Below are 115,068 nucleotides of genomic sequence, written 5' to 3'. Positions count from 1 at the left end.
CCAGCCTGGGGCCAGCACCGTGAACCCGTCAATCCTGGCGAAGAGGTCCGTTCGGGTATCAACGTTTCTCACCGCCTGGATCAACGCCCGCTCATCGAGCAGGTACAACGAGTCGGCGGCATACTTGCCCGAGGCCATTTCACGCGCCGTCTCCTGCTCGGATTTGATCCAGTTGGCCGTGTCCATCCGCCCCAGGTAAACGGCATTCGTGGCAAGGCCATGGGCACCGGCAAAATCAGCCACCGACATCCACTTCGGGGACAGATTCTGCGGAACGATCCAGCGAATGTTCCGGTAATGGGTCGCAGCACTGTTCCAGAACGGGTCGACCATGGGCGACACCCACTTCGACGCCGGTTCAACCATCAATTGTTTGCGCACGCCTATCCAGCCGGCGTGGGTATCGAGCACCTGGATCAGCAACGCCAGGGACAACAGACTCACGGCAGTGCGCGGGGTATTGGCGCGAATCACCAGGAAAATGATGGCGAAGATTATCGCGTAGTAGACCGGCCAGAACATCCGCCCTGACGCACGGAAGATGTTGGCGATTGAAATCACCAAGGGTGGCAGTGGATAGGTCAATTCGAGCGAACCCATTGCCACATGGTTAGAAATCGAAAACAGGCTCAGCCCCACCAGCGCCGCCAGCAACAGTGGCCACCGCCGCAGTCGCAGGAAAAAACCGGTATTGCCTTGAAGCAACCCCACCAGTGCGCAAACGCCCAGCGTCATCAGCCCAAGGCCCAGAAAAAGAAACCCTTCAACATCGCCGAGCCCTTGAACGCCGGGTAAATCCTTCAGTACATAGGACCACTGCCCCGACCAGTTCCCGGGATCTATCAGTGACAGCAGATTCATGGCGTACAGACCAAAACCGGCCGATATCGCGCCGTCCCCGCCCACCGAAAAATAGCCCGCCTGCCAGCAGCAAAAACTGACCAGCGAAAAAAGCCCGATCAATTCGATGGCAGCAGACTGCAGCGTCAGTTTTTTCCTGAAATAGCCTGCCGTGAGATCGGCGATCCAGATCACGGCCACCATCGCCAGAAAATACGCATGGATCAACGCAGCCGCCGCCAGCAACGACCCCCAGGCCAAGCGTCGACGACGCAATTGCGGATGCAGCGCCAGATACAACGAGGCCAGAACCAGAAAATGCCCGCCCAGGGACAAATGGAAAGGCATGCGCATGATCATGGGTGGAACAAACAGAAACAACGCCGTACTCACGGCACGAACACCCACATGGGTCGACACCAGCCCCACCAGTTTCCAGGCAAACCAGGCCTGCAAAACGAAGCAGGTCAGGAACCAGAGTCCGAAGTACTGGAAAGGCATTGGCAACAGTGAGGCGAACGGTTTGAACAGCAAAGCAAGCAGCGGATTGGAATCAGAAAAAATGATGCCATTGGCCAATTCCAGTCCATAGGAAGGATTGAGCCCGATTGGAAAGGCCCAGGGTGACTGCCGGAAAAACACCCAGCCCAGGTAATGCGTCGCCGGATCACCGTTGCCCAGCCATGCAATGTTTTGAGGGTTCAGCGCCCTTGGCCCAACGACGATGAAAAAGGCTAGAACACCGATCAACAAAGGCAACAGGTTGATCGGCAGCCGCTTAGCCAAGTCCTTCATCGATACGTCCAGAAGTTATGCAGTACAAAGGTGAAGGCCGGAATGGTCAGCGCCACCGCGCCAATCCCCAGCAAATAATGCAGGCCGGCCATTTGCGCGGCCCAGGCCACCAGCATCGCCAGCAGAAATCCGGCAACGGACACCATCATGAAACGCAGCAGTGTCCGTCCGTGCAACCGCGCGGAAAAACTCCAGGTGGTATTGATCACGTAGGACACCACGGTCGCCACGGCAAACGCCACGCCATTGGCCAACGGCGGCAATGGCAACACGTAATTGATGAACAGCACGGCCACCAGCGCATGCAAGGCCGTGACGAACAACCCGGTCACGGCAAAGCGCAGGCCACGCTGGATCAGGGCGGATTTTTCGGCTGACGTCACGGTTTCTGCGCCAGTACAAACACCGTCAACCCGGCCAGACGATTGGCGTTCATGAACGGCAACTCGATGCGGCACAAGGACTTCAACAGCGTATTCACCAGCGGGTGATGGCGCTTGAGTTGCGAACGCGGCGGCGAGGGTTGCGCGCCTTGGGGCAGCAATCGCAACGTGGCGGCAATCGGGAATACCAGGCCGAAGTAGTAAGCGCCCTGCTGCACCGTCAATCCGGCGTCCCGGGCCACGGTTTCCAGTTGCGCCAAGGTGTAGCGGCGTTTGTGTTCGAGAAACTCGTCGTGCCCGCTCCACAGAAACCGGAACGCCGGCACCGTCATCAGGAACCGGCTGCCGGACGGGACTTTGTCGACATAGGCCTTGAGCAACCCGACGTCGTCGTCGACATGCTCCAGCACGTCCATCAGCAACACCAGGTCGGCGTCCACCGCATCGATGGCGCGACGGTAATGCACCGGTTTGCCGGCGGTGCCGGCGTCCGAGTCGGCGTCGTAACTGATGTCCACGCACCACGCTTCATCAGCCGATGAATGACTCAGAAGATGGTGAGTAAAGAACCCGGAGCCTGCGCCCACATCGAGAATTTTCTTGAACGGGGTGCTGCCGAGCAACCGCGTGGTCGCCGCCGCTTTGGAGGCGTAATACCAATGCTGATCGATGCTTGAACCGAGAATGTCGGTTTCCTTGAGATCCACGGTTCAGTCCTTGGGGTCATAGACACGCCGCACCAGATACACCGGTCGGCGTTTGGATTCGATGTAGGTTCGGCCCAGGTATTCACCCAGCACACCGATGCCGATCAATTGCAGGCCACCCAGAAAGGTGACCGCCACCATCAGCGAGGCATAACCCGGAAGGTCGATACCGGAAATCAGGGTGCGCAATATGATGAAGATGGCGAACGAGAAGGAAATCAGCGAAACGAGCAGCCCGAGGTAGGTCCAGATCCGCAGCGGTTCGGTGCTGAAACTGGTGATGCCCTCCAGGGCGAAGTTCCATAACCGCCAGCCATTGAACTTGGTCGCTCCGGCCGCCCGCTCAGGACGTTCGTAGTTGACGTGGGTGGTGCGAAAACCGACCCAGGCGAACAGGCCTTTCATGAAGCGCCGGGATTCGGGCAAGGTCTGCAAGGCATCGATCACGCAGCGGTCCATGAGCCGGAAGTCACCGACATTTTCCGGCAGGTGTTGCTCGGCGATTTTGTTGTGCAGGCGGTAGAACCAGTTGGCTGAGGTCTGCTTGGCCCAGGAATCGGTTTTACGACTCACGCGATGGCCCAGCACCACTTCAAAGCCTTCACGCCAGCGGGCAATCATCTCGAGAATGACCTCCGGCGGGTCCTGCAAATCAACGTCGATCGGCACCACGACCTGGCCGGTGGCGGTCTGCAAACCCGCGGTTAACGCCGCTTCCTTGCCGAAATTGCGGCTCAGATCGACGATGCGCAAGCGCGGGTCCGTCAGTTGGCGTTCCAGCAACAGGTCCAGTGTGGTGTCGGTGCTGCCGTCATTGACGAACACCATCTCCAGATCAATCAGCACTTCATCCTTGAAGACGTTATTAATCCGCGCGATGAACAAATCGACGGTGGCTGCTTCATTGAACACCGGGATGACGAGCGATAACGCCAGAGGCCCGGTCAGTTGCGTTCCGTGCTGATGAGTCAATTGATTGCTCTTTTTTATAGTGGTTTTTCTACAATCCGGGGCTGTCGCCGGTTTCTCGACGCCATGAGCCGAGTCGTATTAAGCAGGACCGAGGGTGGTGATGCAAGGGCGAATCCGAGGGGGTTTTGGCCATTCCCACCGGCCCGCCGGCGTCGGCAGAAATATTTTCAAATGCCTGGAAACAAATGCCCGGTGGCCAAAAAAGCCAGCTCCGCTAGGCTTGCCCCCGACGCGTCACACAGGTTGTCGCAATAACCCATCGCATGGAGCGAGCAGTATGTATTTCGAGATTTACAGGCAATCCAAGGGCACCCCGAGCACCGGCAAAGGACAATGGCGCTGGCGCCTGAGGGCGGGGAATCACGAGACCATCGCCAGCGGCGAGTCGTATGTGAACAAGGCCGATTGCCTGCACGCCATCGGGTTGATCAAAGGTGTTGAGGGGGAAACGCCGGTGAAGGAGATCTAAGCCTGATAGCCAATGCCCGAGGTGTTTGGCTTGGGCATGCGGTTATCCATTGATTTTTTGGGCTGGATTCAGTGGCCCCTTCGCGAGCAGGCTCGCTCCCACAGTGGATTTGCGTCATCCGCAAAACCTGTGGGAGTGAGCCTGCTCGCGATGGGGCCGCAAAGAACACCATCAAATGCCTGGGTAAAAACCCGCTTCAGACAGGCAACGGATACAACGCCTCATCAAATTGAGCCAAACGCGGAAACTGCATCGGCTGGTCATCGCTCACGTGCTCCAGTCGTTGCTGATAGTTCTTCAGGAATTCCTGGCGAGCCTCGTCGCTGATGTACGGCACGTGCCAGGCCACGAATGGTTGCAGCACGTCGAGGCCGACATACGCCAGCGTGCCACGCAGGATCGGCCGTAGCATGTCTTCCAGCGGACCATGAATCGCGCCATCACCGAACATGTGCTCGCGCCCGCCCAGGGTGACAGTGACCAGCGCCTTCTTGCCGCTCAACCCGCCCTGATCGTAAAAGCGCTTACCGCCATAGCAAACCCCGGACACCAGCACCCGATCAATCCAGCCCTTGAGCATGGCCGGGGCCGAGAACCAGAAAATCGGAAAATTGAGGATCAGCAAGTCAGCCCACAGCAATTTGTCGAGCTCTTGCTGGATATCCGGCGCCAGCGACTGACTTTTCACACCTAGACGTTGTTCCAGCGCATACACCAGGTATTCCGGGTTCTCCCGTGAAGAAAAATCATCGGCGCTGGCCACCGGGTTCCAGTTCATCGCGTACAAGTCGCTGACCTGGACCTCATGCCCTTGAGATTCTAGGGTCGAGACAGCCTGGTCGCGCAACGCGGCGGTAAAGGATTTCGGCTCTGGATGAGCGTGGACGATCAATACTTTCATGACAATTCCTTAAACATTTACCAGCGTTGAGTTTGAAGTCGGTAACGCGCGCGCGGCCAGCAACCGGTCGAGCCAGTCGGGGTCCATTTGCGGTTCGGATGAAAACAGCAGCCCGGTGTAATCCTGATGCGGCGGCGTGAAGATGGCGCTGCGTGAACCATGGTCGACCACCCTGCCCCGCTGCATCACCAGCACCTCATCGGCAATGGCCCGGACGGTAGCGACATCGTGAGTGATGAACAGATAAGCGACGCCCAGTTGCTGTTGTATCCGGTTGAGCAGTTTCAGCACGCCTTCGGCCACCAATTGGTCCAGCGCCGAGGTCACTTCATCGCAAATGATCAATTGTGGATCGGCCGCCAAGGCCCGGGCAATGCACACGCGTTGCTTCTGACCACCGGACAGTTCGCGGGGTTGGCGCTCCATGAACGTCGCCGGGTCGAGTTCGATCATTTCCAGCAACTCGGCCACCCGCGCACGCATCGCCTTGCCTTTGAGGCCGAGGTAAAAGGTCAGCGGCCGACCGATGATGTCGACGATGCGCTGACGCGGGTTCAGTGCCGTATCGGGAATTTGGTAGATCATCTGGATACGCCGCAGTTGCTCCTTGCTGCGCTGGCGAAAGTCAGCCGGCAGCGCCTCGCCGTCATACAGCACCTGACCCGACGTTGGCGGCAACAAGCCGGTGATCAAACGCGCCGTGGAGCTTTTGCCGCTGCCAGACTCGCCGATCACCGCCAGGGTCTGGCCGCGATACAAGCTCAGCGAGATATCATGCAGAACCGGTTGATGACCGTAACTGGCGCAGCTTTGCTGCAACTCCAGCAGCGGTTTTTCCTGCTGCGGGCACGGTTTCGGTTCGGTGTGGAAGCTGCGAACCGCCCACAATGACTTGGTGTAATCCTCCTGTGGGTCGCCGAGCATCTTGCGGGTCTCGGCCTCTTCCACCAGTTTGCCGTGGCGCAGCACCATGATGCGATCGGCCATTTGCGCGACCACCGCCAGGTCATGGCTGATGTAAATCGCCGCACTGCCGTACGTGGCTACCGCATCGCGAATGGCCGCCAACACTTCAATCTGCGTGGTGACGTCGAGGGCGGTGGTCGGCTCGTCAAATATGATCAAGTCCGGGTGGCAAGCCATGGCCATCGCGGTCATGACCCGTTGCAACTGCCCGCCGGACACCTGATGCGGGTATCGCTGGCCAATCTGCTCCGGATTGGGCAGGCGCAGCACCCGATACAACTCCACCGCTTCGGCCATCGCCTGGGCCCGGCTCATGCCACCGTTTTTGACGGCGGTTTCCACGTGCTGATCAATCAGTCGGTGGGCCGGGTTGAACGACGCTGCAGCGCTTTGTGCGACATAGGCAATGCGCAAGCCACGCAGTTTGCGCAGCGCTTCGGGTTTGGCGCGCAGCAGGTCGATTCCGTCAAATTGCACCGAGCCGCCGGTGATCCGGCAACCGTCGCGGGTATAGCCCATAGCGGCCAGACCCAGTGTGGATTTTCCGGCTCCCGATTCGCCAATCAGCCCCAGCACTTCGCCGCGTTGCAGGGTCAGGTCGATGCCCTTGATCAGCGGATGCCAGGCGTCTTCGTAATGGCCTTCGATGTGCAGGTCGCGGATTTCCAGCAGCGGTTTTTCATTAGTAATCGCGTTCATGTTCAGCACTCCTTGAGGCCGCTGGATTTGTGCAGCATCCAGTCAACGACGAAGTTGACGCTGACCGTGATCAACGCCACGGCCAGGGCGGGCAGCAACGGGCTGATGTCGCCGAAGGTAATCAGCACCGCGTTGTCGCGAACCATGCTGCCCCAATCGGCGGTGGGCGGTTGAATGCCCAGGCCGAGAAACGACAGCGCGCTGATGAACAAAAACACAAAGCAAAAACGCAGGCCGAACTCGGCAATCAGCGGCGCGGCAGCGTTGGGCAACACCTCGCGGGTCACCAGCCACCACAGGCCTTCACCGCGTAAACGCGCAGCTTCGACGAAGTCCTGCACCACCACGTTCATCGCCACCGCCCGCGACAGGCGAAACACCCGCGTCGCGTCCAGCAGCGCGATCACCAGCACCAGCGACGTCGCCGTGGTGCCGACCACGCTGAGGATCAGCAAAGCGAAGATCAGCTGCGGAATCGCCATCAGAATATCGACGATCCGCGACAATCCCTGATCGACCCAACCACCCTTGATCGCCGCGACCAACCCGCTCAAGCCGCCGAGCAGGAACGCCAGCACCGTGGTCAGGAAGGCAATGCCCAAGGTGTTGCGCGCGCCATAGACCAGACGGCTGAACATGTCGCGACCGAGGTTATCGGTGCCCAGCAGAAACTCGCCGCTCCACGGTGCGAAGCCTTCGCCCACCACTTGGGTTTCGCCGTACGGCGCCAGCAACGGGGCGAACAGCGCCACGAGGATGTAGAGGATGATCACCAGTATTCCGAACTGGGCGCTCAACGGCGCCCGCACTAATTGTTTGAGCAGGTTCATGTTCTACCCCTTCGGATGCATCAGGCGTGGATTGCTGGCGATGGACAGCACATCCGCCGTGGTATTGAGCAGGATGTACGTCGCCGCGAAGATCAGGCTGCATGCCTGAACCACCGGGATGTCGCGCTTGGCCACCGAGTCCACCAGCAATTGGCCGAGCCCCGGGTAGACGAACACCACCTCGACCACCACCACGCCGACCACCAGGTACGCTAGGTTCAGCGCCACCACGTTAACGATCGGCGCCAACGCGTTGGGCAACGCATGACGAAAGATGATCCGCGACTGGCTGATGCCCTTGAGCCGGGCCATTTCGATGTAGGGGCTGGCCAGCAGGTTGATCAGGGATGCGCGGGTCATACGCATCATCTGCGCGATCACCACCAGGCTCAGGGTCGCGACCGGCAGCACCGAGCGTTCCAGCACGCTGCCGAACGAGGCGTCCGGGGTCAGGTTGGAAATGCTCGGGAACCAGTTGAGCTTCACCGCGAACACCAGGATCAGGATGTAGGCGACGAAGAACTCCGGAAACGACACCGCGCTCAGGGCGCTGGTGTTGAGCAAACGGTCGAACCAGCTGTTGCGGTACAACGCTGCGAGCATCCCCAGCAACAACGCGAGCGGCACCGAAACCAATGCCGCCAGCGCCGCCAGACTGAAGGTGTTGCCCAGGCGCGAGGCAACCAGATCGGCGATGGGCCGCTGATTGGCCAGCGAGACGCCGAGATCACCTTGCAGCAGGTGCCAGATCCAGTGACCGAAGCGGGTCAGCGGTGGCAGGTCCAGTCCCAGTTGCGTGCGAAATGCGGCAACGGTTTCCGGGGTGGCGGATTGGCCGAGCATGGCCTGGGCGATATCACCCGGGAGCATGCCGACGGCGAGGAAGATGATGACGGATACCGCGAAGAGCGATAGCAGGCCTAGGGCCAGGCGCTGCAGGAGCAACTTGAAAATACTATTCACCGCAAAGTTCCTCGTTGTAGCCGACAGGCATTTACGCCGTTACTCGACCCGGTAGCAGCTGGCGAAGCCTGCGTCCGGCTGCGTAGCAGTCGTAAACCCTGTTTGCTCGATTTACCTGAAACACCGCATGCACTGAATTCACGACTGCTTCGCAGCCGGACGCAGGCTTCGCCAGCTGCTACAAAAACCCTTTACGCCTGCCACCAGCGCTCGATCACGCGCAGGCCGTCCAGTTCGCCGTAAGGCGCAGTCTGGCCGCCGTGCGCGACGCGATTCGAACGTGCCGCCACCGAGCTCGCAAACAACGGCACAATCGCCCCGCCATCGTCGCGGCACAGCGCCTGCATTTCGTTGTACATCTCACGGCGCAGCGGGTCGTTCATCTCGCCACGGGCGGTATTCAGCAGCTGGTTGAAGCGCGGGTTGTCCCAATGAGTTTCGTTCCACGCCGCGCCCTTGGCGTAACCGATGCTGAACATCCGGTCGGCGGTCAGGCTGCTGTACCAGAACGAGGTGGTGAACGGTTGCTTCATCCAGACGTTGGAGAAAAACCCGTCCGCCGGCTCACGAACCACATCGATATCGATCCCGGCCTGACGCGCCTGCTCCTTGAACAGCACGGACGCATCCACCGCCCCGGCGTACGCTGCGTCGGAGGCTTGCAGCTTGACCTTGAGCGAATCGACACCGGCCTGGCGCAGGTAAAACCGCGACTTGTCCGGGTCGTAAGCACGCTGCTCCAGCGCGCTGTTGATGAAACGGCTGCCCGGCTGGATCGGATGATCGTTGCCCACCAGACCGTAGCCATGCAGCACCGAGGCCAGCAGCGTTTCACGATTGATCGCGTGCTTCATGGCCAGGCGAATGTTGCTGTTCTGGAACTGCTGGCTGTCGCACAACATCGGGAAGGTGTAGTGCTGGGCGCCTTTGGTTTCTTCGATCACCAGGTTCGGATTCCGCTTGAGCAAGGCCACGGTTTTCAGGTCGACCTTGTTGATCACATCGACTTGCCCGGTGACCAGCGCATTGATCCGCGCCGCGCCGTCGGAGATCGCGATCAATTCGGCGCTGGCGAAATGCGCGCGCCCCGCTTTCCAGTAATCGGGGCTGCGTTCCAGGCCCATGCGAACGCCCGGTTCGAAGTCCTTGAGGCGATAACCGCCGGTGCCGACACCTGCCTGCCAATCCGGCACGCCGTCCTTCGCCGGCATGATCACCAAGTGGTAATCGGCGACGACATAGGCGAAATCGGCGTTGCCCGAATGCAATTCGAACACCACGCTGTCGCTGCCTTGGGCGCTGACCTTGGCCACATCGCCCAACACAGTCTTGGCTGCCGAAGTCGATTTTTCGCCGAGGTGATGCTGGATCGAGGCGACCACGTCTTCGGCGGTCAGGGTTTTGCCGTTGTGGAAGGTCACGCCCGGGCGCAATTTGAAGGTCCAGATGCGCGCATCCGGGGTCGACGTCCAGCTCTCGGCCAGCTCCGGAATCGCGCTGCCGTCCACCGAGATTTCGGTCAGGGTGTTATAGACCGCCGAAAAGCCGACGAAGGTGAAGGTGTCGCTCCAGGAGCCGGGATCTTTCGAATCGGTGGTGCTGCCGCCCGCCAGGCCGAGGCGCAACACGCCGCCGGGTTTTGGCGTCGCTTCTTGCGCAAAAGCCCCCATCGGCAACCCCATGGAAAACGCCCCCGCTACGGCCGCAGCAGCGGCGCTGTATTTGAGGAAGTCCCGACGAGGAAAACTGAATTCATGGTTCGCTTGAGTAATCTTGTTTTTGTTATCGCTCATTGCATTGCCCCCGATCAAAAGCAGCGTAAGTAATGAATTGCCGGTTTAAAGCCACGCAAGGCACCGGGCCATGGCCCGGTGCGCAGATCAATTGAATCGTCAACGGTCACACCTGAATCGCCTTCACTTCAACGAACTCGTTGAGTCCTTCTTCGCCCCACTCCCGACCATTGCCCGATTGTTTGTAGCCACCGAACGGCGCCTGATAATTGAACGCCGCTCCGTTGAGGAAACACTGCCCGGCACGCAACTGCCGCCCCAGATGCAAGGCGCGCTCAGGGCTGCCGGCCCAGACACCGCTGGACAAGCCGAACGGCGAAGCGTTGGCGATTTGAATTGCCTGCGCTTCATCGGCGTAAGGAATCAGGCACAGCACCGGGCCGAAGATTTCTTCCTGGGCGATGCGCATACGGTTGTCGACGTCGGCGAACAGCGTCGGGCTGACGTAGAAACCACGCTCGAATTCGCCAGCCGTGTCGCCGCCGCAGACCAGCCGTGCGCCTTCCTGCTGGCCGACCTGGATGTAATCACGCACGGTGCGCCGTTGCGCCGCCGAACACATCGGCCCGAGGAAACTCTGCGGGTCCAGCGGATCGCCCATGCGCAAGCTCTGGGTTTCGGCGATGGCCAGTTCCACCGCTTCGGAGTAACGACTGGCCGGCAGCAGCATGCGGGTCAGCGCCGTGCAGGTCTGCCCGGAGTTGATCATCACGTCCTGCACGCCGTAGCGCACAGCGGCAGCAAGATCCGCGTCTTCGGCAATCAGCAGCGGCGACTTGCCGCCCAGTTCCAGACACACCCGTTTCACCGATGGCGCGGCCGCTTGCGCCACACGAACCCCGGCGCCGGTGGAACCGGTGAACGACACCATGTCCACGTCCGGGTGTTTGGCCAGCGCTTCACCTACCTTCGAACCCGGCCCGCTGACGAGGTTGAACACACCGGCCGGCAAGCCGATGGACTCGATCATCTGCGCCAGAAAAAAGGCGTGCAGCGGGGTTTCCTGACTGGGTTTGACCACCACGGTGCAACCAGCGGCCAGCGCCGGGGCGAGCTTGCCGATCAGTTGATGCAACGGGTAGTTCCACGGGTTGATGAAGGCGCATACGCCCACCGCTTCACGTATCACCAGCGAGTTGCCGACCTCGCGGACTTCGTCCATCAGGCCTGCGAGTTCGACGTATTGCTCCAGCCCGATGATCGGGCCGTCGACCTGCACCGAGCGGCACCATTGCACCGGCATGCCCAACTCAGCGGTGATGACGGATGCCATCTCGTCGGCCCGTGCGCGCAACTGCTCGGCGAGGGCGCGGATGTAACCGGCACGCACACTCGACGGCGTGCGCGACCATGAACTGAACGCCTTGCGTGCGGCGGCCACCGCGTTGTCGACATCGCGCTCATTGCCCAGCGGCACCGTGCCTGCGATCTCTTCAGTGGCCGGGTTGATCACCTCGGCGATGCCCTGCCCCGATGGGGTTTGCCAGCGGCCATCGATAAACAGCGTTGTGTGGTTATGCATAGACGTGAGCTTCCATCAGTTCAGTGGCGCAACGGGTGATGCGCTGGCAAGCGTCACGCAATGGTTGCGCGTCCAACACCAGCCCCAGGCGAATGTGCCCGGCGGCGCTCGGGCCGAACGCTTCACCGGCCAGCACCGAGACGCCATGGCGGTCGAGCAAGCGGTCGGCAAATGCCTGGGCGCTGAGCCCGGTGTCGCGGATATCGACCATCACGAACATCCCGCCATCGGGTTTCAAGGCACGCACGCCGGGACAATCGGCCAGGCATTCGCAAACCAGATCGCGGCGTTGGCGATAGGCTTCGCGCATCGCTTCCAGTTCTGGCAAGTTGCTTTCGAGGGCGACGACGGCGGCGTCCTGCACGAAATCCGGCAAGCCGTAGAGCATGCACAGCGCGAGGTTTTCCAGGTGCGCAGCAAGGGCTGGTGGTGCTATCGCCCAGCCGATTCGCCAGCCGGTCATGGCGTGGGATTTCGACAAGCTGTTGAGCGTCGCGGTGCGCTCGGCCATGCCCGGCAAACTCGCCGGACTGACGTGCTCACCGTCGAATAGCAACTCGCTGTAGACCTCATCGGAAATCAGCCACAGGTCGTGGGTGATGCACAGGTCGGCCAACGCTTGCCAGGTGGCGCGCGACAAACTGGCGCCGGATGGGTTGTGCGGGCTGTTCAACGCCAGTGCCCGAGTGCGCGGTGTGATGCGGGCGGCGACGTCTTCAGGCAGCACGCGGAAACCGTTTTCGGGGCGCACCGGCACCGGCACCACCACCGCGCCACAGGCACCAAACACTGCTTCATAGGTCACGTACATCGGCTCGGCGACGATCACTTCATCGCCGGGGTTGAGTACGCATTGGGCAACGCTGAACAACGCGCATTGCGCGCCGGCGAGCACGATGACCTGATCGGCCGAGACCTGCTGGCCGCTGCGGCGTCCGTAGTGTTTGGCGACGCTTTCACGCAGGGCGCGTTTGCCACGCACGTCAGCGTAGTGCGTGTTGCCGGACAACAGGCTGTCGATGGCGGCCTGCACAATCGGCATAGGCGTGTCGAAATCCGGGTCGCCTACCGACAGCAGCAGAATGTCTTCACCCTGCTCTTGCAGCGCGAGTGCGCGGTAATGAATGTCCCACGCGGCGGCGCCGTCACCGGCGATACGTTGAGTCAGATCGGAAAAGCGCATGGCGATACCTCTGCCAGAAAATGAAAATCAGTGCGCGCACGCGTGCTTGAGTTCGATCAAGGTCACGCCGTTACGCTTGAAACCGTGACGCAGATCGGTTTGCAGCTCGGCCAGACTTTGCGGCTGGTTCACGGTGCAACCGAACGCGCGGCCAAGGGCGGCGAAATCCGGGTTGCGCGGCAGTACGCCAATCGGTTCGATGTCGAGCCCAAGCATGTCGTCGCGGATCTGTCCCAGCGCGTCGTTGTTCCACAGCAGCACCACCAGCGGGCTGTCGAGTTCTTCGACGGCGGTCGCCAGCTCTTGCGCGGTGTAGAGAAAACCGCCGTCGCCGACCAACACCAGACCTGGCCGCTGCGGCGCGCCGAACTTGGCACCGATGCCCGCCGGCAAGCCGTAGCCCAAGGTGCCGTAACCGGTGGGGTGCAACCAACTGCGTGGCGCCAGGCTGTTGAAGGCGTAGTTGCCGGTGTAGGCCAGTTGGGTCATGTCAGTGCTGATGAACGCATCCTCCGGCAACTCGGCGGCGATACGGTCGAGAATTGCCTGGTGGATCGACTGTAACGGGCCATGGCTTGCCTTCACTGCGTCACGCAAAGCCGCGACGGCAGCAATCGCCACGCTGGCATCGCGCGCGGTGGACGGCAGACGCTCCAACAACACGGCGAGGGTTTGCTGCGCATCGCCGTGCAACGCCACCGCACACGGGTAGAAGTCGTTGAACTTGCGCGGGTCAATGTCTACGCGCAGCAGTTCGGCATTCAGCGGCAAACGTTCGCGCCAGAAATCGGTGTCGGCCATTTCGGTACCAACCGCCAGCACCACGTCGGCTTCGGCGATCAGGTTCCAGCCGGGTTCCACGCACAAAGTCGAGCCGGCGTTCAGCGGTGCATCCGGCGGCAGCAAGCCTTTACCGGCAACACTGGTGAACAGTGGTGCAGCGAGTCGGGTACTGAGGTCTTGCAGTGATTGCTGCGCATTCAACGCACCGCCACCGGCAATGATCATCGGCCGCTTGGCGTTTTGCAGTTTGGCTACGGCCTCCTCCAATGCCGTGGTTGACGCGGCGCCGCGCCCGGGACGGCGCACGACGTCGTTGCTCCAGTCACGGGTGATTTTTGCGGACAGCACGTCCAGTGGCACCGAGATGTGCACCGGACGCGGACGTTCGCTGTCGAACACCGCGTAAGCACGGGCGATCAACTCGGGCAGGTCTTCGGCGCTTAATGCGACCGCCGAGAAGGCGGTGATCGGCGCGGTGATCGAGCGCTGGTCCTGGGTTTCGTGCAGGCAGCCCCACCCTTTGCCGAGGCTGGCGGTGTGGTTGACGCTGGAAATCACCAGCATCGGAATCGAGTCGGCATATGCCTGGCCGATACCGGTCGCGGCATTGGTCACGCCGGGGCCGGTGATGATGAAGCACACGCCCGGTTTGCCACTGACCCGCGCATAGCCGTCGGCCATGAAACTGGCGCCTTGCTCGTGACGAGTCAGGACGTGGCGAATGCCGCTGCCGGGCAGACCGCGATACAACTCCAGCGTGTGTACGCCGGGAATCCCGAATACGGTGTCGACGCCGTAGTTGGCCAGCAGACGTACCAGAGCCTGGCCGCCGGTCAATGTTGTGGTTTGCATATTCAATTCCTCATTCGTGGCCGAGGCGAATCAACGCGTCGACCGCAGTCGTGCCGGCGGCACCGACCAACAATGGGTTCACATCGAGTTCCAGCAACTGCGCGGCGTTTTCGCAGGCGTAATCGGCCACCGCACGGATCGCCGCGACCAGCGAATCCAGATCCGCCGCTTCGCGTCCGCGAAAACCTTGCAGCAACGCCGCACTGCGCAGGCTCAATACCGCCTTGCGAATGGCGCCGTCGGTGGTCGGCAGCAGCAGGCTGCGACTGTCCTTGAGCAACTCCACCAGAATCCCGCCCGCGCCGATGACCAGGGCCAGGCCGAAGTCGTTTTCACGCTTGATGCCGACGATCAATTCAGCCAAGGGCGGTTTAGCCATCGGCTCCAGCAGCACTTGATCGAACGGAACTTGCGGCGCGTACTCGGCAATACTTGCGCGCATTTTTTCCAGCGCGGCGCTCAGGGCAGTGGCGTCCTTGAGGTTCAGCGCCACGGCGCCAGCTTCAGTTTTGTGTGGCAGATGCGCGCTGACTGCTTTGAGCACCAGCGGATAACCCAGCGCGTTGGCGTCACTCAGTGCTTTATCCGGCGTACTCAATACGCCGTTGGGCGTCGGCAGGCCAAAGGCTCGCAATGCGCTTTTGGAATCCCACTCGTTGAGCAAGTGACCATCACCTTCTAGCGCCTGCGGGCACAACGGCACCAGCGCCGATTCACCGAGCGCCAGCAGCGCCTGACGATTGCGCTGATAACCGGCGATCCGGCCCCACGCCGCCAAGCCATCCTCCACCCCTTGCAACGCCGCCACGCCCTGCGCATGCAGACGTTCACGAGCATGGGCCGGCAGCAGTTCCGGAAACGCCGAGGTGACGAAACCGGTCTTGCCGTGGCGGACCAGCGCGGCACAAAACAACTCCAGCAGCAGGTCGCATTCCTTGCGTTCGCCGGTGAACTGCGCCGGGTAATCGAGCACCAGCATCGCTGCGTCGGCTTCAGTGCGCAGGGCGCTGTCGAGCATGCGGTTCAAGGCTTCGCCGTCGCCCCAGATCGCCGTGGTGAAATCCAGCGGATTGACCAGGTTGGCGTAGCTTGGCAGCACCTGCGCCAGTTCTCCGACTTGGCCTTCATCGAGCTTGGGCAGACTCAAGTCATTGCGCTCGGCGTAGTCGGCAATCAGCCCGGCATCGCCGCCCGAACAGGCCAGCGCGATCAAGCTGTTGCCCGCCGGTAACTTGCCGCACGCTGCCGCTTTCAGGGTTTCAACAAAACTCACCGGGCCACTGACGCGGATCACGCCAAGGCGCGCGAACAGGCTGTCGTACAGCGCATCGGAGCCGGACAGCGAACTGGTGTGACTGAGTGCCAGTTCGGCACCAATCTGCGACACGCCGGTTTTCAGGGCGATGATCGGGATGCCTTTCTCCAGCGCCTTGTGCGCGGCGCGGGCGAAACCCGGCACGTTTTTCAGGCCTTCGAGGTGCAAGCCGATGGCGGTGACGCGCGGCTCATCGAGCAACACGTCCATCAGTTCGGCGATGCCCAATTGTGCCTGATTGCCGACCGACGCCATGTAGGCCACCGGCAGCGAACGGTCGCTCATCGACAAGTTGTAGGCGAAGTTGCCGCTCTGGGTCAGCACGGCGACGCCCTTCTCCACCGGTTTGCCACCATGGGCCACCGGCCACAGCGCGGAGCTGTGCAGGTAGTCGAGCAAGCCGTAGCAGTTGGGACCGAGCAAAGCCATGGTGCCGGCCGCTTTCAATAACTGTTGCTGCAAGGCCAGGCCTTCGGCGCCGGTCTCGGCGAACCCGGAGGCGTAGCAGATCACTCCGCCTGCGCCCTTGGCCGCCAGTTCGGCGACGCAGGTCAGGGTCAGCTCGCGGTTGGTCGCGATAAACACCGCGTCCGGGCCGCACGGCAGATCGGCGATGCTGTGCACACATGGCACGCCTTCAAGCGTGTCGTGCTGCGGATTGACCAGCCACATCTCACCCAGGTAGCCACCTTCGGCGCAGCGCTTGAGTGCGCGAGCCATGCTGCGGCCACCGACAAACGCCAGATGGCGCGGCGCGAGCAGGCGTTTGAGATTGTCACGAATCGTCTGCGACATAAATATTCTCCGGGCCGATCAGCGCAACAGCGGCCGCAGCAATTCGCGGGAAATGATGTGGCGCTGGATCTCCGAGGTGCCTTCCCAGACGCGCTCGATCCGCGCGTTACGCCAGATGCGCTCCACCGGACATTCATCCATCAGGCCCATGCCACCGAAAATCTGTACCGCCTCATCGGCCACTTTGCCGAGCACTTCACTGGCGAACAGTTTGGCCATGCCGGCTTCGCCATCGGTCATGGTGCCCTGGTCCATTTTCCAGGCGGTGTGCAAGGTCAGCAGTTCAGCCGCGCGGATCTGCGTGACCATGTCGGCGAGCTTGAACGAGATGCCCTGATAGGTGCCGATCGGCTGGCCGAACTGCTTGCGATCCGCCGCCCATTGCAGCGATACATCCAGCGCGCGTTGCGCCTGACCGACGCAGTTGGCGGCGACCATGACACGCCCGGCGGTCAGCCAGGCGTTGGCCACGTCCCAACCCTTGCCGACTTCACCCAACACTTTGGAAGCAGGTACGCGGCAGTCGTCGAAAAACATTTCGTAGGTGTGGTAACCGCGGTTGCTCACGCACTTCGGACCACGGCGGATGGTCATGCCCGGCGTGTTGCGATCGACCAGGAACGAGGTCACGGCGTTGCGCTTGCGGCCGTTGTGTTCGTAGGTGTCGGTGACCGCGAAGACGATGGCGAAATCGGCGTGACCTGCATGGCTGATGAAGTGTTTGCTACCGTTCAGAATGAAGTCATCACCCTCACGTACGGCGCGGGTCTTGATCGCGTTGGCGTCAGACCCAGCACCCGGTTCGGTCAGCGCAAAGCAGTCGACTTTCTCGCCCTGGATGCACGGCAACAGGTAGTCATTGATTTGATCACCGGTGCAAGCCATGAGGATTTTCGACGGCCGTGCGACGAACACATGCAGCGCCCATGACACCTTCGACAGTTCACGCTCGATCAGCGCCTGGGACAGGTAGTCCAGACCGCCACCGCCGACTTCTTCCGGCATGTTGAAGGCATAGAAACCGGCCGCGATGGCCTTGCCGCGAATCTGTGCCGCCAGCTCCGGGGAGACTTCGTCGGCACGGTCGACCGCTTCCTCATGCGGCAGCAGCTCCTTGGCGACAAAACTGCGTACCGCGTCCACCAACATTTCTTGTTCTTGGGTCAGTTGGAAATTCATGGGGCTACCTGTTGTTCGTGTACTAAATGTGGTGTCGGGGCTTATCGACCGATAAAACTGGCCGGACGTTTTTCGATGGAGGCGCGCAGGGCTTCGTTGCCGTCTTCGCTGCGACCGCACAACAGGCCGGCGGCCAACTCGGCTTGCAGTTGCTCCGGCAGGCTGCGTTGGGCGCCTTCACGCATGAGTTTTTTGGTCTGGGCAAACGCGAATGTCGGGCCGTTGGCCAGGCGCGAAGCGAGTTCAGTGGTGACGTCGAACAGTTGCTCATCGGCGCAGACTTCGCCGACCAGGCCGGCAGCCAGGGCGCGATCGGCGCCCCACAACTCGTCGAGGAACAGCAGGCGCTTGGCTTGTTCGGTGCCGATCAGCCGTGGCAGATGCCAACTGGCACCGGCGTCCGGCGAGTAGGCCATGCTGGTGTAGCCTGCCTTGAAGCGCGCCGATTGCGCAGCGATGCGCAGGTCGCAGCACAACGTCAGGTCCATCCCCGCGCCGACGGCGGTGCCGTTGATGGCCGCGATGGTGGGTTTGTCCAGGCTGTACAAACGGCTCATCAAGGCGTGAGCGGTTTCGGTCCAGCCGTAGGTTTCGAGGGCGCCACGGGCTTCGGCTTCGGCCCACTCGGCGAGGTCGGCACCGGCACAGAAGCTGCGACCGCTGCCGGTCAGCACAACGACTCGCACGGCGGGGTCGGCGTTAAAAATGTCCAACAAGGCGTGGAGGTTTTTCAGGGTCGGGATGTCCAACGCATTGCGCTGAGCAGTGCGATTGAGGGTGATCCAGGCAATGCCGGCTTCGACCTGACTGAGCAGAGAAGATTGAGTAGTCATGCGAATCCTCGAATTATTTTGATTGGTCTGAGGTGATGCGACTTGAGGCCATACTAAACGAGTGTTCAGTAAGGCGGCAATTGGGGATGGAATTGGCTGTAACAGCCAAATAAATCTAATAAGTCATTGTTTTAATTAGTTTATTTTCTTATGTGAGCTTTCATCGCAGGAGATCTGTTACAACTTTGAACAACTGACCACAACGCACTTGCCCACCGCAAAACAACTGTGGGAGCGAGCCTGCTCGCGAAGAGGGCATCACATTCAACATCTCTGTTGACTGATCCACCGCTATCGCGAGCAGGCTCGCTCCCACAGGGAATGCGCTTTGAATCAAAGATTTAAACGGTCGGCAAACTCGGCGCCAGCACCGCTTCGCGCTTGCGATGAATCAGGAAGTACGCGCCATAGCACAGCGCGATAAACCCAAAGCCCCAGTACAACGAAGGCCTTTGCGTTTCATCCAGCGCCAGAAACACAAACAGCGAGCAGCACAACGCAATGCACGTCAGTGGCAGCAGCGGAAACCACGGCGCGCGGTATTTCAAATCACTGAGTTTTCCGCCATCACGCAGATACGCCCTGCGGAATTTGTACTGCGCCAGCGCAATCACAATCCAGGTCACGGTGCCCGACATGCCGCTCACCGCCATCAGCACCATGAACAGCGTGTCTGCCGCGACAAAACTGGTCATCAGCGACACCAGCGCAAAACACAACGTGATGCTTAGCGCTCGTAACGGCACGCCGCGCTTGCTCAAGGGCGACAGGCTTTTCGGCGCCATACCGGTCTTCGACATCGCCCACAGAATGCGCGTCGAGGCGTACAGCCCGGAGTTACCCACCGACAGAATCGCCGTGAGGATCACGAAGTTCATCAGGTCAGCGGCGTACGGAATGCCGACCATGTCGAACACCTGTACGAACGGACTTTCCATCAAACCGGCTTGCTGCCACGGCACGATTGCCGACAGCACCACAATCGCCAGCACATAGAAAATCAACACGCGAAACACCACGTTGCGCACCGCACGCGGGATGCTTTTTTCCGGTTGATCAGTTTCGCCGGCGGCCACGCCCATGATCTCGCAGCCCTGGAAGGCGTAGACCACGGTCATCATCACCGCGAACACCGCCGACAGGCCGTTGGGGAACAGTGAGTCGCCTATAAGGTTACTCATCATCGGTGCCGGTGCACCGCTGGTCAGCGGGATTGCTCCAAAGATCACCAGCACGCCGACCACGATGAAGCCAAGAATCGCCGCGACCTTGATCCCGGAGAACCAGTATTCCGCTTCACCGAAGGCGCGGGTCGCCAGTGCGTTCAAACCGAACAGCACCACCACGAACAACGCCGACCAGTACCAGATCGGCACCGTAGGAAACCAGCGCGTCATCAACATGCCCGCCGCCGTGAACTCCAGCCCCACGGTGGTCGCCCAGCTCATCCAGTACACCCAGCCGATCATGAAACCGGTGGCCGGCCCGATGAATTTGGTCGCGTGGGTTTGAAACGAGCCGGACACCGGCATTTGTACGGACAACTCGCCCAGGCACACCATGACCAGGTACATCAGGAAACCGGCAACCAGATACGCCAGAATCGCTCCCACCGGGCCGCCCTGATTGATGGTCACGCCAGAGCCCATGAACAGCCCGGTGCCAATCACGCCGCCTAGCGACAGCATGAAAATGTGCCGGCTTTTCAGGGCGCGGGTCAGTTGGATGCCTTTGGTTTCGGTAGATTTGCTCATGTCCACACCTCAATTATCAGCAAGGTGCGCGGCATGGCGCGGGGAAAGATCAGCTTTACGGCAGTTCATTATTATTATCTCCAATAAGCTTCGAAGACCGCGCTGTGGCGGTTGCGTCGATTATTGGAAGCCCATGTAAGGTCCCGTTGACCGTAAAGATCGAAGTTGTAAAAAGTCGTAACAAACTTGTACGTCAGCGGTGCAGCAACTCAGCCAGCGTCTGTTGCGAACGCTGCAGTTGCGCATGAACCTTGGGCGCCAACGCCCGCAATGCCGACTCGTCGTTGACCATCGCGGCCTCTTCCAAAGCGCGCAGCACATTGGCCAAAGCGCGAAATCCCAATGAGTCGCTGCTGCCAGCCAGGCGATGCGCCAGGTGCGCGACTTCGGTGCAGTCGTCGGCCTCGATGGCTTCGGTCAGTGCTTCGCGATGCTGACTGATCGAATCGCGCAACACCGCCAGCAAGCCCTGAAGTTTCTGTTCACCGAGTAAGGTGCGATGGGTGTCCAGCAACGGCCAATCCATCGCCTCGTCAACAGGCTGCGGCGCAGATACCGGCAATTGCCCAGCCAGCGCTTGTCGCAGGTTTTCGAGCTTCAGCGGCTTGGCGAGAATGCCATCCATCCCGGCCTCCAGATAACCGCGCATCAAGGCCGGCTGCACGCTGGCGGTCAGGGCAAAAATCCGGGTGTGACGGTTCGGACCTGCGTTGTGGCGAATCAGTTTGCACAGCTCGACGCCGCTGATGCCCGGCAGGTGCACATCAAGCAGGATCAAATCGAACGTCTGCCCGGCACATTGCACCAGCGCCTGCTCTCCTTCTTCGGCGAGCCAAACCTGATGCCCGTCGCGCTGCAACAAGCCGCTGACCACTTCACGGTTCAGCGCCACATCCTCGACCACCAGAATATTCAGTGCCCGCACGGTTTCGCTATTCTGCACCACAACTGTAATGCCGGTAGACGCCTGCAACGTCAGCTCGAACCAGAAACAACTGCCCCGCCCGACTTCGCTTTCGACACCGATCCGTCCGCCCAATTGTTCGACCAGATGCTTGCTGATCGCCAGCCCGAGCCCGGTTCCGCCAAAGCGTTGCGCCACCTCTTCGCTGGCCTGGGTAAAGCGCTCAAAAATCTTTTCCTGCAAGGCCGGGGCGATGCCGATGCCGTTGTCCGTGACGCTTACGCGCAAGCGTTGCCCGCTCTGTCCCGGAACTTGGGCCAGCAGCGCAACCTCGACCTCAACCTTTCCACCTTCGGTGAACTTGATCGCGTTGGCCAGCAAGTTGCTCAACACCTGACGCAAGAATTGCTCGGCGCCGTGGTGCCGGTCGGCAACCTGCGGATCGAATCGGCAATGCAGCGTTGTGTCGTTGCTCAACGCGCGCGGTTCCAGCAGGGTCAACACCTCGTCGAGCAGTTGCCGGATCGAGAAATCGACCGGTTCCGGATGACTGACGCCCTCCTCCAATCGGGCGAAATACAACACCTCGTTGAGAATCGACAGCAACCCTTCCCCGGCCTTGTACAGCGCATCCAGCCGTTTGCCGTCGAGCTCATCCAGACGTGCGCCGCGCAGCAACTCGGCCATGCCGAGAATCCCGTTGAGCGGGGTGCGCAACTCGTGGCTCATGGTCGCCAGAAAGCGCGACTTGGCGAGGTTGGCGGCCTCGGCTTCGTCCTTGGCGCGCATCAGGCTGGCGGTGCGGCGCTCGACCAGCCTGAGCAGTTCATCGCGATTGTCTTGCAGGGCCAGCCGATCGGTTTCGCGGCGGTCAATGTCACTGAGAATCGCCCGACGCATATCGTCCAGCGCGTGGGCCACGGTGTCGATTTCGTCTTCGTGGGTATGCCGACGCTTGTCCAGGTGCAAGGGCTCGTGCCAGTCACCGGCGGCGATGCGCCGGGCAAATTCGGCCATGACTTGCAGGTGACGGGTGACCAAGCGGTAAAACAGCCCCGACAACGCCACCGCCAGACCGCAAAGGAACACGCTCATCCACAACAGGCTGGTCAAACCGGTGGCGTACAGGCGCTGATGCACCGCACCCAGATCGGTGCTGACTTCTAACTGACCCAAGTGCCGGGAAGGCCCGGTCGGCGGTTGATAATCCAGTTCAAAACGCTCGATGCGTAATGGCCCGATCGGTTCGGGATTGCCTTGCAGTAGATCAAAATCGGGGCTGGTCAGGTGTACCCGCGCCACGTCGGAAAAGTCCACCAGCCCCCGCAGCTGCACGTTCAATTGTTCCTGGTTCAAGTCCCAAAGACTGCGCTCCAGACTGGCCAGATAACCGGCACGAATCAGCTCCATGCGTGAGTCAATGTCGCGCATTTCGCGGCGGTACTCGAAGTACAGCTGCACGGTGCTCGCCAGCACGGTGAAACACAGGCTGAACAACAGAATGAACAGCAGCAGACGCCGCAACAGTCCACCGGGCCGGGCGCGGATCATTTGGAATTCGCCGGCAGGTTGATCATGTCGCGGTAGGTGACTTCGCTTTCATTCAACAAACGCTCGACCTCCCCGGTATCGACCATGCGTTTCAGTTGCTCATCGATGTCCGGCATGCGCTTGGCCAACGGCGACTTGCGCGACACAGCCACCCGCAAATAGTCGACGCTCAAGGCATTGGGCAGCGCGACGATGTCTTTCGCGCCCGGCAGATTCTCGACGTAAAGCTGCCCGGTGCGCCGTTCCGAGGTGATGAAATCAATTCGCCCGCGAATCAGTTTGCCGAAGTTCTGGCCACTGTCAGAAACCCATTCGATGTTCTGGTGTTGGGCGACCAAACGGTCGAAATCCACGCCGTAACTTTCACCGAACAACAACCCGCCACGGTAATTTGCCAGGTCCTCCAGACGCTCGAATTTCACCGGGTGCTGACGATTGATGAACAACGCAACCTCCTCACGCAACACCGGCACCGTCGAAAAAACCATGCTCTGTTCACGTTGCGCGGTGCTGTAGGCCAACACCACATCGACCCGGCCTTCGGCGGCGTCGAGCAGGCAGCGTTTCCAGTTACCCAGCACGATGATGTCGACGTCGTAGCCCAGTCGCCCAAAAAGGTTTTTCACCACACTCGGGGCCAGGCCGCGCACGTGTTTGCCGTCACTCCAGGAGATCGGCGGGTACACCGGATAGTCGCAGTAGCGAACTGTTTCCACCGCCATCGCGCTGTTCGCGGCCAGTGCCCACAGCAGGCCAAGCACACGCAACATCGGGCTCAGGCCGCCACGCTGGCGGTAAACAGGTAACCGGCGCCGTGAATGGTAATGATCAACTGCGGCTCGGCCGGGTCATCATGCAACTTGCGGCGCAAGCGTCCGACCAGCACGTCGATGGAGCGGTCGTTAGGCACCCATTCGCGATTGCGGATCTGGTCCATCAGTTGATCGCGGCTCAAGGTGTGGCCACTGTTGCGCAAAAACACGCTGAGCAACTGGTATTCGCCGTGGGTCAGCAGGGTTTCGCTGCCCGTCTGGTCGATCAACCGTCGGCGGTCCGTGTCCAGCGCCCAGGTGGCGAATTGTTTGACCGGTTTGGCGATGGCCGCCACTGGTTGAGGGATTTGCGCATGACGAACCCGGCGTATCAGGTTTTTTGCCCGCGACACCAGTTCGCGCGGGTTGAGCGGTTTGATCACATAGTCATCCGCGCCGCATTCAAGGCCGACGATGCGGTCGATTTCGTCGTTGCGCCCGGTGATCAGAATGATCCCGACTTCCGAGCGCACCCGCAGCTCCCGGGTCAGGGTCAGGCCGTCCTTGCCCGGCAGGCGGATATCGAGCATTACCAGATCGACCGTCTGGCTCGCCAGGAAAGTTTCGGCCAGCTCCGCCGTGGCGGCGCAATGCACCTCATAACCCTCTTGGGACAAGTAGGCCTGCAGCAGTTCGCGTATCAGCGGATCGTCGTCGACGATCAATACCCGAGGAGTCATCGCATGGTGTCCCGCGTATGCCCGAAGGCGTATTTCTTATTAGAGTGTTTTGTTGCATTGGCGCCAGAGAGTATCGACAGCTGAACGACCGATCAACAACCCGTCGTCTGGACGCAAAACCGTTGGCGACCACCGGCCTGCAATCCGTCGACCCAGGCCTCGCAAATCTGGATGCCCTGCTCCGGCGTGAACGTGCCGGGATTGAGCCCCGACTCCAGCCACAAGCCGTCGAGCAATGCGCTGAGGCTGATGGCGGCCAGATCGGCGTCGAAATTTTCCCAGCTTTCTTCCTGCGCTAATTCGGTCAGTACCTTGCGCAAAATGCCGCGGTACTCGCCATAGGAATGCTCGTGCGCAAGATTGATCGACTCCGCCGTGCGTACCGCGCCCCAGAACGCCAACCAGGCATCGATCAATTGCGGATCGAGCAATTCGGCGGAAAACGAGCCGCGGAAGAACGCCGACAGACGCTCGCGGGCGTTGGGTGCCGCGTGTGCCATGGCGTCGCGCAGCAAGCTCATGACGCGGCCGGTAATCGCCCGGTAGGCCTCGGCCACCAGTTCATCCTTGCCGGAATAGTGATGGCTGATCAGCCCGACCGAGACGCCCGCCTCGGCGGAAATCTTACGGATCGAGGCGCCCTGGAAGCCATGGCGCTTGAGGCACACCAGCGTCGCCTCGATCAGATTGGCCTTGCGCAACTCCGGCTCCATGCGGGAAAAACGGGCTTCCTGACTCATGCGCGACACTCTCCGTGGATCAATCGTTAGGGACGCGGTGGGTTAATCCGCGCGCTGAACGACTGTACAGCAAGAGGGTGGCAAGTCTCTAGTCGGTTGCATGGCTCTGAGACCGTGTCGCGCCCATCGCGAGCAGGCTCACTCCTACATTTGATCTGTGTAAACCGGCTATGGATGCCCGACACACAAAACCCTGTGGGAGTGAGCCTGCTCGCGATGGGGCCAGCCCACCCAGTACAGAGCCAAAGGTCAATCCCGATAACCCGGCGCCACCCGATCAAGCAGGCGCAGCATCGCAGCCCACGCCAATTGCATAGCATCCGGGTCGCTCAACTCGCCTTCGTCCAGCGGCCGGCCAGGGTCGTTGAACTGACGTTCGGTGTGTTCACAAACCTGCGCCGGCGGCAAAACCAATTCACCGGCCGCTTGCGCGGCAAGCTGGATTTCGCAGGCTTTTTCCAGGTAGTACATGCGCAAAAAGGCCTGGCTGACGGTGTCACCCACGGTCAGCAAACCGTGGTTGCGCAGCATCAACACCGGTTTGTCACCGAGGTCTTGAACCAGACGCTGCTGCTCACTCATGTCCAGCGCCACGCCTTCATAGTCGTGGTAAGCAACCCGGCCATAGAACTCCATCGAGATCTGATTCACCGGCAGCAACCCGCACTTCAACGCAGCGACTGCACAACCGGATTTGGTGTGGGTGTGCAGCACGCATTGCGCGTCCTCACGAGCCCCGTGAATAGCGCTGTGAATCACAAACCCCGCCGGATTCACCGGATACGGCGACGGCTCAACGGCCCGGCCATCCAGGCCGATCTTCACCAGATTGGACGCGGTGATTTCATCAAACATCAGCCCATACGGATTGATCAGGAAGTGATGCTCAGGCCCCGGCAGACGCACCGAGATGTGGGTGAAGATCAGATCGGTCATGCGAAAGTGCGCGATCAATCGGTAACAGGCGGCCAATTCCTCGCGCAGGCGTTGCTCGGTGGCGCTGCGCTGAGAAAACGTGGCGATCTCGTTCATTATTTTTAAGTCTCCAGGCTGATCGACTGGGCGAAACAGTAAGGCTGGACGCGCTACGACGTCCAGCCGCTTGCGATTACTTGCTGGCCCAGGCGTTGAAGCGTTCTTCAAGTTCCTCACCGTGATCAACCCAGAACGCCACGTCCATCGACAGCGCACCCTTCAGGTTTTGCGGCGCGGTGGGCACCCATTGCGCGAGTTTACTGTCCAGTTTCGCGGCAGCCTCGGTATTGGTCGGACCGTAAGGGATTTGCTCCACATACTTGACCTGTGCATCCGGCTGATTGGCGAAGGCGATAAAACGCTTGGCCTGATCGACATGTTTGGAGCCTTTGATGATCGCCCAATAATCCATGCCATACAGACTGCCCGGCCACACCAGGTCGAGATGACTACCGCTTTGCGCAGCTGCGGCCACACGTCCGCTGTAGGTGGAGGTCATCACCACATCTCCGGCCGTCAGCCATTGCGCCGGTTGCGCGCCGGCTTCCCACCACTGGATGTAGGGCTTGAGTTCGGTAAGTTTGGCGAAGGCGCGGTCGACACCCTGCGGCGTATTCAGTACGGAATACACGTCCTCGACCTTCACGCCGTCGGCCAGCAAGGCGAATTCCAGGTTGTACACCGCACGTTTACGCAGGCCGCGCTTGCCGGGGATTTTCTGTACGTCCCAGAAATCGGCCCATGACGTCGGGGCCTGCGCCAGCTTCTGCGTGTCGTAGGCAATCGCCACGCTCCACACCAGCGCCGCCGAACCGCACGCCTGCGCGGCATCGGGAATCAATTGCTCGGCACGGCCGAGTTTGGTCCAGTCCAGTTTCTCGTACATGCCTTCGTCGCACCCGCGCATAAGGTCTGGGCCTTCGATCTGCACCACGTCCCAATCGGCATTGCCGGTGTCGACCATCACTTTGATCCGAGCCATCTCGCCGTTGTATTCGCTCTGGATAAGCTTGCTGTGATCCGCGACGCTGAATGGTTGGAAGAACGCCACATCCTGAGCCTTTTGGCCGGCACCGCCGTAACCCACCACCACCATGTCCGGCGCTGCCTGAGCGCTGCCCAAGCCCATGGCCAGGGACAGCATCAAGGGATAAAAACCGTGCTTGAGCGTGTTCGATTTCATCAGTGGTTCCTCTTGCGGGTGCCATGCGACTCAATGCCGCCGTGACCCCTTTTTATTGTTGTGAGGTTCGCCCCAGGTGCAGGCGCCAAATGAATCTACTTCGAGCGCAAGTAAAAAAACAAGTTGATTTTTTACTGAAGGTAAATTTCTATAGGCAAATAATAACAACGCCGAAAACCCGGCCTTTCGGCTTCAGCCCGCCTGGAGTACCCGCACCATGCCGTCCACTTCCGCCGCCTTTGCACACCTGTTCGAACCCTTGCAGTTGCGGGGAAAACGCCTGAAAAACCGCATCATGTCCAGCGGTCACGACACGTCGATGCCCACCGACAATTTGGTCAACGAGCAACTGATCGCCTATCACTCCGCGCGAGCCGAAGGCGGTGTCGGGCTGATTGTGCTGCAAGTGGCCGGGGTGCATGACAGCGCGCGATACACCTCGCACGTGCTGATGGCCACAGACGACGCGTGCATCGAGGGTTATCGAAAAATCGCTGACAGCTGCCATGCTCACGGTACGGTAGTGCTGTCACAGATTTTCCATCCGGGGCGGGAAATCATGGAGTCCAGCGATGGGCTGCTGGCGGTCGCGTATTCACCTTCGGCGGTGCCCAACGAGCGCTTTCGGGTGATGCCGCGTGCGCTGGATCAGACGATGATCGATGAGATCGTCACCGGTTATGGGGCTGCGGCCCGACGTCTGTATCAGGCTGGAATCGACGGTGTGGAAGTGGTGGCCAGCCATGGTTACCTGCCGGCGCAATTCATCAACCCGCGGGTCAATCGTCGCACCGATGGCTACAACGGTGAACTGGAGCAGCGTCTACGCTTTCTGCGCGAAGTGATCGCCGCCGTGCGCGCCAACACCGATGAGCACTTCATCATCGGCTTGCGCATCTCCGCCGACGAGCGCGATCCCGAAGGGTTGACCGAAGATGAATCCCTGGCCGCCGTGCAATCGCTGCAACCGCTGCTGGATTACGTGCACATCGTCGCGGGTACCTCGGCCTCCTTGGGTGGCGCGGTGCACATCGTGCCGCCGATGGCGATCGAAGCGGCCTACCTCGCCAAGGAAGCCGGCACGTTCAAGGCCAGTCTGTCGATTCCGCTGTTCGTCACCGGGCGCATCAACCAGCCACAGGAAGCCGAACTGATTCTGGCGCGCGGTCAGGCTGACGTCTGCGGCATGACCCGCGCCCTGATCTGCGACCCGCAAATGCCCAACAAAACCGACACCGGCCACGTCGAAGATGTGCGGGCCTGCATCGCCTGCAATCAGGCATGCATCGGCCACTTCCACAAAGGCTTGCCAATCTCCTGCATCCAGCATCCCGAAACCGGGCGCGAACTGATCTTCGGACAACGGCAACCGGCGAAGCAACGTAAACGCATCATGATCGCGGGCGGTGGGCCCGCAGGCATGAAAGCCGCCGCCGTTGCCGCCCAGCGCGGACACGACGTGACCCTTTACGAAGCCAGTTCGCAACTCGGCGGCCAAGTCTTGCTCGCGCAACTCTTGCCCAAGCGTGCGGAATTCGGCGGCGCCAGCACCAACCTGCAACGCGAAATGGAACTGGCCGGCGTGCGCGTCGTGCGCAACACCCGCGTCGACCGGGCACTGGTGGAACGCGAACAGCCAGACATGGTAATCGTCGCCACCGGCGCCGAACCCTATTGGCCGGCGTTCGAGCGCGGCGGTGAATTGCAGGTGGTAGACGCCTGGCAAGTGCTGCGCGACGAGGTGCAAATCGGCCGTTCCGTGGTGGTGGTCGACTGGCGCTGCGACTGGATCGGCCCCGGCATCGCCGAACGCCTGGTCCGCGCCGGACATCAAGTGCAACTGGCGGTCAACGGCACCCATTGCGGCGAAAACCTGCCGCTTTACGTGCGCGATCAACTGGCCGGCGAACTGCACAAACTCGGCATCCCGATCACCCCCTACGCCCGCCTGTATGGCTGCGACGACAACACCGTCTACCTGCAACACACCGCCAGCGGCGAACCGATGCTCTTCGAAAACATCGACACATTGGTGCTCTGCCAAGGCCATCAACCTGTCGATACCCTCGGCGCAGAGTTGCAAGGCCTTGTGGAGTTTCGCCGCATCGGCGACTGCCTCGCCCCACGCACCGCCGAAGAAGCCATTTACGAAGGTTTGAAAGTCGCGTGGGAGCTTTAAGGCTGTTTATACTCCGGGGTTTTGACAGATCCCGGTTTGGAGCACGCCATGAGCAACAGCAGCAAGATGCAGCCTGCCACCGGCGCGCCCATACAGGACAGCGCCACTGCTGAGCCGCACTTCCTCGGCACCCGGATTCGTGGCCTGCGCAAACGCCGGGGCATGACCCTGGCCGAACTGGCGCAGATGAGCGAGTTGACGGCGGGGTACATCAGCCAGCTAGAACGCAACCTCGCCTATCCCTCCATCCCTGCCCTGTTCAACATCGCCCGGAGCCTGGGCGTGACCATTCAATGGTTCTTCGCCAGCGAAACGCAAACGGCGCCGGAAGATGACGGCATTGTCGTGCGTAAAAATACCCGGATGAGCGTGCATTACGAAGACGGCATTGTGGATCATCTGCTGACGCCGCAGCCGAATCGGCAGTTGGAGATGCTGCACTCGCGGTTTCCTCCGGGGGCTTATAGCCAGCAGAGTTACAGTCATGAAGGCGAAGAGGCTGGGTATTTGCTGTCGGGGAGTTTTGAGCTGTGGGTGGGGGAACGGCATTTTTTGCTGGGTGAAGGGGATAGTTTCAGCTTTTCCAGCCAGGAACCGCATCGGTATGGGAATCCGGGGGATGTGGATGCGGTGGTGATTTGGGTGGTTACGCCGCCTACGTTTTGAGCGTTTGGCATTGGCTGCCCAATGTCAGCTCACAGACTCTTCTGTTGAGCTGAATCGTCAGTAGACAGGATGAGTGGCTGCGCTACCAGCTCCGAATCGGTATCAGCCTTCTCTTGAGGTTGGGATCTGGCGGTGACAAAAGGGGCTGCTAATCGCCGCACACCTCTTTCAATGAATGTGAGGAGGCCAAAGGTGATGAAGCCGAAGATCAGCCCGACAACCAGAATACTCAACGGGTGGATTTGCTCTGCGTCAGAGCCGTCCATCATGTAGAAAAAAGCCTGAACACCAACGGCCACACAGGCCGCTACGGCTGCTATCAGCTTCACAGACAACCAAAGCCGTTGCCATTTGTTCATTCTTCCTCCGTCATCCGGGCATTTGCTGTGTATTGCATGATAGCTAATGACGTGGATTTGCCTTGTTTTCTCAATTTGGAATGGTGCTTTGGTTCTCGCTGAGCGGGAGCGATACCGGATTGGTGGACTTTAGCGACCGTCAGTCAGTATTGCGTGCTACCCGGGCCGAGAGTTTGGCACGCGTATCCAGATAATCAGTGACGGCCTCTTCGAAGGCTTTTCGAAGCTCCCGTACTGACTCGCCATGAAAGCCAACGATATCCTTGAGGCCCGCGATGTGGCCGACAAACAGGCTGTCTTCGTCGCTGTATTCAATTCGGGCTGCATAGCCTTGGTAACTCATTACGTTCATGGGGTGACTCCTGCTTGTTCAAGGAAAGCCCGCGCATCACGAACTAGGTAGGGTTTTGCTTCTGGCGTTCCGGTTTTGCACGATTACCAGACTATCCGGGTGACTCTTGATGAAGTTGTAGGCAAAATCCGAGAGTTGCGTAAGGGGGTACGCTTGCTGTGCTTTTGAGCAGGTTGCCACCTTGTTGGCCATATATTCGGCGGGATACTCTCCAGTCGTCGCTGAACATTCAGCGATCGGGCTTGGTAACCCGTCGAGTTACGCAACAGCGCTTCCTTCACAGTTTCTGGCAGTCTTACGCCTGCGAACTTGTGTTATGGCGGCTGTGCGTGGGACGCCTTCTGGCGTGCCGGTTTCCTTGACTCCCGGTTTACCAACCTGCGCGCAGCTGCCACCCATTCGCTTGGTAACGAAAGTGGCAGCTCCTTATGTCAAGGAGTTGGACAAATGCACACTGTAAATCCGAACAAACCTGGTCTTTTCTCTCCGCGCGACTCCATGTTGCGTAATGCTCCATCGCTCGCCCTCTTCCAAAACCGCCCCCTCACTGGAGGTGGAAAATGACCGAACCTGCAGAAGCAAAAACGATCGGCTTCACCCCCATTTATTGCTCAGACAATGCAATGTTCCACGTAAGCGCGGGAGTGCCCGTCAGTACTGCATTAGCACAGGCCTCGGATTTCCTGTTCCTGGCCAAGGCACTCACAGAGGACGCAGCTTATGCAAAAGACACCGACCGTCATGCTTGGGCTGCACACTATTTGACGGCGATGGGAAAAGCGCTGATCGATGATGTGGTGAAGGCGGTTTCGCCACGACCTGTTTGGAAGAGCGAAAAGACAGCAAATTAGTGGCTCGTCATTCTGAGTATTCGCCCGAGATATCAGGGGCCTCCAACTCTGGTTGAAAGCGCAGCTAAAAATGCCCTGAACGAAACCCCAAAAACGAAAAAGCCCCGTAACTTTTCAGTTACGGGGCTTTTTCTATGTAATGGCGGAGAGATAGTCCCCCGCACTGGCATCCTAAATTTTCCGAACAAATCCGTTACACGTAGATAATACTAGGCCATGCACCTAGTATCCGTCCATTCCTGTCCGACGCCACCTCATTACTTCCTACACCTTGTGGGGGAACAAATGGGGGAACCGTCTCGACATCATAAACGTCAGCACGGTGAAAGATCATGGGAAAACTAAATCCCAAACAAGTTGAAAACGTAACCGAGGCCGGTACATACGAAGACGGCGAAGGATTGCGCCTGGTAGTAAAAGCAAGTGGGAAAAAGTCTTGGGTACTGCGGTTTCAGCTCGCGGGAAAACGCCGCGAGATGGGCCTAGGCGGCTTTCCTGATGTAACGCTCAAGGAGGCGCGGTCGAAGGCTGTAGATCAAAGAAAACTGCTTCAGCAGAAAATCGATCCACTCACGGAGCGTGACGCCACTCGCCTTGCACAGCAAAAAGCCGAACAGGCTCAGAAGGCTAAAGCGATAACCTTCAAGTCGGTCACCCTTGATTACATCGCTGCTCACCGTGCGGGCTGGAAAAACGCAAAACATGCTCAGCAGTGGGAAAACACTTTAACCACCTACGCCTTCCCCATTCTGGAAAATTTGAACACGGAAGACGTGACTACTGAACACGTGCTCCATGTACTCACCCCCATTTGGCAATCAAAATCAGAAACAGCATCTCGCGTGCGTAACCGCATCGAAATGGTGCTCGATGCCGCGAAAGCCAGAGGTCTGCGCGAAGGAGAAAATCCAGCCAGATGGCGCGGACATCTTGATAAGCTGCTTCCACCACGTTCGAAGGTCAAGGTTGTTGTTCACCATCCTGCACTGCCGTGGTCTGAGATACCTGCCTTCATGAAAGAAATCGCGAAGCACGATGATCTCAGCTACAAAGCAATGCAGCTGACTATTCTGACGGCCTGCCGGACCAACGAAGTTCTAGGGTCTACCTGGACCGAGTTCGACTTGGAGAAGAAGGTATGGAGAATTCCCCCTCACAGAATGAAAGCCGCAAAGGAGCACCGAGTACCATTGAGCGATGCGGCTTTGAGCGTACTGAAGGGCTTAGCTCAGATAAGAAGCAATTCCTACGTGTTTCCGGGAGCACGAGAAGGTAGGCCTTTATCCAACATGTCGATGCTGATGGCTCTACGCCGTATGAAACGTGAAGACCTGACCATGCACGGCTTCCGCTCAACATTTCGAGACTGGGCTGCTGAGTCGACGAACTATCCTCGGGAGGTGTGTGAACAAGCATTAGCGCATGTACGTCAGGACAAAGCCGAAGCGGCATATTTTCGAGGCGATTTATTTGAAAAACGCCGAGCTATGATGACGGATTGGGCAAGCTTCATAAATTCATGCCCAAATCAATAACCCTTTCTTACGAAAGCTCATCAGTTGCCACGTTGGCACCATTCAAAGACCAGCAGACAAAATGAAAGAAACGAAACCTGCACTCTTTTCACCGATCCAAATCACAATGAGCACGAATGAAAACATAGGCAGCACCACAGTCGATAAAGCCATCGCTAGAAACCACGACATGCTTTTGGATAGTTTTTTCCATCCACTACTTGGGCTCGAAGAATATAAGAAACTACTGGAGGACATCCGCGCAATCACAGACAACCCCGCACTGCAAGCCGAGTTGGAAATTCGCTGGATGGACGAAGACAGTCAGCAGAGTGAAAAAATCAAGACACTGCTGCAAGACGCAAGATATGCCTGCCTATACCTCGAACTGGCAAGAGCCGCTGAGACACATAATGACCGCGACCGCGCTTGGGCCTTTACCTGCTATGCAAGTGTGATGGTTGGTGAGGTTACAGAAAAATCAGCGGCGGTCATCAACAAGATGAACAGAGATGCTCGCTCAATCCAAAACAGTAAAAATGCCCAAGGACGAAACAAGGCCACCTTACAGGTCAAAGAAGAAGTAGCAAGGCTGCTTGAGGAGAAACGACCTGAAGCAGGGTGGCCATCCAAGGAAAAAGTCGTTACCGGTCTTGAAACACCTTTAACTGGGTTTATCGAAAAAAATAATATCCTGGGTATACGCATCTCAAATATTGATACATGGCTAAAAGAATGGCTCCGTGGAGACGAACTCGTTAATCCTGCCTGGGAAAAGAATAAGCATGCAAATGCGTGATGAACTATAGGAGTTTAGGTTATCACAAGGGCGGTACTGACCTACGGCCCTCAGTACCGCTGAGAGCCGTAGATGGCACTCCCCTATGCCGCGCACACGCGGTCAGTGGGAGCAACCCTTGGCCTACCGCGAGAGTCTTTCTGACGCGGTCGTTCCATCTTCCCCATGCCTCGCCCAGTGGTTTGAAGCTTCATGTAGAGATCGGTCTTGGTCAGATAGGGCACCGCCAAGCTGGTCAGTGAGTCCCGCATCAGACTATCCGCGTTGTGGACCATGCCGATGCCACAGCTCTTGTAGCGCGATTTGTCCGCGTTGCAGTTGTAGTACAACCCACGACCTTTCGTGACAACATTCGTCCAATATTTGCCTATCAGGAGGGCTTTGGTAATGTCCTGTCGGACCTTCGAACCATCGAAGAAAAATATCATGTGGTAGTGGAAACCCTTCTCCGCCCCATGCTCCAGCTTCCAGATATAACCCACCATGTCATCAAATAATTTGTTCGACCTCGAGTTCTGTAACAAGTGTTCGCGATCCCGCTTGGCTTCCGCCTGTGTCGTCTTGGCGTGCTGCTTTTGGTAGCTCAAGTCAACTCTCACCACCAGTAGCCTAGAATAGTGTTCAAACAGCGCATCAACGTACGATGTCAGTTCCTTGTAGTTTTTATTGCTTGATCGCTGGTAGTTCTTAAGCTTGCCCTGAAAGGCTTTGGAGCTAGCCTCCTGTCGAATGCTGTCAACACACGAGTTCAGTTTCTGAACGAGGGGCACGATATCCTCGCTACCCCTGTGTATGGCACGCAACTGGTTAATACTTAGGCCAAACGCCTCAACCTGCTTGACCATCAATGCGATATACGGCTCGAACGTGTAAAGGCTCCGCAGCCCTTTATCTTGAGACACATTCATTTTTAACAGCTTGTACAGGAAGGCTCCCGGAATATTGCGTCGTAGACTAACCTCAGTGTCTCCCTTCGTATCATTCAGGCTATAGGCATCCCCCTCGGTCTTGATAAGTTTTTGAACCCATACCGATGCTAGCTTCAGTTCACTGACTAAGCCGATATCCAGCTCACCCTGTACGTCGCCATCGCCTGTTTCGATGCGACACTTACTCAGGAGCGCAATCTCGCGCTCATCCTTCAATACGTTTACACACCCCTTCATACCTTCAAACACTCAACAAGTCTGATGAATTACTGATTGACTTGCTTGGATCAAGTCAATCCCCTCCCCCTGCGATATCTACTAGACACACATCTCTTTACTAAATGAGTGAGTGTTGGGAATACTCAATAAATGGGCATTGGTAATACTAATAACATATAAGCCAGAAATATTAGGGCAAGCCGATCCCGATCAAAGCACTGCCAGTAGCACACCTCGCTATAAAACTACGGATTAAAACGCTATACGGAGTTGGTGTTCGAATTCAGTTCAAAAAGGCCAGAGAAATTTCAGCCTACTCACCGGTGAAGAGGCCGTCGAATGATCAGCACGCCTCCTTAGCAGACATGCGCTGCTCAATCCACGTGGTGATTTCGGAGTCGATCCAGCCAATGGCCGCAGCCCCCAGCTTGATCGGTTTGGGGAACGTAGCGTCGTACCTCGGCGACTGGACGTCCATGCGGTCATAGATCGTTGACCGCCCGAGGCCGATACGCTCGGTCAATTGCTTGAGACGTACGATCCTCGGGTAGAAAACAGTTTGGGTATTGGTCACTTTCCTGCTCGTTATGTATTTGGGAGTGATGCAACTTTAGGCCGTGTTCGCTCCAACAAGAATACCGGCAGCGGCAAGTATTTTTTCCCTGAGCATGGGCAACGCGTCTCGAACGTAGGAGCTCACTACCTGCATGACGTTTGCGGGAGCGGCCCCAACCACCTTTCCGCCATCGACGTAGCCTGACGCACTACACCCTCTGGCGTCTGGTTTGCGAAAAGATCCTGTCGCAATGTTCGGGGCTAAGCTCCGCAACTTCGTTCTATTTTTTGTCGGTGTTGATCCGGCTGGAGGGGCAAGATGATCGCGGAGACCGAACACATCATTAGCTATTGGAGTAATTTCCCATTCGCGAGCCGATAAGGCAGAATCCCTCTACGAACACCTGCCCCCCCCCAAAAAAAGCGCTTTCTGGCCCGGAAGAACTAACTCCGTAGGGTTTAAGAACTAACTCCGTATGGCGGTTAACTGACAAATTTCGCCCCCTCACCTACAAACGATATTGAAACTCATTTAAAACCTTCGTCACAACACTGAATATCCCTCATGGAATCCAACCCCATGTCATTTCAGTGCCCTTGCTGTACCTCCAGAAAAATTGCTTGCCTACAACCGACCATGAAATCGGCTGCGCCTGTGGGCACCATCAGCAGTCCTTCGCGAGGGCGGAGCGAGCACTTGTCGAAAGCCTAATGTGCCGTGACGCTGCACTATGCACCGAACCTGCATTCGCCAAAAATGCAGCGTGACTTATGCCCTGGGCTGCTGCGACCGAGAAGCCATCGGCTGGGTGGCCCGCCCCGTACTACATACGCGACACGCCGCCTCCTTGCTGAGGGATTTGTTCTCGGTATAGCCATCGTAGACGCCCTCAGGGCGCGCCTGTGATGCACGGTAAAATATCAAGTACATCCCTTCGAGGGCGCGCCAGGCAGAGCTGGACGAATAATTGGTACCGCGATTCCGGTATTAGCTAATGTACATACTTCCAACCCTAGGACTCGAACTTCGCTGTCTCAATAAAGCAGCTCAGCAGTCATGACAACAATGTAGGTGCACCAAGTAAATTGTCAGCAACGAAGTGGCGGTTTTTCCATCGCTGTTCATTCACTTGTCCAGCGACACCGCCTGCACAATCCTTTCGAACTCAACTAGCACGTCGGGTTGATTTTGGGTGAGGAAACGGATGACCGCGTCGTTATCCAGTAGCTTCACTAGATAGCCCTGGGCTAGCACAAGATTGAGCACGTCTTGACCGTAGGATTGCTCGACCAGCTTGAACTGTCCTTGCAGGTTTCCCATTTCACGTTCCATTTTGGCCATCTGCTCGGGCGTTGCGCCACCGAGCTTGCGGGGCTTGGCATCGCCCACCAAAAGGTTGCTTGGCGTGGCGGCCATGAGTGCCTGAGCGTAGGGCACAGTGATATTGTTAATGGCCACCATTAGCTCCACGCACTCCACCTGCCTGGTCGGTTTGAGTTTGCGCAACACCGCTCCGATTTCGGCGGAAAAGTGCTGATCCTTAAGCATCTCGGCCGCTTCAACGCATACGCCATCCAGCAGATTCATTTTCTTGATGATGAGACTGATGTCGACGTTCAACGCCTTGGCGAGCCTGGCCGGTGTCACGCCGCGCTCGACCGCACGCCGGATCATGAAGTGCTCTTGAATAGTGGAAAGACGATTGATCCGGTTGTTATAGGTGTAGGTCTCATCGTCTACGGCGACCAAGCACGGCGCATCGATAAAGCCCAATTGCTTGAGCACCAACAAACGAATGTGCCCATCCAGCAACGTATGCTGGCTAGATTGATTGTCGGCCTTGCTGACCGTCAGTGGCTCGATTAATCCGACGGCATCAATCGACGACTGAATCTGCTTGAATTTTTTAGAGCCGATCAGCCCTTTAGGAACCTTGCGCGAGGGCAGGATCAGATCCAACGAAACTGATAGTGGCTGCGGAACAAAACCAAGGGGCAATTGGCTCACGTCGTATGGGCTCCTATCCAAACTCGCTCGGCGAGGTATTTCGGTAGCGTATCCAATCCTTCAGCACGCAGCAGGTTGGTGAAGTTGTCATCGGACAGCAACTGGCGCAGGGCCTCGATCACAAAGAGCAGCCGCTGTTGAGCGAACTCGGCCTTTTTGACCATGAGTTTTTGCCGCTCGACCTCTTTCTGGTAGCTACGGATAAGGCTGGATGAGGTGACCTCACCCGCCTTACGCGGTGTACCACGCGCAATGGATCGCCCCAGTGACCGGCGGCGCTCAATGACCCGACGAGCCTGGATCAGTTGTTTGCCACGCAACTTCCCTGATTCGTAAGCATCTTGCAGGGCGGCCTGTACCTCCGTATCACTGCCTGCCCCCGCGATAGCAAGAGCGGCATTCAGCGGAATACGCCCGCTTTCGACCGCCACCAACAGGCGCTCCTCACCACTTTTGAGCAACTGAAGAATGCCATAGACATAGTCGGCGCTAAGGCCAGTTTTCTGGGCAATGGTCTTTTTGTCATAGCCTTGGTCACGTAACCGCTCGATACCTGCTAGCAACTCCAGAGGTCGGCATTGGCGGCGTGCAATATTCTCCGCCAGGCTCATAAGAAAGGCGTCCTCGTCGCTGACGCTCACCACCATTGCGGGAATTCTGCTTTCGCCCAACGTTTTATAGGCTTTGAGCCGTCCTTCACCGCAAATCAGTAGGTAACGCTCTGATCCATCTGCGTCGGAGCGAGGGGTCACGGTGATCGGCTTCTTTAGACCGATGTTTTTGATGTTGCCGACGATCTCGTCGAAAACCCGTCCGTTTCGCTCTCGCGTATTCAGTACCTCAATGAATTCGAGCGGAATCATTTTCAGTTCGCTGGACAGATGCTCCTTGCTCATACCGCCCTCCTGATACGTGCGCGTGCGGCCATGCCGTAGAGATAATCCAGACTGTCAAAGCGATAACTCTCAAATTCAATTCCGTTGTGATCGGCAAGATTGAAACCCTGCTGACCGAAGTCCAACCGTGGCAGTAGGTAATAGTCGAGCGGCGCCTGATTGGTGTCGTCCAGACGGACGGCGACCGTAATGTCAGGGGCCAGGCTGGTATCGAAGCGAACCTTCCAGCGCCTGCGTCCGCTGTCCAGCGACTGGCAACGAGACAGGACCAGAGAGATGCTAAATTCCCGATTGACCGTCAATAGGTCGGTCGCGGGATCGCGCTCGATCAATCCACCGATATCGGAAATCACGTGTTCGGTCTGACTGACGATTTCCGGATGTAGCCTTCGCAAAAATCGATTGATCTCAAGGAAGCGATAGTCTCGATCCGGCGTGAATCCTACGACCTGGTAGGCACTGATCAAACTACCAAACCGGTGGATATAAGCCGAGGCCGATGGCATCCCCTCTGTCTCGTCAATGATGAGGCCCGAAAGGAAGCCGCGATGCTGGTAAAGATTGCGTAGTTTCTCGATCAGCTCTTCATTGCTGAACCGACGCGCCCGGGCGCGCAGGATTCCTTGGGCGGTATAGAACGCCTCCGGTGACACGATGGCCTCGAAGGCCCCTTCCTTCTTGATCCACATATCCGGCTGGTTGGTGACCCGGTGTTTTTTGAGTTTGAAGGAAATCTTGTTGTAGACATTGTTACCGATGTATTTTTCATTGCTCAGCACTTCGCGCACAGTGGCCCGTGTCCAGTCCCGTCCCAAATCGGTGTGTATGCCACGGTTGTTAAGGCGGGAGGCGATTTCGGATTCCGGCAACCCTTCATCGATGAACCAGCGATAGATCTGGTTCACCGCCTGCACTTCGGCGTGAGGCCCAGGCATCAAGATCACTCGGTCGGTTTGCAGGCTCTTGTGCTCGCCCCTCGCCAACTCACTTTTTATTAAGCCAGCCTGATCGATAAGGACTCGCCGCAGACCGTAACCCGCAGGTCCCCCTTGGCGAAAGCCCAGCTCGATCAATCGACACTGGCCCGCGAACACCTTGGCCGACAGCTCCCGACTGTACTCGCCCGCCATCGCGCGCTTGACGCCTTTGACGATTGTCGAGACTGGAGAGCCGTCGTTTTCAAACTGCTCTGCACAGTAGGCAAACTGAATGCCCGCCCGGCGGCAAATGTACTCGTAATAGGCGCTTTCGTCAGCATCCTGGAATCGCCCCCAGCGACTGACGTCATAGACCAGAATGATCTGGAAGTCTGCCGCTCCAGACTCGACGTCCTTGATCAACTGCTGCAAGGCCTGTCGGCCATCGATGCGCAGCCCGCTTTTGCCTTGATCGGCATAGGTACGGACGATCTGCATTCCGCGCCGTTCGGCATACTCGCGAATCTTGTCAGACTGATTTTCGGTCGAGTACTGCTGGTGCTCAGTCGACATTCTGACGTATTCGGCGGCACGTAATGCCACCGGCCTATCCGCCATCGCAAGTGAAGAATCATCTGATTGCATAGGACCCGATCGCTCGCCGTTATTCGTGTGCTTGCTCTCGGGTCTGCCTTTCACATCTTCGCGTGGGCCTCGGCCAAAGAAAAACCGGCCGAAGCGCAAGTCGTTGAGATAGCTGCCACGCAGCATGATCGAGAACTTATTTGGTTTCGTAATTAGCGCCTGACCCGCGAAATGACCATCACGTCCTATCTTTGCACCCGTCCTTTTTGCACGGGCAATCGATGTTTAATGGAGTGATCTCGACGATCCATGCCTCACTACTGGCCGCGTCACCGTTGGAAATTTGCTCAATTCTGTAGAGCCCGGGGCGCAGCGCCATGCCCCGTGACACGTCCATCTTTGCAAGATCGACTTCCTGCTGCAGATCGTGTTTGGATCGCTGGCGGGATTTGTTTCGGTCGACGTATTCGGGATTGGCTTCCCGATAATTGCGCCAATATTCTGGATGGCGATCCAGCCACGCACGCTGATTGCGGCTCTGGTTATCCCGATAATCAGGATCGGTTTGCATCTTGTCGCGTTGCCAGCGTTGGCGTCGTGCTCGCTGACAGGCTGGTAGCGAACAGTAGGTTTGATTGGGTACTTGTGGACGTTTTTCGAACGCCAGGCCACAGCAAGCGCAGATTTTGTTCGACATCAAAGTTCTCCATATGAAAACTCATATGGGGACTGCTACCCCCCTGTACGCAACTGGCTGGTTCGAAGAGTTTTGTTTGGACTTATTGGTGATAATTAGGGTGCGAGACCTATTTTGAATGGACGAATTAACCCCCGAAATAACAAGCCTTCCAGTTGATGCATTGAAACGAATTTCGCACCTATATCACGACACTGAATATCCCTCATGGAACTCGCCCCATGTCACTTCAGTGCCCTTGCTGTAACTCCAGAAAAATCGCTTCCCTCAGAACAGCCATGACGGTTGGCGCCCTTGTTGGCTCCATCGGAGGAGCGGCACGAGGCGCGAGCTCCGCACTCGCCGGCAGTCAAATCGGGAACACTCTCGGCGCCCTTATCCGCCCGCCTGGCATCAGTATCGGTTCAGTCTCTAGCGCCATCCTCGGTGGACTGGCTGGGGGTGCCGGTGGCTGCGCGCTTGGCGCCCAACTCGGCGAAAAATTGGATCGTCATGTGCTGTCCAACAACCTCTGTTTGGTCTGCGGGCATCGCTTCAATCTGCCTACTTAATCAGCGCACCTTTCAACTTCCCCACACTAATCCGGTCCGCGCTGCGTTCTGCGCAGCGCTTATGCCGACCTGCATCCAAAGGAATCTCTCCCATGGCTCATCTCATCGAACAAATGGCTTACGTTGGCGCTACCCCTTGGCATGGCCTGGGTAGCCGTCTCACCGAAAAACAACCACTGGAAGTCTGGCAGCGTGAAGCGGGGATGGATTGGCAGATCCAGGACAGCCCGGTGCAATTCAAGGCCGAGGCCGCTGGCCATCTGGGAAGCATTCACTCATTCCCGGAACAAAAGGTATTGTATCGCTCCGACACCAAAGCGCCGTTGTCGGTGGTCTCACATCGCTATCAGGTGGTGCAGCCTCGTCAGGTTTTGGAGTTCTACCGAGACCTGACCGAGTTCTCCGGTTACGAGCTGGAAACCGCTGGCGTGCTCAAAGGTGGCCGCAAGTTCTGGGCCCTCGCCAGAACCGGTCAGGCCACGGCACTGAAGGGCGATGATCAGGTCAACGGCTACCTGCTGCTGGCCACCTCTTGCGACGGCACACTGGCCACCACCGCCACGCCCACCACGGTGCGCGTGGTCTGCAACAACACCTTGAGTATTTCCCTGGACGGCGCTACTCACGCCATCAAGGTTCCACACAGCACGCGCTTTGATCCGCGTACGGTCAAACAGCAATTGGGCATCGCCGTCTCGCAATGGGACGAATTCCTGTACCGGATGCGTACCCTCGCCGAACGTAAGGTTCAGACCAAAGAAGCCCTCGGCTTCTTTATGGACGTGCTGTGCGACACCAGCGCCCACTCCCCTATTCCTGATGCATTACCCAACAAGCGGGCAATGGAGAAGGTGCAAACGCTATTCGAAGGGAAAGGCCGAGGCGCGGAACTGTCATCCGCACGCGGCACCGCTTGGGGTTTACTGAACGCGGTGACGGAGTACGTGGATCACGAACGCCGCGCCCGCAACTCGGAGTACCGAATGGATTCCGCCTGGTTTGGCGAAGGGGCGGTGATCAAACAGAAAGCGTTGCATGCAGCCCTGCAACTTGTGGGCTGAGCCCAAGGAGATCCGGGATGAAACTGCACAAGCTCAAAGCCAGTGACATTGCTGGCCAGTACCACATCGACTCGCCCGTCAGCGAAAGCGACATTCTGCGCATGGCTCAGCAGTTGGCCCGTCAACGCCTGGCCAAAGGTCGATTGCTGACCACACCCAGCCAAGTCATCAGCCACCTGCAAGTACTCCTGCAACACTATGAGCACGAAGTGTTTGCCCTGCTGTTACTCGACAGCAAACACCGCGTGCTCGGCTTTCATGAGTTGTTTCGCGGCACCCTGAATGAAGCCAGCGTCCATCCACGGGAAGTGGTGAAGCTGGTGTTGGCGCACAACGCAGCGGCAGTGGTTCTGGTGCACAACCATCCCTCTGGCGATCCCGCGCCCAGCCAAGCAGATCGCCAGTTGACGCAGGCGCTAAAAGCGGCACTCACCTTGGTTGGCACCCGGACACTCGACCATGTCGTGGTCGGCTTGGAAGGCTGTGTGTCGTTCGCCGAAATCGGCTATCTCTAAATTATCCCAGCCGGCAAACCTTCTCCATCACTCACCCGTTAAATTCCCACAACAGGAAAGACGTCCATGACCGTGCTTCGCTTTTTTCTTAAGTTGTTCCTCTTCATTTGCTTGCTCGCCGGTAGCAGCGTGCTGGTGGCAGCCCTCTGCCTGATGGCACGCTTCCCACTTTTGCTCATAACAGTAGCGTTCACTTGTTTGCTGTTCTGGAGATTAATTTCCTCCAAGAGCATCAGAGCCTTCTGCGACATTAACAGGCAACGCGGGATAAAAACTTGAAACCGCGTTGGCCGATCAGAGTCCAGCGTCAACAAACAAATCAGACGGTTTGCACCGCATAGCCGTTGCAATCCGAAGAATGTTGAGAAATGTCACGTTTCTCTCTCCTCGCTCGATCTTCCCCATGTGGGAACGATCAATCCCGGAAGCATCCGCCAGGGCTTCTTGCGAAAGGGCCAGCCCAAGCCGTCGTGCGCGAACTGCCGCACCAAGCTTAACTAAATAGCCGTCTTTATCGAGGTTCGCTGAGATTCTTGCCATGGAAGAAATCGTCGCGCTATGATGCGTTTACAGCCACGGTATTTACGACCCTTTTTTGGTCGCAGCCTTTAAAGCACATTTTTCTTTCGCCGAAAAAATAACTCCACCAAAAACTTAAAGCCTTACTTTTTAGAAGAACTCAGGAACTTTATGTCATGAAATACATTTCTCTACTTGCCGTTTCAGTGGGACTTCTCTCCCTGACTGGCTGCGGCTCCAGCGAACTAGACTTCAGAAATGTTCAAACTTCGAATGGAAAAATATATGAAGGCAAAGCAAACAAACCATTTAGTGGTTTCATTACTAATATCCCTGAAAGCTTCGTCCATACCAGCAGCGGATACAACACGCTCATAAGCAACATGAACGACGCACTAAAAAACATAAAATCCGAAACAAACGCGTTCTGGGGCAAAACCTTTTCTTGTGATGCTGAAGTAAAAGATGGATATATCTCTGGCAATGTCTCTTGTCACAATCAAAAAACGCACAGCCTCCGATACACAGCGCAATACAAAGATGGGAAAATGGATGGCGATATGCAGGTCTTCTCCCTTGATGAAAAACGCACAATAGCAAAAGCTTCGTTTAAAGAGGATTTACTCAACGGCTCAGCTACAATCTTCAGTCCAAACACAGAAAAGCCAGTCCAAGTAAGAAATTACCAAAATGGCAAACCAGATGGCAAGCAAGAAAACTACGACGAAATCACTGGCAATGTCATTTATCGGAATGAATCCAAGGACGGCTTGACGGTAGGAAAAGTTGAAGCATTCAATGCTCAAGGAGCCATCATTAAGCAAATACCCTACGACGAAGGCGTTCCGCACGGGATAGCTTATGAGTGGGACATCAACAACAATAGAATGATAGGGCTTACAACGTTTGATCACGGCGCTAAGACAGGGGAGAGCAAAACTTGGGACCCTGATGGCTCCCTGATTTCAGATTATATTTACAAGCGCAATGCAATTATCGAAGACAAGCTGCACTCAGCGCAGCCCTCCACCAACACATGTCTCACCAACTTTATCGACAACTTTCACAAAGCTAATGGCGATGCTGCAGTAATTAACGCAGACCAGACCGCAGAATGGGAATCTTCTTGCGCCGCAAACAACGATGCACCCTGGACAGAAGAATAACCTGAGTTATAGAAGTTCTTTTAGCTGCGTGCAAAGCGGAGTGTCCAAAGCTATTTGCCAGTGTATCTTGCAAGAACTGGGGGCGAATTACTCATCAACGGCACTTCGCTTGAGCAGATCGGACAAGCTGATCCATGACTTAATCAGCGCCGCGAACGCCTGCCAGAACCGCTCCGCCGGAGAAACGGCTAAACAGCATTTCATACGCAAAAAAGCCTGACGAACCGGCCCACCAAGCGGGCAGCCCTTCAGGCTTTTTTTTGAGTTCCACGAAGATTCTTCCGTTTGTTAAAATCCAAAGCTGCAATCTGACTTCTGAACGACTAGACCTGGTCCTGCCCAGCATTACCGATACTGGGTCCTTGAAAACATCCCATTACAAGCAGCACCCTATTCCCGTTACCGGAAGTTCTGAGGCCTCTCAGAGGGAATGTTGACTGCATCTGAAGGACGCTCTCAAGCAGCCCGCTGCGTAGGGCGCGTAAAATCGGTCGATCTAATGCTAGTACTGGATATCCACCTAATCGTGCAAGGTCATCTGGATCGAGTGTCACCCCGGATTAGCGGCCCTATTGACCGAATACAAACAAAAATACCCTATCAAGATCTTCGGTCACATCAACAATCTGAAGATTTGCCTGAGAAAAGACGTCTACAACTTCTTGAGCAATGCGCTCTTTTACCAGGGGATCCACAGTCGTCTCGCGCCATGTAAGCCGGCAATAAAGACCTTCGTCGGGGACGCGAAGATCCATTGGAATCGGCCCTGTTGGAAAAGTGCGGTGATCAAAAGCGAGACTGAGAGCCGCATTGGGAGAAGAATCCATCAGGTCTTGCAATGCCTGTTGCAAGACTCGGACCTTGGATTCCGATGCGGCAGCCCACGCCCTTTGGGGGACGTAATAGATAAGGAATGACTTACCTTCACGGGCTACGATCCTCTTTTTTTCCGTCTCGTCCCGCATTAGCTTGAAAAGTTGCTGATCCATTATCCTGGTTCCCCCAATGACGTACGTGCCTGAAAATGTTCGCTATCTCACGGAGATGATCATTACAGACACCGAAGCCCTCAGCAAATAGCAACTGAAGATTTAAGCTCAAACCTTAAAAAATCGCTCAAACGCTTGGATTCCGAAATCTCATTATGTGGGATTAACACATACCTCCAAGGCTTGCCTTGAACACTCAGTGAATGCTCACTGGCATGTTTAGCCCAGCGAGCAGCAGCTTCGGCCTTTGCCTTCACATCTTGCGAATCAAGCTCATTGGCTGCCTTGGTTTCTACCAAAAGAACACAATTTTCCGCTTCAACAACAAAATCCGGGATGTACTCCGGCTGCTCAGTTCCCAACTTATAGTAGATCTGGAACTGACCCTTAGCGGGTTTAAACCACTTCAAAGCATCACGTTCGAGGATGACAGCAAAACGACGCTCTGTGTCCGAGTCAAACCTCTGCAGCGGATACAAGCAGCGAGTAAAGCCACCGAAAAGCATCTGCTTGATACGACTAGTCTCGGTAACCGTCTCGCGGAAATGATGAGCGGCATGACCCGCAGTGACAGTGTAATTACAAGGTTTAAGCTCTGTGAAGCCACGACTGATCTGCACTTCATATCCGGTAGCTTCTTCCCAGAAATGTCCAATCATCTCGGCATGAATCAACCTGGCTAGCTCTCCGCCAAAAGTGTCCAGAATCTCATGAAGCTCTGTCTCCGAGTAGCTCTGATCCCGAAAGTGATCAACTGCCTGTCTCGCCAAGTCATACAAAAGCTCTGATTGGGTGAGGTAGTCGACGTCATCGAAGTCGATCAGCTTCTTGACGATATAATCCTCAAGAGATCTCTCGCGAATTCCGCTCTCTCGGCTCATTGTGAACTGATCATTTGTACGTAATTCTTGCCCAACGATCTCACGCTGCCCAGGCTGGAAGTTTGGCAACATTCCAAGCTTGAAAGGATGAAATCCAGTGGTCACATCCCCGGTCGGTACAACCGCGATACGAGGAATATCGATGGTTTGCTGCACCACCATTTCTGTAGTTCTCGCTACAACATACGCAAGATCGATTGCAGGCGTGTTTTCATCAACACCTTCCAACAGACTTCCCTGCGTAGATTTTAGACGCTCAGCGACCTCCGCCAGAATTTTCTGCTGTACTCCAGGCTTCAGTAGGGACTCACTGGTAGGAACCAGATCACGCCTAGTCTCATATTTGCCAATAACCTCCATCACAGCACGGGCAGCCTGCTTCTCCGCAAGTGTTGTAAAAACTGGTCCCGAGTTGGAAGAACCCGCTTCTGTAGCGGGGGCCACAATCGTACCTACCTCACCAGACGCAGAGATTGAACTACCGGCCTTGGACTGTGAAGATGCGTCCGTCAAACCCAAGCGCTCCATAACTCCGGATACGACCTGTACGCTGACTTTCTTATCGTCTGGGCTAGGCGCATCAAGAATCACCTGCTTCAGGCGAATCGGAGAATCACCCCGGTTAGCCTCGTCGATGATTTCTTGGAACTTGTCGTGGGCAACAATATTCAGACGATCTACCGCCGCCACACCAGTTCGCTTACCGTATGGTAGGCGTAGACCACGTCCAATGGACTGCTCAATCAACGTCCGTGCATTGGCAGCGCGCAATGGAACGATGGTGTAAAGGTTGGTCACGTCCCAACCTTCCTTGAGCATGTTGACGTGAATAACAATCTCTGTAGGTTCGTCCACGCTCTCGACAGCGAGCAGCCGAGCAATTACCTCTTCTTCGTCTTTACCTGTTTTACTCGAATCGACCTGAATGACCTTGCCCTGATAGCGCCCCTCGAAAAATGCCTGCGACTTCAAAAGTGCCAACAACTGCCCCGCATGAGTGGTATCACGCGCAATCACCAACATGAAAGGCTTAACTACTTTAACGCCATTTTCCCGGGCATAAGTCAGCAACTCTACCTTGGTCATTTCGTGCAGCCGTACGCCGTCTTCCAGCTTAGTCTTCTCAATTTCGTCCGGGGTATGGGCCTTGGCATCGAAGTTACGCTGTGTGACAACTGCTGGCTCTTTGACAAAACCGTCTTCCATGGCACAGGCCAGCGGGTAATCCATCACCACATTTTTGAACGGCACAGGACCACGAGCGGACTCAACAAAAGGTGTCGCAGTAACCTCAAGGCCGAACAACGGCTTGAGATCATTGATGGAGCGCACTCCAGCGCTCGCACGGTAGCGATGTGACTCATCCATTAAAAGCACAAGATCATCCAAACTCGCCAAGTGATTAAAGTAACTATCACCAAGCACTTCACGCATACGCTTGATTCGTGGTTCCTTGCCACCACGCACCTCAGAGTTGATCTTGGAAATGTTAAAAATGTTGATGCGCACTTCGCCAAAAAGCTCACCACCAGTGATGTTCTGCTGATCGTAGTTGTCGCCAGTGATAACTCGGGGGGAGTTAATAGCAAACTCACCGATGCCCTTGAACACATACTTCGGAGTATTGGGAGTGAAGTCGGCAATCAGCTTATTGTAAATAGTCAGATTGGGGGCCAACACAAAGAAATTGTTAATCTGATGTTCCAGGTGAAGATAAGCGATAAACGCACCCATAAGACGGGTTTTGCCTACGCCTGTAGCCAGCGCAAAGCAAAGTGACGGAAAATCGCGTTCAAAATCCTCCAATGTCGCGAACTGTGCTTTAAGGGAGGCAAGGATGGCTGGCAAATTCTGATTGTGCGCCAGCATCTCAGGAGCAGCTGTCAGAGCCTGCTCTAATTTACCTAAAGATTCAGCCTGAGGGGGGCGCAGCGACAAACGACCTGCCACATGATTTTGAACGCGCGAACTCATGCTACTTTTCCTTTTTTCTGGATAGGCAAACTCGAAGGCTTCCTGCTCTTTTCAAGCGGTGTGAGCTGAGTCATATTCTGCATGCAGATCTGGTATCCACGCCACCGGCCATATGCCACGAAACACGCCCGAAGTCGTATTTTTGCATCCTCGGTTGGGAAAGCATCAACTCTCTCCGTGGGTGCTTGGCATTCATGCTCAATCACCACCAAACAGGCCGCCCTGGACAGGTGCTACAACTATTTTTTCTAGTGTTTTTTGGACTACCTCTAGCTCCGGAATCGGCTCGTCTGCCATCGGTAGATTCGCCACATTCAAACTGTAATCGTCGTGCCCCCACTCGCAACGTGACAGAACCATTTTCGGAATCTTCTTCAAGGTCAAATTTGGCCAGCGCTCAGACGCCTTGAGACCAGTCACACCGTGGAAGGCCGCACAGCAAACTAAAAGGCTTTGGTCAGTACCCACATCATCAGAAAGCACCTGTAACTGCTCAGCTGACAAATTCTGAGTAGTAACATAAATAAAATCACACTCGCTAGAGTAGCCATGTTGCCACCAGTGGAACTCGGATGGCTTGTAGGTGAAGCCCTCCAACTTGGATAAAGCCTCAGCTAGTTGATCAGCGTTATATTCAGGATTGATCACTGGGTTACCCCAACGATCGTCAACAATTAGGCTAGGGGCAAGCTTGTAATAGCGAAACCCGCCCCCCCCAACCCAATTAGCAGCCTCAGTGATTCCGCCCTTATCATTCCCGTCTATGACCTTTTTCAATCTTGGGATCACGTGCGTATGGCAGTGCTCCCCAAGCTCGACCATGATCCAGCGACGACCCATTTTTTGAGCTACCGCCCCGGTAGTTCCTGAGCCCGCAAAGGAGTCAAGTACTAAATCGCCCGGCTGCGTTGCTAAAGCTAAAACCCGTTCCAACAGCCTTTCCGGTTTTGGAGTATCAAAAAGTATTTCGCCGAAGATTGAGCGCATCTCCTTTTTCGCTTCGTCATTATGACCGACCTCGTCATAAGTCCAAATTGTTGTACTCGGAATGGTATCGGTTACTTCCGAAAGAAATCTTTTGTACGCTGGTCTAGCGTCCCCATTGACCCCAAACCAAATGCGGTCATCCGCAATTAACTCTGCAAATTTTTCTTTTGTATAACGCCAACTAGTGCCAGAAGGCGGAAAGACCTCTCGTCCAGAAGGTAGAGTCACAGGGAAAATTGCGTAATCTCTCGCTTCGTTACGTAACACATCACTTGCCTTCCAGGGGCCGCGAGGATCCGCATCTCGGTTCGTATACCGCCCAGTTTGCTTTTCCGTCTTCGCGAGACGCCCAAGGTTGAATTTGTTCAGATCCTTAGCGAATACTAAAATAAAATCATGAGAGGTAGAGAAATATTTGGAGTCTGACTTTGGTGCGTATTTTTTTTGCCAAATAACCGTTGAAACAAAGTTGTTTCGCCCAAAAATCTCATCACACAGCACCTTCAGGTAGTGCGCTTCATTATCATCAATAGTGATCCAAAGTGAACCATCATCAGAAAGTAATTTTTTTATAATCTCTAACCGATCCCGCATTAGCCCCAGCCAAACGGAGTGCTCTAGACCATCGTCATAATGAGTGAACGCACTACCCGTATTGTACGGAGGATCAATGAAAACACACTTAACCTGACCTGAAAACTCTTGTTCAAGTGCTTTCAACGCGAGTAGATTATCTCCAAATATTAGCCGATTATCGAAGATATCTAAATCCGAGACTCGCTGCTTAGCATGATACGACCTTGCCTGATCCTCGATGAGAATTCGCGGCTCGACCTTGGGTCGCTTTTCTTTACCAACCCAAGTAAGTTCGAGCTTATTTTTCATTTAGACACCTGATTATTTCTTGGCAACACTGCGTTGAGCATAAACTTGCAATCACTTGCCTGGTAGATTGGTGATATTGCACGATATGAGGCACCATCTTGATCTAAACGATTAATGCCGTGCTCGTGCAAAAGCTCTTTGCTCGCGCCACCGACTACAAAACCTGTAACCGAACCACTTTCCAGAAGATCTTCAAATATCTTCATTTTTAAACTGTTTTCCTGAGCTACATCTCTCGGCCGCAAATAATAAACCACCTGAAAATACCAATCCCTAGGAGGCTCTATTGGCTTGTTCTTTGATGTATACCATCCGTAAACAGAAAGCTTCTCTAAAATTTTCTCTACCGGAGCCAATTTATAGCAAAAAGAAGACCTAACTTCAATACTTTGCGTAGCCTGCGTAATTTTATTATGTAACTCAAGATCATAGGGGTCGGGGTTTTCGAAATTGTCAGACCTGGACTTATCGTATTCACTAACAGCAAACACCGACCCTAATCCCCAAGCCCCTATACATCGATTTAACATCTCCAACACAGCTGAGTCCGCAAGCTTACCTGCAATTATTCTATTTTTAATAACCTCAGATGTTCTTTGAATGCCACCTGGATTATGTACATTTATGAAATCCATTTTAGCATTAGCAACACTTGTGGCCTCATTGATATCGTGAGAATCGAAAACCACCTCGACCACCAAATGATTTTCAGATCCGACGCAACGCCATTTTTTAGACTTGATCAGCATAATTTTCGCTCATATTGCGGCGCATAGTGCTTAAAGCAATCGGCCTGCTGATTGCGAGACGGATTAGTAAAAGACAAGGCGATGTTTTCGCTCAAGGGCTGCCGAGCTATCTGAGTTGTCATTGAAGTCTTAATATTGCAAAGACAAACACACAAAATAGCAAATGAATTTAAAAAAACAATATGCATACTTTCCGCATACTGTGACTTTAGTAAAACCATCAACACAGCTTCCATTTCACTGTGAATAGTGTTTGCTCTTGAACCTGCTGCTGCAGCTGGATCTCTAATATTTCAATCAATTCGTTTCGTTTAGTCTCAATCTCGTCCTGCCGCGTAAAAAGCTCACGCCTCAACTTATTACGTTTTCCTTCTAGCTCGCGCTGCGTCTTTTGGTGCGCCAGCTTTTCTTCCAATGTAGTCGATATAGCTGCAGTACGACGGACTTCTTTAATATCGATATCGACCACTTTTATCTCTTGTTCAAGACCCAACTTTAAGTCGTCCACCCAAGAGTCTAGCTTCTCGACCTCTTGCTCAAAGTAGCCCAGGTTACGATGATTAATTTTACGCAACAACGCATCCTTGCGGAAAAGAAGATCATTCTGCAACGAGTTAATTTGAGTACGTGTCTCGTCGCTAGGAAGCCAAGCATGTACACCTGCTGGAATACGCAGAAGCTTCTCGGGAACATCATCATTCATCGCCTCGCCATCAACTGTGACGGCTGACACAAGTAAGTGTTGCTCTTGCTGACCGAGCGCCTCTACCGTCAACAGAAGTACCGTGAGCACGCCTGACTTTCCGCGATATCGCACCAAAGAACTTATGGTGTTGCCGTAGGCTGTATAATCGAAAATAAGGCAGGCCTCACCGAGAGGACGCCCCTTGGCTTGCGTAGTCACCCATTCAGCCAAGGGATGACCAAGGCGATATAGGTGAGCTTCCCCGCTACGTCGAGGCAGCTCGTAACGCCCCAGTACTACGCCATCAACATCAGATTCGGGCAGTCTATTTAAAATAAATCCTTCATCATCAAAATCAGCGTACCGAGCAAGTTCGGCCTGAGTAACTTCCATCAGCATACGTTCGTAGCGATTTAGCGTAGAACGACTTGCTTCGGCATTTATCCTTAGTTTTTCCTGCACTTCTTCATCGAAATTTTCCAGTAAGAGCTGGCGAGTTTTAACCATCGCCTCGTTGATCTCACCGGACAAATCAACTTGCAGCTGTGTAAAGCTGGCATAAATAGCCTCCGGCTCTCTACAGTTCTGGTAGATATCCGCAATGCGCCTCTCAAAATCCACCCCTGACCCAATGGCTCCAAGCACTTCATCACTTGCACCAAATACCCCCTCGAACAACTCGAACTTCTCTGCCAAGAGCTGGTATACGCGAGCGTCGGCGGCATTGCTGAGATCTACAAAGTTAACAACAACCACATCAAATTTTTGACCATACCGATGACAGCGACCAATTCGCTGCTCAATGCGTTGCGGATTCCATGGCAAGTCGTAATTGATCACCAACGAACAAAACTGGAGGTTGATGCCCTCCGCTCCTGCCTCGGTGGCAATCATGATAGTGCCTTTTTCCTTAAAGTACTCCACCAAAGCGGCGCGAGTATCGGCTGTTTTTGAGCCAGAAATACGATCACTACCTTCGTGTGTTTTCAGCCACTCCTTGTAGATATTTTGAGCACCTTCATCACTGTTAGTACCATTGAAAAGCACAATGCCGTCGCTATAAGAGGTATTTACCAAAAGAGAAAGTAAGTAAGTCTGCGTGCGTTTTGATTCAGTGAAGATTATGGCTTTTTTCGCCGCGCCTAATCGATCAAGCTCGCTAAATGCCTTTTCTAGCGCAACCAGCAGCGCCCTTCCTTTTGAGTTGTCACGAATATTGCTGGCCAGCTCCTTGAAATGGCGAAGCTCTGCAATTTCCACTCGGATGGCTTCTCGGGAATTTTCCGAAGAAGACTGACCGGAGGAATTATCTTCATCCCACTCATCTGCAGTTTCATTAAGCACTTCAAAGTCGCCATCTAGCTCCCCTGCCAGATCTGGCACATCATCAGTTTCGTCTAGCAGCTTCTGCAGACGGTTGGCCATAGTCTCCAGTGCGCCAGCAATCGCATGTGTGGACGAAGCCAACAGTTTCCAAAGGACCAAGGAGATCAGCTGGCGCTGTCCATCAGGCAAGGCATAGAGATTGGGACGGCGTAAATAGTCCGCCACCAGCGATGACAAAAACTGCTCTTCGTTGGTAGGCGTGAACTCCTGAACGATGGCCTTACGTGCCGTGTAAGAAACGTATTGTTGCACTTGTCGGCGCAGAGTGCGCTTGCAAAGTGGCGCAATACGGTAGCGCAGCGCTGCAAAGCTCTGCTCTCTACCCCCTTGAGTAAACTGAGTACGGAAGCTTTCGACATCTCCAAAGATACGGTCGTCAATCATGCTGACCAACCCATACAACTCCAAAAGGGAGTTTTGCAGTGGGGTCGCAGTCAGTAGAACTTTGTGATGCACATGCTCAAGCGAATCCTTAATCGTTCTAGCGATGACATTGCCTGACTTGTAGACATTTCGCAGTCGGTGAGCCTCATCCATCACAACAAGATCCCATTCGACCGCTTTGATATTGGCTGCCTTGGATTTAACGAACTGATACGAACAGATAACAGGACCGCCGGACTGCACGAAGGGATTGTTGTTTCCCTGCTTGCGCTGGACGTTGTAATTCTTGGCCTCCAAAATCACCCCTTGCAGATGGAACTTGTCCTGTAGCTCCTGATGCCACTGCTTGCGGAGGTTGGCCGGCACGATGATAAGAATCTTTCGACTGCGCTCAGCCCAACGTTGAGAAATGACCAATCCAGCTTCGATGGTTTTACCAAGCCCCACTTCATCCGCAAGGATGACACCGCGTGAGAGTGGGTTGCGGCACGCAAAGAGCGCAGCGTCCACTTGGTGGGGATTGAGATCGACCTGAGAGTCGACCAGGGTAGACGCCAGCGACTCCACACTGTCGCTTGCTGCACGCCGAGTCAGCATCCAAGCGTAGTACTGGCACTGATACTCCGTCAGCAAAGTCAAACCCATTTGGCTGCTATTTCCATTCTGTCATCCATACTTGCTTAAGACGAGCGTGCGCCTAGGCCTAGCCAAGCTCGCCTTTTAAGAAACCCAAACTTACCAGGATCAGTATTGCAGAGCCTATGCATTTCGAGGAGCGGCAATGTCATCTACATCACGCAAAACGCCCTACCCATACGTTAGGTCTTTTTGGTGCCTTGTCGCAGAAGATGCTGGCGTGAAGGTCTCTTGCGCATTGAGAACTGGATTGGAGGTTTTTTAGAAAAATGGGCATTGTCGCAAACGACAAAGAAGTGACGCTGCCGTACAGCTATATTCTCAACAATAAAAATCGCTGTAGGGGCCTTCGAGCTGACGCACAACAAACGTGGGGGAACAAATGGGGGAACAAAACAGACAGATACGAAAAAGCCCAGCAAAACTGGGCTTTTTCTGTATGTAATGGCGGAGAGATAGGGATTCGAACCCTAGGTACCGGTGAAGGTACAACGGATTTCGAATCCGTCCCATTCGGCCACTCTGGCATCTCTCCAACGGCGCGCATCATAACAACACTTTCGCAGGAAGCGAACCCCCTAAGCGAAATTTTTCCGTGCTATCAGATGCTTGCGTCGATTAAAGCGGTACGCCCAGACGATTGGCGACTTCTTCGTAGGCTTCGATGACGTCACCGAGGCCCTGACGGAAGCGGTCCTTGTCCATTTTCTTGCCGGTGGCCTTGTCCCACAGGCGGCAACCGTCCGGGCTGAATTCGTCGCCCAGGACGATGGAGCCGTCGTGGAATACGCCGAATTCGAGTTTGAAGTCGACCAGCAGCAGGCCGGCGTCGTCGAACAGTTTGCTCAGGACTTCGTTGACCTTGAGCGACAGTTCTTTCATGCGAACCAGTTGCTCGGCAGTGCCCCAACCGAAGGCCACGACGTGGGATTCGTTGATGAACGGGTCGCCCTTGGCGTCGTCCTTCAGGAACAGTTCGAAGGTGTAAGGATTGAGCTTCATGCCTTCTTCGACGCCCAGGCGCTTGACCAGGCTGCCGGCGGCGTAGTTACGCACAACGCACTCGACCGGGATCATGTCGAGTTTTTTCACCAGGCATTCATTGTCGCCCAGCAGTTTGTCGAATTGCGTCGGCACGCCGGCGGCTTCGAGTTTCTGCATGATGAAGGCATTGAACTTGTTGTTCACCATGCCTTTGCGGTCGAGCTGCTCGATGCGCTTGCCGTCGAACGCCGAGGTGTCGTTGCGAAACAGCAGGATCAAGCGGTTAGCGTCGTCGGTCTTGTAAACCGATTTGGCTTTGCCGCGGTAGAGTTCTTCACGTTTTTCCATGATGGGCTCCGCTTGCTAAGTAGGTGGGCTAGGCGATGTGTCGCCAGTCGAGCCCTGAATCTTGATCGGCCAGTTGCAGCCAGTCCGGATCGCACCCGAGGGTGTCGACAAAACATTGCCGGGCCAGCTGCGGCAGGTTGTTCTTGCTGCTCAGATGGGCCAGGACCAGGTGTTGCAGGCCTTGCCAGCCCAACTCGGACACCAGGAATGCCGCCTGGTGGTTGTTCAAATGTCCCAATTCACCGCCCACCCGCTGCTTCAGAAAGTACGGGTAATGACCGCGAGCCAGCATGTCACGGCAATGGTTGGACTCGATCATCAACGCATCGAGGTCCCGATAGCCATCCAGCACCTTGTTGCAATACGAGCCCAGGTCGGTCAACAGGCCGAAGCGCCGCTCACCGTCGCTGAAGACGTATTGCGTCGGCTCCTGTGCATCATGGGCCACGGCAATGACACCGATGCTCAGAGCGCCGATCTGCAGTTGCTCGCCGCCGGCCAACAGGCCAGCCGGTTCAATCGGTTTGCGCATCCCGCGCAGGGTCCCGCGACTGAGGTACACAGGCAGATTGTAGCGCCGAGACAGCAAACCCACGCCATGCACGTGGTCGGCATGTTCGTGGGTCACGAGTATCGCGCTCAGCTGCGCCGGGTTTACACCCAGACGCAGCAGGCGTTTTTCGGTTTCTCGCAGGGAGAAACCACAATCCACCAGCACATACGTATCATCGCTGGCTATCAGCGTGCCGTTCCCTTGGCTACCGCTGCCGAGAACGGCAAAACGCATGTGATCAGCCCAGTTTGTCCTGAATCTCGCTCAACACTTTGCGCGCCACGTCTGCCGGTGCAACGGTGTTGATGTTCTTCTCGACGGTGACCTGGACGTTTTCGCCGACCTTGCTCAGGCGAACCTGATAACGCTCGGCACGGGCTTCCACTTCTTCCTTGCTCGGCGCGGTGCCGAACAGGCTGCTTAAGAAACCAGGTTTATCGTCTTTATTCTCGGCTTTTTCAGACAAGTTGATGTAGTACAGGCCCAGGCTGCGGTTGATGTCTTCAACGCGCCATTCGCCCTGTTCCAGCGCACGACCGACGCTCGACCAGGCACGATCCAGGTCGGTGCCGACGTTCAGAACCGGGTTGCCGCTACCGTCTTCGCTCAGGCTGACACGACTTGGTGTATCGAAATCACGCGAAGCCAGCATGGAGACCGAACCGCCCTTCTCCGAAATGCGGCTCATGCTCGCGAGCATGTCGTTGGTCAGTGCCGCGTCCAGGCCGGTGTTGAGCGAACGGTTGGTGAACTCCACGTCGGCAGTGCTGCCGGCAGGACGTTCGGCGCTGACCACATAGATTTCACTGGTGTTGCGCTGCACGCCCGGCTCGACACGTACCCGCACGCGGGTTTGGCTGTCGGTGCTCACGCCGGCTGCGCTCAGGCGCTTGGCCATTGCGGCGGACAGTTCGTCGGAATGTTGCCAGGTGGTGGTGAATTCACCGGTTTGCGGACGCTGTTCATCCAGACGGAAACCGTTGTCCTGGAAGAACTGCACAGCCACTGGCCAGATTTCGGCCGGTGGGTTTTGCGCCAGGATCGAGCGCGAATCGCCGACTTTCTGCAGGGAGTAAGGACTGGCATCGACCGACGCCGACAACGGCTGTGGACGAGGAACGACGTATTCGCCCTTGGCGGTGTCATCAGCCACGTTACGCGGGATCGGCAGCAGCGGGTCCAGACGTTTGGCGTCTGTGATATTCGCTGGCAATTGCATCGGTGGAGTCTGTTGCGCTTCCAGGTAATCGCTACCACGGTCACGGAAATAACCTTCCGGGCCCCAGACCCATCCACAGCCACTTGTGCTGGAGATAATCAAGGCAAGTGCGGAAAGTCCGGCCATTCGCTTCATGCGTTGTACTTCCTCAATTAAACCAGTACGCCGGACTGGCGCATGGCCTGCCGCAGCGGTTCGTGACAGGCAGCACTGAGCCAGGTGAGCGGCAGACGGATACCGTCCGGCATCAAGCCCATTTCATGCAGAGCCCATTTCACGGGAATAGGGTTGGATTCGATAAACAGGGTTTTATTGAGTGGCATCAGCTTTTCGTGAATCGCGCGAGCGGTCACGGCGTCGCCTTTCAGGGCAGCGTTGCACAGGTCGCTCATGTCGCGCGGCGCAACGTTGGCGGTGACCGAGATGTTGCCTTTGCCGCCAAGCAGGATCAGCTCGACTGCGGTGGCGTCGTCACCGGATAGCACCACGAAATCTTTACTCACACCATCAATGATGGCCTTGGCACGGCTCAGGTCGCCGGTGGCTTCCTTGATGCCGATGATGTTTTTCACGGTCGACAGGCGGATCACGGTTTCGGTCAGCATGTCGCACGCTGTACGGCCGGGCACGTTGTAGAGAATTTGCGGGATATCGACAGCTTCGGCGATGGCCTTGAAGTGCTGGTACAGGCCTTCCTGGGTCGGCTTGTTGTAATACGGAGTCACCAGCAGGCAAGCGTCGGCACCGGCGTTCTTCGCATTGGTGGTCAGCTCGATAGCTTCGCGAGTCGAGTTCGCGCCAGTCCCGGCGATCACCGGAATGCGCCCTGCAACCTGCTTGACCACGTAACGAATCACTTCGATGTGCTCGTTCACGTCGAGGGTGGCCGATTCACCTGTAGTGCCGACCGCCACAATGGCGTGGGTGCCGTTTTGCAGGTGAAAGTCCACCAGTTTGCTCAGGCTGTCCCAGTCGAGATTACCTTGTGCATCCATGGGTGTGACCAGTGCCACCATACTGCCCGCAATCATGCAACCGCTCCTGCCGGAAAAAGAGAGCCGTAATGGTACTGGCGCCAAGATGCTTGTACAAGCGAAGTACTGCGCTGCCGCCATTCCCCTTGGCGCTGCTTTTCGCTACCCTTCAGACTTTGATCGGTACTGATAAGCTCGTACGCCAGTTTCCAGCCTCCATTTACGGCATCACAAGCCCCGATCCAGCGTTGCCACCCCTCGCTCCTGCCTCACTGGAGCATGTTGCAACCTTGTGGCTCGGGTTTTCTGAATTCGCATCCGCAGGCTCGTTCCCGGAAAAAAGCCTTTTGACGTATCGACCGCTCATCGCTTTAGGAATGCTGCATGTCCACCCCCACAGTTCGCGAACAATTCCTTGTCATCAGTGCCCTCGGCGCCAACCCCATGGAGCTGACTAACGTCCTGTGCCGCGCCAGCCATGAAAATCGCTGCGCCGTGGTCACTTCCCGCCTGACCCGTCATGGCGAGTGCAGTGCGTTGATCCTCGAGATTTCCGGCAGCTGGGACGCCCTGGCGCGCCTGGAAGGCAGCCTGCCGAGCCTCTCCAAAAAGCATGCATTCACCGTCAACGTGGTGCGTAGCGCGGCGCTGGAGAATCGTCCTCAGGCGCTGCCTTACGTGGCTTATGTCAGTTCGGCCTATCGCTCGGACATCATCAATGAACTGTGCCAGTTCTTCATGGACCACAACGTCGAACTGGAAAACCTGACCTGCGACACGTATCAGGCGCCACAGACAGGCGGCACCATGCTCAACGCCACGTTTACCGTGACCTTGCCGGCCGGCGTGCAAATCAGCTGGCTGCGCGATCAGTTCCTGGATTTCGCCGACGCGCTGAACCTGGATGCCCTGATCGAACCGTGGCGCCCACAAAACCCAATGTAAGGAAGCTTTCATGGCCGTTGCCATCGACCAACCGGTCGCCGACTTCGAAGCACCCGCCACCAATGGACAGACCGTCAGCCTCGCGGGCCTTAAAGGCAAGCAGGTGGTGATTTACTTCTACCCTAAGGACAGCACGCCAGGTTGCACCACTGAAGGCCAGGGCTTTCGCGATCAGCTTGAGGCTTTTAAAGCGGCCAACACCGAAGTGTTCGGCGTATCCCGTGACAGCCTCAAGTCCCATGAGAACTTCAAGGCCAAGCAGGCGTTCACCTTTGAGCTGATCAGCGACAAGGAAGAAGCGCTTTGCCAGTTGTTTGATGTGATCAAGCTGAAAAAGCTGTATGGCAAAGAATACATGGGCGTTGATCGCAGCACATTCCTGATCGACAAGAACGGTGTGTTGTGTCAGGAATGGCGTGGCGTGAAGGTGCCGGGGCATGTGGATGCGGTATTGGCGGCTGCTCAGGCGTTAAACAAAGTCTGATCTCTTCGGCGCCTGTTCGGACGCCTTCCCGAGCAGGCTCGGTCCCACCTTGGTTTTGTGTTCACCACAAATCATCTGTGGGAGCGAGCCTGCTCGCGAAGAGGCCCTTTGCCTCACCTCATTTTCCAGAATGATGCTTAAAGCAGCGGCGCGACTTCCGGCTCCTTGCGCGGCCAAGCATCCAGCACGGCCTTGAACAGCGTCGCCAGCGGAATCGCAAAGAACACCCCCCAAAACCCCCACAACCCGCCAAACAACAGCACCGCACAAATAATCGCGACCGGGTGCAGGTTGACCGCCTCCGAGAACAGCAATGGCACTAGCACGTTGCCGTCCAGCACTTGAATAATCCCGTAGACCGCCATCAAGTAGATGAACTGATCGCTCCAGCCCCATTGGAACAGCGCAATCAGCATGACCGGCACGGTCACCACCACGGTACCGACGTACGGCACCACCACCGACACGCCCACCAACAAGGCCAGCAGCGCCGCGTAGTTAAGCCCCAGAACGACGAAGCCGATATAGGTCACACCACCGCAGATGAAAATCTCGATGACCTTGCCGCGAATGTAATTGGCGATCTGCCGGTTCATTTCGTGAGCGACTCGGGTGATCAGTGCCCGCTCACGGGGCAGGTAACCGCGTACCCACAGGCCGATCATTTCCCGATCTTTCAGAAAGAAGAACACCAGGATCGGCACCAGAACGAGGTAGATCATGATGTTCACCAGCAGCGGCAGACTCGACAACGAGAACGTCAGCGCCCACTGCCCGAACTTGCCGATTTCGCCGCGCGCCACTTCGATGAACTGCAATACCTGTTCATCAGACACCATATGCGGATAGCGCTCGGGCAACAGCAATAACAACGACTGCCATTTTGCGAGCATGCCGGGCAACTCGTTGAACAGCGTAAGCAATTGATGCCAGAGCAACGGCACCACGACAATCAAGAAGACCAGCAGCGCGCCCATGAACAGCGCGAAGACCAGCCCCACCGCCACGCCACCGGGCATGCGCAGGCGTTCGAGGGTGGCCACCAGGCCCTGCATGAGATACGCCAGCACCATCCCGGCCAATACCGGCGCAAGCATGCCGCCCAAGGTGAGTACGGCGGTGAATGCCAGAATCAGCAACACAGCCAGTACCACGGCTTCTTCATCGGAAAAGTAGCGCTGAATCCAGTCGCGTAACACTTTGAACATCAATAATCCTTAGAAACGAACGCAGCAGGTTTCAGGCTTTTTTTAACCAGTAGCGGTAAACACCCGCCTCATCTTCTTCACGAAGCAGCGTATGACCGGCCAATCGGGCAAAGGTGCGGAAATCGCGCTGAGAACCGGCATCCGTGGCGATCACCTTGAGCACCGCGCCACTGGCCAGGCGATTGAGTTCCAGCTTGGCCTTGAGCAACGGCAACGGACAATTCAGGCCGCTGGCGTCCAGTTCGGCGTCATGGGCTACAGCGTCGGTCATTACTTCTCTCCGGGCACGTGGTTGAGAGGCTTAGAATATCTGGTCGCAAGCCCAGTGTCCGGCTACAGTAAGGACTTTGTCGACTAAGGCTTTGTGCATGACTTTTTTGCGCCCTACCCTGCTGACGCTCGCTTGCCTGCTTGCCTCACCTGGCTTTGCCGACGACCTGCCGTCACTTGGCGACGCCAGTTCTGCCATCGTCTCGCCGCAACAGGAATACCAGTTGGGCCGTGCCTGGCTGGCACTGTTGCGCAGCCAGGTTGCGCAACTCAACGATCCACAACTCAAGGATTACGTCGAATCCAGCGTTTACCGATTGGTGGAAACCAGCCAGGTGAGTGACCGGCGACTGGAATTCATCCTGATCAACAGCCCGCAACTCAACGCCTTTGCGGCGCCGGGCGGGATTGTCGGGGTCAACGGCGGCTTGTTCCTCAATGCGCAGACCGAGGGCGAATACGCGTCGGTGCTGGCTCACGAACTGGCTCACTTGTCGCAACGCCACTTTGCCCGTGGCATTGAAGCCCAGCAGCGCATGCAAGTACCGATGATGGCCGCCCTGTTGACCGGGATCGTGATTGCGGCAGCCGGTGGCGGCAATGCCGGGATTGCGGCCATTGCGGGTACTCAAGCGGCGGCCATTCAGGAGCAACGGCGTTTCTCGCGTCAGAACGAACAGGAAGCCGACCGCATCGGCATTGTAAATATGGAAAAAGCCGGTTACGACCCACGCTCGATGCCGAGCATGTTCGAGCGCTTGGCGCGCCAGTACCGCTTCGACGCCAAACCGCCGGAATTTTTGATGACTCACCCGGTTACCGAGTCGCGGATCGCCGACACCCGCAACCGCGCCGAACAGGCCCCACCGGGTGGCATCGAAGACACCATGCGTTATCAGCTGATTCGTGCACGAGTCCAGTTGTTCTATGAAGAAACCCCCGGCCTGGGCGCCAAGCGCTTCCGTGCCTTGCTTGATGAAAACCCGAAAAATGATGTCGCACGCTATGGTTTGGCGATTGCCCAAATCAAGGGAGGCCGGTTGAATGAGGCTCGGGAGAACCTCAAGCTGCTGTTGGCAAAATCGCCGAACGAGATCATCTATAACCTGGCGCAGATCGATCTGGACATGACCAACAATCGTCTGCCGGATGCTCAATCTCGCGTCGACCGGATGCTCACTCAGTACCCCGGTAACTATCCGCTCAATCAGATACGTGTCGATTTGCTGCTGAAACAGGACCGCACCGCCGATGCTGAAAAGGCACTGGAAGGTCTGCTCAAGTCGCGTCCTGACGATCCCGACGTGTGGTATCAGGTGGCCGAGACTCGCGGCCTGTCGGGCAACATCATCGGCTTGCATCAGGCTCGCGCGGAGTACTTTGCGTTGGTCGGCGACTTTCGCCAGGCCATCCAGCAACTGGATTTCGCCAAACGTAAGGCCGGCAGCAACTTCCCTCTGTCTTCGCGCATCGATGCACGTCAACGTGAGCTGATGGAACAGGAGCGCATGATCAAGGACATGATGGGCTGACTTTCAGCTTCAAAAGCCGGACACAAAAAAACCGCCTCTTTCGAGGCGGTTTTTTTATTCAGCCAACAACCGGATTAATCAGCCAGTTTGAAGGTGATGAAGCTGGCACGACCTTGGCGCAGAACCCGCATCGAAACCGAACGGTTCTTCGGCAGTGCCTTGGCAATGTCGGTGAACTCCTTGCTCGAGCCGATGGCCTGGTTGTTCAGGTGAGTGATGATATCACCTGGCTGCAAACCAATCAGCGATGCAGGGCCTTCCTGAACTTCCTTGATCACCACACCACCTTTGAGGTCGTAGGTTTTCTTCTGCTCATCGGAAAGCTCGGCGACGGAGACACCCAAACGATTACTGCTGATTTCAACGCCCGATTTAGGCATCGTATCCATTTCTTTTTCTTCGTCAGGAATCGCGCCAACCGTTAGCTCGACATTCTTGCGCTTGCCTTCACGAATCACTTCAAGATTGGCCTTGGAGCCCGCCTTCAGCGCGCCCACCAGGTGTGGCAAATCGGCTGACATGATGATCGGCTGGCCGTTCATGCTCAGAATGACGTCGCCGACTTGCAGACCACCCTTGGCAGCCGGGCCGTCGTCCTGGATCTGAGCCACCAGTGCACCGGCCGGTTTCTCAAGACCAAACGACTCGGCCAGGTCCTTGTTCACTTCCTGAATCACCACGCCCAACCAGCCACGGCTGACTTTGCCGCCATCTTTCAGTTGATTGGAAACATCCATGGCGACGTCGATAGGGATCGCGAACGATACGCCCATGAAGCCACCGGAGCGGGTGTAGATCTGCGAGTTGATCCCGACCACTTCGCCATTCAGGTTGAACAGCGGACCACCGGAGTTACCCGGATTGATCGGCACGTCGGTCTGGATGAACGGCACATAGTTTTCGTTCGGCAGGCTGCGCCCGATGGCGCTGATGATGCCTTGGGTCACGGTGTGGTCGAAACCAAACGGCGAACCGATGGCGACGACCCACTGACCGGCTTTCAGGTCCTGGGATTTACCGAGTTTGAGAACCGGCAGGTCCTTGCCTTCGATCTTCAGCAGCGCCACGTCGGAGCGCGGATCGGTGCCGACCAGTTTGGCTTTCAGTTCACTGCGATCAGCGAGACGCACGAGGATTTCGTCGGCATCGGCAATCACATGGTTGTTGGTCAGGATATAACCATCAGGCGAGATGATGAAACCCGAGCCCAGGGACTGAGCTTCTCGCTGGCGATCACCGCGTGGCGAACGCGGTTGTTGAGGCATGCCCCTTTCAAAGAACTCGCGCAGTGCTGGCGGCAAGCCTTCAAGGTCCGGCATTTGCCCGGACACTTTGCGGTCAGGCAGTTTCTGTGTGGTACTGATGTTCACCACGGCAGGCGAGGCCTGCTCGACGATATGGGTGAAATCCGGCAACTCGGCTGCTTGAGCAGTGACCGCCTGACCAAGTATCAGCACGGTGGAAAAAATGGCGAGGTAGGACTTAAAGCGTGGTATCGACATACGGCTCCCGTTACGACGAGCATGGTTGAGCGATATGGAGCAAGGGACACCGGGAACAATACGCCGGTATTTTTGTTCCGGAAACAACAAAACAAGGCTAGAGCCGTGAAACTCTAACCTATAGAAAAATTCAGGATTGTTTGCAAATTGAAATGTTCACCAAACATTTCGACATTCACTCACTACTTGGTTGCAGTGGCATCGGTGCGCATCGACAGCGCAATCCGTTCAGCAGTGCCTATCGGGATCTCACCGACCACGGTCACCATCATTTCGCCTTGAGGCGTGGTCAGGCGCCGGGATACAGCGACAGTGGGTCCCAACTGTGTGCGGGTGTCCGTCACAGTTGCGCCATTCAATGGTTCAAGGAATACCGAGAAACGCGTCAGACCGTCGTCATACATCAGACTGTTGACCTGAGCTTTGGTCTGCGGGTCCTTGCGAGCGCTGCTGCTGGTCAACTCGAAACCAGGTGGCAACCAGTCCGAATGCCAGACTTGAGCCGTTTTAATGGCGGAAGCCTTGTCACTGTCGAGAGTGACGGCCTTGCAATCGTCGCCTGCCTGCAAGTCGCTGTCAGACGGCACCTTGGTGGTATCCAATTGCGTAAACTGGAATCGCTCCAGCAACTGCCCTTTGTCATTGAGCAACAATGACTTGAGCGGCAGGCCGGTTTCTTTATCCAGATGAAGCTCAAAACCGTATCGGTGCTGATCACGTGGCGTCAGCGAAACAATCACTGCCGCACGCCCAGCCACACGCGACTTGCCGATGACGGCAAGGTCATACCAATTCTTTAACTTTTGTGGATCCAGTGCACGAGCAGCAGAATTGGGCGAATCACCCAGTCCTGCTATCAGGGTGCCGCTGACGCATTGAGTATGCCCATCAATGCGCACGACTTCCTGTGCTGAGCCATCGAGCTGGAGTAAACGCTCGCGGACTTTGCCATCCTGGACGCGATGCCAGATGTTATGGGTAGAAAAACTACCGTTACGCTCGTAAACGAAAGTACCGTGAAAGCTTTGCTGCTGCTCGGCCTGACCCAGACGGGTCAACCAATCCTGGGCCTCATCAGCGTGGGCTGGAACAACAAACCAGCCTGCGAGTAGAAGCGAAAGTAGAGGTATGGAGCGCATGATCCTCCTTAACGGTTTTCCAGGCTTGCTGCACGAGCATATGGCAGCGCACTTTCAGTGCCTTTTAATGCAGCCTGTTGAGCATGTTGGCGCAAGTAGCTTGGCAGACGCTGATCGTGCCAGCCTGGCTGACCTTGCAAAACGCCGTTGGCCATAGGGCCAGTGGCATCCGAACTCTCATTGTAGCCTGCTAATACAGCTGGGCCTTTAACCTGAGGAGCGGCCAGACCTGGTTGATTGGATTGCTGAGCCAGTTCGACACCAGCGATCTCGTCCTGATTGTACAAACGAACGCCAGCCAGTACAGCAAGTGTGACCGAAGCGGCAACTGCCAGACGACCCAGGCTGCGCCATGGACCACGGGAGGCTTTTGCCGGCACAGCTTCGTCGGCCAGCGCAGCAGACACTGCCGCAGCGATATCCAGGCGTGGAAGCAGCAAGTCCTTGTGCATGACTGCCCGAGCGATTTGGTAACGAGCCCAGGTTTCACGGGTTTCAACATCGTCCAAGGCATTTAATACCCGACGCAATTCCAGTTCATCCGCTTCGTTATCCATCACTGCGGACAGCGATTCCTGCAGGGCTTCACGACTCATGGCGTTCCTCTCTTGGCTATCGCCGCTGTCTCAGTTTTCCTGCAACAACGGCTGCAGGGCTTTATCGATGGCTTCCCGAGCGCGGAAGATCCGGGAGCGCACGGTACCCACCGGACACTGCATGACTGCCGCAATGTCCTCGTAACTCAGACCATCAAATTCACGTAAAGTTAAAGCCGTACGCAAATCTTCTGGCAGTTGCTGAATGGTTCGATGGACGGTGCCTTCGATCTCATCCCGCAGCAACGCACGTTCTGGCGACTCGAGATCCTTGAGGCCATGATCGCCATCGTAGAACTCTGCATCCTCGGAACTGACATCACTATCCGGCGGCCGACGACCGCGTGAAACCAGATAGTTTTTCGCCGTGTTGATGGCGATGCGGTAAAGCCACGTGTAAAACGCGCTGTCTCCGCGAAAATTTCCAAGCGCTCGGTACGCCTTGATAAAGGCTTCCTGCGCCACATCCTGGGCTTCATGGGTGTCGTGCACGAAACGCACGATCAACCCGAGAATTTTGTGCTGGTATTTCAGCACTAGCAGATCGAAAGCTCGCTTGTCGCCACGTTGAACGCGCTCGACCAGCTGCTGATCCTCTTCCTGGGTTAGCATGAACACTCCTCGATAAGCTCGGAGGAGGCTTGCATAACTGAACGACCAGACTTGCAAACATAGACTCGGGCTTTTCGCAAAAGTTCTCCCCCTCCAAGCAAGTTTCCTGCGGGCTCTGATTTGGCACGCACGAAAAGCGCAGCGCGGTTTACCCGGCTGCGCGAATAATCTTGTCATCGGATTCGCCAGCAAGGATCAAACTACAGATCCTGCCCTGAAGCCGACACTGTCCCTTGAATCTGGCAACCGTCTATTGATCTTGGGCCTTTGGCAAAAGTTCCATATTTATAAATGGACGGCACCGAGATTGTGCAACCGTGAATAGAAAAATACTGTTAAATCGACGATACAGTCGTCTTGTCGTCGATTCGACCAAAAAACCATCCGACGAAGCGTCGGGTATTTCCCGTCACAGTAGTTTCACAATGCCATAGGCGCTCGGGTATTGTGCCGCGCCCCCCCTCTATATACTAGTGGGCTGTGTGGCCGACTGACTCGCCGTTCCAGCAGTCATGCGCCAACCCCGACCCGGGTCGCTTTGAGCGGAATCCTGAAATGAGCCAACAGTTTCAACATGATGTTCTGGTGATTGGCAGCGGTGCTGCCGGTTTGAGTCTTGCGCTGACCTTGCCCGATCATTTGCGCATCGCGGTACTGAGCAAAGGCGACCTCGCCAATGGCTCGACTTTCTGGGCCCAGGGCGGCGTCGCAGCCGTTCTGGATGACGCCGACACCGTCGAGTCTCACGTCGATGACACCCTCAATGCCGGCGGCGGCCTGTGCCATGAAGACGCTGTTCGTTTTACCGTCGAACACAGCAAAGAAGCGATCCAATGGCTGATCGACCAAGGTGTGCCGTTTACCCGCGATGAACAATCCGGCACCGAAGACGGCGGGTTCGAGTTTCACCTGACCCGCGAAGGCGGCCACAGCCATCGGCGCATCATTCATGCGGCCGATGCCACGGGCGCCGCGATATTCAGAACATTGCTGGCCCAGGCAAAACAACGGCCTAATATCGAATTGCTGGAACAGCGCGTCGCGGTGGACCTGATCACCGAAAAACGTCTGGGTCTGGAAGGCGACCGCTGCCTTGGCGCTTATGTACTCAATCGCGGGACCGGCGAAGTCGACACCTACGGCGCACGCTTCGTCATCCTCGCATCCGGTGGCGCGGCCAAAGTCTACCTCTATACCAGCAACCCGGACGGCGCCTGCGGTGATGGCATCGCCATGGCCTGGCGTTCGGGCTGCCGGGTAGCGAATCTGGAGTTCAACCAGTTCCACCCCACCTGCCTTTACCACCCACAGGCAAAAAGCTTCCTGGTCACCGAAGCCCTGCGCGGCGAAGGTGCACACTTGAAGCTGCCTAACGGTGAACGGTTCATGCAGCGCTTTGACCCGCGCGCAGAGCTGGCGCCACGGGACATTGTTGCCCGGGCCATCGACCATGAAATGAAGCGCTTGGGTGTCGACTGTGTCTATCTGGACATCAGCCACAAATCCGAAGCGTTCATCAAGTCGCACTTTCCAACGGTGTACGAACGCTGCCTCGAGTTTTCCATCGACATTACCAAGCAGCCGATCCCGGTGGTTCCGGCGGCGCACTACACCTGCGGTGGCGTGATGGTCGATCAGAACGGCCGCACCGACGTGCCAGGGCTGTATGCCATTGGCGAAACCAGTTTCACCGGCCTGCACGGCGCCAACCGCATGGCCAGCAACTCGCTGCTGGAGTGTTTCGTCTACGCCCGTTCAGCGGCGGCGGACATTATTGAACAGCTGCCGCACGTGCCAATGCCAGTCGCGCTGCCCATTTGGGATGCGAGCCAAGTCACCGATTCCGATGAAGACGTGATCATTGCGCACAACTGGGACGAACTGCGGCGATTCATGTGGGACTACGTCGGTATCGTGCGCACCAACAAACGCTTGCAACGGGCCCAGCACCGTGTGCAGCTGTTGCTGGACGAAATCGATGAGTTCTACAGCAACTATAAGGTCAGCCGCGATTTGATCGAGTTGCGCAACCTGGCTCAGGTAGCAGAACTGATGATCCAGTCCGCCATGGAGCGCAAGGAAAGCCGGGGCCTGCATTACACCCTCGACTACCCCAATATGCTCCCGGTTGCCCTGGACACTATTCTGGTGCCGCCCACCTACGTCGACTGAACGCAAGTCGAACCCGCAGGCGTCGGTGCACATCCGCCGCCTGAGAGTCGTGGGGTACGCAGATCGATCTGACCCGCCGTTCGCCGCGCAGGCGAAACCGTAGCACCACGATCAATGGCAGCGCGAGGCTGTCCGGGCGCAGCTGCACCGGCTGCCAACCCTGCGCCTGATTCCATAACTGCCAACCCTCGGCGTCGCGTCGCAAGCCGCGAAATGCCTGTGGGTGTGTCAGCAAAACCTGACGCGGCAATACCCAAACGCCATGCGCCAGACAGCAAAAAGCGCCGAGCAGACTGGCCCAGACCGGTATAGACAGAAGAAACAACGAACCCAACGCGAATAGCTGGGCCAGGAGATACGCCGCCAGCAACTGCCGAGAGGCATGCCAGCGGCATTCGAACGTATTACTTGGGCTGGACACGATCCAGGATCATGCGAACCATGCGCTGAAGCTCCGGATCTTCGGATTCGGCGCGTTCCATGAACCAGCCGAACATGTCCTGATCTTCGCACTCAAGCAGCTTGCGGTAGCAATCGCGGTCGACATCATTGAGGTGCGGGTAGACCTCTTTTACAAACGGCACCAGCAATACGTCCAGCTCAAGCATGCCGCGGCGGCTGTGCCAGTAGAGGCGATTCAGTTCAACATCTTCGACCATGGAGCGCTCCTCAAATAGGCGGCAAGTATACAGCCCCGGGCAGCGTCGAACAGTCAGCTTTGGTCGGGCACTGCCGACCTTTTGTGAACTACCCATTTCATGGTCGCCCCCTTATGATGTCCCCCAGACTCTTTACCCTGCGATGACCCATGGCCGACTCTGCTTTTTTCTGCACCCTGTCTCACGAAGGCGTTCTCGCGGTCCGCGGCGCGGATGCCGGCAAATTCCTGCAAGGCCAATTGACCTGCAACCTCAATTACCTGAGCGATACCCAGGCCAGTCTGGGCGCCCGTTGCACGCAAAAAGGCCGGATGCAGTCGAGTTTCCGCATTCTGCTGGAAGGCGACGGCGTTTTGATGGCGATGGCCACCGAGCTGCTGGAACCGCAGTTGGCGGACCTGAAAAAGTACGCCGTGTTCTCCAAATCCAAACTGACCGACGAAAGCGTCGCCTGGGTCCGCTTCGGCCTTGATCATGGCGATGCCGCGCTGAGCAGCCTCGGTCTTGAGTTGCTGGCAGACACCGACAGTGTCGTGCGTCATGAAGGTCTGATCGCCATCCGCGTTTCACCGGATCGCGCTGAACTGTGGGTCGCCGCTGATCAGGCCGATGCCATCAAAGGCAAGCTGACCGCCATGTTGCCCGAAGGCAATCTGAACCAATGGCTACTGGGCCAGATCCGCGCAGGGATCGGTCAGGTCATGCCAGAGACACGTGAACTGTTCATCCCGCAGATGCTCAATCTGCAAGCCGTCGGTGGCGTGAGCTTCAAGAAAGGCTGCTACACCGGCCAGGAAATCGTCGCGCGCATGCAGTACCTGGGCAAACTCAAGCGCCGCTTGTATCGTCTGACCCTCGATGCCAGCGCACTGCCCGCCCCCGGCACACCGCTGTTTTCCCCGTCCCATGGCAGTTCCATCGGCGAAGTGGTCCTGGCGGCCAACGCGGAACAACACATTGAACTCCTGGCCGTGCTGCAAGCCGAAGCAGCTGAGGGTGGTGACATTCATCTCGGCACTCTCGAAGGACCAGCCCTGAACTTGCTCGACCTGCCTTACTCACTGGATCGCGACCGCGAAATCCAGCGTTAACCGCAGCATTTGTTGCAACACCCTAGAGAAACGAAATGAACGATCTGGCGGAAAAGGTCCAACAGGATTTGGTTGAGGCCATCGATAACGATGACCTGGTTCTGCCAACATTACCGGAAGTGGCCATGCAGATTCGCAAGGCCGCCGAAGACCCGGAAATCAGTGTCAGCACACTGAGCAAAGTGATCGGCCGCGATACGGCGTTATCGGCGCGCCTGATCAAAGTGGTCAACAGCCCGCTGCTGCGTGCGACTCAAGAAGTGAACGACCTGCACACGGCGATCACGCGACTGGGCGTCAACTACAGCAGCAACCTGGCGATCGGCTTGGTGATGGAACAGATTTTCCACGCCCGCTCCGAGGTGGTGCAACAGAAAATGCGCGATGTCTGGCGCAAAAGCCTGGAAATCGCCGGGGTCAGCTATGCCTTGTGCCGCCATTACACACAACTCAAACCCGACCAGGCCGCCCTCGGTGGTCTGGTGCATCAGATCGGCGTGTTGCCGATTCTGACCTACGCCGAAGATCACTATCAGCTGCTTTCTGACCCGGTCAGCCTCAACCATGTGATCGATCAGATTCATCCGTTGATCGGCGACAAACTGCTCAGGGTTTGGGAGTTTCCGGAGAAACTGGTGGAGGTGCCAGGGCAATACCTGGACTTCAAGCGGGAGTCTGACCGGATTGATTATGTCGATCTGGTGCAAGTGGCCAGTCTGTATTGCCACAAGGATACCGATCATCCGCTGGCTCGAATCGATGTGTTCAACGTGCCGTCGTTCAAGAAGCTGGGGATCGATCCGCAGAACGAGGCGATGTGCCGGGATCTGGAAGAATCGCGGTCGATGTTTTACTAGCCGAGACCGTGTCGCTGCCATCGCGAGCAGGCTCGCTCCCACAATGGATCTCCGTAACACGGAAGATCCCTGTGGGAGCGAGCCGGCTCCGGGCGGCGTTCCGACGATGGGGCCAAAACAGGCACCATCATTCACCGGCAATAAAACTCACCCGAACCTTCAACCCCTTCGTCTCACCATCATGCAGGCTGATCTGCGCCAGATGCGCACGGCAGATTTCGCCAACAATCGCCAACCCCAGTCCCGACCCGGCCACCTGCTGATTACGTCGGTAAAAGCGCTCGAACACCCGCTCCCGCTCTTCAACCGGAATCCCCGGCCCGTCGTCCTCAACCTCCAGGACCGCCGGTGCAGTGACCCGCAGAATCACATTGCCGCCCGACGGTGTATGGGCCAGTGCGTTATCCACCAGATTACTCAGCAGTTCGTTCAGCAGCGTCGGTTCACCGCGCAGCCACACCGGCTCGTCCGCTTCCAGTGCCAGGGCAACACCGCGTGCGTGGGCCAGCGGCGCCATGGCCATGCCCAACTCCCGCGCCAACTGACTCAAATCCAGCAACTGCGCCCCGCCCTCGGCAATGGCTCGGGCACCGTTTTCGACCCGTGCCAGCGACAGCAATTGATTGGCCAAATGCGTCAATCTATCCGTGCCCTGGGCAGCAGTTTCCAGGGTGTTGCGCCAGGTTTCGGGCTCACTCGCCCGCAGGCCAAGCTCAAGCCGCGCCTTGAGCGCCGCCAACGGCGTACGCAGTTCATGGGCGGCATCGGCGATGAACTGAGCCTGACGCTCGAACTGCTCGCGCAGCCGCTCGGTAAAGTGATTGAGCGCGCGGACCAGCGGCCACAACTCGTGTTGCACTTCCACCAACGGCAATGGCCGCAGATCATCCGACTGGCGCTCTTCCACTGCCGTGCGCAAGCGTTCCAGCGGGCGCAACGCCGCACTCACCGCAAACCACACCAACAGCAGCGCGCCAATCGCCAGCATGCCCAGCCGCAGCAACGTATCCGCCGCCAGGCTGCGCGCCATGCTGACCCGTGCCTCATCGGTTTCCGCAACGCGAATTTCCGCCATACCATTCATATTCGGCTCGCTGACCGGTTTGAGCAGGCTGACCACCCGCACGTTCTGCCCGCGATACGTGGCGTTGTAAAACCGTGCCAACGCCGGGTAGTCATCGGTGCGCGGCGTTCCGGGAGGTGGTGCGGGAAGGTTTTCGTAACCGGAAATCAAATTCTGGTGAATGTCATTGACCAGGTAAAAGATTCGCCCCGCACTGTCGTAGGCAAACGTATCCAGCGCCACGTAGGGCACGTCGGCACTGAGCGTGCCGTCACGCTGGGTGACACCCGCCGCAATGGTTCGCGCCGACGCCAGCAAAGTGCGGTCATAGGCGGTGTCGGCCGCTTCGCGACCATTCCAGTACGCGCTCAAACCGCTGGCAAGCATTAACACCACCAGCAACAGCGCGAGGTTCCACAGCAACCGCCAGCGCAGGCTGCTGGGCTTATGCATCGCGGCTTTCCAGCAAGTAGCCAAGACCGCGGAAGGTCACGATCGCGACCGGTTGGCCGTCGAGTTTTTTGCGTAAGCGATGCACGTAGATTTCGATCGCGTCAGGGCTGGCTTCTTCGTCCAGACCGAACACCTGGGAGGCCAGTTGCTCTTTGCTCATCACCCGTCCGGGCCGGGCGATCAGCGCCTCGAGAACGGCCTGTTCACGTGAGGTCAGGGTCAGCAATTCTTCCCCGAGGGTGAAGCGCCGGGTGTCCAGATCATAGGCCAGCACACCGCAGCGCTGCTGACGTTCACCGCCCAGCACACTGCGGCGCAACAAGGCTTTGACCCGCGCTTCGAGTTCGGTCAGTTCAAAGGGTTTGGCCAGGTAATCGTCAGCACCAAGGTTCAGGCCATGGACCCGATCCTTGACGTCGCTACGCGCGGTCAACATCAGCACCGGAAGGTTTTTCCCCCGGGAGCGCAAGCGTGCGAGCACTTCAAAACCATCCATGCGCGGCAGACCGACATCAAGAATCGCCATGGCGTATTCCTCGCTGCTCAAGGCCAGGTCTGCAGCCACGCCATCGTGCAGCACGTCCACCGTCAGCCCGGTGCTCTTGAGCGCCTGGGCGACACTTTCGGCAAGCTGCAAGTGGTCTTCGACGAGCAGAACACGCATGGATCTTTACCTCATTCAGGGGATGGTCGACGCCATTCTTTGGCGCGAAGTTTACAGCCGCATCCGCTGCTGTGAAGCCTGTAAACCGTGAAAGCCTGCTGAAAGGTTAGTGAAAGGTTGGCCCGTTAGAGTCGGCCCACGGATGGTTTCGAATGCAGACCCTCCAATAGTGCTTTGAAATGTAGCTCCCGAAAAACGCCATGACGCGTTTTCGTCAATAAGAACAATAAATGAGGTACTGCACCATGCTGTCTACGCAGCTTCAGGCTTGTCCGTCCCACCTTTTCCCCAGAATCCCGTCGTTTACGCTTGCCAGCGCCGTTGCCGGCTGCACGACGCGAAACCGCCGCACCTGAAACATCCCCAAAAACAAAAACTCCCATGGAGACAATAATGAATCGATCCCTGCGCCGTTTCGCCCTCGCCGCCAGCTGCATGCTGTTCGCCAGTCAATTGATGGCCGAACCCAAACGCCCGGAATGCATCGCCCCGGCCTCACCGGGCGGTGGTTTCGACCTCACCTGCAAATTGGCGCAGAGCGCGCTGATCAACGAAAAGCTGCTGACCAAACCGATGCGCGTGACCTACATGCCCGGCGGTGTCGGCGCAGTGGCGTACAACGCGGTGGTCGCTCAGCGCCCCGCCGACGCTGGCACGTTGGTGGCCTGGTCCAGCGGCTCGCTGCTGAACCTGGCGCAAGGCAAGTTTGGTCGATTCGATGAAACCAACGTGCGCTGGCTGGCCGCCGTCGGCACCAGTTATGGCGCCATCGCGGTGAAAAGCGATTCGCCCTACAAGACCCTGGACGATCTGGTCAAAGCGCTGAAAGAAGACCCGAGCAAAGTGGTGATCGGCTCCGGCGGCACCGTCGGCAGCCAGGACTGGATGCAAACCGCACTGATCGCCAAGGCAGCAGGGATCAACCCGCGCGACCTGCGCTACGTCGCCCTCGAAGGCGGCGGTGAAATCGCCACCGCCCTGCTCGGTGGGCACATTCAGGTCGGCAGCACCGACATCTCCGACTCCATGCCGCACATCCAGAGCGGTGACATGCGCTTGCTGGCCGTGTTCGCCGAGAAGCGCCTGGACGAGCCGGAAATGAAAGACATCCCGACCGCCAAAGAGCAAGGCTACGACATCGTCTGGCCGGTGGTTCGCGGCTTCTACCTCGGGCCAAAAGTCAGCGACGAAGACTACGCCTGGTGGAAAGACGCCTTCGACAAGCTGCTGGCGTCCGAAGACTTCGCCAAGCTGCGCGATCAACGTGAACTGTTCCCGTTCGCCATGACCGGCCCGGAGCTGGACACCTACGTGAAGAAGCAGGTTGCGGACTACAAAGTGCTGGCCAAAGAGTTCGGCCTGATCCAGTGATTGCCTCTGTCTAGCGGCTGCGGCCTCGTTCTTCGAGGCCGCGGCACAGGAGTTTTCCATGCTCTTACAACGCATTTTTGCTTCGGTGCTGATGCTCGCCTGTGTTGGCCTGGCGCTGATGGCCTGGCCGTATCAAGCGGCTTTTTCCTACGAACCGGTGGGACCCAGAGCCTTTCCGCTGTTGATGCTCGGGCTGATGGGCCTGGCGCTGTTGTACATGGTGTTCCGTCCCGCACCGATCAAGCACGACGCTGACGAACCACCGATGGACCGCGAAACCCTGACCAAGATCGGCCTGTGCGTGGTGCTGTTGCTGGTGTTTGCCGGCACCTTCGAACCCCTTGGTTTCATCGTCGCCAGCATCCTGATCGGCATTCCAATGGCGCGCCTGTATGGCGGTCGCTGGGTGCCCAGCATTGTGATCATCACACTAATGGCCGTCGGCCTTTATCTGTTGTTCGACAAGTTGATGGACGTGCCGCTGCCCTTGGGCGTGCTCGACGTTCTGGAGAACTGATATGGATACGCTTGGCTATTTGGGTCAGGGTTTCGGCGTCGCGCTGAGCCCGTACAACCTGGTGACCGCCCTGTGCGGCACCCTGATCGGCACCGTAGTCGGCCTGCTGCCAGGCCTTGGCCCGATCAATGGCGTGGCATTGTTGATCCCGATTGCATTCGCCCTCGGCCTGCCACCGGAGTCGGCACTGATCCTGCTGGCGGCGGTGTATCTGGGTTGCGAATACGGCGGACGGATCAGCTCGATTCTGCTGAACATTCCCGGTGAAGCCTCTACCGTCATGACCACGCTGGACGGTTACCCGATGGCCCGCAAAGGCCTGGCCGGTGTCGCGCTGTCGTTGTCGGCGTGGAGTTCGTTTATCGGCGCGTTCATCGCCACCTGCGGCATGGTGCTGTTCGCCCCGCTGCTGGCGAAATGGGCGATTGCCTTCGGTCCGGCGGAATATTTCGTGCTGATGGTGTTCGCCATTGTTTGCCTTGGCGGCATGGCCGGTGACCGACCGCTGAAAACCTTTATTGCGGCGTTGATCGGTTTGTTTCTGTCGAGCGTCGGGATCGATGCCAACAGCGGCGTTTACCGGTTCACCGGGGACAACATCCATCTGACCGACGGCATCCAATTTGTCGTGTTGGTGTTGGGTCTATTCTCCATCAGTGAAATTCTCCTGCTGCTGGAAAAAACCCATCATGGTCAGGAAGCAGTGAAAGCTACCGGCCGCATGATGTTCAACTTCAAGGAAGCCTCGGCGGTGTTCGTGGTGAACCTGCGTTGTGGCGTGCTGGGCTTCATCATGGGCGTGTTGCCGGGAGCCGGAGCGACCCTCGCCAGCGCCGTGGCCTACATGACCGAAAAACGTATCGCCGGTGCCAAAGGCACGTTCGGCCAGGGCGACATGCGTGGCCTCGCGGCACCGGAAACCGCCATCGGCGGCGCAGCGTGCGGCGCACTGGTGCCGATGCTGACCCTCGGTGTTCCCGGCTCTGGCACCACGGCGGTGATGATCGGCGCCCTGTCTCTGTACAACATCACGCCGGGGCCGCTGCTGTTCCAACAACAACCCGACATCGTCTGGGGCCTGATCGCCTCGTTGTTCATCGCCAACATCATGCTGGTGATCCTCAACATTCCGATGATCCGTGTCTTCACTCGCATCCTCGCCGTGCCTAACTGGGCGCTGGTGCCGGTGATCGCGATCATCACCGGGATCGGCGTCTACGCGGTGCACGCCACTACGTTCGACCTGTTCCTGATGATCGGCATCGGCATCTTCGGCTATATCCTGCGCAAGCTGGACTTCCCGTTGTCGCCGATTTTGCTGGGCTTCATCCTCGGCGGCCTGATGGAACAAAACCTGCGTCGCGCGCTGTCGATTTCCAACGGTGCACTGGAAATCCTCTGGTCCAGCCCGATCACCTTCGGCTGCTGGGTACTGACCGCGATCATGCTGCTGATGCCACTCCTGCGGATCTGGCGTAAACGTTCGGCCGCTCAACGCGCTATCGCCGATGTCTGATCGAACGCCGCTCAAAGCCTGGTGGGGAACACCGCTGGTCGGTCTGCTGGGCGGTTATCTCGCCAGCCAGATCGGCTGGCCGTTGCCGTGGATGGTCGGCTCGTTGCTGGCGATCATCCTCGTGCGCTGCCTCACGCCATGGCAATTGGCGGAAATCCCTGGCGGCCGCAAGTGCGGCCAGTGGATTGTCGGCATCGGCATCGGCCTGCACTTCACCCCGGTGGTGATGGAGCAGGTGTTGGGGCATTTCGGTTTGATCTTCTTCGGTGCGTTGGTCACCAGCCTGTCGGCCGTGGTCGGGGTCTGGTTGATGCGCCGTACCGGTGAAGATCGCGCCACCGCGTTCTTTTCCAGCATGCCCGGCGGCTCCGGAGAGATGGTCAACCTCGGTGCTCGCAACGGTGCGGTGCTCAGCCGTGTGGCGGCGGGACAAAGTTTGCGGGTGCTTGTGGTGGTGTTGTGTGTGCCGGCGGCGTTCAAGTATTTGTTGGGTGACGGTGCGCCGGTTTTGCACGCCACGGCCGTGGACTGGCGCTGGCTGGCCTTTTTATTCCCGGCAGGCGCCTTGGCGGCGTGGCTCTGGGAACGTCTTCGTCAACCCAATCCATGGCTGTTCGGCCCGTTGCTGGTGAGTGCAGCGGTGAGCATCGGTTGGGATTTGCACATTGGTTTGCCCAATGGCGGAAGCCAGATCGGCCAATGGCTGATTGGTAGCGGCTTGGGTTGTCACTTCAACCGACAGTTTTTTCGGCGTGCGCCTTCCTTCATGGGCCGGACCTTGATCGGCACGGTGCTGACCATGTTGATCGCCACGGCGGCGGCGCTGGGGTTGAGTGCGCTGACCCATCTGGATTTGCGCTCGCTAACCCTGGGCATGATGCCCGGCGGGATCGCGGAAATGAGCCTGACGGCGGAGACGCTGCAATTGTCGGTGCCGCTGGTGACGGCGATGCAGGTGATGCGGTTGTTGTTTGTGCTGTTTCTGGCGGAGCCGTTGTTCAAATACTGGAACCGCAATCCAGAGTAAAGACCGAGTTGAATTCATCGCCAGCAGGCTGGCTCCCACAAGTTTTTTAAACACCGTAAAACCAATGTGGGAGCCAGCCTGCTGGCGATGCTTTTCAAACCGGCGGCAACCGCCACTCAATCGGCGTCTCGCCATTCTGCTCAAGAAACTTGTTGGTCCGGCTGAAGTGCCCGCATCCCAGAAAACCGCGATACGCGGACAACGGCGACGGATGCACCGACGTCAGCACCAGGTGCTTGGTCGCGTCGATTAGCTTCTGTTTGCTCTGGGCATGTGCGCCCCACAGCATAAACACCAGATGCGGCTGCTGCTGGCTGACGACCTCAATGATCCGGTCCGTGAAAAACTGCCAGCCCTTATCCTTGTGCGCATTGGCATTGGCGCGCTCAACCGTCATGGTGGTGTTGAGCATCAGCACGCCCTGGTCGGCCCAGCTCTGCAAATAGCCATGGTTGGGAATATCGATGTTCAGGTCGCGCTTCAACTCTTTATAGATATTCACCAGCGACGGCGGCGCCGGCACGCCCGGTTGCACCGAGAAGCACAAACCATGGGCCTGCCCCGGGCCGTGGTAGGGGTCTTGACCGAGGATGACGACCTTGACCTTGTCCAGCGGTGTGGAGTTGAGCGCGTTGAAAATCATCGGGCCCGGTGGATAGATCTCTTTGCCCGCCGCACGCTCCTGTTGCAGGAAATCACGCAACTCTGCCATGTAGGGCTGGTCGAATTCGGCACGCAGTGCCTCCTTCCAGCTCGGTTCGAGTTTGATACGGTCGTCAGCAGTCATGGTTACATCCGGCAAAAACAATGGGGCGAACCCTAGGAAAGCCCATCACGCTTGTCAATTGATCTGACGCACATCCGGCACTTTCCTGTACAGCGATCATACTGAACGCTCAAATTCCCGATCGAGGTCACGATGAATCTGCACTTCGAAGAACTCACCGGCACCGACGGCGCTCGCATCGGCATCGCCAGCCTCGACGCCGAAAAGTCCCTTAACGCCCTGTCCCTGCCGATGATCAACGCCCTGCGTGATCAAATGGACGCCTGGGCCAAGGACCCGCAAATAGTCTGCGTGTTACTGCGTGGCAACGGCGCCAAGGCCTTCTGTGCCGGCGGTGAAGTGCGCAGCCTGGTGGAAGCCTGTCGTGCTCATCCCGGGGAGGTGCCGCCGTTGGCCGCGCACTTCTTTGCGGCGGAATATCGCCTGGACTTCAAACTGCACACCTACCCGAAACCGTTGATCTGCTGGGGTCATGGTTATGTGCTCGGCGGCGGGATGGGTTTGTTGCAAGGCGCGAGCATCCGGGTCGTCACACCAAGCACTCGGCTGGCAATGCCTGAGATCAGCATTGGTCTGTACCCGGACGTTGGCGCCAGTTGGTTTCTGTCGCGAATGCCCGGCAAGCTCGGGCTGTTTTTGGGCCTTACCGGTGCCCACATGAACGGCCGCGATGCAATCGACCTGGACCTGGCCGACCGTTTCTTGCTCGATGAACAACAGGAGGAACTGATCGAAGGGTTGCTGCAATTGAACTGGCAGGAACAAACGCCGATGCAGCTCAACAGTTTGCTCAAGGCCTTGCAGCAGGAAGCGGTCGCGCAAATGCCCGAAGCCCAGTGGTTGCCACGGCGCCAGCACATTGATGAACTGCTGGACGTCAGTGATGTGAGTTGCGCCTGGAAGGCCATCAGCCTGCAACGCGACAGCTCCGATCTGCTACTCAGCCGTGCCGCAAAAACCATGAGTGAAGGCTCGCCGCTGACCGCGCATCTGGTCTGGGAGCAAATCGCCCGGGCCCGGCACCTGTCGCTGGCTCAGGTTTTTCAGATGGAATACACGATGAGCCTCAACTGTTGTCGACATCCGGAGTTCAGCGAAGGTGTGCGCGCACGGTTGATCGACAAGGACCAGAAACCGCACTGGCACTGGCCGGACATCAACAACGTACCGGATTCCGTGGTGGACGCGCACTTCCAGAAGGCCTGGGAAGGTCGGCACCCACTGGCGGATTTGTCCGAATACTGAAATTCGGACACAAAAAAAGCGGCGCTTCGTGCGCCGCTTTTGTGTGAACGGTTACCGGTGGCCGCCTCGGCCCATGTGGTCACCGCGTCCGCCGTGATGGCGTCCACCCCCCCGGAAATCATTATTCCAGCCACCTCGGTTGTCATTATTCCAGCCGCCTCGGTTGTCATTACTCCAGCCACCTTGGTGATGACCGTCCCAGCCCTGATTCTGATGTGACCGGTAATAGCTCCGGGATTGGTAATAACGCGGGGCCGGTTGATAGATCCTTGGCTGATAGTAATAGCGCGGAGTCGGCTGGTAATACCGCGCTGGCGGTGAGTAGTACCGGGGCGGTGGCGAGTAATAACCTCCGCCACCTGAATAGTAGGATCCGCCACCGGCGTAATAGGTTGGCGCTGGCGAGGTATAGACCTCGGAACTGTAGTAGTTGGCTCCTCCATCGGAATAGGGCACGCACGCACCAAGAGACAATCCCGATAGAGCAATCAGAAGAATTCGGCGGAGCTGTTTTCGACAGAGCATGGCGGCCTCCTGGACCGCGAGTGAGCTACACCAGCGACGCTGGTGAGCGGCAGTCAATTAATCGGTGACTGTCGAAAGATCAGACATCGTTTTTCGAAATCTGGTGCGTCCATGAAACACATTGAAACATCTGCCCGATGAAAGGTTTTTCATCTATTCACGCACTGATTAATGGTGCCAGCCGTGATATCCACCGCCGTAATAACGCGGTCCGTGGCCTCCGTAATAACGGTAGCGATACCCCCCGTAATACCGTGGACCGTAATAGCCACCGTGGTAGTAAGGCGAGTAATAACCGGGGTAGTAATAACCGGGGTAGTCATTAGGTGTGGCGTATGCGTCGTAGGGGCCTGCGTAGTAATAGCAACCAGACATCCCCAAACTGAACAACACCGTAAACACAATTCGACGCAGCATGACGGCCTCCGAAAAGACCTTGGGACAGCAGCCGACAACGGCCGGCTGACATTGCTTTTGACTTGAAAAACGGCATCAAGTGCTGGGCCGCAAATACCTTCAGATCAGCGGCCAAACCGTCCCATTGCGGTGCAGTCGCGCACCATCACAAGGCAACCGTGCAGCCCCTTCCCGACGTGGCTCTCGCGTCATCCCCCACGCTAGAGCGCTCAAGCCGACTTGGCACGTCTCTCGCTTTAGTAAAAGCGTGCAGGAGTTCTTTACAGGTTCGCGGCACCACAATTTGCAATGGCTGACTAGGGTTCCGGCTCGCTTTGAGCGAGTGGCTGGTCCGAGAGTTGGCGACCTCCAGTTGAGGTTACACGGCGGGACAAAAGCCCGGGAGACAATCCACCGTTCGCGGTGCCGCGTTGACTCCTGCTCGCCCCTGATCAACTGGAGAACCATCCCATGTCCCAGCTTCGTCTACCTTCCCTGCTCGCCGCTGCATTCGCAGCCTTCGTAAGCTTCTCGACCCAGGCCGCCCAGAAAGACCACTTCAGTGTCTGCTGGACCATTTACGCTGGCTGGATGCCTTGGGAATACGCCGGAAGCCAAGGCATCGTCGACAAATGGGCGAAGAAGTACGGCATCAAGATTGATGTGGTGCAGCTCAACGACTACGTCGAATCGATCAATCAATACACCGCTGGCCAGTTCGATGGCTGCACCATGACCAACATGGACGCGCTGACCATTCCGGCCGCTGGCGGCGTCGACAGCACCGCGCTGATCGTCAGCGATTTCTCTAACGGCAATGACGGCATCGTGCTCAAGGGTGACGGTAAGAAAATCACCGACCTCAAGGGCATGGACGTCAACCTGGTGGAGCTGTCGGTTTCCCACTACCTGCTGGCCCGGGCGCTGGATTCGGTGGACCTCACCGAGAAAGACCTCAAAGTGGTCAACACCTCCGACGCCGACATCTCGGCCGCTTTCAACACCGAACAGGTCAACGCCGTCACCACCTGGAACCCGATGCTCTCGGACATCAAGGCCAAGCCCGCCGTCACCGAAGTCTTCAACTCCAGCCAGATCCCCGGCGAGATCATGGACATGATGGTGGTCAACAGCGCCACCCTCAAAGACAACCCGACGCTGGGCAAAGCGCTGACCGGTGCCTGGTTCGAAGTCGTCGAATTGATGAACGCGAAAAACGCCGCCAGCAAAGCCGCGCTCGAACACATGGCCAAGGCCTCAGGCACTGACCTGGCGGGTTTCCAGGCACAACTCGACACCACCAAATTGTTCGCCACGCCCAAAGAAGCCCTGGACTTCTCCACCAGCAAGCAACTGCCGGCAACCATGCGCAAAGTGGCCGAGTTTTCGTTCCAGCACGGCTTGCTCGGCGAAGGCGCCAAGGACACCAGCGCCGTCGGCATGGCGTTCGCCAATGGCGTGACCAGCGGCGACACGGCCAACCTCAAGCTGCGCTTCGACCCGACCTTCGTGCAGATGGCTGCCGACGCCAAGTTGTAAGCAGGAGGAGCTGGCCATGCGCCTGATCAATCGCCACCCGGATCGCCCGAGTCGCCTGTTGCTGGTGATCCTGCCGTTCGCCCTGGTGCTGTTCGCCTACTTCATGGGCTCGGCCGAGCGGCTGACGGACAACCCCAACGACAAGCTGCTGCCGAGCGCTGTGCAAATGACCGACGCGGTGAAACGCCTGGCCTTCGTGGCCGACACCCGCACCGGTGAGTACCTGCTCTGGCAGGACAGCGCTTCGAGCCTGCGCCGCTTGGCTATCGGCCTCGGTATCAGCGCGCTGGCCGGGCTATGCCTGGGCATGGCGGCTGGCACCCTGCCGCTGTTCGGCGCGCCGCTATCCCCGCTGCTGACGGTGCTGTCGATGGTGCCGCCGCTGGCGATCCTGCCGATTCTGTTCATCGTGTTCGGCCTTGGGGAGTTGTCGAAAGTGATGCTGATCGTGATCGGCATCACCCCGGCCCTGGCCCGTGATCTGGAACAACGCGCCCGGGAAATTCCGGTCGAGTTGCTGATCAAGGCCCAGACCCTCGGCGCCTCGACCTGGACCCTGATGCTGCGCGTGGTACTGCCGCAACTGCTGCCGCGTTTGCTGATTTCGCTGCGGCTGATGCTCGGTTCGGCGTGGTTGTTCCTGATCGCCGCTGAGGCCATCGCCTCGACCGACGGCCTCGGCTACCGGATCTTCCTGGTACGCCGTTACCTGGCGATGGACGTGATCCTGCCGTACGTGGTGTGGATCACCCTCCTCGCCTGGCTGATGGACTGGGGCCTGAAGCGCCTGACCCAACGTGCTTTCCCTTGGTATGAAGGAGCACGCGCATGAGCTTCATCACCGTAAAGAACGTATGGCAGCAATACGGCGATCAGGTGGTGCTCGAAGGCCTGAACCTGAACGTCAACGAGGGTGAATTCTGCACACTCGTCGGCGCCTCAGGCTGCGGAAAATCAACCTTCCTGCGCTTGTTGCTCGGTCAGGAACGTGCGAGTCGAGGCGAGATTCTACTCGACGGTCAGGCCCTGGCCGGTGAACCGGATTCGAGCCGTGGCGTGGTGTTCCAGCGCTACTCGGTGTTCCCGCATTTAACGGTGCTGGACAACGTCGCCCTCGGTCTCGAACTGCCGCGTTCGCCACTGCTCGGACGCCTGTTCGGCAGCGCCAAACGTGATGCGCGGGAACAGGCCTCGGTGTTGCTGCACAAAGTCGGCCTCGGCCACTCGCTGGACAAGTACCCGGCGCAGCTTTCCGGTGGCATGCAGCAACGGCTGGCCATTGCCCAGGCACTGATCATGAAACCCCGAGTGTTGCTGCTCGACGAACCGTTCGGCGCGCTCGATCCGGGTATCCGCAAAGACATGCACGCCTTGCTCCTGGAGCTGTGGCGCGAGACACAACTGACGGTGTTCATGGTCACCCACGACCTGTCCGAAGGCTTCAGCCTCGGCACGCGTCTGCTGGTGTTCGACAAGGTCCGTATCGACCCGCACGCCCCCGGCGCCTATGGCGCACGCATCACCTACGACATCCCTTTGAACAGCGACCGCCGCACCACCCGTGCCGCCGTCGACGCCCTGCCGATGCCCCTGGCAGGCAAGCTTCGTATCGCTTAGAGGAATCTGCAAATGACTGATTCGACCCTGCTGTTCACACCCTTTGCCGAAGAATTGCTGCCCGGTGGCGGTCATCGTTCGTTCGTACTGAAACGCGGTCAACTGCTGCGCCTAACCGATCTGCGTGGCGGTGCCAACGTCAGCCTGACGCTGCTCAACGCCAATGAAAAAAACGAACGCCTGAACCTGCCCGACAGCCTCAAATGCCAACACACCGCCAGGCTCACCAGCGGCCATTGCTTGTATTCGGACATGGGCCGAGTGCTGGCTGCAATCACTGCCGACACCTGCGGCTGGAGCGACAGCCTCGGCGGTGTGCTCTGTGCTGAAGAAGTCGCGGAAAAATACGGCGCGGGCCGCTATCAGGAACTGCGCAACGGTTTCTTCCGCAACGGCACCGACAACCTGTTGGTGGAGCTGGGCAAGTGGGGCCTCGGCCTGTCGGACTTGCTGATGACCCTCAACCTGTTCAGCCGGGTCAATGTCGATGAAGCCGGGCGTTTCCACTTCGTCGAAGGCAATTCCAGGGCCGGTGATTACATCGAGTTGTACGCACCGATGGACACACTGGTGGTACTCACCGCCCTGCAACACCCGATGGACCCATCGCCCGAATACGCACCGAAACCTCTGAAGCTCAGCTGGATGAACGCCGACGCCAGCGTCGCCGAACACTGCCGCACCTTGCGCCCGGAAAACGAGCGCGGCTTCATCAACACCGACCGTTTGTTCGCCTGAGGTTCGCTGCCATGTCACTCGCTATCGCCACCGCTCATCAACAGCCGGAAACTGCGATCTACCGCGCCACCATCCCCGCCGGCGAACCCTGGCTGATGGAGGTCAAGGCCGGTCAGACCTTGCGCATCCTCGACCTGGAAGGTAACCAGGCCGTCGACACCCTGTTCTACAGCATCGCCAATCCAAAGGAACGCTACGACGTGCAGCGCACTTTGCGCCGACAAAACAGCGTCTACCTGAGCACCGGCAGCGTGCTGTATTCCAACCTCGGCAAACCGATGCTGACCATCGTCGCCGACACCTGCGGGCGCCACGACACCCTCGGCGGTGCCTGCGCGCAAGAGAGCAACACCGTGCGCTACGCCCTGGAAAAACGCTACATGCACAGTTGCCGCGACAACTACCTGCGCGCCTGCGTCCACGACGGGCGACTGGGCAAGGGCGATATCGGGCCGAACATCAATTTCTTCATGAACGTGCCGGTCACGGCAGACGGCGGGTTGACCTTTGAAGACGGCATTTCGGCGCCGGGCAAATACGTCGACCTGCGGGCCGAAATGGACGTGATCGTGCTGATCTCCAACTGCCCGCAACTGAACAACCCGTGCAACGCCTACAACCCGACACCTGCGGAGTTATTGGTATGGAACTGAAACTGGCGCGGTTGCGTAAATGGTTGTTCGCCCTGTGCCAGGCCCGTTCAAGCCAGTGCATCAAATAACCGTTCCCCTGTGGTGTGAATTTCTGTCATCGGGGACGGCCCTGGTGCATTTCGAAAAACTGCGGGACGGCCCGCATCCCAGGTCGAGGCTGATGCGCTATCGCCTCCGGGGGTTATGCCATGTTCGAAAAAATCCTGATTGCCAACCGAGGCGCCATTGCCTGCCGCATCCTGCGCACCCTGCGTGAATTGCAGGTCAAGGGTGTCGCCGTGTACTCCGAAGCCGATGCTGCCAGCCTGCACATCCTGCAAGCCGATGAAGCCCATAGCCTCGGTCAAGGCCCGGCCGCCAGCACCTATCTGGCGGTCGACAAGATTCTCGCCATCGCCAAAGCCACTGGCGCCACGGCGATTCATCCCGGCTACGGTTTTCTCTCGGAAAACGCCGCGTTCGCCGAAGCCTGCGAAGCCGCCGACATCGCCTTCATCGGCCCCACACCCGAACAGCTGCGCGTATTCGGCCTGAAACACACCGCCCGCGCCTTGGCCAAACAACATGGCGTACCGATGCTTGAAGGCACCGAACTGCTCGACAGCCTCGACGCAGCGCTAATCGCAGGCGAACAGGTCGGCTACCCGGTGATGCTCAAAAGCACCGCCGGTGGTGGTGGCATCGGCATGCGTGTGTGCCGCAGCGCGGCGGAGTTGAGCGAGTCCTTTGAAGCAGTCAAACGCCTTGGCCAGAACAATTTCAGCGATGCGGGCGTGTTCATCGAGAAGTACATCCCGCGCGCGCGCCATCTGGAGGTTCAGGTGTTCGGCGACGGCCGTGGCGAGGTGATTGCCCTCGGCGTACGCGACTGCTCGGTACAACGGCGCAACCAGAAAGTCCTCGAAGAAACCCCGGCGCCGAACCTGCCCGAGGGCATGGCCGAAGACCTTTGCGCAGCCGCCATCAAACTGGCGAAAGCGGTGAATTACCGCAGTGCCGGCACCGTGGAATTTGTCTTCGACAGCGAAGATCAGCGTTTCTACTTTCTTGAAGTGAACACCCGCTTGCAGGTGGAACACGGCGTGACCGAACAAGTGTGGGGCGTCGACCTGGTGCGCTGGATGGTGGAACTCGCGGCCGGTGATTTGCCGCCACTGCGTGAGTTTAGCCAAGGGTTGAGAGCCAAAGGGCACGCGATTCAGGCACGCCTGTATGCCGAAGATCCGGGACGCGACTTCCAGCCGAGCCCCGGCTTGCTCACCGCCGTGAGTTTCCCTGCCGCCAACGGCATCCAACTGCGTATCGACACCTGGGTCGAGGTCGGTTGCGAGATCCCGCCGTACTTCGACCCGATGATCGCCAAGGTCATCAGCTGGGCACCGAGCCGCGAAGAAGCGCGCGCCGATTTGCATCAGGCATTGGCTGACAGTCAGCTCTATGGCGTGGAAACCAACCGCGATTACTTGCGGCAAATTCTGCTCGATGCGCCATTCGCCAGTGGCCAGCCGTGGACGCGTTGCCTGGAAGGTCTGGTCTATCAGGCCAACACCTTCGAAGTGCTCAGCGCCGGGACGCAAACCAGCGTTCAGGACTATCCGGGGCGTCTCGGTTATTGGGCGGTGGGCGTGCCGCCGTCGGGGCCAATGGACAGCCGCGCGCTGCGTCTGGGCAACCTTTTGCTGGGCAATGAAGAAGGTGCCGCCGCGCTGGAAATCACCATGAGCGGGCCGTTGCTGCGCTTCAATTGCGATGTTGTGGTGGCGGTGACCGGGGCGGTGATCCCGCTGACGCTGAACGGTGAAACCGTCGCGATGAATACGGCGCTGTTGATTCCGGCCGGTGCTACGTTGAGCCTCGGCACGATGGCTGGTGTGGGCGCCCGCAGCTATTTGTGCGTGCGCGGCGGCTTGCAGGTTCCGGATTATCTGGGGAGCAAAAGCACCTTCACCCTCGGCCAGTTTGGCGGGCATGGTGGTCGGGCCTTGCGGGCGGGTGATGTGTTGCATGTGCCGGCGCTGAGCGATCGTAGCGTCGGTGGGCAACTACCTGAAATCACTGAGTTGCCCGGCGTGCGGCTAATCCGCGTGATCTACGGCCCCCATGGCGCACCGGAATATTTCACTGAAAAATACATCGGCACCTTCTTCGCGACCCAGTGGGAAGTGCATTTCAATTCCAGTCGAACCGGCGTGCGGCTGATCGGGCCGAAACCCGAATGGGTGCGTGCCGACGGGGGCGAAGCGGGACTGCATCCGTCGAACATTCATGACAATCCGTATGCCATCGGGGCGGTGGATTTTACCGGGGACATGCCGGTGATCCTCGGCCCGGATGGCCCGAGCCTCGGTGGCTTTGTGTGCCCGGTGACGGTGATCGAAGCGGACCTTTGGCAGCTCGGGCAACTCAAGGCTGGGGACAAAATCCAGTTCCTCCCCGTCGATTTCCAGACCGCCCGCAACCTCGCCTTGAAATGGAACTCCCCATGTAGGAGCTGGCTTGCCAGCGAAGAAGTTGATGCGGTGTCTGGACAGCCCCCTTCGCTGGCAAGCCAGCTCCTACAGGTTGTGTCGCCTGTTGTATTGGATATCGGTCAGGGAGATACGCGGCTGGTCGCGAGATTGTCTGGCGATACACATCTGCTGCTGGAAATCGGCGCCCCGGAACTCGACCTGGTCCTGCGCTTCCGCGCCCACGCCCTCATGCAGGCACTGGAAAGCAAACACCTGCACGGCGTGATCGACCTCACCCCCGGCATCCGCTCGCTGCAAGTGCACTACCAACCCGAGCAACTGCCGCTGTCCGACCTGCTCGGCATCGTCGCCGGTGAATGGGACGCGGTGTGCGCCGCCAAAGACCTGCAAGTGCCCTCGCGCATCGTGCATTTGCCGCTGTCTTGGGATGACCCGGCCTGCCAGTTGGCCATCGAGAAATACATGACCACCGTGCGCAAAGACGCGCCGTGGTGCCCGAGCAATCTGGAGTTCATCCGCCGCATCAACGACCTGCCCAACCTCGACGAAGTGCAGCGCACGGTGTTCGACGCCAGTTACCTGGTGATGGGTCTGGGCGACGTTTACCTCGGCGCACCGGTCGCCACCCCGCTCGACCCGCGTCATCGTCTGGTGACCACTAAGTACAACCCGGCCCGCACCTGGACCGCCGAAAACTCGGTGGGCATCGGCGGTGCCTACATGTGCGTCTACGGCATGGAAGGCCCCGGCGGTTATCAGTTTGTCGGGCGCACCTTGCAGATGTGGAATCGCTACCGCGAAGTCGCCGCGTTCGACGGCAAACCGTGGCTGTTGCGCTTCTTTGACCAGATCCGTTTCTACCCGGTGAGCGCCGATGAACTGCTGCGCATCCGCAAGGACTTCCCGCTCGGGCGCTTTGAGCTGAACATCGAACACAGCCAATTGAACCTCGCGGATTACCAGGCATTCCTGACGCAAGAAGCCGAGACCATCGCTGCGTTTCGCGATCAACAACAAGGCGCGTTCAACGCCGAGCGCGAACGCTGGATCGCCAGCGGTCAGGCGCATTTCGACAGCGAAGAACGGGTCCCGGAAGCGACCGAAGATGCAGCGCTCGTCAGCGGTGAAATGAGCGTCGACAGCCACATCGCCGGCAACCTCTGGCAGGTTCAGGTGGAAACCGGCAGTCGCGTAGCCGCCGGTGATGTGCTGGTGATTCTGGAGTCGATGAAGATGGAAATTCCGCTGCTGGCGCCGATGGCCGGCGTGGTGCGTGAGATTCGTGTGCAGCCCGGTTCCGCAGTGCGCGCCGGACAGCGCGTCGTGGTGCTGGAAGTCGACTGAACCCATTTCGAAAAGGATTAATCCCATGAACATCAATCTGCAACTCGACGCCCTGCGCAGCGCTTATCGCGACGGCAGCACCACACCTCGAAAACTGCTGTCGAGCCTGCGCGACAAAGCCGCCGCGCTGAACCCGGACTATCACCTGTTCATCCACTTGCTCAGTGTCGAAGAACTGGAACCGTATCTCGCCGCCCTCGACGGTCGCGACATCGACAGCCTGCCACTGTACGGCGTGCCGTTCGCGATCAAGGACAACATCGACCTGGCGGGCATTCCCACGACGGCGGCGTGTCCCGACTTTGCCTATGTGCCGGAGCAATCAGCGACCATCGTCGAGCAGCTGCTGGCGCTAGGCGCGATCCCTCTGGGCAAGACCAACCTTGACCAGTTCGCCACTGGCCTCAATGGCAGTCGCTCGCCGTATGGCGCGTGCCCGAACAGCGTGTTGCCGGAGTATCCGTCGGGCGGTTCCAGCGCCGGGTCTTCGTTGGCGGTCGCGTTGGGGGTGGCGAGTTTTTCGTTGGGCACGGACACGGCGGGATCGGGACGTGTGCCAGCGGGTTTGAACAATCTGGTGGGACTGAAAGCCACCAAAGGATTGATCTCCACGGCGGGTGTGGTGCCGGCCTGTCGCACGCTTGATTGCGTGACGACCTTTACCGCGACGGCTCGCGAGGCCAGTCAATTGCTCGCGCTCACCGCACACCTCGACCCGCGCGATGAATACAGCCGCAGCAACCCGCAGTGGAATGACGGCTCGGCGTTCGGCTCACCGCGCCCTTTGCGCTTCGGTGTGCCGCGCGCGCAGGACCTGGAATTTTTCGGTTGCCCCGAAGGCCCGCTGTTGTTCGGGGATGCCATCGACCAACTCAAGGTGTTGGGGGGTGAAGCCGTCGAACTGGATATGTCGCCGTTTCTCGAGGCGGCACGCTTACTCTACGAAGGGCCATGGGTGGCCGAGCGCTACAGCGTGGCCGGGGAATTGATGGAGCAAAATCCGCAAGCGGTGCTGCCGGTGATTCGTGCAGTGCTGGCCAAGGCGCCGGCGGTGACGGGCGTGCAAACTTTCCGCGCGCAGTACCGGCTGCAGGCCTTGAAGGCGCTGTGCGACAAGGCACTGGAAGGGCTCGATTGCGTGGTCACGCCGACCATCGGCCGCCCGGTGACACTGGCGCAGCTGGACGCCGAACCGGTGCTGCGCAATTCGGAACTGGGTTACTACACCAACTTCATGAACCTGCTCGATTACGCCGCCGTCGCGGTGCCCAGCGCTTTCATGGGCAATGGCCTGCCGTGGGGCGTGACGCTGTTTGGTCGGGCGTTTACCGATCAGTATTTGTTGAGCGTGGCGGATGCCTTCCAGCGCCAGCAAGGCCTGACCACGCCGGCACCAACGGCGGTTGCGCGCAACGACCGGGCGCGGTTGGTGGTGTGTGGCGCGCATCTGGATGGGTTGGCGCTGAACTGGCAGTTGAAGCGGCGCGGGGCTCGGTTGGTCGAGACGACGTTCAGTTCGCCGGATTATCAGCTGTATGCGTTGGCCGGTGGCCCGCCGTTTCGTCCGGGGATGGTTCGGGTGAAGGATGGCGGTGTGGCGATTGCGGTGGAGGTTTGGGAACTGCCGAGCAGTGAATTGGGCTCGTTCTTGACCGGGATTCCGGCGCCGTTGGGGTTGGGTAAGGTGCAACTGGCGGACGGACGTTGGGAGAGCGGGTTTATCTGTGAGGCGTATGGGTTGGAGGGAGCGGTAGATATCAGTCATCTCGGCGGATGGCGTGCATATCTGCACTCCCTGACCTGAACACCCCCCCTGTGGGAGTGAGCCTGCTCGCGATAGCGTCAGCACTTCACAATTGATGTCGACTGATACACCGCCATCGCGAGCAGGCTCGCTCCCACAAGGTCCGTGCCCAGCACAAATGAAAGAGTTATTCCCCGGCTTTCCATTAGAATGCTTGCCATCGGCTCACTGCCAAGCAACCTGTCTCACTCGCGCTATGAGTAACCCTTTATGAACCGGCCTGAACTGTGCCCGGCCTGCGGCGCGTCCAACGACTGCACCCTGGCTGTACCGCAAACCGCTGATCGCGCGTGTTGGTGCTACGGCGTCAGCATCGACCCGGCCGTGCTCGAAGCGCTGCCCCCTGAACTGCGCGACAAATCCTGCCTGTGCCCACGCTGTGCACAGGTCGAAGCGTTGCTGTAAGCAAGCGCCCGGCCGTTCACGTAAGATACGCGGCCCTTTTCCCACCGATCTCTTGCCATGCGCGTTGACCGTTTCCTCAGCAACCTGCCGCGCTTCAACCGTAAGCAGGTACGCCTGTTGCTGGTGGAAAAGCGCGTGCGGATCGACGGAAAAATCGTCAGCGACCCGCACGCCGAAGTGCTTGAATTCAACCGCGTCGAAGTCAACGACGAGGTCCTGCAAGTCGGCAAGCCCGCACGCTACTTCATGCTGCACAAGCCACCCGGCTGCGTCAGCGCCACCCGCGACCCGGAGCACCCGACGGTCCTCGACCTGATCGATGAGCCGGACAAGGACGAGTTGCACATCGCCGGTCGCCTCGACTTCAACACCACCGGCCTGATGCTGATCACCAATGACGGCAGCTGGTCGCGACGCCTGACCCAACCACAAACCAAACTGCCCAAGGTCTACTACGTCGAGACCGAGCAAGATATCGGGCCGGAATACGCGCTGAAATTCACCGAAGGGCTGTATTTCGCCTTCGAAGACCTCACCACTCAGCCTGCCGAGCTAGAGCTTCTGGGACCGAAGTCGGCGCGTCTGAGTATCGTCGAAGGCCGGTATCACCAGGTGAAGCGCATGTTCGGCCACTTCGACAACAAGGTCCTGCGCCTGCACCGCGAGCGCATGGGCCCGCTGGAGCTCGATAACGCGCTAAAACCGGGCGAGTACCGCGCCTTGCGCACCGAAGAGATTCATTTGATCTAAGCAGGCGACCGCTCAGCAGAAGTTGTCGAACAATTTACGAATGGCTCTTGCGCGAAGGCGTCGCCCCTGCTTGAATCAGGTCGTCAGCCGAAATGTGACTGACGAGTCACCACATACTTCTAAGAAACTTTTTGCCGGTTAGAGAACCCTCAGGTTCCGCCTCAGACCGACAGACTGCCCGCCAATAATAATACCCGTCGACCTGCTGTACCGGATCGACATGGGCCATTCAAATTCCAGGCGTATGCCTACCTGTCACAAAGCTCGTGCAATCTCATTTGCGCGCATACCCGCTTGCCAGGAGTCATATGACATGAGGCCAGAAATCGCTGTGCTGGATATACAGGGTCAGTATCGGGTCTACACGGAGTTCTATCGCGCAGACGCCGCAGAGAAGACCATTATCTTGGTCAACGGCTCGATGGCCACGACTGCGTCGTTTGCACAAACCGTGAAAAACCTCCATCCGCAGTTCAACGTGGTCTGCTACGACCAGCCCTACGCGGGCAGGTCCAAAGCCCACAACCTGCATGAGAAATTGCTGACCAAGGAAGTCGAAGGGCAGATCCTTCTGGAACTGATCGACCACTTCGGCGCCGAACACGTACTGTCGTTTTCCTGGGGCGGCGCCGCGACCCTGGCCGCCCTCGCCCATCGGCCACGACGGATCGAAAAAGCCGTGATCAGCTCGTTCTCCCCGGAGATCAATGCGCACATGCTCGATTACCTCGAGCGCGGCGTCGATTACCTCGGCAGCCGGGACGGCGACCGGGTCGGCAACCTGGTGAACAGCACCATCGGCAAACACTTGCCTAGCCTGTTCAAGCGCTTCAACTACCGGCACGTCAGCAGCCTGGCCGATCATGAATACGGGCAGATGCACTTCCACATCAGCGACCTGCTGCACAGCGATCGCCAATGCTTCCTCAAAGCCTCGGAAAAAATCAACGTGCCGGTGCTGTTCATGAACGGCGAATGGGACGAATACACCGCCGCCGATGGCGCGCGACTGTTCGCCAACCACGTTCAAAACGCCACCTTCACGACACTGGAAGCGACCGGCCACTTTCTCGACATGGAACACAAAGCCGCCTGCCGAGACAGCCGCAATGCACTGCTGGGTTTCCTGAAACCATCGCTGCATGAAAGCCGAACGCGTTACCACTACGTCAAGGACAACCATGCACTGGCAATCTGAAACAGCGTCCTCGCGAGCAAGCCCCGCCCTACAGTGTTGAACGCATTCCTGTAGGCACGTGGCTTGCCCGCGAAAGACCGCCTCGCGGTCTTCGGCCTGTTTCACCTGCGCTAAAGTCATCCCGCGCAAAGAAAAACTTCATTTCCACGCGCACATCTGGTACAAAGTCAGCCGCTCTGAGCGGGTGTCGTATAATGGCATTACTCCAGCTTCCCAAGCTGATAACGAGGGTTCGATTCCCTTCACCCGCTCCAATCGAATTTTGATCTCACGTTAAGGTGGTTTTGACGGGGGATGTAGAGATAGAAAAAAACCGGTCCTGAGTGGCCGGTTTTTTGTGGGCGGGATTTAGTGAACAGTTTCTTCGGGCTGAATGGCCAGTCAGTGCCTGCAAAATCAGGTGTAGATCAACCATTCACTGGTGGCACGAAAGTGGCCCTGCTAGCGTTTTTCTTGCGCCAATAAAGGATTTCGTCAATGCAATAGGGTTCCAGGGCTCTCGCGGCCGTTATGGCATTGCACTGGTAAGGTTGCATCTCGTCAATGCGAAGACTACCATCTCCCAAAATGGGAGGACTTGCGGTGCGAGTGATTGCAAAAGGGACATTGCTGGAATTTTGGGAAAGCAGTCCAGCCTACACTGACGCAGAAACGCCGCTTGTTGAATGGTATCGACATATGGAAAAAGCTATTTATCGCACGCCTCAAGAGGTCAAGGCGGAGCTGAGAACGGCCAGCATCCTCAAGGGCGGCAGGGTTGTATTCAACATCGGCGGCAACAAATATCGCGTGATTCTGGCAGTCGACTATCAACGACAGCTCGGCTTCATCAGATTCGTTGGCACCCACGCCCAATATGATCAGATCAACGCGGAGACCGTGTAATGAACATTAAACCTATTCGCAGCCAGGAAGACCTGACTGATGCATTTGCTCGTGTGGAGCAACTGTGGGGTGCCGAAATCGGTTCACCTGATGGCGATGAGCTTGAAATTCTGGCACTGCTCATCGAGAAATATGAAGACGAGCATTATCCAATGCCGCCCTCCGATCCGATTGAGGCCATCAAATTCCGCATGGATCAGCAAGGCCTGACCCCTCGTGATCTGGAACCGTTCATCGGTACGAGCGGGCGCGTATCCGAAGTGCTGAATCGTAAGCGCAAACTGAGCCTGTCGATGATCAAGCGTCTGCACGATGGATTACGAATTCCTTACGAGAGTTTGCTCGCTGGTGTTGCCTGACAAGTGGCCAAGACGAAAAACCGGTCCTTAGTGACCGGTTTTTTGTGGGCAGGATTTGTGTGAACTGCCAGTCAACGCCTGCCAAATCAGGTGTCGATCAACTATTCACTGGTGGCACGAAAGTGGCCAATTTTCGAAAAGGCAACGTCCTACACGACACTGGGAATTGTCCGTACACTTGCGCATTGCTGTGCCTTTGTCACGAGGCCTATAGTCCGAGCGCGCCCAAATGGCGTATCGGGTTTGGCGACTCGATGACAACGATTCAGAAATCTCCGAGTTTTTTCGGAGCATTTTCTGACTGCACTTTGCTGCGCTTTTTTTGGTGGCTGTGCGTGGGAGACCTTCGGGTCTGCCGGTTTTACCGTTGTCCGGTTCGCCAACCTGCGTACAGCTACCGCCCTATTGTTTGGCGACGATTGAGTGGTAGGTCTTTCACCTACTAACGGTAATCACGCATGAAAGAATATATGGCTTTAACCAGCAACGCCGACGATCTCCCCTCGTTATTCGTCAATACCACCCAACCGCTGCACTCACTGCTCAGCACGGCCAGTTACAGAATTCGAGCCGTGACGCAGATCCTCGAAAACCTCGCGATGCGAGGTGATATCACGACTGACTCGGTCATCCTCAGCGATTTTGCATTGCTGTGCTGTGTGCCTTTGCGCGATGGTTGCGATGTGCTGGATGTCATCGCTCGACGCATGGATGCGGAACCATCCTGACGTGATAGCGGGCGCCTTTCGGGGCGTCCTTTGCGTTTCATGGCCGACTATTGTGACGTATCACTGTGGCGAGGGAGCTTGCTCCCTCGCCACAGGTTCAGTGTGTTCTTACCGAGTCGCGACAATAAACAACCGCGGAAACGGCAACAGCACCGAACCATCGCTCAACGCCGGATAAGCCTGCTCTATCGCAGCATGGTATTGCTTGAGGTATTGCGCCTTTTCCGCATCATCCAGCGGCTCAAGAAACGGCCGCAAACCGCTGCCCTTGAACCACTCGACCACGCCCGACGCACCGTCCGCCAGCGGATGATGGTAAGTGGTGCGCCACACATCGACTCGCGCACAGTGCGGTTGCAGCATCGAGTAGTAATCGCTGGCACTCGCCATCTCTGTGCGTTGCCCGGCCGCGTCCGCCAGTTTGCTGGCCCATGGGCCTTCGGCGGCCACTTCGCGCATCAGGCGATGGGACGGCTCGTTGAGGTTGTCGGGCATCTGAATGGCCAGGCTGCCGCCCTGGGTCAGTCTGGAGGCCAGCGAAGGCAGTAACGTCCCGTGATCGGGCAACCACTGCAACACTGCGTTGGCGAATATCACATCGAACGGGCCGCTATCGTTCCAGGTGCCGATATCAACGGTGTCGAACTGCACGTTTGGCAAGCGCTTGCGAGCGGCTTCTATCATGTCGGTCGAACTGTCGACACCACGCACCGTGGCGCCGGTGAAGCGCTCGACCAGCAACTCGGTCGAATTGCCGGGACCGCACCCGATGTCGATGGCCGAGCGCGCGTCCACGGGCGGGATGGCGGCGAGCAGATCTCGTGCCGGGCGGGTGCGTTCATCTTCAAAAGCGACGTATTGTTTGGCGGACCAACTCATTGCGTTCTCCTGTCGGTGCGTTGTTGTGGGCAGAGGCGGACAACCGGTTCGATACGATACCTCGGCAGAGGCTGTCTGCCCTATCCCACCTTTGGCCAACGCAATCGTTGGTCGGTTGAAATAAGACTCAATGACCAGGTCCTTTGTGTAGCTGTTGGCGAAGCCTGCGTCCGGCTGCGCAGCAGTCGTAAACCCGGAGTTCTCGGTCTCCCTGAAACACCGAGCCGCATGATTTCACGACTGCTACGCAGCCGGACGCAGGCTTCGCCAGCTGCTACAAAACTCGCCTCACCGCCAAATCCAGGAATGTAAGTAGAATTTTCAACACGCCGTCGCTGTCTGAAATTCAGGCGCACCCCTATAAGGAACACGGCAATGAAATTCGCAAAAATCTCGCAGAAACTCGCCCTGTGGGCCGGAAGCCCCAAGACGTTTATGGGGGCGCTGATTCTTATTGCTCTGTGGGGCTTGAGTGGGCCGATTTTTGGTTTCAACGACACTTGGCAACTGGTGATCAACACGTCCACCACGATCATCACGTTCCTGATGGTGTTCCTGATCCAGAACACGCAGAACCGCGATACCGACATCCTGCATTTGAAAATCGATGAGTTGCTGCGGGTGAACAAGGAGGCAAAGAACGCGATGCTGGGGCTGGAGGTACTGGACCTCAAGCAACTGGAAGCGCTGCGCAAACACTATCGCGCCATGGGCGAAAAAGAGGTGCATGACCTGGCGGGGCTGGCGACGTCGAGCCAGCGCAAACAGAATTTGAATGAGTGCTGAGCAAAATAAAACGGCGCGTGATGTGAGTCACGCGCCGTTTTCTTTAAATGTCACTAACGACCGGCCTGCAACGCCCTGGCCATTTGCAGATGGTTTTGCAGTTTGGGCAGGGTTTCTTCAGCGAAGGCTTTGATTTCCGGCAAGTCGGTGGTCTGCGCTTCCTGTTGGAGTTGTTCAATGGCTGCCTGGGTGGTTTTCTCCTGACTCGCGGCGTAGGCCTGATCAAAGGTTGCACCGTCCATCACTTGCGGCATCAAGGCTTTGGCCTTCTCGACCACTTCTTCCCGCGGGGCTACTGGCAAATCCAGTTGTTTGGCGATTTTCGCCAAACGCTGGTTGGCGGTAGTACGGTCATTGATGACGACGATGGTGTAGTCCTTGACCTCTTTGGATTCGGTTTTCTGGTGTGCCAGTCGACTGGCTTCAATGTCGGCCATGCTTTGGGCCGAAGCATCGTTGATGAATTCTGCGGGGGACTGGGCAAAAGCGCTGCTGGCACACAGGCTCAGTAACGTGACAAAACCTGCGTGACGTATTCGGGTGGCCATCCTGTTCATGGTCGCGCCCTCCTTGTAAAAAAATTCAAACGGGAGCTTTCGCCCCCGCCTCTCAATCAACACCACTACTTGGATTTCTGACCACCTTTGCGGCCCATTTCGGGTTTCGAAGAGTCTTTATCAACAGTCGTAGTGGTAGTTTTCCCACCTTTGCGACCGGCTTCAGACGCCTTAGTTCGATCGTTGGCGAAGTTTCCCGAGTTCGAGTTTCTTGAGTTAGGCATGATTCTCTACCTCTTGGTTATGACCCAGGCGAGCAACAGCCCGCATAAAATCAGAATCGACGAGCCCCAAAAGGTTTAGAAAAGCTGAAAACGCAGCGACGAACGGCGGCGCAGTTTCAGACTTCGAGCCGCAGATGATGCTGGCGTTTGGCGGTGTACATGGCCTCGTCGGCATGCCTGAGCAACTGCTGTTCTTCGGTGCCGTGTTCGGGGAAATGAGCGACGCCGATGCTGATCTGGATGTTCAGGCTGTGCCCGTCCAGACGCAGCGGCTGCGCCAGGACCTGAAGTATTTTTTCCGACACACGGTCAGCGTCCTCCGAAGCGTGGATGCTGTGCAGCAGCACCACAAACTCGTCGCCGCCGATGCGTGCCACGGTGTCGGTTTCGCGTACGCAACCCTTCAGTCGATTGGCCACCGCTTGCAACAGCATGTCGCCCACCGTATGGCCGTGGGTGTCGTTGACGTCCTTGAAGCGATCAAGGTCGACGTACAGCAACGCCATGCACCCGCCATCTGCCCGAGCCAGCGCCAATGAAGCCTTGAGACGATCACGCAGCAGCCCGCGATTGGGCAGTTGAGTCAGCTGGTCGTACTGCGCCATTTGTTGCAGTCTGGCAAGCAATTGCTTGCGCTCGATGGCGGTCGCGACCTGAGCGCAGACGTATTGCAACAGTTCCTTGTCCTGCTCCGTGTAGCGCTCGCCCCCCGGCACGCTTTTGACGATGAGCGCGCCGATGGTGCCGTTTTTCGAGTTCAGTGGCACGCCCAGCCAGCACGGCGAATTCGGGCCTTCGACCGACATCTCGAAGCCTGCATGCGAATGGTCCTGTTCCGGGGACAGTAAAATCGGCTGACCGCTGCGGATCACTTCCGCACACAGGCGCCCGGTCATGGTGTCAGGCTGCTCGGGTTGCAGTTCATCGTCGTCGACGTGATAAGGGAAATTCAGCTGCGCGCAGTGTTCGTCATAAAGCGCCACGGAGAAATTCAGTGCGGGCAGCCATTCGCCGATGATCAAGTGAACGCGTTTGAACAGCGTCAGTAAATCTTCCGCTGTGTGGGCCGCCTCGGAGATCGCATACAACGCCGCTTGCCGGGATTCGGCCTGCTTGCGTTCGGTGATGTCCCGGGCCACGGCGATGCGCAACTGATCGACTTCCGACCAGCGTGCCGACCAGAGGATATGCACCACTTGGCCGTCCTTGCGCAGGTAGCGGTTTTCGAAGTTGAGTTTGGGCTCGCCGCCCATGATTTCCCGAGCGGCGTCGAGGGTGCGCTGGCGATCGGCAGGATGCACCAGATCAATCATCGACTGGCCGATCATTTCGTCGGGGGTGTAACCGAAAATGCGCTCGAAAGCCGCACTGACAAATACGAAGCGACCTTGCTTGTCGACCGCGCAAACGGCGTCCAGCAACAGATCGATGTAGCTCGCCAGCGGCGCGGAGTTTCTGTTTGCCATGGAGCCCTGCTCTAGATTCAAGCCTTGTTCGCGACCAACCCCGGCAAAGCGTGCGCCAGGGCGTTAATGGCAAAACCGATAAACATTACCCCGCACAACCGGGTGATCGCCAGTTCATGACGCTGATACAAGGTACGAACCTGCCGCGCACCGACGATGCCGATGAGAATAGCGTAGGCGATCAGGCCACCGACGAAGCTCAGGACTATCAACCAAGGCAACATCGACCAGTGCAGCAGTTCCGCGCGACTCGACAATAACGCCGTGAACGTGGCCACCGCCACCGGATAAGCCTTGGGATTGGTCAGGCCGAACAGAATGCCGTGCCAGAACGGCTGGCGAGCCGGGCCTTGAGGCGCCTCGGCACTGCTGTGTTTCGCCCGCACGGCGCGCAAACCGAGCCAGAACAAATAGAGGCCACTGAGCACGCCCAAGACATCGAACGCCGTGCTGCCGATTTCCCGCGCGCCGACAATCGCGATCAACGCGGTGCTGCACCAGACCACATCCCCGAGCAGATGCCCGCACAAGAACCCCGCCCCTGCCCGCCGACCGCGCGCAGCACCAATGCCGAACACCGCCAACACACCCGGCCCCGGCGTGATGCCGTAGATGAAGCCCGAGGCGAGAACAGCCATTAGCAGCGATGGAGTCATCGGGAAATCCTTTTGAACTGTTTGGTGAATGGGCGCCAGTCTATCCCAGCCCCCGCGCCACAATCATCAACTGCGCGCTATCCCGTCCTCAATCCGCCCATTCAACCAATTCAACGCCTGATCCCCGCCCCGCCGCTTGTGCCACACAAGCACAAACGTAAACGACGGAATATGAAACGGTGGCGGCACCACCACCAACGACCGCTCATCAACGTCGCGCAGTCCACGCGACGCCACAGTCAGAATCAAATCCGTGCCGCTGATGAATTCCGGCGCCACGCTCCAGTGCGGCAGGCTGATTGCCACGCGACGGCGTTCGCGCAATGCCGTCAGGGCCCGTTCGATTTCCGGGGTGCCGCTGCCGCGCATTTCCAGCAGGACATGCGGGCGGGCGAGGTAGGTTGGCAGGTCGAGGACTCCGTCAGCGGGCAGGCTGTTGCGGTCGACGAGGCAGGCGTAGTGCTCTTCGAATAGCGGGGTGCTGCGTAACTCGTTCGGCAACTCTGGAAAGACGCCCGCCGCGACGTCGATGTCGCCGTTGAGCACGCCATCAAGCATGCCTTCGCGGCTGGCGTGGCTGATTTGCAGGTCGATACCGGGCGCTTCCCGGCGCAAGGTTCGAATCAGCCCTGGCAAGACAATCGCGGCGCCGTAGTCCGACATGGCCAGGCGAAAGGTGCGCTTGGCGGTGGCCGGATCGAAGGTGTTCGGCGCCAACAGCGATTGCACCTGGGCCAGCGCTTCGGCCAGCGGGGCCACGAGCTCCAATGCTCGCGGCGTGGCAACGAGACCTGCACCCGCGCGCACCAGCAATGGATCGCCGAGAAGGTCACGCAATCGCGCCAGGGCATGGCTGACCGCCGGCTGACTCAAGTGCAGGCGCTCGGCGGCGCGGGTCACGTGCTGCTCGCTGAGCAAGGCGTCGAGGATTACCAACAGGTTAAGGTCGATGCGCCGTAGATCATTCATCTGATGCATGTTCTGGATAGCAATTTGGAATTTAAATCTGCGCGACGAATACTCTAGAGTCCAGCAAAACCTGTTGGAGAATGACCATGAGTACGTTGCATTGGGCCGGGTTGTTGCTGCTGGCCGTGATTGCCGGGGCGGTGGTGCCCTTTCAGAGCGCGATCAACGCCAACCTCACGCGCGGTTTGGGCCATCCGTTGTGGGCGACGCTCGCGTCATTGCTGGTGAGTATTGTGGTGTTGTTGCCGATTATTGTGGCGCTGCGTTTACCGTTGCCGTCGATGGGGTTTATCAGCAAGGCGCCGCTGTGGATGTGGGCCGGAGGGGCGTTTGGGGTGTGTTTCATTTCGTTGGCGCTGATGCTGCTGCCCAAGCTCGGGGCTTCGGGGTTTATTGCTTTGGCGCTGGCGGGACAGGTGGTGGCGTCGTTGGTACTGGATCACTTTGGGTTGTTTGGGTTGGTGGAACGGCAGATGACCTTGCCGCGGGTGTTGGGGGCGGTTTTTTTGATAGCCGGTGTGGCGCTTATTCAGTTCAGTGGGACGCCGGCCAAGGGATTGGTGACGGTGGGTTGAGGGGACAACTGACAGTGAGATATTGACTGTCAGGCCGCCATCGCGAGCAGGCTCGCTCCCACCTTTGATCGGCGGCGGGGCACAGATCGAGTGTGGGAGCGAGCCTGCTCGCGATGGCGGCCCATGCAGCACCGCAGATTTTAGAACTTGTCGAGCGTACGCAGCTTCTGCGGCAACCCCCACATCAACAACGCAACGGCGATCAGCGCGGCGACGCCGATTACGTAAAGCGCGGGAGTGGTGCTGCCGGTCAGGTCCTTTATCCGTCCGACCATTACCGGGCTGACGATGCCGCCGAACTGACCGAGGGTGTTGATCACCGCAATCCCGCCCGCCGCCCCTGCGCCGGCACCGGCCAGCAGTTTTGGCGGCAGGGTCCAGAAGCTTGGGATCGACGCGATGATCCCGGCGCCGAGCAAGCCCAGCGCAACAATCAGGAAGGTCGTGTGGTTGGCGAAGATCCCGGCGCAGAAGAACCCCACCGCGCCCACCGCCACCAGGCCTGCGACAAACTTGCGCCGCTCACCGGTCGAGTCTGACAACCGCCCGATCACCACCATGCTGATCGCGCCGCAGATGTAAGGGATGGCAGTCAGCAAACCGATCATCACCGGGCTTTCAGTGCCCGCACTGCGGATCAGTTGCGGGGCCCAGAAATTCAAACCGTAGGACGCCACTTGAATCAGGAAGTAGATCAGCCCCAGCGTCAGGAAACCCGGAATACGTAGCGCGGCGAGCAGCGAGCCGCCACTCTTGTGCGGTTCATGGTGCGCGATGCGGCTGGCCAGCAGCGTCTTCTCTGACGGCGTCAGCCAATGGGCGTCTTCGATGCGGTCCTTGAGCAACGTCAGCACCAGCAAGCCGAGGCCAATGCACGGCACGCCACCGAGCAGGAACAGCCAGTGCCAGCCGCGCATGTCGAGGAAGCCATCGAGGTGTTGCAGCACCAATCCGGAGAACGGTGCGCCGACCAGACCGGCAAACGCCGAGGACAGAAACAGCATCGACGTGATACGTCCGCGATAGTGCTGCGGGAACCACAGCGTCAGGTAATACAGGACTCCCGGCGCAAAACCGGCCTCCATCGCGCCAATCACAAAGCGCAGCGCGTAGAACTGCCATTCGCTGTTGACGAAGACCATGGCAGCAGTGGCGAGGCCCCAGGACATCATGATCCGGGCGATCCAGCGTCGCGCGCCGACCTTGTACAACATCATGTTGCTTGGCACTTCGAATATCACGTAACCGACCACAAACAGCCCGGCGCCGAGGCCGTAAGCGGTGTCGCTCAGGCTCAGGTCGGTTTGCAGCTGGAACTTGGCGAAGCTGATGTTGATGCGATCGAAAAACGCGAACAGGTAGCAGACCATGATCAGCGGCATCAGGCGCCAGGCGACCTTGCTGACCAGGGCTTTTTCTTCGTCGTGGCTAACGGACGGGCTCGCACCCGCCTCCAGTACATTGAGGCTCATGATGATTCTCCAGGCGGACTTCCCGTGGGTGTCCGATTGTTTTTGTTGTCTGGTTGAGATGTGTAGGAGCCGAGCTTGCTCGCGATAGCGGTGGTTCAGTCGACATCAATGTTGGATGTGACTCTGTCATCGCGAGCAAGCTCGGCTCCTACAGGGGTTCGGTGTGGTCAGGAAGGGCTTGGATGCAGGTCACAATTGCGTCCGGCCTTGGCCAGTTGACCGGGCACTTCATGGCCCAGCAGCGCGGGCAATCCTCGGGACAAGCGCAGCAGCAGCGGCAGATCGATGCCGGTGTGGATGCCGATTTCATCGCACAGGTTGACCAAGTCTTCGGTACAAATATTGCCCGAAGCACCCGGTGCGAACGGGCAACCACCGAGCCCGCCAAGCGCCGCGTCGAACCTTCGGGCTCCGGCCTCGTAGGCCGCCAGCACGTTGCACAAGCCAAGGCCGCGGGTGTTGTGGAAATGCAGGGTCAAATCCACGGGCGAAACCCGTTGCAGGACTCGACGGACCAGGCGGTCAACCTGTCGTGGATTGGCCATGCCGGTGGTGTCGGCCAGGGTAATGCCTTGAATCCCGAGTTCCTGATAGGCATCGACGATTTGCAGCACGCGATCCTCATCAATCTTGCCTTCGAACGGGCAGCCAAACGTGGTGGCGATGCTGCCGTTGAGTCGCACCTGCGTGCCCTTTACGTAGCGCACAATCTCGCCGAACGCGGCCAACGAGTCTTCGCAACGCATGCGCATGTTTGCCAGGTTGTGAGTCTGGCTGGCGGACATCACCAGGTTCAGCTCATCGGCTTGCGTCGCCAATGCCCGTTGCGCGCCCTTGAGATTGGGGATCAACGCGACGTAGATCACCCCCGGTTGCCGGGTGATGCCCTTGAACACCGACTCGCCATCGCGTAACGCTGGAATGGCTTTGGGCGACACGAACGAGCCGGCTTCGATGCGGCTGAAACCGGCCAGCGACAGCTGATCGATCAGGGCAATCTTGTCGGCGGTTTCGACCCACGTCGGCTCAATCTGCAAACCGTCGCGCGGTGAGACTTCCTGAACGATCAGGGTTTGGGAAAAGTCAGTGATCATTGCACCACCCCTTCAGTTTTCAGGCGTTCAATGTCGGAGTCCGTCAGGCCCAACCCAGCGAGAATCCCGTCGGTGTGCTGGCCCAGGCTTGGTCCCGACCAGTTCACCTCTCCGGGGGTTTCCGAAAGCTTTGGCACGATACCCGGCATCTTCACTTTGGCGCCGCCCGGCAGGTCGGCACTGAGCAACATGTCTCGCGCCTGATAATGCGGATCGGCGACGATGTCGGCCACCGAATAGATGCGCCCGGCGGGGACTTCGGCAGCTTCCAGCGCCGACAACACAGCGTCGATTGGCAGGCTGCTGGTCCAGTGGGTGATCGCGGCGTCGAGCACATTACTTTTCAATGCACGGCCATCGTTATGGGCGAATTCCGCTGCATCAGCCAGATCCCGCCGACCGATGACCTCCATCAAGCGCTTGAAGATCGGGTCGCTGTTGCCGGCAATCACCACATAAGCGCCATCGGCCGTCAGGTAGGTATTGGACGGAGCGATGCCCGGCAAGGCGCCACCGCTGCGCTCACGGACATGGCCGAGCATGTCGTATTCCGGCACCAGGCTTTCCATGACATTGAACACGCTTTCGGCCAGCGACACATCGACCACTTGCCCTCCGCCCTGCCCGGTCTTGACCCGCAGCAACGACATCAAGGCGCCGATCACCGCATGCAGCGACGCGAGGGAATCGCCGAGGCTGACGCCCACCCGCGCTGGCGGTGAACCGGGGGTGCCAGTGGTGTAGCGGATCCCGCCCATGGCCTCGCCGATCGCACCGAAACCCGGCCGATCACGGTAGGGGCCGGTCTGGCCATAACCGGAAATCCGCACCAGCGTCAGATTGGGATTGAGGGCGTGCAAAACGTCCCAGCCCAAGCCGAGTTTTTCCAGGGCGCCGGGGCGCAGGTTTTCGATCAGCACGTCGGCACTGGTCGCCAGTTGCTTGACCAGTTCGATGCCTTCAGGGGATTTGAGGTTGAGCGCCAGCGACTTCTTATTGCGCGATTGCAGGTACCACCACAGCGACGTGCCTTCGTGCAGTTTTCGCCACTTGCGCAGGGGATCGCCCTGGCCCATGGCTTCGATTTTGATCACCTCGGCGCCGAACTCGGCAAGCATGCGCGCGGCAAAGGGTGCGGCGATCAGCGTGCCGATCTCGATCACTTTGATGGCGCTCAGTGGGGCAGTCATCGCGGGGTACCTCTTGTTCTTGGAATATGAGCCAAGGCTAGAGGAGCGAGGGGTGAGGAATCCAACCTTCAGTTGGCAACGGGCGTTCGTGAAATGCGAACGCAATGGAAGATTGCCGCGACCTCAGGTCAGTCATCGCGAGCAGGCTCGCTCCCACACTGGATCTGCGGCGTCCACAAATCCCCTGTAGGAGTGAGCCTGCTCGCGATGAGGCCAGCACAATCAACAAAGAAATATCAGCCCGCCCCCCGCAACTGCTCAAACAACATCCGACTCACCGGCGACAACCCCGCTTCATCCCGCACCACAATGATCAACGCCCGATCCGACCACTCATCTGTCAACGGCACAGCGTGCAACCCCAACGCCCGGCCAAACAACTCATAAGCCTTTTGCGGCAAAATCCCGATGCCCATATTGGCCTGGACCATCCGGCACATTGCATCGAAACCCGGCACATGAATGCGCAACCGCAGCACTTTGCCCGCCTGACGCGCCGCCGCATGGGTGCGCATGTTGATCGAACTGGCAGCATGCAAACCGACGTAATCGCTGTCCAGCGTGTCCGCAAACGCCAGGTTCGAATGGCTCGCCAACGGATGATCAGGCAGCATCAACACCACCAGCTTGTCCTGCCGGTACAGCACGCTGTGCAGCCCCTTGATGTCGCTGTCGATGGAGCAAATGCCAAGGTCCGCCACGCCGTCCAGCACCCCCTGAATCACCCCGCCGCTGGGCCGTTCTTCAAGGTCGGTCTTGACCTGCGGATGACGCTCGGAAAAGTCCCGCAAGTCCTCGGGCAAAAACTGAATGATCGCCGACAGGTTGGCGAGCATGCGTACATAGCCGCGAATGCCGTGGCTGTGTTCGCCCAGTTCAAGGCCCATTTTCTCAACGTTGAACAGCATCTGCCGGGCATGGTGCAGCAAGGTTTCGCCGGCCGGCGTCAGGGTCATGCCTTTGGCCTGGCGCACGAACAGACTGATCCCCAGCGCCTCTTCCAGCTCCATCAAGCGCTTGCTGGCTGCTGACACAGCGATGGCTTCACGCGCGGCGGCACGGGTCAGCGTGCCCTCTTCGTGGACAGCAACGAACAGCTGGAGGGTGATCAGGTCGAGACGGCGGATCAGGCTTTTTTGCAGCATGGAGGGCTCGATGACTTCTGCGCGGCTGAATGGGCAGGATAACCGGGTTTTGCCCCACATCCACACAGCCATCGCCCTACACATAAATCTCTTGTAACACTCAACCGAAGCGGAAACGGCCGATTCAGCGTCAATGTCGCATTCTGTAAAGTCTGGCAACACACACGGACGGCTTCACCACTCAAGGACAGACACTTCAAATGGACCAGACAACGCACGCGGCAAATACCTACACCAACTATCGAAAACTGATCGCGCTATCCGATCACGACTGGGAAACCGCAGAAGCCGGGAAAGTCGCGGGACTGAATGTCGACATCAGAAGCAGCAACCGCATGGTTGACCAGCACGGACGCGCGTTTCATCACTTCTGCACCAGCTCATACCTGGGCCTGGATCACCATCCCGATCTGCTCGACGGCGCCATGACCACCTTGTGGGAAACCGGCACCCTGCGCGTCGCCAACTCAAAAAACCGCTGCAAACTGGCGATCCACGAGCAGTACGATACCGAACTGTCAGCGATGTTCGGCGCCACTTGCCTGAGCACCTTGTCGTGCAGCGCGGCGAGTGCCGGCATCCTGCCGCTGCTGGCCAGCGGCGTGTTCACCGAAAACCGGCCGCCGGTGATGGTGTTTGACCGATTGGCGCACTACTCGATGCATCACCTCAAAGCCGCCTGCGCCGATGAAACCAGGGTCGTGACCAGTCCGCACAACGACATGGATTTTCTGGAAACCCAGTGCCAGCAAAACACCAGGGTCGCGTATGTTGCCGACGGTGCGTACAGCATGGGCGGGGTCGCCGACCTGGACAGTCTTTTGTACCTGAAGGACCGTTATGGGTTGTTTCTCTACCTCGACGACTCCCACGCGCTGTCTGCCGTTGGCACATTCGGTGCCGGCCTGGTGCGCCCCAGGTTTCAGGCCCTGGAAGATGACGGCCTGATCGTTGCCTCATTGGCCAAATCGTTTGGCGCCAGCGGCGGGCTGGTGATGCTGGGCAATGAACGGCAGAAAAAGCTGATTCAACGCTACGGCGGCCCCAGTAATTGGTCGCAAAGCCTGAACAGCGCGGCCATCGGTGCAGGTAGAGCTTCCATCCAGTTGCATCAAACGCCGGCCTTTGCCGCGTTGCAGGAAAAACTTCAGGTTAATATCCGGCTCTTTGACAGCCTGATCCGAACCGCACAGCACGGCAGCAACATGCCAATTCGATTGATCCACTGCGGTGAAGCGGTGCTGGCCAACCGCATCGCCATCGCATTGGCCAATCTCGGTTTCTTCACCTCGGCGGTGTTTTTTCCGGTGGTCGCACAAGGCAAGGCTGCTCTGAGAATCACTTTGCGGGCGGACATGGAACCGATGCTGATCCGCCACTTTTGTGAGCTCGTCACTGAGCTTTTATGCACACCCGCCGGGGTCGTCGGCGACTGAACACCAGGGAAGATGTCATGAAGAGCAGCACCACCCTCCTCGTCACTTGCAGCACGGTTTTTCTCGCTCAACTGGGCATGAGCATTTACCTGCCGGCGCTGCCGGAAATGGCTCGGTATTTGTCAGCCGACGCCTCGCAGGTGTCCTGGGGGTTGGCGGTGTACTTGATCGGGATGGCGCTGCCGATGTTGTTCTGGGGCAGCCTTGGTCAGCGCATCGGTCGCAAGCCGGTATTGCTCGCGGCGCTGGGCATTTATGGGCTGGGCAACCTTGCACTGCCGCTGGGCCAGACACTTGAATCGTTCCTGATGATTCGACTGATTCAGGGCATCGGTGCCAGCGGAATTTCGGTGATGGCCCGGGTGCTGATCCGCGACAGCTTCCGCGGCGATCTGCTGGCTAAGGCGTTGTCGTGGATTTCGATTTCATTTGTGGTGGCGCTGGGAATCGGCCAGTACTTGGGGTCGGTTATTCAGGTGGCGCTGGGCTGGTCAGCGATCTTCTATCTGTTAGGGGGCGCGAGCCTGTTGATGGCGACGGTTGTGGCGCGGGTCCCGTTTGCGCTGCTGACCGAGGACAATGTGCAGTCGTCCGCATGGCCGAGTTACGGGCGCATTCTGCGCGATCGTGCCTTCCTGCTGCCGGCCCTCACCGGCGGCCTCGGTTATGGGGTGATCGTCGCCTTCAACACCGCCGCGCCGTTGATTCTGCAAGGTCCGTTCAATTGGTCGGCTGTGGAATACGGGCTGCTGGGCTGGCCGATCAGCGCGGCATATTTTTTGGGGGCGTTGGGGGTCAATGGCTTGGTACTGCGCACCGGTCAGCGCCGATTGATGTCGGCCGGCGTCGGACTGGTACTGGCCGGCAGCGCGGTGATGTTATTGGGCAGCGTCACCGGCACAGCCATTGCGCTGCTGTTCTGGTTGCCCTATTGCGTGGCGGTGTTCGGGCAATCGCTGACCTACCCGATCAGCCTGTCGCTGGCTAACGACGGCTCACCGGTCGGCGGCGCTTATGCGATGGCCCTGAGCGGCTTTATTCATCAACTGATGGCTGCCGTGATTGGCGCGATTGCCAGCCTGATTGCCAGTCCGCAGGCGTGGCCACTGTCGCTGTTGTGCACGTTGCTGGCGGTGGGCGCGATGCTCTGCGTGATGCTCGCGCCGGGTCGCCAACCTACATGTTGATCTGACTCGACGCCCGGCCGTGATAAAGTCGCCGCCCATTAGCCCCTTTGCTTCGAGACGACCACCGCAATGACCGATTTCCAGGATGTTGATGCCCAACTTGAAGACTGGAACGCCTTGCGCGCCACCGCCTCGTTCAGCGGCTTGCTGGTAGGCAACGGCGCCAGCCGCGCCGTGTGGGACGATTTTGGTTACGACTCGCTGTTCGAGAATGCACGCACCGTCGAAGAAAAACCCCTGAGCCAATCCGAGCTGAGCGTGTTCGAGGCGATGCAGACGCGCAGTTTCGAACAAGTCCTGAGCGCGCTGAAAACCACCAGCCGGGTCAACAAGGCGTTGGCTGTCAGCTCCGCCGCACCGCGCAATCGTTATTACGCGATCAAGGAAGCGCTGATCAACACCGTGCACGCCGTGCATATTCCATGGCGGCTGGTGGTGCCTTCGACCCTGGCGATTATTAGCCAGGAACTGGGCAACTATCGGACGGTGTTCACCACTAACTATGACTTGCTTAATTACTGGTCCATCCAGCATCAGCCAGACGCGATCACCGACCTGTTCCAGGGCACCGAGCCGGGCTTTGACCTGAGCGTCACGGCGACCGAGAAAACCCGTTTGTTGTACCTGCACGGTGGTTTGCATCTGGTGCGAAACCAGGACGGCACAGCGCGTAAATTGATGTCGACCGAGGGCACGTTGCTCGGCAGTTTCGCGATCAACAATACGATCAAGACGCTGGATGACGTGCCGCTGTTTGTGAACGAAGGGCCGGCGCAGGACAAGCTCAAGACGATTCGCAGCTCGGATTATCTGTCGTTTTGTTATGACCAGTTATTGGGGCATGGCGACGGGTTGTGCGTTTTTGGTCATGCGTTGGGCGAGCAGGACAGTCATATCGTTCATGCGCTACGCCAGGCAAAACCAACCGTGGTGGCGATCTCGATTTATCCGCGCAGCAAAGCGTTTATTCAGCATCAGAAGCGGCATTACGCGAAGGTGTTTGAGGGGACGGGATCGCAATTGCGGTTTTTTGATTCGAAGACGCATGTGCTGGGTAGTCCGAAGCTGACTGTTCCAGTCGAGGTTTAGTGCCGGAGCGGCTGCCGCCATCGTCGGATCGCCGCCCGGAGCCGGCTCGCTCCCACAATAGGTTATCGGTGTGTTTAGAGCACCGGCAAGGTCTTGTCCTTGATTACCGTGGTCGGCCCGTTGGCCTTGACACTGGCGATGCCTTTTTCCCGTGCGGCATCGGAGGAATAGGCTTCGCTGCTGCCGATGATTTCGTGGTTGGCGGCTTTGAGGTTGAAGTAAGGATGGCCATCCTTGGTGGTCTTTTTCTCGTAGCGTTCATCCAGCGGACTGTTCTTTTGCACCGAGGCAATGCCGTTGTCGGCCGCGCTGCGGGTGGTGTAATGCTCGCTGGACAGAATGGTTTCGGTATTGGCCGCCTTCAAGACAAACCGAAACTGGCCGCTGCTGGTTTTGCTCACTTCATACCATCCGGACATGCTCTTTCTCCTTGGCAATTGAGAGGCTTCGCGCTTCAGAGTAAAGACCAGCCAGGGAAATCTGTCGCCTGTTCCGGCCCCTTCGCGGGCAAGCCACGCTCCTACAGTGTATTTGCGTGTATCAGTCCATTGTGGGAGCGGGCTTGCCCGCGAAGGGGTCAACATGGTCTGCGCTACTTCACCACCGACCGAACCACTGACAACTCCGGCGCAACCACCCGCCGCTGACTCAGATAGCGCATACAACTCACCCGCAAAAACGACGCAAAATTCACCACTTCCCCGCGATAATCCATCACCTCCTCATAGAGCTTGGCGATCAACTGATTAGTGGTCATACCGTCGACTTCGGCGATTTCGCTGAGGATGTCCCAAAACTGATTCTCCAGCCGCAGGGTGGTGACCACCCCGCAGATGCGCAGCGAGCGGGAGCGCGATTCGTAGAGGATCGGATCGGCCTTGACGTAGAGCTCGCACATGGACAAGTCCCTCGTTACAGCGTGATTTTGGTACCCAGCAACCCGAGAAAACCGGCGAGCCAGCTCGGGTGCGCCGGCCAGGCCGGGGCGGTGGCCAGATTGCCTTGAACATGGCCCTGCGTCACCGGGATGTCGATGAACGTACCGCCGGCCAGTCGCACTTCCGGGGCACAGGCCGGGTAAGCGCTGCACTCGCGTCCTTCGAGAACGCCGGCCGCCGCCAGCAATTGCGCGCCATGGCACACGGCAGCAATCGGCTTGCCGGCCTTGTCGAATGCTCGCACCAAACCCAAAACTTTTTCATTCAGGCGCAGGTATTCCGGCGCACGGCCGCCGGGGATCAGCAGCGCGTCGTAGTCGGCTTCAGCGACTTTTGCGAAGTCGAAGTTCAGGGCGAACAAGTGGCCGGGCTTTTCGCTGTAGGTCTGGTCGCCTTCAAAATCGTGGATCGCCGTGCGCACGGTCTGGCCCGCGGTTTTGTCCGGGCAAACGGCGTGGACGGTATGACCGACCATCAGCAGTGCCTGGAACGGCACCATCACTTCGTAGTCTTCGACGTAATCGCCGACCAGCATCAGGATTTTTTTAGCAGCCATGGGGAGGACTCCTCTGGGGGACATTCGCAGGAGTATTCAAGGTAGTCCTTATCCGCGGGGTCGGGTAATAACCTGCTACTACCGCGTTATCGTTCATCGCGAGCAGGCTCGCTCCCACCGTTGATCGCATTCCAATGTGGGAGCGAGCCTGCTCGCGAAGGGGCCCTCAAACTGTACGGATAACTCTGCGCCTAGCTGTAACAGCGCAGTCGGCGCAGTTTGTGGCTAGATGAAAACTCTTCCCCCACTCTGAATTCTGGTTGCCATCATGTCCTCGCGCGAAAACACCGGCATGGCCCTCGGCCTGCTCGGTGTTGTGATCTTCAGCCTCACCCTGCCCTTCACACGAATCGTCGTGCAGGAACTGCATCCGCTGCTCAATGGCCTCGGCCGGGCTCTGTTTGCAGCGGTGCCAGCAGCGATACTGTTGCTGTGGCGTCGGGAGAAATGGCCAACCTGGAAACAGGTCAAAGGCCTGACATTGGTGATCGCCGGGGTCATTCTGGGTTTTCCGGTGTTGTCGGCGTGGGCCATGCAAACCTTGCCGGCATCCCATGGCGCCTTGGTCAATGGTCTGCAACCACTGTGCGTGGCGCTGTACGCCGCGTGGTTGTCCCACGAACGCCCCTCAAAAGCCTTCTGGGCCTGCGCCGCGCTGGGCAGTGCGTTGGTGCTCGGTTATGCGCTGATCAGCGGTGCGGGCAGCATTCAGGCCGGTGATTTGCTGATGCTCGGGGCGATTGCGGTGGGTGGTTTGGGTTACGCCGAGGGCGGACGCCTGGCCAAGGAGATGGGCGGCTGGCAGGTGATCTGCTGGGCGCTGGTGCTGTCGACGCCGCTGTTGATCGGGCCGGTGGTGTACCTGGCGCTACAACATCAGGGCGAGATTTCGGCCAAGACCTGGTGGGCGTTTGGTTACGTTTCGCTGTTTTCGCAATTCATCGGCTTCTTCGCCTGGTACGCCGGGCTGGCCATGGGTGGGATTGCTCGGGTCAGCCAGATTCAGCTGCTGCAGATCTTCTTCACCATCGCCTTCTCGGCACTATTCTTCGGCGAACACATCGAGCCGATCACCTGGCTGTTTGCTGCCGGGGTGATTGTTACCGTCATGTTGGGCCGCAAGACCGCGGTTAAACCCGCACGCATTGCCACCGCCTAAACTGTAGGAGCCCGGCTTGCCGGCGATGGCGTACTCGAAATCGCCATCGCCGGCAAGCCGGGCTCCTACAGTGTTTAGAGGTAGCCGTCGGCTCGGAGCAGGGTTTCGAGACAGTGTTCGCTGATGTGGTAGAAATCCTTAAGCTCCTGAATCTTCACCAACAGCTGGGCCGAGTCCACCGGCTCGGCGCGTTTGACCGCCAGGATCATCTTGTTCTTGTTGGTGTGGTCCAACGAGATGAACTCGAACACTTTGGTTTCATAACCGCAGGCTTCGAGGAACAACGCGCGCAAACTGTCGGTGACCATTTCTGCTTGCTGACCCAGATGCAGACCGTATTGCAGCATCGGCTTGAGCAGTGCCGGACTCTGGATTTGCAGGCGGATCTGTTTGTGGCAGCACGGCGAACACATGATGATTGAGGCGCCGGAACGGATGCCGGTGTGGATCGCGTAGTCGGTGGCGATGTCGCAGGCATGCAGCGCGATCATCACATCCAGCTCGCTCGGCGCCACGCTGCGCACGTCACCGCACTTGAACACCAGCCCCGGATGCTCAAGCTTCGCGGCGGCGGCGTTGCACAGGTTGACCATTTCTTCGCGCAGCTCGACGCCCGTTACCACGCCTTCGGCGTTCAAGGTGTTGCGCAGGTAGTCGTGGATGGCGAACGTCAGGTAACCCTTGCCTGAACCGAAATCCGCCACCTGTACCGGCTTGTCCAGCACCAGCGGTGAGGTGGTTAGCGCATGGCTGAAAACCTCGATGAACTTGTTGATCTGCTTCCACTTGCGCGACATCGCCGGGATCAGCTCGTGCTTGCTATTGGTCACACCGAGGTCGGCGAGGAACGGCCGGCTCAGGTCGAGGAAGCGATTTTTCTCGCGGTTGTGCTCGGCGGACGGCACTTCACGCAATTGCTGAGGTTTGCTCTTGAACAGCGAAGACTTGCCCTTTTTGCTGTATTCAAGCTGGGCTTCGTCGGTCAATGACAATAAATGCGCATTTTTGAACGAGACTGGCAGCAACGCAGCGATGGTCGCGACGCCCTCTTCAAGCGGCAAGTTTTTGGTGATGTCACGGGTTTTGTAGCGGTAGACGAAGGACAGGCAAGGCTGATCCTTGACCGTCAGTTGCTTGATGATCAGGCGCTGCAAATCCACTTCAGTGCCGACGTACTTGGCCAGCACCAGCTTAATGAAGGCGTTGGCGTCGAGGCTGGTTTGCAGCAGGTCGATGAACTGGGCGTGGTGATCCGGCGCGAGGCTGGCGGGAGTGACGGTGACAGACATGGAAAAAACGGCCTCGGGTGGTGCGGATCGGGGAATGGCGGGTATTTTAGGGGGGATGGCCGTTCGGGACACGCAGTTATTTACCGAACGGTGCGATCTGTAGCAGCTGGCGCAGCCTGCGTCCGGCTGCGCAGCAGTCATAAAACCGGCATGCTTGGTTTACCTGAAAGACCGCAGCGCCTGAATTCACGACTGCTACGCAGCCGAACGCAGGCTTCGCCAGCTGCTACAGGGAATGAGTTGCGGCTTAGCCCAACACCACCAACCGGTTCGGCAACTCATTCCTCTCCTGCGTTACCGGCACATGCACTTTGAGCAACTCGCCACATGCCTCGATGCAGGTCACGAACCCTTGCAACGTCTGTCCCTGCTTCACCTGCTGGGTAAACGCCGCAACTATCGCGTCCCAGTTCTTGTTGTCCAGCCGTCTGGAAATCCCTTCATCCACCAGGATCTCCACATAGCGCTCCGCCTCGCAGACAAAAATCAGCATCCCGGTGCTGCCGACCGTGTGGTGCAGGTTCTGCTCCAGAAATTGCCGGCGCGCCAGGTTCGAGGCGCGCCAATGCCGCACCGAGCGCGGGACCAGGTGCGTGGTGACTTTTGGAAGGCGGAACACCAGGCACAGCACGATAAAGGTGATCCATTGCACCAGCAGCAAACTGTGCAGGGTCAGCCAGCCGGTCAGGTAATGCACGATCCCCGGCACCATCAGCGCCAGCAGGCTGGCCCACAGCAGCGGGATGTACGCATAGTCGTCGGCGCGGGCGGCAAGCACAGTCACCAGTTCGGCGTCGGTGTCGCGCTCGACCCGGGCAATCGCCTCGGCGACTTTGCGTTGTTCGTGTTCTGTCAGTAACGCCATGTTTAAAAGTGCCTGCTCATTATTGTTATCACCAGCCGCCCGACGAACCGCCGCCCCCGAAAC

Annotated in this window: 109 protein-coding genes, 2 tRNA genes, 1 pseudogene and 1 riboswitch (1 of these 113 only partly in view); of the genes and pseudogenes, 42 read left to right on the top strand and 70 right to left on the bottom strand. The window is 57.8% G+C overall.

What is annotated here, in order from left to right; translation table 11 throughout:
- The 4 genes in view from KGB06_RS01435 to KGB06_RS01420 are tightly spaced (at most 3 nt apart) and all read right to left on the bottom strand, a layout consistent with a single transcriptional unit that may run on beyond the window.
- Positions 1-1,635: the 5' portion of a DUF6311 domain-containing protein gene (locus KGB06_RS01435; RefSeq protein WP_223511399.1), read on the bottom strand. 492 nt of this gene lie to the left of the window's left edge; the window shows 1,635 of its 2,127 coding nt (coding positions 1-1,635); the start codon lies at positions 1,633-1,635; the stop codon falls past the left edge of the window.
- Positions 1,632-2,018, bottom strand: a complete 387-nt coding sequence (locus KGB06_RS01430) for a GtrA family protein (RefSeq protein WP_223511397.1) — start codon at positions 2,016-2,018, stop codon at positions 1,632-1,634. Before KGB06_RS01430 ends, KGB06_RS01435 begins: the two co-directional genes overlap by 4 nt.
- Complete coding sequence (locus tag KGB06_RS01425) at positions 2,015-2,725, bottom strand: class I SAM-dependent methyltransferase (RefSeq protein WP_223511395.1); 711 nt, start codon at positions 2,723-2,725, stop codon at positions 2,015-2,017. The genes KGB06_RS01430 and KGB06_RS01425 overlap by 4 nt, the downstream gene beginning before the upstream one ends.
- 3 nt (positions 2,726-2,728) lie before the next feature.
- Entirely contained in the window at positions 2,729-3,697 is a 969-nt protein-coding gene (locus KGB06_RS01420) for a glycosyltransferase family 2 protein (RefSeq protein ID WP_223511393.1), read from the bottom strand.
- 277 nt (positions 3,698-3,974) lie between these two features.
- Between KGB06_RS01420 and KGB06_RS01415 the strand changes: the two genes are divergently transcribed.
- The gene (locus tag KGB06_RS01415) at positions 3,975-4,166 is read left to right on the top strand and encodes a YegP family protein (RefSeq protein ID WP_010462174.1); all 192 of its coding nucleotides are present in this window, start codon (positions 3,975-3,977) and stop codon (positions 4,164-4,166) included.
- 196 nt (positions 4,167-4,362) lie between these two features.
- Here KGB06_RS01415 and KGB06_RS01410 read toward each other — a convergent pair whose 3' ends face one another.
- From KGB06_RS01410 to KGB06_RS01325, 18 genes are all read right to left on the bottom strand, one after another.
- On the bottom strand, positions 4,363-5,067 hold the full coding sequence (locus KGB06_RS01410) for an NAD(P)H-dependent oxidoreductase (protein ID WP_223511392.1): 705 nt from the start codon (positions 5,065-5,067) through the stop codon (positions 4,363-4,365).
- A gap of 9 nt (positions 5,068-5,076) precedes the next feature.
- Positions 5,077-6,732, bottom strand: a complete 1,656-nt coding sequence (locus tag KGB06_RS01405; protein ID WP_223511390.1) for an ABC transporter ATP-binding protein — start codon at positions 6,730-6,732, stop codon at positions 5,077-5,079.
- A gap of 2 nt (positions 6,733-6,734) precedes the next feature.
- Positions 6,735-7,562, bottom strand: coding sequence for an ABC transporter permease (locus tag KGB06_RS01400; RefSeq protein WP_223511389.1), 828 nt, complete (start codon positions 7,560-7,562; stop codon positions 6,735-6,737).
- Positions 7,563-7,565: 3 nt separating this feature from the next.
- Positions 7,566-8,525, bottom strand: coding sequence for an ABC transporter permease (locus KGB06_RS01395; protein WP_223511388.1), 960 nt, complete (start codon positions 8,523-8,525; stop codon positions 7,566-7,568).
- 191 nt (positions 8,526-8,716) lie between these two features.
- On the bottom strand, positions 8,717-10,318 hold the full coding sequence (locus KGB06_RS01390; RefSeq protein WP_223511387.1) for an ABC transporter substrate-binding protein: 1,602 nt from the start codon (positions 10,316-10,318) through the stop codon (positions 8,717-8,719).
- Between the two features lie 106 nt (positions 10,319-10,424).
- Positions 10,425-11,840, bottom strand: coding sequence for an aldehyde dehydrogenase family protein (locus KGB06_RS01385; RefSeq protein WP_223511386.1), 1,416 nt, complete (start codon positions 11,838-11,840; stop codon positions 10,425-10,427).
- Positions 11,833-13,023: a pyridoxal phosphate-dependent aminotransferase gene (locus KGB06_RS01380; protein WP_223511385.1), complete on the bottom strand. Its 1,191-nt coding sequence runs from the start codon at positions 13,021-13,023 to the stop codon at positions 11,833-11,835. Before KGB06_RS01380 ends, KGB06_RS01385 begins: the two co-directional genes overlap by 8 nt.
- A 27-nt stretch (positions 13,024-13,050) precedes the next feature.
- Positions 13,051-14,658 (bottom strand): 5-guanidino-2-oxopentanoate decarboxylase, encoded by a 1,608-nt coding sequence (locus KGB06_RS01375; protein WP_223511384.1) that lies wholly within the window; start codon positions 14,656-14,658, stop codon positions 13,051-13,053.
- Between the two features lie 10 nt (positions 14,659-14,668).
- Entirely contained in the window at positions 14,669-16,768 is a 2,100-nt protein-coding gene (locus tag KGB06_RS01370; RefSeq protein WP_223511383.1) for an acetate--CoA ligase family protein, read from the bottom strand.
- 18 nt (positions 16,769-16,786) lie between these two features.
- Positions 16,787-17,947, bottom strand: a complete 1,161-nt coding sequence (locus tag KGB06_RS01365) for an acyl-CoA dehydrogenase family protein (protein WP_223511380.1) — start codon at positions 17,945-17,947, stop codon at positions 16,787-16,789.
- 41 nt (positions 17,948-17,988) lie between these two features.
- Positions 17,989-18,780: an enoyl-CoA hydratase/isomerase family protein gene (locus KGB06_RS01360; RefSeq protein WP_223511378.1), complete on the bottom strand. Its 792-nt coding sequence runs from the start codon at positions 18,778-18,780 to the stop codon at positions 17,989-17,991.
- Positions 18,781-19,121: 341 nt separating this feature from the next.
- On the bottom strand, positions 19,122-20,534 hold the full coding sequence (locus KGB06_RS01355) for an amino acid permease (RefSeq protein ID WP_223511377.1): 1,413 nt from the start codon (positions 20,532-20,534) through the stop codon (positions 19,122-19,124).
- 193 nt (positions 20,535-20,727) lie between these two features.
- The gene (locus KGB06_RS01350; protein WP_223511375.1) at positions 20,728-22,989 is read right to left on the bottom strand and encodes an ATP-binding protein; all 2,262 of its coding nucleotides are present in this window, start codon (positions 22,987-22,989) and stop codon (positions 20,728-20,730) included.
- A complete protein-coding gene (locus KGB06_RS01345) occupies positions 22,986-23,759 on the bottom strand; it encodes a substrate-binding periplasmic protein (protein ID WP_223511373.1) in 774 nt (257 codons plus the stop codon). The genes KGB06_RS01350 and KGB06_RS01345 overlap by 4 nt, the downstream gene beginning before the upstream one ends.
- A gap of 5 nt (positions 23,760-23,764) precedes the next feature.
- Complete coding sequence (locus KGB06_RS01340) at positions 23,765-24,481, bottom strand: response regulator (protein ID WP_223511371.1); 717 nt, start codon at positions 24,479-24,481, stop codon at positions 23,765-23,767.
- A 92-nt stretch (positions 24,482-24,573) separates the two neighbouring features.
- A complete protein-coding gene (locus KGB06_RS01335; protein ID WP_046029566.1) occupies positions 24,574-25,221 on the bottom strand; it encodes a TetR family transcriptional regulator C-terminal domain-containing protein in 648 nt (215 codons plus the stop codon).
- Between the two features lie 249 nt (positions 25,222-25,470).
- Positions 25,471-26,253, bottom strand: a complete 783-nt coding sequence (locus KGB06_RS01330) for a class II aldolase/adducin family protein (RefSeq protein ID WP_223511369.1) — start codon at positions 26,251-26,253, stop codon at positions 25,471-25,473.
- Between the two features lie 76 nt (positions 26,254-26,329).
- Positions 26,330-27,379 (bottom strand): ABC transporter substrate-binding protein, encoded by a 1,050-nt coding sequence (locus KGB06_RS01325; protein ID WP_223511367.1) that lies wholly within the window; start codon positions 27,377-27,379, stop codon positions 26,330-26,332.
- 217 nt (positions 27,380-27,596) lie between these two features.
- On the opposite strand from KGB06_RS01325, the gene KGB06_RS01320 reads away from it, so the two are divergent.
- Together KGB06_RS01320 and KGB06_RS01315 are read left to right on the top strand one after the other, a co-directional pair.
- Positions 27,597-29,558 carry an FAD-dependent oxidoreductase gene (locus KGB06_RS01320; protein WP_223511365.1) on the top strand — a complete coding sequence of 654 codons (1,962 nt, stop codon included), beginning with the start codon at positions 27,597-27,599 and terminating at the stop codon, positions 29,556-29,558.
- Between the two features lie 66 nt (positions 29,559-29,624).
- Positions 29,625-30,224 (top strand): cupin domain-containing protein, encoded by a 600-nt coding sequence (locus KGB06_RS01315; protein WP_223511442.1) that lies wholly within the window; start codon positions 29,625-29,627, stop codon positions 30,222-30,224.
- A 29-nt stretch (positions 30,225-30,253) separates the two neighbouring features.
- Here KGB06_RS01315 and KGB06_RS01310 read toward each other — a convergent pair whose 3' ends face one another.
- Together KGB06_RS01310 and KGB06_RS01305 are read right to left on the bottom strand one after the other, a co-directional pair.
- The gene (locus KGB06_RS01310; RefSeq protein ID WP_223511364.1) at positions 30,254-30,583 is read right to left on the bottom strand and encodes a hypothetical protein; all 330 of its coding nucleotides are present in this window, start codon (positions 30,581-30,583) and stop codon (positions 30,254-30,256) included.
- Between the two features lie 169 nt (positions 30,584-30,752).
- Positions 30,753-30,935, bottom strand: a pseudogene (locus KGB06_RS01305) (toxin-antitoxin system HicB family antitoxin); the annotation flags it as partial.
- 560 nt (positions 30,936-31,495) lie between these two features.
- Between KGB06_RS01305 and KGB06_RS01300 the strand changes: the two are divergent.
- The 3 genes from KGB06_RS01300 (at position 31,496) to KGB06_RS01290 (ending at position 34,099) form a co-directional block, all read left to right on the top strand.
- Positions 31,496-31,786, top strand: a complete 291-nt coding sequence (locus KGB06_RS01300; protein WP_223511362.1) for a DUF3077 domain-containing protein — start codon at positions 31,496-31,498, stop codon at positions 31,784-31,786.
- Between the two features lie 332 nt (positions 31,787-32,118).
- The gene (locus KGB06_RS01295; protein WP_223511361.1) at positions 32,119-33,321 is read left to right on the top strand and encodes a tyrosine-type recombinase/integrase; all 1,203 of its coding nucleotides are present in this window, start codon (positions 32,119-32,121) and stop codon (positions 33,319-33,321) included.
- 61 nt (positions 33,322-33,382) lie between these two features.
- Complete coding sequence (locus KGB06_RS01290) at positions 33,383-34,099, top strand: hypothetical protein (RefSeq protein WP_223511360.1); 717 nt, start codon at positions 33,383-33,385, stop codon at positions 34,097-34,099.
- 83 nt (positions 34,100-34,182) lie between these two features.
- On the opposite strand, the gene KGB06_RS01285 is transcribed toward KGB06_RS01290, so the two are convergent.
- The 6 genes from KGB06_RS01285 to KGB06_RS01260 all read right to left on the bottom strand — a co-directional run bounded on the left by KGB06_RS01285 (position 34,183) and on the right by KGB06_RS01260 (position 40,905).
- Positions 34,183-35,277, bottom strand: a complete 1,095-nt coding sequence (locus KGB06_RS01285; protein ID WP_223511359.1) for an inovirus-type Gp2 protein — start codon at positions 35,275-35,277, stop codon at positions 34,183-34,185.
- A 313-nt stretch (positions 35,278-35,590) separates the two neighbouring features.
- Complete coding sequence (locus tag KGB06_RS01280) at positions 35,591-35,821, bottom strand: helix-turn-helix transcriptional regulator (protein ID WP_223511357.1); 231 nt, start codon at positions 35,819-35,821, stop codon at positions 35,591-35,593.
- Between the two features lie 1,107 nt (positions 35,822-36,928).
- Positions 36,929-37,810 (bottom strand): plasmid partitioning protein RepB C-terminal domain-containing protein, encoded by an 882-nt coding sequence (locus KGB06_RS01275; RefSeq protein ID WP_223511355.1) that lies wholly within the window; start codon positions 37,808-37,810, stop codon positions 36,929-36,931.
- Entirely contained in the window at positions 37,807-38,706 is a 900-nt protein-coding gene (locus KGB06_RS01270) for a plasmid partitioning protein RepB C-terminal domain-containing protein (RefSeq protein ID WP_223511353.1), read from the bottom strand. The genes KGB06_RS01275 and KGB06_RS01270 overlap by 4 nt, the downstream gene beginning before the upstream one ends.
- On the bottom strand, positions 38,703-40,241 hold the full coding sequence (locus KGB06_RS01265; protein WP_223511441.1) for a recombinase family protein: 1,539 nt from the start codon (positions 40,239-40,241) through the stop codon (positions 38,703-38,705). The genes KGB06_RS01270 and KGB06_RS01265 overlap by 4 nt, the downstream gene beginning before the upstream one ends.
- Before the next feature lie 205 nt (positions 40,242-40,446).
- Positions 40,447-40,905 (bottom strand): hypothetical protein, encoded by a 459-nt coding sequence (locus KGB06_RS01260; protein ID WP_223511352.1) that lies wholly within the window; start codon positions 40,903-40,905, stop codon positions 40,447-40,449.
- Positions 40,906-41,126: 221 nt separating this feature from the next.
- On the opposite strand from KGB06_RS01260, the gene KGB06_RS01255 reads away from it, so the two are divergent.
- The 4 genes from KGB06_RS01255 to KGB06_RS01240 all read left to right on the top strand — a co-directional run bounded on the left by KGB06_RS01255 (position 41,127) and on the right by KGB06_RS01240 (position 43,311).
- Entirely contained in the window at positions 41,127-41,456 is a 330-nt protein-coding gene (locus KGB06_RS01255; RefSeq protein ID WP_223511351.1) for a hypothetical protein, read from the top strand.
- Positions 41,457-41,548: 92 nt separating this feature from the next.
- Complete coding sequence (locus KGB06_RS01250; protein ID WP_223511350.1) at positions 41,549-42,517, top strand: DUF932 domain-containing protein; 969 nt, start codon at positions 41,549-41,551, stop codon at positions 42,515-42,517.
- A 17-nt stretch (positions 42,518-42,534) separates the two neighbouring features.
- A complete protein-coding gene (locus KGB06_RS01245; RefSeq protein WP_223511349.1) occupies positions 42,535-43,032 on the top strand; it encodes a JAB domain-containing protein in 498 nt (165 codons plus the stop codon).
- Between the two features lie 66 nt (positions 43,033-43,098).
- The gene (locus tag KGB06_RS01240; RefSeq protein ID WP_223511348.1) at positions 43,099-43,311 is read left to right on the top strand and encodes a hypothetical protein; all 213 of its coding nucleotides are present in this window, start codon (positions 43,099-43,101) and stop codon (positions 43,309-43,311) included.
- Between the two features lie 15 nt (positions 43,312-43,326).
- Here KGB06_RS01240 and KGB06_RS01235 read toward each other — a convergent pair whose 3' ends face one another.
- A complete protein-coding gene (locus KGB06_RS01235; RefSeq protein WP_223511347.1) occupies positions 43,327-43,572 on the bottom strand; it encodes a helix-turn-helix domain-containing protein in 246 nt (81 codons plus the stop codon).
- Positions 43,573-43,727: 155 nt separating this feature from the next.
- On the opposite strand from KGB06_RS01235, the gene KGB06_RS01230 reads away from it, so the two are divergent.
- Positions 43,728-44,717 (top strand): toxin-antitoxin system YwqK family antitoxin, encoded by a 990-nt coding sequence (locus KGB06_RS01230; RefSeq protein WP_223511346.1) that lies wholly within the window; start codon positions 43,728-43,730, stop codon positions 44,715-44,717.
- A 139-nt stretch (positions 44,718-44,856) separates the two neighbouring features.
- On the opposite strand, the gene KGB06_RS29865 is transcribed toward KGB06_RS01230, so the two are convergent.
- The 11 genes from KGB06_RS29865 to dapA form a co-directional block, all read right to left on the bottom strand.
- Positions 44,857-44,988 carry a hypothetical protein gene (locus KGB06_RS29865; RefSeq protein WP_263288119.1) on the bottom strand — a complete coding sequence of 44 codons (132 nt, stop codon included), beginning with the start codon at positions 44,986-44,988 and terminating at the stop codon, positions 44,857-44,859.
- Between the two features lie 298 nt (positions 44,989-45,286).
- Positions 45,287-45,706: a hypothetical protein gene (locus KGB06_RS01225; RefSeq protein WP_223511345.1), complete on the bottom strand. Its 420-nt coding sequence runs from the start codon at positions 45,704-45,706 to the stop codon at positions 45,287-45,289.
- Between the two features lie 80 nt (positions 45,707-45,786).
- Entirely contained in the window at positions 45,787-48,561 is a 2,775-nt protein-coding gene (locus KGB06_RS01220) for a DEAD/DEAH box helicase (protein ID WP_223511343.1), read from the bottom strand.
- 198 nt (positions 48,562-48,759) lie between these two features.
- Complete coding sequence (locus KGB06_RS01215; protein WP_223511341.1) at positions 48,760-50,433, bottom strand: site-specific DNA-methyltransferase; 1,674 nt, start codon at positions 50,431-50,433, stop codon at positions 48,760-48,762.
- A complete protein-coding gene (locus tag KGB06_RS01210) occupies positions 50,430-51,182 on the bottom strand; it encodes a hypothetical protein (protein WP_223511340.1) in 753 nt (250 codons plus the stop codon). The genes KGB06_RS01215 and KGB06_RS01210 overlap by 4 nt, the downstream gene beginning before the upstream one ends.
- Before the next feature lie 220 nt (positions 51,183-51,402).
- Entirely contained in the window at positions 51,403-54,282 is a 2,880-nt protein-coding gene (locus tag KGB06_RS01205; RefSeq protein WP_223511338.1) for an SNF2-related protein, read from the bottom strand.
- Between the two features lie 436 nt (positions 54,283-54,718).
- Positions 54,719-54,808, bottom strand: a tRNA-Ser gene (locus KGB06_RS01200).
- Positions 54,809-54,891: 83 nt separating this feature from the next.
- Positions 54,892-55,605 carry a phosphoribosylaminoimidazolesuccinocarboxamide synthase gene (gene purC, locus KGB06_RS01195; RefSeq protein WP_007944067.1) on the bottom strand — a complete coding sequence of 238 codons (714 nt, stop codon included), beginning with the start codon at positions 55,603-55,605 and terminating at the stop codon, positions 54,892-54,894.
- A 28-nt stretch (positions 55,606-55,633) separates the two neighbouring features.
- Positions 55,634-56,392: an MBL fold metallo-hydrolase gene (locus KGB06_RS01190; protein ID WP_223511337.1), complete on the bottom strand. Its 759-nt coding sequence runs from the start codon at positions 56,390-56,392 to the stop codon at positions 55,634-55,636.
- Positions 56,393-56,396: 4 nt separating this feature from the next.
- Positions 56,397-57,512 carry an outer membrane protein assembly factor BamC gene (gene bamC, locus KGB06_RS01185; RefSeq protein ID WP_223511336.1) on the bottom strand — a complete coding sequence of 372 codons (1,116 nt, stop codon included), beginning with the start codon at positions 57,510-57,512 and terminating at the stop codon, positions 56,397-56,399.
- A 17-nt stretch (positions 57,513-57,529) separates the two neighbouring features.
- Positions 57,530-58,408, bottom strand: coding sequence for a 4-hydroxy-tetrahydrodipicolinate synthase (dapA, locus tag KGB06_RS01180; protein ID WP_223511335.1), 879 nt, complete (start codon positions 58,406-58,408; stop codon positions 57,530-57,532).
- A gap of 327 nt (positions 58,409-58,735) precedes the next feature.
- Between dapA and KGB06_RS01175 the strand changes: the two genes are divergently transcribed.
- A complete protein-coding gene (locus KGB06_RS01175; RefSeq protein WP_027925530.1) occupies positions 58,736-59,296 on the top strand; it encodes a glycine cleavage system protein R in 561 nt (186 codons plus the stop codon).
- A gap of 10 nt (positions 59,297-59,306) precedes the next feature.
- Positions 59,307-59,780, top strand: coding sequence for a peroxiredoxin (locus KGB06_RS01170; protein ID WP_223511334.1), 474 nt, complete (start codon positions 59,307-59,309; stop codon positions 59,778-59,780).
- Between the two features lie 137 nt (positions 59,781-59,917).
- Here KGB06_RS01170 and KGB06_RS01165 read toward each other — a convergent pair whose 3' ends face one another.
- Entirely contained in the window at positions 59,918-60,988 is a 1,071-nt protein-coding gene (locus KGB06_RS01165) for an AI-2E family transporter (RefSeq protein WP_223511333.1), read from the bottom strand.
- Between the two features lie 31 nt (positions 60,989-61,019).
- A complete protein-coding gene (locus KGB06_RS01160) occupies positions 61,020-61,259 on the bottom strand; it encodes a sulfurtransferase TusA family protein (protein WP_020300476.1) in 240 nt (79 codons plus the stop codon).
- Positions 61,260-61,356: 97 nt separating this feature from the next.
- On the opposite strand from KGB06_RS01160, the gene KGB06_RS01155 reads away from it, so the two are divergent.
- The gene (locus KGB06_RS01155; RefSeq protein ID WP_223511332.1) at positions 61,357-62,790 is read left to right on the top strand and encodes a M48 family metalloprotease; all 1,434 of its coding nucleotides are present in this window, start codon (positions 61,357-61,359) and stop codon (positions 62,788-62,790) included.
- A gap of 74 nt (positions 62,791-62,864) precedes the next feature.
- On the opposite strand, the gene KGB06_RS01150 is transcribed toward KGB06_RS01155, so the two are convergent.
- The 4 genes from KGB06_RS01150 to rpoE form a co-directional block, all read right to left on the bottom strand.
- Positions 62,865-64,292, bottom strand: coding sequence for a DegQ family serine endoprotease (locus KGB06_RS01150; protein ID WP_223511331.1), 1,428 nt, complete (start codon positions 64,290-64,292; stop codon positions 62,865-62,867).
- Between the two features lie 182 nt (positions 64,293-64,474).
- Positions 64,475-65,431, bottom strand: coding sequence for a MucB/RseB C-terminal domain-containing protein (locus tag KGB06_RS01145; RefSeq protein WP_223511330.1), 957 nt, complete (start codon positions 65,429-65,431; stop codon positions 64,475-64,477).
- Positions 65,432-65,439: 8 nt separating this feature from the next.
- Positions 65,440-66,027: a sigma-E factor negative regulatory protein gene (locus KGB06_RS01140; RefSeq protein ID WP_223511329.1), complete on the bottom strand. Its 588-nt coding sequence runs from the start codon at positions 66,025-66,027 to the stop codon at positions 65,440-65,442.
- Positions 66,028-66,057: 30 nt separating this feature from the next.
- Positions 66,058-66,639 (bottom strand): RNA polymerase sigma factor RpoE, encoded by a 582-nt coding sequence (gene rpoE / locus KGB06_RS01135; protein ID WP_007944079.1) that lies wholly within the window; start codon positions 66,637-66,639, stop codon positions 66,058-66,060.
- Positions 66,640-67,194: 555 nt separating this feature from the next.
- On the opposite strand from rpoE, the gene nadB reads away from it, so the two are divergent.
- A complete protein-coding gene (gene nadB / locus KGB06_RS01130; RefSeq protein WP_223511327.1) occupies positions 67,195-68,811 on the top strand; it encodes an L-aspartate oxidase in 1,617 nt (538 codons plus the stop codon).
- Here the strand turns inward: nadB and KGB06_RS01125 are convergent.
- Positions 68,780-69,232 carry a protein YgfX gene (locus KGB06_RS01125; protein WP_223511325.1) on the bottom strand — a complete coding sequence of 151 codons (453 nt, stop codon included), beginning with the start codon at positions 69,230-69,232 and terminating at the stop codon, positions 68,780-68,782. The genes nadB and KGB06_RS01125 overlap by 32 nt on opposite strands.
- Entirely contained in the window at positions 69,216-69,470 is a 255-nt protein-coding gene (locus KGB06_RS01120; protein ID WP_007944081.1) for a succinate dehydrogenase assembly factor 2, read from the bottom strand. Before KGB06_RS01120 ends, KGB06_RS01125 begins: the two co-directional genes overlap by 17 nt.
- A gap of 149 nt (positions 69,471-69,619) precedes the next feature.
- Between KGB06_RS01120 and KGB06_RS01115 the strand changes: the two genes are divergently transcribed.
- Positions 69,620-70,561 carry a YgfZ/GcvT domain-containing protein gene (locus KGB06_RS01115; protein WP_223511323.1) on the top strand — a complete coding sequence of 314 codons (942 nt, stop codon included), beginning with the start codon at positions 69,620-69,622 and terminating at the stop codon, positions 70,559-70,561.
- A 35-nt stretch (positions 70,562-70,596) separates the two neighbouring features.
- Entirely contained in the window at positions 70,597-71,418 is an 822-nt protein-coding gene (locus KGB06_RS01110) for an HDOD domain-containing protein (RefSeq protein WP_223511321.1), read from the top strand.
- A gap of 127 nt (positions 71,419-71,545) precedes the next feature.
- On the opposite strand, the gene KGB06_RS01105 is transcribed toward KGB06_RS01110, so the two are convergent.
- Complete coding sequence (locus KGB06_RS01105) at positions 71,546-72,934, bottom strand: sensor histidine kinase (RefSeq protein WP_223511319.1); 1,389 nt, start codon at positions 72,932-72,934, stop codon at positions 71,546-71,548.
- Complete coding sequence (locus tag KGB06_RS01100) at positions 72,927-73,598, bottom strand: response regulator (RefSeq protein WP_007944085.1); 672 nt, start codon at positions 73,596-73,598, stop codon at positions 72,927-72,929. Before KGB06_RS01100 ends, KGB06_RS01105 begins: the two co-directional genes overlap by 8 nt.
- Before the next feature lie 393 nt (positions 73,599-73,991).
- Here KGB06_RS01100 and KGB06_RS01095 point away from each other — a divergent pair, with 393 nt between their 5' ends.
- The 4 genes from KGB06_RS01095 to KGB06_RS01080 are packed head-to-tail and all read left to right on the top strand — an operon-like array spanning position 73,992 to position 78,029.
- Positions 73,992-74,969 (top strand): Bug family tripartite tricarboxylate transporter substrate binding protein, encoded by a 978-nt coding sequence (locus KGB06_RS01095; RefSeq protein WP_411741827.1) that lies wholly within the window; start codon positions 73,992-73,994, stop codon positions 74,967-74,969.
- Between the two features lie 58 nt (positions 74,970-75,027).
- Positions 75,028-75,486 carry a tripartite tricarboxylate transporter TctB family protein gene (locus KGB06_RS01090; protein ID WP_223511317.1) on the top strand — a complete coding sequence of 153 codons (459 nt, stop codon included), beginning with the start codon at positions 75,028-75,030 and terminating at the stop codon, positions 75,484-75,486.
- Position 75,487: 1 nt separating this feature from the next.
- Positions 75,488-77,002, top strand: a complete 1,515-nt coding sequence (locus KGB06_RS01085; protein ID WP_223511315.1) for a tripartite tricarboxylate transporter permease — start codon at positions 75,488-75,490, stop codon at positions 77,000-77,002.
- Positions 76,995-78,029 (top strand): AbrB family transcriptional regulator, encoded by a 1,035-nt coding sequence (locus KGB06_RS01080; protein WP_223511314.1) that lies wholly within the window; start codon positions 76,995-76,997, stop codon positions 78,027-78,029. Before KGB06_RS01085 ends, KGB06_RS01080 begins: the two co-directional genes overlap by 8 nt.
- Before the next feature lie 94 nt (positions 78,030-78,123).
- Here the strand turns inward: KGB06_RS01080 and ung are convergent, their stop codons facing one another.
- Positions 78,124-78,816, bottom strand: coding sequence for a uracil-DNA glycosylase (gene ung, locus KGB06_RS01075; RefSeq protein WP_192228690.1), 693 nt, complete (start codon positions 78,814-78,816; stop codon positions 78,124-78,126).
- 132 nt (positions 78,817-78,948) lie between these two features.
- Here ung and KGB06_RS01070 point away from each other — a divergent pair, with 132 nt between their 5' ends.
- Positions 78,949-80,061 (top strand): enoyl-CoA hydratase/isomerase family protein, encoded by a 1,113-nt coding sequence (locus KGB06_RS01070; protein ID WP_223511313.1) that lies wholly within the window; start codon positions 78,949-78,951, stop codon positions 80,059-80,061.
- A gap of 51 nt (positions 80,062-80,112) precedes the next feature.
- Here KGB06_RS01070 and KGB06_RS01065 read toward each other — a convergent pair whose 3' ends face one another.
- Entirely contained in the window at positions 80,113-80,586 is a 474-nt protein-coding gene (locus KGB06_RS01065; protein WP_223511312.1) for a hypothetical protein, read from the bottom strand.
- Between the two features lie 168 nt (positions 80,587-80,754).
- Positions 80,755-81,003: a hypothetical protein gene (locus KGB06_RS01060; RefSeq protein ID WP_223511311.1), complete on the bottom strand. Its 249-nt coding sequence runs from the start codon at positions 81,001-81,003 to the stop codon at positions 80,755-80,757.
- Positions 81,004-81,288: 285 nt separating this feature from the next.
- A riboswitch (guanidine-I (ykkC/yxkD leader) is annotated at positions 81,289-81,390 on the top strand.
- A gap of 63 nt (positions 81,391-81,453) precedes the next feature.
- On the opposite strand from KGB06_RS01060, the gene KGB06_RS01055 reads away from it, so the two are divergent.
- The 14 genes from KGB06_RS01055 to KGB06_RS00990 all read left to right on the top strand — a co-directional run bounded on the left by KGB06_RS01055 (position 81,454) and on the right by KGB06_RS00990 (position 95,473).
- On the top strand, positions 81,454-82,521 hold the full coding sequence (locus tag KGB06_RS01055) for a putative urea ABC transporter substrate-binding protein (protein ID WP_223511310.1): 1,068 nt from the start codon (positions 81,454-81,456) through the stop codon (positions 82,519-82,521).
- Between the two features lie 16 nt (positions 82,522-82,537).
- Complete coding sequence (locus KGB06_RS01050; protein WP_223511309.1) at positions 82,538-83,353, top strand: ABC transporter permease; 816 nt, start codon at positions 82,538-82,540, stop codon at positions 83,351-83,353.
- Positions 83,350-84,138, top strand: a complete 789-nt coding sequence (locus KGB06_RS01045; RefSeq protein WP_223511308.1) for an ABC transporter ATP-binding protein — start codon at positions 83,350-83,352, stop codon at positions 84,136-84,138. Before KGB06_RS01050 ends, KGB06_RS01045 begins: the two co-directional genes overlap by 4 nt.
- Positions 84,139-84,150: 12 nt before the next feature.
- The gene (locus tag KGB06_RS01040) at positions 84,151-84,876 is read left to right on the top strand and encodes an urea amidolyase associated protein UAAP1 (RefSeq protein ID WP_223511307.1); all 726 of its coding nucleotides are present in this window, start codon (positions 84,151-84,153) and stop codon (positions 84,874-84,876) included.
- An 11-nt stretch (positions 84,877-84,887) separates the two neighbouring features.
- Positions 84,888-85,529 (top strand): urea amidolyase associated protein UAAP2, encoded by a 642-nt coding sequence (locus tag KGB06_RS01035; RefSeq protein WP_223511306.1) that lies wholly within the window; start codon positions 84,888-84,890, stop codon positions 85,527-85,529.
- A 188-nt stretch (positions 85,530-85,717) separates the two neighbouring features.
- Positions 85,718-89,344, top strand: coding sequence for an urea carboxylase (gene uca, locus KGB06_RS01030; RefSeq protein WP_223511305.1), 3,627 nt, complete (start codon positions 85,718-85,720; stop codon positions 89,342-89,344).
- A gap of 25 nt (positions 89,345-89,369) precedes the next feature.
- The gene (atzF, locus tag KGB06_RS01025; protein ID WP_223511304.1) at positions 89,370-91,148 is read left to right on the top strand and encodes an allophanate hydrolase; all 1,779 of its coding nucleotides are present in this window, start codon (positions 89,370-89,372) and stop codon (positions 91,146-91,148) included.
- A gap of 210 nt (positions 91,149-91,358) precedes the next feature.
- Positions 91,359-91,553, top strand: coding sequence for a cysteine-rich CWC family protein (locus tag KGB06_RS01020; protein WP_223511303.1), 195 nt, complete (start codon positions 91,359-91,361; stop codon positions 91,551-91,553).
- Between the two features lie 57 nt (positions 91,554-91,610).
- Positions 91,611-92,303 carry a pseudouridine synthase gene (locus KGB06_RS01015; protein WP_223511302.1) on the top strand — a complete coding sequence of 231 codons (693 nt, stop codon included), beginning with the start codon at positions 91,611-91,613 and terminating at the stop codon, positions 92,301-92,303.
- A 313-nt stretch (positions 92,304-92,616) separates the two neighbouring features.
- Entirely contained in the window at positions 92,617-93,501 is an 885-nt protein-coding gene (locus KGB06_RS01010) for an alpha/beta fold hydrolase (RefSeq protein ID WP_223511301.1), read from the top strand.
- 180 nt (positions 93,502-93,681) lie between these two features.
- A tRNA-Gly gene (locus KGB06_RS01005) sits at positions 93,682-93,755 on the top strand.
- A gap of 328 nt (positions 93,756-94,083) precedes the next feature.
- On the top strand, positions 94,084-94,386 hold the full coding sequence (locus tag KGB06_RS01000; protein ID WP_223511300.1) for a type II toxin-antitoxin system HigB family toxin: 303 nt from the start codon (positions 94,084-94,086) through the stop codon (positions 94,384-94,386).
- Positions 94,386-94,745: a type II toxin-antitoxin system HigA family antitoxin gene (locus tag KGB06_RS00995; protein ID WP_223511299.1), complete on the top strand. Its 360-nt coding sequence runs from the start codon at positions 94,386-94,388 to the stop codon at positions 94,743-94,745. Before KGB06_RS01000 ends, KGB06_RS00995 begins: the two co-directional genes overlap by 1 nt.
- A 458-nt stretch (positions 94,746-95,203) precedes the next feature.
- The gene (locus KGB06_RS00990) at positions 95,204-95,473 is read left to right on the top strand and encodes a short-chain dehydrogenase (RefSeq protein ID WP_223511298.1); all 270 of its coding nucleotides are present in this window, start codon (positions 95,204-95,206) and stop codon (positions 95,471-95,473) included.
- A gap of 108 nt (positions 95,474-95,581) precedes the next feature.
- Here the strand turns inward: KGB06_RS00990 and tam are convergent, their stop codons facing one another.
- Complete coding sequence (tam, locus tag KGB06_RS00985; protein ID WP_223511297.1) at positions 95,582-96,352, bottom strand: trans-aconitate 2-methyltransferase; 771 nt, start codon at positions 96,350-96,352, stop codon at positions 95,582-95,584.
- Between the two features lie 375 nt (positions 96,353-96,727).
- Between tam and KGB06_RS00980 the strand changes: the two genes are divergently transcribed.
- Entirely contained in the window at positions 96,728-97,138 is a 411-nt protein-coding gene (locus KGB06_RS00980; protein ID WP_223511296.1) for a low affinity iron permease family protein, read from the top strand.
- Between the two features lie 53 nt (positions 97,139-97,191).
- Here the strand turns inward: KGB06_RS00980 and KGB06_RS00975 are convergent, their stop codons facing one another.
- The 5 genes from KGB06_RS00975 to KGB06_RS00955 all read right to left on the bottom strand — a co-directional run bounded on the left by KGB06_RS00975 (position 97,192) and on the right by KGB06_RS00955 (position 101,019).
- On the bottom strand, positions 97,192-97,695 hold the full coding sequence (locus KGB06_RS00975) for a DUF4142 domain-containing protein (RefSeq protein ID WP_223511295.1): 504 nt from the start codon (positions 97,693-97,695) through the stop codon (positions 97,192-97,194).
- Between the two features lie 65 nt (positions 97,696-97,760).
- Positions 97,761-97,919 carry a KGG domain-containing protein gene (locus KGB06_RS00970; protein ID WP_007947610.1) on the bottom strand — a complete coding sequence of 53 codons (159 nt, stop codon included), beginning with the start codon at positions 97,917-97,919 and terminating at the stop codon, positions 97,761-97,763.
- Positions 97,920-98,035: 116 nt separating this feature from the next.
- The gene (locus tag KGB06_RS00965) at positions 98,036-99,385 is read right to left on the bottom strand and encodes a diguanylate cyclase domain-containing protein (protein ID WP_223511294.1); all 1,350 of its coding nucleotides are present in this window, start codon (positions 99,383-99,385) and stop codon (positions 98,036-98,038) included.
- Between the two features lie 17 nt (positions 99,386-99,402).
- The gene (locus tag KGB06_RS00960; RefSeq protein WP_223511292.1) at positions 99,403-100,041 is read right to left on the bottom strand and encodes a LysE family translocator; all 639 of its coding nucleotides are present in this window, start codon (positions 100,039-100,041) and stop codon (positions 99,403-99,405) included.
- A 66-nt stretch (positions 100,042-100,107) separates the two neighbouring features.
- The gene (locus KGB06_RS00955) at positions 100,108-101,019 is read right to left on the bottom strand and encodes a LysR substrate-binding domain-containing protein (protein WP_223511290.1); all 912 of its coding nucleotides are present in this window, start codon (positions 101,017-101,019) and stop codon (positions 100,108-100,110) included.
- 77 nt (positions 101,020-101,096) lie between these two features.
- Here KGB06_RS00955 and KGB06_RS00950 point away from each other — a divergent pair, with 77 nt between their 5' ends.
- A complete protein-coding gene (locus KGB06_RS00950) occupies positions 101,097-101,585 on the top strand; it encodes a DMT family transporter (RefSeq protein ID WP_223511289.1) in 489 nt (162 codons plus the stop codon).
- A 140-nt stretch (positions 101,586-101,725) separates the two neighbouring features.
- On the opposite strand, the gene KGB06_RS00945 is transcribed toward KGB06_RS00950, so the two are convergent.
- From KGB06_RS00945 to KGB06_RS00930, 4 genes are all read right to left on the bottom strand, one after another.
- Entirely contained in the window at positions 101,726-103,057 is a 1,332-nt protein-coding gene (locus KGB06_RS00945; protein ID WP_059406759.1) for an MFS transporter, read from the bottom strand.
- A gap of 167 nt (positions 103,058-103,224) precedes the next feature.
- Positions 103,225-104,151 carry a hydroxymethylglutaryl-CoA lyase gene (locus KGB06_RS00940; RefSeq protein WP_223511287.1) on the bottom strand — a complete coding sequence of 309 codons (927 nt, stop codon included), beginning with the start codon at positions 104,149-104,151 and terminating at the stop codon, positions 103,225-103,227.
- On the bottom strand, positions 104,148-105,341 hold the full coding sequence (locus KGB06_RS00935) for a CaiB/BaiF CoA transferase family protein (RefSeq protein WP_223511285.1): 1,194 nt from the start codon (positions 105,339-105,341) through the stop codon (positions 104,148-104,150). The genes KGB06_RS00940 and KGB06_RS00935 overlap by 4 nt, the downstream gene beginning before the upstream one ends.
- Before the next feature lie 236 nt (positions 105,342-105,577).
- Entirely contained in the window at positions 105,578-106,486 is a 909-nt protein-coding gene (locus KGB06_RS00930; protein WP_223511284.1) for a LysR family transcriptional regulator, read from the bottom strand.
- A 200-nt stretch (positions 106,487-106,686) separates the two neighbouring features.
- Here KGB06_RS00930 and KGB06_RS00925 point away from each other — a divergent pair, with 200 nt between their 5' ends.
- From KGB06_RS00925 to KGB06_RS00915, 3 genes are all read left to right on the top strand, one after another.
- Positions 106,687-107,922, top strand: a complete 1,236-nt coding sequence (locus tag KGB06_RS00925; protein WP_223511283.1) for an aminotransferase class I/II-fold pyridoxal phosphate-dependent enzyme — start codon at positions 106,687-106,689, stop codon at positions 107,920-107,922.
- Between the two features lie 17 nt (positions 107,923-107,939).
- Entirely contained in the window at positions 107,940-109,109 is a 1,170-nt protein-coding gene (locus tag KGB06_RS00920; protein ID WP_223511282.1) for a multidrug effflux MFS transporter, read from the top strand.
- Between the two features lie 69 nt (positions 109,110-109,178).
- Complete coding sequence (locus KGB06_RS00915; protein WP_223511281.1) at positions 109,179-110,198, top strand: DUF4917 family protein; 1,020 nt, start codon at positions 109,179-109,181, stop codon at positions 110,196-110,198.
- A gap of 74 nt (positions 110,199-110,272) precedes the next feature.
- On the opposite strand, the gene KGB06_RS00910 is transcribed toward KGB06_RS00915, so the two are convergent.
- The 3 genes from KGB06_RS00910 to KGB06_RS00900 form a co-directional block, all read right to left on the bottom strand.
- Positions 110,273-110,617, bottom strand: a complete 345-nt coding sequence (locus KGB06_RS00910) for a YegP family protein (RefSeq protein WP_223511280.1) — start codon at positions 110,615-110,617, stop codon at positions 110,273-110,275.
- 173 nt (positions 110,618-110,790) lie between these two features.
- Positions 110,791-111,096, bottom strand: coding sequence for a ribbon-helix-helix domain-containing protein (locus KGB06_RS00905; protein ID WP_223511279.1), 306 nt, complete (start codon positions 111,094-111,096; stop codon positions 110,791-110,793).
- 14 nt (positions 111,097-111,110) lie between these two features.
- On the bottom strand, positions 111,111-111,692 hold the full coding sequence (locus KGB06_RS00900; RefSeq protein WP_223511278.1) for a DJ-1/PfpI family protein: 582 nt from the start codon (positions 111,690-111,692) through the stop codon (positions 111,111-111,113).
- Between the two features lie 268 nt (positions 111,693-111,960).
- On the opposite strand from KGB06_RS00900, the gene KGB06_RS00895 reads away from it, so the two are divergent.
- Positions 111,961-112,851 carry a DMT family transporter gene (locus KGB06_RS00895; protein WP_223511277.1) on the top strand — a complete coding sequence of 297 codons (891 nt, stop codon included), beginning with the start codon at positions 111,961-111,963 and terminating at the stop codon, positions 112,849-112,851.
- Positions 112,852-112,925: 74 nt separating this feature from the next.
- On the opposite strand, the gene KGB06_RS00890 is transcribed toward KGB06_RS00895, so the two are convergent.
- Together KGB06_RS00890 and KGB06_RS00885 are read right to left on the bottom strand one after the other, a co-directional pair.
- On the bottom strand, positions 112,926-114,140 hold the full coding sequence (locus tag KGB06_RS00890) for a class I SAM-dependent methyltransferase (protein ID WP_223511276.1): 1,215 nt from the start codon (positions 114,138-114,140) through the stop codon (positions 112,926-112,928).
- Between the two features lie 247 nt (positions 114,141-114,387).
- Entirely contained in the window at positions 114,388-115,005 is a 618-nt protein-coding gene (locus tag KGB06_RS00885) for a TPM domain-containing protein (RefSeq protein ID WP_223511439.1), read from the bottom strand.
- Positions 115,006-115,068: the final 63 nt, after the last annotated feature.

This window comes from Pseudomonas sp. GL-B-19, assembly GCF_019956415.1.
Taxonomy (GTDB): Bacteria; Pseudomonadota; Gammaproteobacteria; order Pseudomonadales; family Pseudomonadaceae; genus Aquipseudomonas.
The sequence above is the reverse complement of the archived record's forward strand: the minus strand, read 5'-3'. Positions and strand labels throughout refer to the sequence as shown.

Coding starts and splice junctions, on each gene's coding strand:
- KGB06_RS01415 (WP_010462174.1), top strand. CDS start 3,975: ATGTATTTCGAGATTTACAGGCAATCCAAGGGCACCCCGAGCACCGGC.
- KGB06_RS01410 (WP_223511392.1), bottom strand. CDS start 5,067: ATGAAAGTATTGATCGTCCACGCTCATCCAGAGCCGAAATCCTTTACC.
- KGB06_RS01405 (WP_223511390.1), bottom strand. CDS start 6,732: ATGAACGCGATTACTAATGAAAAACCGCTGCTGGAAATCCGCGACCTG.
- KGB06_RS01400 (WP_223511389.1), bottom strand. CDS start 7,562: ATGAACCTGCTCAAACAATTAGTGCGGGCGCCGTTGAGCGCCCAGTTC.
- KGB06_RS01390 (WP_223511387.1), bottom strand. CDS start 10,318: ATGAGCGATAACAAAAACAAGATTACTCAAGCGAACCATGAATTCAGT.
- KGB06_RS01385 (WP_223511386.1), bottom strand. CDS start 11,840: ATGCATAACCACACAACGCTGTTTATCGATGGCCGCTGGCAAACCCCA.
- KGB06_RS01380 (WP_223511385.1), bottom strand. CDS start 13,023: ATGCGCTTTTCCGATCTGACTCAACGTATCGCCGGTGACGGCGCCGCC.
- KGB06_RS01375 (WP_223511384.1), bottom strand. CDS start 14,658: ATGCAAACCACAACATTGACCGGCGGCCAGGCTCTGGTACGTCTGCTG.
- KGB06_RS01370 (WP_223511383.1), bottom strand. CDS start 16,768: ATGTCGCAGACGATTCGTGACAATCTCAAACGCCTGCTCGCGCCGCGC.
- KGB06_RS01365 (WP_223511380.1), bottom strand. CDS start 17,947: ATGAATTTCCAACTGACCCAAGAACAAGAAATGTTGGTGGACGCGGTA.
- KGB06_RS01360 (WP_223511378.1), bottom strand. CDS start 18,780: ATGACTACTCAATCTTCTCTGCTCAGTCAGGTCGAAGCCGGCATTGCC.
- KGB06_RS01355 (WP_223511377.1), bottom strand. CDS start 20,534: ATGAGCAAATCTACCGAAACCAAAGGCATCCAACTGACCCGCGCCCTG.
- KGB06_RS01350 (WP_223511375.1), bottom strand. CDS start 22,989: ATGATCCGCGCCCGGCCCGGTGGACTGTTGCGGCGTCTGCTGCTGTTC.
- KGB06_RS01345 (WP_223511373.1), bottom strand. CDS start 23,759: ATGTTGCGTGTGCTTGGCCTGCTGTGGGCACTGGCCGCGAACAGCGCG.
- KGB06_RS01340 (WP_223511371.1), bottom strand. CDS start 24,481: ATGACTCCTCGGGTATTGATCGTCGACGACGATCCGCTGATACGCGAA.
- KGB06_RS01335 (WP_046029566.1), bottom strand. CDS start 25,221: ATGAGTCAGGAAGCCCGTTTTTCCCGCATGGAGCCGGAGTTGCGCAAG.
- KGB06_RS01330 (WP_223511369.1), bottom strand. CDS start 26,253: ATGAACGAGATCGCCACGTTTTCTCAGCGCAGCGCCACCGAGCAACGC.
- KGB06_RS01325 (WP_223511367.1), bottom strand. CDS start 27,379: ATGAAATCGAACACGCTCAAGCACGGTTTTTATCCCTTGATGCTGTCC.
- KGB06_RS01320 (WP_223511365.1), top strand. CDS start 27,597: ATGCCGTCCACTTCCGCCGCCTTTGCACACCTGTTCGAACCCTTGCAG.
- KGB06_RS01315 (WP_223511442.1), top strand. CDS start 29,625: ATGCAGCCTGCCACCGGCGCGCCCATACAGGACAGCGCCACTGCTGAG.
- KGB06_RS01310 (WP_223511364.1), bottom strand. CDS start 30,583: ATGAACAAATGGCAACGGCTTTGGTTGTCTGTGAAGCTGATAGCAGCC.
- KGB06_RS01300 (WP_223511362.1), top strand. CDS start 31,496: ATGACCGAACCTGCAGAAGCAAAAACGATCGGCTTCACCCCCATTTAT.
- KGB06_RS01295 (WP_223511361.1), top strand. CDS start 32,119: ATGGGAAAACTAAATCCCAAACAAGTTGAAAACGTAACCGAGGCCGGT.
- KGB06_RS01290 (WP_223511360.1), top strand. CDS start 33,383: ATGAAAGAAACGAAACCTGCACTCTTTTCACCGATCCAAATCACAATG.
- KGB06_RS01270 (WP_223511353.1), bottom strand. CDS start 38,706: ATGAGCAAGGAGCATCTGTCCAGCGAACTGAAAATGATTCCGCTCGAA.
- KGB06_RS01265 (WP_223511441.1), bottom strand. CDS start 40,241: ATGGCGGATAGGCCGGTGGCATTACGTGCCGCCGAATACGTCAGAATG.
- KGB06_RS01260 (WP_223511352.1), bottom strand. CDS start 40,905: ATGTCGAACAAAATCTGCGCTTGCTGTGGCCTGGCGTTCGAAAAACGT.
- KGB06_RS01255 (WP_223511351.1), top strand. CDS start 41,127: ATGTCACTTCAGTGCCCTTGCTGTAACTCCAGAAAAATCGCTTCCCTC.
- KGB06_RS01250 (WP_223511350.1), top strand. CDS start 41,549: ATGGCTCATCTCATCGAACAAATGGCTTACGTTGGCGCTACCCCTTGG.
- KGB06_RS01245 (WP_223511349.1), top strand. CDS start 42,535: ATGAAACTGCACAAGCTCAAAGCCAGTGACATTGCTGGCCAGTACCAC.
- KGB06_RS01240 (WP_223511348.1), top strand. CDS start 43,099: ATGACCGTGCTTCGCTTTTTTCTTAAGTTGTTCCTCTTCATTTGCTTG.
- KGB06_RS01235 (WP_223511347.1), bottom strand. CDS start 43,572: ATGGCAAGAATCTCAGCGAACCTCGATAAAGACGGCTATTTAGTTAAG.
- KGB06_RS01230 (WP_223511346.1), top strand. CDS start 43,728: ATGAAATACATTTCTCTACTTGCCGTTTCAGTGGGACTTCTCTCCCTG.
- KGB06_RS01225 (WP_223511345.1), bottom strand. CDS start 45,706: ATGGATCAGCAACTTTTCAAGCTAATGCGGGACGAGACGGAAAAAAAG.
- KGB06_RS01220 (WP_223511343.1), bottom strand. CDS start 48,561: ATGAGTTCGCGCGTTCAAAATCATGTGGCAGGTCGTTTGTCGCTGCGC.
- KGB06_RS01215 (WP_223511341.1), bottom strand. CDS start 50,433: ATGAAAAATAAGCTCGAACTTACTTGGGTTGGTAAAGAAAAGCGACCC.
- KGB06_RS01210 (WP_223511340.1), bottom strand. CDS start 51,182: ATGCTGATCAAGTCTAAAAAATGGCGTTGCGTCGGATCTGAAAATCAT.
- KGB06_RS01205 (WP_223511338.1), bottom strand. CDS start 54,282: ATGGGTTTGACTTTGCTGACGGAGTATCAGTGCCAGTACTACGCTTGG.
- purC (WP_007944067.1), bottom strand. CDS start 55,605: ATGGAAAAACGTGAAGAACTCTACCGCGGCAAAGCCAAATCGGTTTAC.
- KGB06_RS01190 (WP_223511337.1), bottom strand. CDS start 56,392: ATGCGTTTTGCCGTTCTCGGCAGCGGTAGCCAAGGGAACGGCACGCTG.
- bamC (WP_223511336.1), bottom strand. CDS start 57,512: ATGAAGCGAATGGCCGGACTTTCCGCACTTGCCTTGATTATCTCCAGC.
- dapA (WP_223511335.1), bottom strand. CDS start 58,408: ATGATTGCGGGCAGTATGGTGGCACTGGTCACACCCATGGATGCACAA.
- KGB06_RS01175 (WP_027925530.1), top strand. CDS start 58,736: ATGTCCACCCCCACAGTTCGCGAACAATTCCTTGTCATCAGTGCCCTC.
- KGB06_RS01170 (WP_223511334.1), top strand. CDS start 59,307: ATGGCCGTTGCCATCGACCAACCGGTCGCCGACTTCGAAGCACCCGCC.
- KGB06_RS01165 (WP_223511333.1), bottom strand. CDS start 60,988: ATGTTCAAAGTGTTACGCGACTGGATTCAGCGCTACTTTTCCGATGAA.
- KGB06_RS01160 (WP_020300476.1), bottom strand. CDS start 61,259: ATGACCGACGCTGTAGCCCATGACGCCGAACTGGACGCCAGCGGCCTG.
- KGB06_RS01155 (WP_223511332.1), top strand. CDS start 61,357: ATGACTTTTTTGCGCCCTACCCTGCTGACGCTCGCTTGCCTGCTTGCC.
- KGB06_RS01150 (WP_223511331.1), bottom strand. CDS start 64,292: ATGTCGATACCACGCTTTAAGTCCTACCTCGCCATTTTTTCCACCGTG.
- KGB06_RS01145 (WP_223511330.1), bottom strand. CDS start 65,431: ATGCGCTCCATACCTCTACTTTCGCTTCTACTCGCAGGCTGGTTTGTT.
- KGB06_RS01140 (WP_223511329.1), bottom strand. CDS start 66,027: ATGAGTCGTGAAGCCCTGCAGGAATCGCTGTCCGCAGTGATGGATAAC.
- rpoE (WP_007944079.1), bottom strand. CDS start 66,639: ATGCTAACCCAGGAAGAGGATCAGCAGCTGGTCGAGCGCGTTCAACGT.
- nadB (WP_223511327.1), top strand. CDS start 67,195: ATGAGCCAACAGTTTCAACATGATGTTCTGGTGATTGGCAGCGGTGCT.
- KGB06_RS01120 (WP_007944081.1), bottom strand. CDS start 69,470: ATGGTCGAAGATGTTGAACTGAATCGCCTCTACTGGCACAGCCGCCGC.
- KGB06_RS01115 (WP_223511323.1), top strand. CDS start 69,620: ATGGCCGACTCTGCTTTTTTCTGCACCCTGTCTCACGAAGGCGTTCTC.
- KGB06_RS01110 (WP_223511321.1), top strand. CDS start 70,597: ATGAACGATCTGGCGGAAAAGGTCCAACAGGATTTGGTTGAGGCCATC.
- KGB06_RS01105 (WP_223511319.1), bottom strand. CDS start 72,934: ATGCATAAGCCCAGCAGCCTGCGCTGGCGGTTGCTGTGGAACCTCGCG.
- KGB06_RS01100 (WP_007944085.1), bottom strand. CDS start 73,598: ATGCGTGTTCTGCTCGTCGAAGACCACTTGCAGCTTGCCGAAAGTGTC.
- KGB06_RS01095 (WP_411741827.1), top strand. CDS start 73,992: ATGAATCGATCCCTGCGCCGTTTCGCCCTCGCCGCCAGCTGCATGCTG.
- KGB06_RS01090 (WP_223511317.1), top strand. CDS start 75,028: ATGCTCTTACAACGCATTTTTGCTTCGGTGCTGATGCTCGCCTGTGTT.
- KGB06_RS01085 (WP_223511315.1), top strand. CDS start 75,488: ATGGATACGCTTGGCTATTTGGGTCAGGGTTTCGGCGTCGCGCTGAGC.
- KGB06_RS01080 (WP_223511314.1), top strand. CDS start 76,995: ATGTCTGATCGAACGCCGCTCAAAGCCTGGTGGGGAACACCGCTGGTC.
- ung (WP_192228690.1), bottom strand. CDS start 78,816: ATGACTGCTGACGACCGTATCAAACTCGAACCGAGCTGGAAGGAGGCA.
- KGB06_RS01070 (WP_223511313.1), top strand. CDS start 78,949: ATGAATCTGCACTTCGAAGAACTCACCGGCACCGACGGCGCTCGCATC.
- KGB06_RS01065 (WP_223511312.1), bottom strand. CDS start 80,586: ATGCTCTGTCGAAAACAGCTCCGCCGAATTCTTCTGATTGCTCTATCG.
- KGB06_RS01060 (WP_223511311.1), bottom strand. CDS start 81,003: ATGCTGCGTCGAATTGTGTTTACGGTGTTGTTCAGTTTGGGGATGTCT.
- KGB06_RS01055 (WP_223511310.1), top strand. CDS start 81,454: ATGTCCCAGCTTCGTCTACCTTCCCTGCTCGCCGCTGCATTCGCAGCC.
- KGB06_RS01050 (WP_223511309.1), top strand. CDS start 82,538: ATGCGCCTGATCAATCGCCACCCGGATCGCCCGAGTCGCCTGTTGCTG.
- KGB06_RS01045 (WP_223511308.1), top strand. CDS start 83,350: ATGAGCTTCATCACCGTAAAGAACGTATGGCAGCAATACGGCGATCAG.
- KGB06_RS01040 (WP_223511307.1), top strand. CDS start 84,151: ATGACTGATTCGACCCTGCTGTTCACACCCTTTGCCGAAGAATTGCTG.
- KGB06_RS01035 (WP_223511306.1), top strand. CDS start 84,888: ATGTCACTCGCTATCGCCACCGCTCATCAACAGCCGGAAACTGCGATC.
- uca (WP_223511305.1), top strand. CDS start 85,718: ATGTTCGAAAAAATCCTGATTGCCAACCGAGGCGCCATTGCCTGCCGC.
- atzF (WP_223511304.1), top strand. CDS start 89,370: ATGAACATCAATCTGCAACTCGACGCCCTGCGCAGCGCTTATCGCGAC.
- KGB06_RS01020 (WP_223511303.1), top strand. CDS start 91,359: ATGAACCGGCCTGAACTGTGCCCGGCCTGCGGCGCGTCCAACGACTGC.
- KGB06_RS01015 (WP_223511302.1), top strand. CDS start 91,611: ATGCGCGTTGACCGTTTCCTCAGCAACCTGCCGCGCTTCAACCGTAAG.
- KGB06_RS01010 (WP_223511301.1), top strand. CDS start 92,617: ATGAGGCCAGAAATCGCTGTGCTGGATATACAGGGTCAGTATCGGGTC.
- KGB06_RS00995 (WP_223511299.1), top strand. CDS start 94,386: ATGAACATTAAACCTATTCGCAGCCAGGAAGACCTGACTGATGCATTT.
- KGB06_RS00990 (WP_223511298.1), top strand. CDS start 95,204: ATGAAAGAATATATGGCTTTAACCAGCAACGCCGACGATCTCCCCTCG.
- tam (WP_223511297.1), bottom strand. CDS start 96,352: ATGAGTTGGTCCGCCAAACAATACGTCGCTTTTGAAGATGAACGCACC.
- KGB06_RS00980 (WP_223511296.1), top strand. CDS start 96,728: ATGAAATTCGCAAAAATCTCGCAGAAACTCGCCCTGTGGGCCGGAAGC.
- KGB06_RS00975 (WP_223511295.1), bottom strand. CDS start 97,695: ATGAACAGGATGGCCACCCGAATACGTCACGCAGGTTTTGTCACGTTA.
- KGB06_RS00970 (WP_007947610.1), bottom strand. CDS start 97,919: ATGCCTAACTCAAGAAACTCGAACTCGGGAAACTTCGCCAACGATCGA.
- KGB06_RS00965 (WP_223511294.1), bottom strand. CDS start 99,385: ATGGCAAACAGAAACTCCGCGCCGCTGGCGAGCTACATCGATCTGTTG.
- KGB06_RS00960 (WP_223511292.1), bottom strand. CDS start 100,041: ATGACTCCATCGCTGCTAATGGCTGTTCTCGCCTCGGGCTTCATCTAC.
- KGB06_RS00955 (WP_223511290.1), bottom strand. CDS start 101,019: ATGCATCAGATGAATGATCTACGGCGCATCGACCTTAACCTGTTGGTA.
- KGB06_RS00950 (WP_223511289.1), top strand. CDS start 101,097: ATGAGTACGTTGCATTGGGCCGGGTTGTTGCTGCTGGCCGTGATTGCC.
- KGB06_RS00945 (WP_059406759.1), bottom strand. CDS start 103,057: ATGAGCCTCAATGTACTGGAGGCGGGTGCGAGCCCGTCCGTTAGCCAC.
- KGB06_RS00940 (WP_223511287.1), bottom strand. CDS start 104,151: ATGATCACTGACTTTTCCCAAACCCTGATCGTTCAGGAAGTCTCACCG.
- KGB06_RS00935 (WP_223511285.1), bottom strand. CDS start 105,341: ATGACTGCCCCACTGAGCGCCATCAAAGTGATCGAGATCGGCACGCTG.
- KGB06_RS00930 (WP_223511284.1), bottom strand. CDS start 106,486: ATGCTGCAAAAAAGCCTGATCCGCCGTCTCGACCTGATCACCCTCCAG.
- KGB06_RS00925 (WP_223511283.1), top strand. CDS start 106,687: ATGGACCAGACAACGCACGCGGCAAATACCTACACCAACTATCGAAAA.
- KGB06_RS00920 (WP_223511282.1), top strand. CDS start 107,940: ATGAAGAGCAGCACCACCCTCCTCGTCACTTGCAGCACGGTTTTTCTC.
- KGB06_RS00915 (WP_223511281.1), top strand. CDS start 109,179: ATGACCGATTTCCAGGATGTTGATGCCCAACTTGAAGACTGGAACGCC.
- KGB06_RS00910 (WP_223511280.1), bottom strand. CDS start 110,617: ATGTCCGGATGGTATGAAGTGAGCAAAACCAGCAGCGGCCAGTTTCGG.
- KGB06_RS00905 (WP_223511279.1), bottom strand. CDS start 111,096: ATGTGCGAGCTCTACGTCAAGGCCGATCCGATCCTCTACGAATCGCGC.
- KGB06_RS00900 (WP_223511278.1), bottom strand. CDS start 111,692: ATGGCTGCTAAAAAAATCCTGATGCTGGTCGGCGATTACGTCGAAGAC.
- KGB06_RS00895 (WP_223511277.1), top strand. CDS start 111,961: ATGTCCTCGCGCGAAAACACCGGCATGGCCCTCGGCCTGCTCGGTGTT.
- KGB06_RS00890 (WP_223511276.1), bottom strand. CDS start 114,140: ATGTCTGTCACCGTCACTCCCGCCAGCCTCGCGCCGGATCACCACGCC.
- KGB06_RS00885 (WP_223511439.1), bottom strand. CDS start 115,005: ATGGCGTTACTGACAGAACACGAACAACGCAAAGTCGCCGAGGCGATT.